Genomic DNA, 114,287 nt, shown 5'->3' with positions numbered 1-114,287 from the left:
CCACCGCGGCGGGCTGCCAGCTGGTGGCGAGCTGCGACCTGGCGGTGGCGGCACGCTCGGCACGCTTCGCCGTCTCCGGCATCAACGCCGGGCTGTTCTGCTCCACCCCGGCGGTGGCGCTGTCGCGCAATGTGGCCCGCAAGCACGCCATGGAGATGCTGCTTACCGGCGAGTTCATCGACGCCGACACCGCCCGCGACTGGGCGCTGATCAACCGCGTGGCCGATGACGAACGGCTCGACGAGGCAGTCGCCGAGCTTGCCTCCAGCATCTGCGCCAAGAGCGCGGTGGCGGTACGCACCGGCAAGGCGATGTTTCAGCGCCAGCTGCGCATGCCCCTGGACGAGGCCTACACCTTCGCCGGCGATGTGATGGCCGGCAACATGCTGGCGGAGGACGTCGCCGAAGGCATCGATGCCTTTATCGAGAAGCGTCGCCCCGTATGGCAGGACCGCTGATCCCGCCTCCCAGAAGGGCGTTAATGGAAGCGATTTCCGGAGACGCGACAGGCGCCTGTCGACAGGGTATGCTGTGCCGGCGAAGCCAAGCCATAAGGAGCAGCAGGGTGAGTGAAGTGAAGCGCAGAACGGCGGGGCGTCCCGCGGGGTCGGGCAAGGCCAGCGGTGGTCACAGCCAGTCGCTGGTGCGCGGTCTCAACCTTCTGGAGCGCCTGGCCGGGCATCCCGGAGGCCTGGCACTCTCGGAACTCGCCGAACAGGCCGAACTGGCCCCCTCCACCACCCACCGCCTGCTGCAGGCATTGCAGAGCCAGGGATTCATCACCCAGGATAGCGAGCTGGGCGTGTGGAAGATCGACGTCAAGACCTTTCGCATCGGCAACAGCTTCCTCGAGGCCCGAGACTTCGTCGGCACCAGCCGCCCCTTCCTGCGCCGGCTCACCGACCAGACCGGCGAGACGGCCAACCTCGGCATCCGCGACGGCGGCACCGCGGTGTTCCTCGCCCAGAGCGAGTCGCCGCAGATGATGCGCATGATCACCCGGCTCGGCTCCCGTGCCCCGTTGCACGCCTCCGGGGTGGGCAAGGCCCTGATGGCCTGGCTCCCCGAGGAGGAGCTCGAGCGCGTCCTCACCGAGCGCGGCCTGCCTCGAGTCACCGAGAACACCCTGCACACCCCCGAAAGCCTGCGCGAGGGGCTGGCGGAGATTCGCCAGCTGGGTTTCGCCTGCGACCGCGAGGAGCACGCCATCGGCCTGCACTGCGTGGCCGCCTGCATCCATGATGAGCACGGCATCCCGCTTGCCGCCCTCTCGGTCTCCGGCCCGGTAGCGCGTATCCCCGAGGCACGCCTGCTGGAGCTGGGTGCCCTGGTGCGCGATACCGCCGCGGAGATTACCGCCCGACTGGGTGGGCGTGTTCCGACGGCAAGCTAGTCACTCGCAGGTGCGCGAAGACACGGCCGAACGCCCACTGATAAACTAGCAGGCTAATGGAATGGGCACGACATCGGGGCGCCCCCGAGGTCCTGCCCGTTTTCTTTTCTGCAGGATAATAATCTCAAGGAGATTCCGGTGCTGAGGCTGACTTCTCCCGCCACCATCCTGATCCTGGCCGCACTGACTGCCCTGGGCCCGCTGGCCACCGATATGTACCTGCCTGCCATGCCCAGCATGGCCGAGGCTCTCGATACCGGTCCCGACCAGGTTCAGTTGACGCTGAGCTTCTACATGGCAGGCTTCGCCCTGGCCCAGCTGTTTGTCGGGCCAGTCTCCGACCATTTCGGCCGCAAGCCCGTGATGGTCGCCGGCCTCGCGCTGTTTCTCGCTGCCAGCCTGCTATGCGTCGTCGCGCCGACTATCGAATGGCTGCTCGTTGGACGCTTTCTACAGGCCTTCGGCGGCGCCGCAGGCCCCGTGCTAGCACGCGCCGCCGTGCGTGATATCTACGACCCCATCGCGGCCGGGCGCGCTCTCTCTCATATGGCCAGTACCATGGCGCTGGCGCCGGCACTGGCGCCAGCGGTAGGGGCAGGGCTTCTGCTGTTCTTCGGCTGGGAGTCGGTCTTTATGTTGCTGGCGATCTATGCCGCCATCATGCTGCTGATTCTCATCCTGATGATACCCGAACCGCTACCCGCCAATCGTCGACAATCGATGACGGCTGGGATGATCCTGGCCAACTACCGCATGCTGCTGACTCAACGCAGCTTCGTTGGCTATACCTTGATCAACGCCAGTGGTTTTGCCGGCCTGTTTGCCTTTCTCTCCGGGTCATCATTCGTGCTTATCGAGTACATGGGCCTGTCGCCTTTTCAGTACGGCAGCGGCTTTGTCCTGATCGTCGCCGGCTTCTTCTTCGGCACGCTATGCAGTGGCCGTTACAGCCAGCGCCTGGGACGCGACTACCTGCTGATGCTGGCCAGCCTGATGTGCGCCCTGGCCGGCACCACCATGGCCATCCTGGCCATCGCGGGGGTTCACGAACCATGGGCCGTGATCGCCCCCCACGTCATCTTCCTGTTCGGTTTTGGCATCGTGATGCCCCAGAGCATGGCCGGGGCTCTCGCCCCGAACCCTCAATGTGCTGGCTCGGCCTCGTCACTGTTCGGCTTCCTGCAGATGACGATCGCCGCGCTGGGCGGAGCGCTGGTGGGCCAGTTCCATGACGGCACCTCACGCACCATGGCGATTGCCATCGCGCTGGGCGGGCTGATTTCGTTCACGGCCTACGCTGGATTGATCAGACAGCGTGGCAAATCCTCGGTGTGAGTCGAGTTTGACAGGCACTTGACCCCGCTCACAGCGGAGGTACACGAAACCATCTGCTACAACCGGTGAACCCGACCGCCCTCGGCGCTACACTAGCGGCCGTTCATTCGCCCCAGCCGAGGCCATGCCGATGAGTCACCATCTGCTCTCCGTCGATTCCCTGTCCCGCGACGATGTCGATCACCTGATGCGGGTAGCCGCCCGCATGGAGCCCATCGCCCAGCGACGCCAGGTCACCCGCGTGCTGGAAGGGGCCGTGCTCGGCAATCTCTTCTTCGAGGCCAGCACCCGTACCCGGGTCAGCTTCAATGCCGCCTTCTGCCGCCTCGGTGGCAGCGTCTGCGACACCACCGGCTTCACCTTCTCCTCCATGGCCAAGGGCGAGTCGCTCTACGACACCAGCCGGGTAATGAGCGGCTACTGCGATGCCATCGTGATGCGCCATCCGGAGCTTGGATCGGTGGCCGAGTTCGCCGCCGCCACCCATGTACCGGTGATCAACGGTGGTGACGGGCCCGGCGAACACCCCAGCCAGGCCCTGCTCGACCTCTACACCATCGACAAGGAGTTCACCCGGCTAGGCAAGCAGCTTGCCGGTGCCCATGTGCTGATGACCGGTGATCTCAAGTACGGGCGCACCGTCCACTCGCTGATCAAGCTGCTGTCCCTCTACGCCCCCATGCGCATCACCCTGGTAGCGCCGCCGGGACTGGAAATGCCCAGCCAGCTGATCGACCTGGTGACCTCCCGAGGCCACCGCGTCGAGCAGCGCGACAGCCTGGCCCAGGATTATACCGATGTGGACGTGGTCTATACCACGCGCATCCAGAAGGAGCGCTTTACCGCCGAGATGAGCGAGGGCTTCTGCCTGTCACGCGACTTCACCGTGGACCGCGCCTTCCTGGACACTCGCTGTGGGCGCGACACCCTGGTGATGCACCCGCTGCCGCGGGACAGCCGCCCCGAGGCCAATGATCTCGACGTCGACCTCAACGGTGATCCGCGCCTGGCTGTCTTCCGCCAGACCGACAACGGCATTCCGGTACGCATGGCGATCTTCGCCACTTTGCTCGAGGTGGACCAGCTGATCGAGCAGGAGCTGCGGCCGGTGCGCTGGTTCGTGCCGCCTCGCCTGGGCGTTGACGACCCGACGCTGTAGGCAACGCGCGGAGTCATTGTCCTCGCCTATGCTGAGGGGTGATCCCTCCCCTTGGCGGCAAGAGGCACCACGACATGAATCTGCAACGCGCCTACCGGCTCCTGGCCCTCTTCTATACCGTGCTGCTGCTGGTCGGAGGCATTGCCCTGCTGGCCGGCGGTGGCAGTGCCCTATCTCTGGTTCAGCTCGTACTCGGGGCCCTGGCAGTCGTGGGGCTATGGGGGTATACCCTCAACCGTGGCTTCATGAACCCGGGCCTGTGGCGACCACTGGCGGCGGTGCTGGCGGTAGTGGCACTGATCCAGCTGTGGGCGATATTCAGTCTGTCGCTTTCCGGCGAAATGCTCACCTGGTTGCTGGCCAGCACGATCTTCTCGCTGCTGCTGGTGGTGATCCTCTATCGTTACGGCGACCGCGACCAGGCGCACTGGGCCACCCCCGAGGAGCTGGAGGCTGCCCGGCGGCTGGAGGCGATGCTGGAGGAGGGGGAGGGCCCGCTGCAGGCCGAGAGTCGTGACGGTGAGCGCGAGTCGCGAGTCACGGTGATCAAGAGCGGTGACGCTTACCACGCCAGCGTGACGCGCCGTCGCCACGCCGAGCGCGAGGCCTTCGAGGAGCGCTTCCGCCACCCCGCCACGCTGGTATTCTTCCTGGAAAAGTTTGCCGGTGTCTCGGTAGGAGACTTCAAGCGGCCCGGCGCCGCCTGAGGCGTCAGCGCTGAATCAGACCTTACCGGGGCAGCCCCTCACGGGCGACGAACCAGCGTTCGACGATCAGCACCGCGCTGATGCCATCGACACCTTCGTCACGCCAGCTGCCTCGGTGGCCACGCTCCCGAGCGATCGCCTTGGCCTCGCCGGTGGAGCCGCGCTCATCGACCATTTCACAGGGCACCCCGTAACGCCCAAACAGACGCTTGCCGAACTTGCGGGCACGGGTGCTCATCTCCTGCTCCTCACCCGCCGCCGTGAGCGGTAGACCCACCACGAAGAGGTCGGGCTGCCACTCCTCGACAAGCCGCCCCACCTGTCTCCAGTCGGGAATGCCCTCCCGGGCCGACAATGGGTCCAGTTCCCGGGCACTTCCCAGCAGCTCGTTGCCCACCGCCACGCCGATGCGGCGGGTGCCGAAGTCGAAGCCCAGGATCATGCGCTCGCCTGGCCTGGCCATCAACGACCTCCTGTCATCAGGGAGCTGCTCATGAGTGCCCCGCCTCACGGGTCATCAGATTGAGGTCGACACCGAGAATACCGGCGGCGGCATTCAGTCGCTGCTCCGGTGGCACCTCGAAGAGGATATCGCTGCGCCCCTCCACGGTCAGCCAGGCATTGTCGAGCAACTCGGCCTCGAGCTGGCCCGACTCCCACCCGGCGCAGCCCAGGCACACCAGGAAATGTTCGGGGCCGCGACCGGCGGCCAGCGCCTGAAGCATGTCCATGGAGGTGGTCAGGGCAACCTCGTCGGTGACCTGAATGCTGGAGTCCCACTCATCGCTGACGCCGCGATGCAGGATGAAGCCACGATCCTTGTGCACCGGGCCACCGAAGTAGACCGGTGCGTTGCGATGCGGACTCTCCTCGCCGCCGAGGTCGAGCTGCTCGAACAGCGCTTCCAGCGTCAGCTCGAGGGGGCGGTTGACGATCACCCCCATGGTGCCCTTCTCGTCATGATCACACAGATAGCCGAGCGTGCCGGCGAAATTGGGATCTTCCTGGTGTGGCATCGCCAGCAGAAAGTGATCTTTCAGGCCGAAGTTTTCCACGGATTGCATGAGACTCCCCGGCGGTTCTAACGCACGCCGTAATTGTTGCCTTGACCGAACCGCCAGACGCGGGTGATGGAGAGCGTGTCCAGGTTGCCCATGCCCGCATCGAAGGGGCGATAGGGTGCGGCACCATGAACGGTATCCAGCGCCGCCTGGTCGAGTTCGGGATGTCCCGACGATTGTACCACCTCCGCCTGGCGCAACTCGCCACCACGACCGACTACCACCCGAATGCGCAGCTGGCCCTGAAGATGACGCGGTGCCGGATGCACACGATTGCCATAGGCTTCGACACGTCGCGTCCAGTCATCGATATAGCGCGCCTCGGCGGCGCGCTGGGCGGCCTGGCGAGGGGCCGCACTGTCGAGACCCCGGGAGGTCGGGGCGAGGCCCTGCTCGCGAATGCTGCGGGTGGCGTCGGCGAGCAGGTCGCGGCCCGATGCGGTTGGCGCCGCCACTCGAGGCTCGGCCTCGGCAGCAGCCGCCAGAGGGGCCTCACGGGGTGTCGGCGGCATCGGGCTCTCGGCCCCGGATTCCGTCACCGGTGGCGCCTCCTCGACCGGCGGTGCATCGGGAGTGACCCGCTCGGCCGATTCGGGTGGTGCCGGCGTGGCGGGGTCGACATCCCTGGCCCCCTGCTGCGCCGTTGCCGGGGCCTCCACCGGGGCCGCACGCGACTCGGCAGGCGCCTCCTCCTGCTGGGTGCCGGCCGCCTGCTGGTCGGTTTCGGCGATGGCCTCGGCGTTTACCGGCGCCTCGGCGGGGCGAGTCACCAACACCACGTCGAGGCTCGAGCGCTCGGGGGGGGACGCGGCGAACTGCCAGCTCGCCACCACGCCGATCATCGCCAGGTGCAGCAGCAGCGCCAGCGACCAGGCCAGCCAGCGCCGATAGGGGCGGGTGACCGGGGCATACTGGATGGGGTCGCCGACGGCAAGCGTCATGGTGGCCTCGCGCCTCAGCCTTGCGCCGCCGCAAGGCGACGCTCGATGGCATCCATCAGCAGGCCGGCGATATCGGTACCACGCTGGTCGTCGATCTCGCGCACACAGGTGGGGCTGGTCACGTTGATCTCGGTGATGAAGTCACCGATCACATCGAGTCCCACGAACATCAGCCCCTTCTCGCGAATCATCGGTTGCACCTGGCCAACCAGCCAGTGATCACGCTCGGTGAGCTCGCGGCTGACCCCGCTGCCGCCGGCGGCCAGATTGCCGCGGGTCTCGCCCGCCATCGGTACCCGGGCCAGGCCATAGGGCACCGGCTCGCCATCCACCAGCAGGATACGGGTGTCACCATCCTTGATTTCGGGCAGGTAGCGCTGGGCCATGATCTGGCGCCGGCCGCGCTCGGTGAGGGTCTCGATCACCGCACCCAGGTTGCGCCCCTCGGGGCCGACATGAAAGATCCCGCTGCCGCCCATGCCGTCCAGCGGCTTGAGAATCACATCCTGATGCTCGGCATGGAAGGCACGCAGCTCGGTCTCGCTGCACGAGACCAGGGTCGGCGCACAGCATTGGGGAAACTGCTGGGCGAAGAGCTTCTCGTTGCACTCGAGCAGCGCCCGGGTGGGGTTGACCACCAGCACCCCCTCGCGCTCGGCGAAGCCGAGCAGATGCACCGCATTGAGGAAGTCGGTATCCACCGGCGGGTCCTGACGCATCAGGATCACATCCAGCTCGGCCAGGGGGCGCGGCGCGGGCTCGCCCAGGTCATACCAGTGACCGGGGTCTCGATGCACCTCGAGGTCGCGCATGCGCCCGAAGGCCCGCCCATCGCGCAGGAAGAGATCACCGGGTTCCAGGTAGTAGAGGGCGGCACCGCGATCCCGGGCGGCCCACAGCAGGGCCAGGGAGGTGTCCTTCTTGTAGGTGATGTCCGCGATGGGGTCCATCACCACGCCGATCTTCAGCGCACGTTCGCTCATGGGGTCGGGTTCCGATCGAGAGTATGAATAGGGCCAGTATGCCGGCTACTCGCCGCTCGGCGCCAGCCGGATACCGGTAGGCTCCAGGGTGATCAGCTGACGCTTGTAGAGCCGGCCGATGGCCTGCTTGAAGGCGTTCTTGCTTACTCCCAGGCGCGCCTTGATCTCGGCGGCATCGCTCTTGTCGCCCAGCGGTAGATAGCCACCGCTCTCGCGCAGCGCCTTGAGCACCGCCTCCCCCACCACGTCCAGGCGCGCCTCGCCCGGGGGCAACAGCGAGAGGTCCAGGCGGTTGTCCTCGCGCAGCCGCTTCACGTAGCCGGTCAGGCGCTGGCCACGACGCAGCGGTCGGGTCATGTCATCGCGATAGAGCACCCCCCAGAAGCGGTGGTTGACCACCGCCTTGAGGCCGAGGTCGGTCTGCTCGGCGACCACCAGAATCACCTCGTCGCCGGCGCGAAGCCCCTCGGCCTCATCGGCAACGAAGCGCTCGAGCTTCTGGGAGGCTACCGGCCGCCCCTGCTGGTCCTCGTAGATGCGGACCAGCACTCGCTTGCCGACACTGGGCCGGAAACGCTGCTCTCCATAGGGAAGCAACAGGTCACGGGGCTGCCCCCAGTCGAGAAAGGCGCCGATATCATTGACGGTGACCACCTCCAGATAGGCCACCTCGCCCACGTGACACTTCGGCGCCCGATAGCGTCGCCCGGGGCGCTGGGCAGCAGGGCCAGAAGGGGCGGAACGGGAGTCGCGGCGATCGGTCATGATACATATCCATAGAGAGGTAGGGGGAGCGGCACTCGATGGGGCCGAGCGAAAGTGTCAGCGATTCTCGTCAAGATCCCCGAAACGGTACTGCAGCAGGGAGAGTGCCACCACCGGAGCGGTCTCGGTACGCAGGATACGCGGCCCCAGGGAGAGCGGCCCGAAGCCAGCCTCGCGGGCGGCCGCGACCTCCGCCTCGGCCAGCCCCCCCTCGGGACCGATCAGCAGGGCCACGCCATTGGGAGATGACTCGCTATCCAGACCTCCGTCGGTCTCCGGATGCAGCACCAGGCGGAGTGCCTCGTCGCGCTCGACCAGCCAGTCGGCCAGGCCGAGGGGTGGGTGCACCGGCGGTACCACGGCACGCCCACACTGCTCGCAGGCGCTGGCCGCCACGGCCTGCCAGTGGGCAAGCTTCTTCGTCTCGCGATCACCCTTCAGGCGTACATCACCATGCTCGGTATAGAGCGGTGTGATGGCGGCCACGCCGAGCTCCACGGCCTTCTGGATGGCGTAGTCCATGCGATCCCCCTTGGAGATCGCCTGACCCAGGTGCACCGTCAACGGCGACTCGCAGGCTCCGGTGGTCACCGACTCGACACGCGCGACTACCCGCTTGCGCGAGGCCTCCACCAGCACCGCACTGGCTTCGAGGCCCGCGCCGTCGAACAGCCGCAGCGCGGCCCCTTCACCCAGGCGCAACACCCGCGCCACATGGCGGGCAGGCCCCTCGGGCAGAACGACGTCGCCGCCGACACGCAGGTCGGCGGCGACGTGGATACGCGGCGATCTCTTGGTCATCACCTTAGAGCCACTCGCGCTGCATCACTGGGTTGCCGGCGCGTCCTGGCCCTGTTCGGCCGCGCGCTGCTTCTTGCGGGCGTAGATCGCCTCGAAGTTGACCGGCGATAGCATCAGCGGCGGGAAACCACCACGATTGACCAGGTTATCGATGCACTCACGGGCATAGGGGAAGAGCACATTGGGGCAGAAGGCGCCCAGGGTGTGGTCGAGCTGCTCGCCCTCGATGCCGGTAATGCGGAACAGACCGGCCTGTTCGAGCTCCGCCAGGAAGGAGGTCGTGCCCTCCTCACTGTGGGTTACCTGAGCGGTGACCTTGATCGTCACTTCGTAGAGGCCATCACCCACCTGGGTGCTGGTGGTATCCAGGTTCAGGCCCACCTTGGGCTTGAAGGGCTGCTGAAAGACCGCCGGCGAGTTGGGTGCCTCGAAGGAGATGTCCTTGACGTAGATGCGCTGCACGGCGAACTGCAGCTGCGGCTTGTCCTGCTGGCCGGCGGCCTGGCCGTCGGCGCCCTGGTTATTCTCTTCCGCCATGGGAAAGGTCCTTTTATACGGTAAACAAATTTACGGCAAACAATGGCTACTTCTTGACCACGGGCAGGCCGTCGGCCTGCCACTGCGTCATGCCGCCCTTGAGCTTGAGCACTCGAGAGTAACCGGCCTTGGAGAGTTTGGCCACGGCCGCCCCGGCGGCCTGGCCGTGCTTGCAGACCACGATGATCGGCTTCTCCTTGACCTTCTCGAGTTCGTTCATGCGCTCATCGAGGCGACTCTGAGGAATATTGCGGGCACCGGCGATATGGCCAGACTTGAAGTCACCCGACTCCCGGGTGTCCAGCACCACCGCATCCTCGCGGTTGATCAGCTGGGTCGCCTCACCGGAGGTTACGCCACTGGCGGCACTGTTACGCGCCTCATAGAGGATCCAGGCGGTCAGTACCAGGAGGAAGGCGCCCACCAGCAGCGGGTGGTTCTGCACGAATTCAAACAGCTGATCGATCATGGGTACGAATAACTCTCGTCTCGGTGCTCGTGAATAACACGTAAATAAAACAGGGGCGCTGGGGCGCGCCCGGGCGCCTAGTATACACGAGGTCGGCGCCGACGAATCAGGCCGCCCCGGAGGTACCGCCGCAGCCTCTGGCCGCGGGGAGCCATGACGCACGATGCCGCCTGCGATATGATGCCGCAAGACACTTCCTACCGCGACCCCGAACGCCCCGCATCGCCCTCTGGACCTGGGTATCGGCATGCACGAGAGGCCCCAGCCGCCCGGGCCGGGTCGCGCCTTTCACGCTTCGAGGACATTCGCCATGACCGCCAACGCCCCGCGCCCCGTCGCCCTGATCATCCTCGACGGCTACGGCCACAATCCCGACCCGGCCAACAATGCCGTGGAAGCCGCCGACACCCCGGTCATGGACCGCCTTTGGGCCGAGCACCCCCACACCCTGATCCATACCGATGGCCGCCATGTCGGACTCCCCGATGGCCAGATGGGCAACTCCGAGGTGGGCCACATGAATCTCGGCGCGGGCCGGGTCGTCTACCAGGATTTCACGCGCATCACCAAGGCCATCGAGGAGGGCGATCTGGATACCATCGAGGTCCTCACCGCGCCCATCGACGCGGCCGTGGCCGCGGGGCGTGCGGTCCACCTGCTGGGCCTGCTCTCGCCGGGTGGCGTACATAGCCACGAGGAGCATATCCTCGCCGCCGCCGAGCTGGCGGCTCGTCGCGGCGCCACACGCATCTTCGTGCACGCCTTCCTGGATGGCCGCGACATGCCGCCTCAGAGCGCCTTGGCCTCCATCGAGCGCGCCAATGCGCGTCTCGCCGAGCTGGTCGGCGCCGACAATGGCTTCGTGGCCTCGATCATCGGCCGCTACTTCGCCATGGATCGTGACAACCGCTGGGAGCGCGTAGAAAAGGCCTACCGCCTGCTCACCGAGGGCGAAGGCGAGCATGTCGTCGCCAGCGCCGAGGCGGGCCTGCACGCCGCCTACGAGCGCGGCGAGACCGACGAGTTCGTGGCCGCCACCAGCGTACGCCCGGCCGGTGAAGCGGTCACCCTCGAGACGGGCGATGCCGCCCTGTTCATGAACTTCCGTGCCGACCGCGCCCGGGAGCTGACCCGGGCCTTCGTCGACGAGAGCTTCGAGGGCTTCGACCGCCGTGTACACCCGCGACTCGCCGCCGAGGGCCTGGTGACCCTGACCCGCTACGCCGCCGATATCCCCGCGCCAGCGGCCTTCCCGCCGGTGGATCTTCACAACACCCTGGGTGAGGTGATCGAGAGGCGTGGCCTGACCCAGCTGCGCATCGCCGAGACCGAGAAGTACCCCCACGTCACCTTCTTCTTCTCCGGCGGTCGCGAAGCCGAGTACCGTGGCGAGGAGCGTATCCTGGTGCCCTCTCCCCGGGACGTGAAGACCTATGACGAGAAGCCCGAGATGAGCGCCCACGAGGTCACCGATCGCCTGGTGGAAGCGATCGACTCCGGCCGCTTCGACCTGATCGTCTGCAACTACGCCAATGGCGACATGGTCGGCCACACCGGTGACTTCGATGCCGCGGTCAAGGCCATCGAGACCGTCGATGGCTGTGTAGGCCGTGTGGTGGAGGCAATCCAGCGCGCCGGCGGTGCCTGCCTGGTCACCGCCGACCACGGTAACGCCGAACAGATGATCAATCCCGAGACCGGCGCTCCCCAGACCGCCCATACCACCTTCCAGGTGCCGCTGATCTATGTCGGCGAACGCCAGGCTCGATTCCACGACGACGGCAGCCTGTGCGATATCGCCCCGACCCTGCTGGCGATGATGGAACAGCCGGCCCCCGAGGAGATGAGTGGACGCGCCCTGCTCGAGCTCGACTGAGCGGCAGGATGTTCAGGAACGCCACCTTCCCAGTCATTCTGCTGCTGACGCTGCTCCTGGCTGGGCCGCTGGCGGCCCAGCCCAGCGAGGAGGCGGTACAGGAGCGTCTCGATGCCATCGGCGAGGCCATCGAGGAGGCCGATCGGCGCCTGGCATCCACCCGCCAGGCGCGCGACGCGGCGGCTCGCCAGCTGGAGGAGATCGAGACCTCGTTGGCCTCCACCCATCGTCGCCTCGATGAGCTCCAGGCCGAGCGACGCGGGCTGGGCACCGAGATGGAAACCCTGCATTCGCGCCGCGATGAACTCGACGCCGAGCGGAGCGCCCAGCTCGAGGCCATCAATGCCCAACTCGATGCACTCTATCGCCTGGGCCATTCGCCCCAGCTGAAGCTGCTGCTCAACCAGGACGATCCGGCACGACTGGATCGGCTGCAGCACTACCTGAACCATCTGGCCCGCGCCCGGCGCGCCCGTCTCGACGAGCTCACACGCCTCGACGCGGCCCTGGCCGAGACCCGAGGCAAACTCGAAACCCGCGGTGACCGCCTCGACGCCCTCGCCGCCGAGCTGGCCGCCCAGAGCGCCGAGCTGGCCGAACAGATGCACGAACGCTCGAACCTGGTTGCGGAGCTGGAGAGCCGCCACAGCGGCGAAGCCGCCCGGCTCGCCTCCCTGGAGCAGGATCGCGAGCGCGCCGAGCAGGTACTGCGCGACGTTCAGGAGCAGCTGGCCCGCCTGCAGCGCCCGCCCCCCTCCACCGCCATCGACCGAACCCGCGGTGAGCTCCCCTGGCCGGTCCAGGGCAACATCGCCTCGCGCTTCGGTGTCGGCGACGCCGTCCATCGCAACGGCATTCTGATTCTGGCCGCCGAAGGCAGCCCGGTAGGCGCCGTGCATGCAGGCCGGGTGGTCTTCGCCGACTGGCTGCGCGGCTTCGGCAACCTGCTGATCGTCGACCACGGCGACGGTGTGATGACGCTACACGCCCACCTGCAGCACTTTACCGCCCAGGTCGGCCGCCCGGTCTCGCGAGGCGAGACGATCGGCGCCGTGGGCAGGAGCGGCGGCCAACGCCGCCCGGCTCTCTATTTCGAGGTGCGTCGCGCCGGCACCCCCATCGACCCCCAGACATGGATCGCCCGCCGCTGAACGCCGCTTTCCATGCAGGCCAGCGGCGGGCTATGCTGGTCGCTCACCGTTCCGGAACAGCGGAGTTCGCATGACCCCAGCGCTTTCCCTGCCGGGCAGGCTCTCTCGCTCCTGCTCGCCTCGACGCCTGCTGGCCGGGCTGCTGCCCCTGGCCCTGCTGACGCTACCGCTGACAGCGACCGCCCAGGTCGCCGATGATGAGCTGCCGATCGCCGAGATCCAGACCTTCGCCGAGGTGTTCGAGCGCATCAAGCGCGCCTATGTGGAGGAGGTCGATGACGCCAGCCTGCTGCGCAACGCCATGCGTGGCATGCTCAGCGAACTCGACCCACACTCCTCCTATCTCGATCGCGAGGCCTTCCAGAGCCTGCGCGAGTCGACCCAAGGGGAGTTCGGCGGTATCGGTATCGAGGTGGGCATGGAGGATGGCCAGCTGACGGTGATCACGCCCATCGACGACACCCCCGCCTCGCGGGCCGGCCTGCAGGCACGCGACCAGATCCTGCGCATCGACGACACGCCTACCGAGGGTCTGTCGCTACAGGAGGCGGTCGAGCTGATGCGCGGTGATCCGGGCAGCGAGATCGAGCTGACCATCCTGCGTCAGGGTGAAAGCTCGCCACGCCGCATCCCGTTGACACGCGAGAATATCCGCACCGAGAGTGTGAAGAGCGAGCTGCTGACCCCTGGCTTCGGCTATCTACGCATCAGCCAGTTCCAGACCCGTACCGGCGAGCAGGTGAGCGAACACATCCGCCAGCTGGCGCGCGACGGAGAACTGGACGGGCTGGTACTCGACCTGCGCAACAACCCCGGCGGGGTCCTGCAGGCCGCCGTCGCGGTGGCCGACGCCTTCTTGGAAGAGGGGCTGATCGTCTACACCGAGGGGCGTCTGCCGGATACCGAAATGCGCTTCTCGGCAAATGCCACAACGGCGGCTCCCGATATTCCGCTGGTGGTGCTGATCAACGGCGGCAGCGCCTCGGCGGCGGAGATCGTTGCCGGCGCCCTTCAGGACCAGAAGCGTGGCGTGGTGATGGGCACCGAGAGCTTCGGCAAGGGCTCGGTCCAGCAGATCATGCCGCTGGGCAACGGCGAGGGGCTCAAGCTCACCACCGCGCTCTACTTCACACCCGGTGGACGCTCCATCCAGGCCAAGGGCATCGAACCCGACGTCAGGGTGGTGCGCGGACGCGTGGAGGTCACCGAGAATGGCCGGGGTGTTCGCGAGGCCGATCTGGAAGGCCATCTCGGCGCACAGGGGGCCCCGCGAGAGAGGACCGAGCAGAGCGAGCGGCTACGCGAGGATTACCAGCTCAGTGAGGCCCTCAATCTGCTCAAGGCCCTCGATGTGGTCCGCCAGCGCAATCGCTGAGCCAGGCGGTTCAGCGGCAGCTGACAGGCAGGCGACCACGCTGGCCGGTGGCCTGCTGCAGCAACAACCGCTTGAGCGGAACGAGGCGGTCCACACCGCCCATCCCCAGATTGCGCCCCAGGGTCAGCGCCGGATGGCGTGCCCCGAACAGCAGTCGGAAGCCATCCATCAGCGCCAGCATGCCGGCGTTATCACCGCGCCGCCGACGGGCATAGCGCGCCAGTGTCCGCTCGTCCCCCAGCCGCATGCCTCGTCGACGAGCCGCCAGCAGCTCCTCGGCCAGCACCGCGGCATCCATCAGGCCGAGGTTGACCCCCTGGCCGGCCAGGGGGTGAATGCCATGGGCGGCATCACCTACAAGGGCAAAACCGGGCAGGGTATAGCGCTTGGCATGGCGCTGTACCAGCGGGAAACCGGTCGCCTCGTCGAGCACCGTTACCGCGCCCAGCCGATGATCAATAGCCGCCGCCAGCGCTTCCCCCAGGTCTTCACGCGGGAGCCCCGCCAGGCGTTCGGCCTCGGCGGGAGAGGTAGACCATACGATGGAGCAGTGATGCTCCCGCTCCTCTACCGCCAGGGGCAGGAAGGCCAGTGGCCCCGTCGGCAGGAAGGTCTGCCGCGCCACCTCGCCGTGGGGCCTCTCGACACGCACCGTGGTCACCAGGCCGACATGTCCGGTTTCACGCTCATTGAGCGCAATGCCCGCCATGTCACGTAGCGGCGAGCGGACACCATCCGCGGCCACCACCAGGGGAGCGCTCAGCCGGCGACCATCGGCCAGCACGATACACCGCCCCTCGCCACCGCCTTCCAGCCCCTCGACCCGTGCGCCCAGGCAGAGGCGTACCGAGGGCAGCGCCTCCAGCCGTCGCTCCAGCGCCGCCAGGGTGACATCGTTCTCGACGATATGCCCGAGCACCGGCATGCCGGCCTGATCCGCGGAGAAGTTGACCTCACCGCTCCCTTCGGCGTCCCAGACCTGCATATAGCGGTAGGGGCTGATGCGTCGTGACGCCATCCATGCCCAGGCGCCCACCCCCTCCAGCAGCCGCTGCGAGACCGGTGTCAGCGCGCTGACCCGGCGCGCCGGTTGCCCCCGCCCCACGGTGTCGGCATCCAGCAGCGCGGGCCTGGCATCCACCAGTGCCACCTCGACCCCAGCCTCGCCGAGCAGCACCGCCAGGGCGGCCCCCACCATGCCTCCGCCGACGATCACCACCTCATGGCGGTCATCGGCCGAGCGACTCACTACCCCATCTCCCGTGACACTCATGCTTTCGCCTCTTCTCGACTCTTCACATTCCTCGTCGGCGCGACTCATCGCTCCAGTCCCATGGCGCGGCGAGCCAGCGCACGCCTCAGGGGACCGGCGAGGTTGAGACCGACCAGACCGGCGGCACGGGCATGACCCAGCAACCGGCTGTCGATGCCGAACAACCGTATCAGACCGTCACTGAAGCGGGTCACGCTGTGGCGGTCGCCAGCGCGACGGGCCTCGAATGCCTCCAGCACCTCGGTATCACCGGCCGAGTGACCGTGCGCCAACCCCGCCTCCAGCGACGCCACCAGATCCATCACCCCACGCAGTGCCAGGTTAAAGCCCTGACCGGCCACAGGATGCAGGGAATGGGCCGCATTCCCCATCACTGCCAGTCCGGGCCGCGTGGTCTCGCGCGCGGTCACCAGGCTAAGTGGATAGGCATGACGGCTGCCCACACGTCTAAAGCGCCCCCCCCGGTCACCGAAGGCCGTCTGCAGTTCTGCCAGGAAGTCCCCCTCCGACAGGTTCAGGCGGCGCCGCTCGTCTCCCGCGGCGTGGGTCCACACCAGCTCCATGGTCTGGCCCTGGAGCGGCAGCAGGGCAATGGGCCCTTCGCGCGTAAAGCGCTCCCAGGCGACACCCTGATGAAACCGGCTCATCTCGACACTGGCGATCAACGCCACCTGTTCATAGGAGCGCACGTCGCTTGCGATCCCCAGGCGCTCCTTGAGGCCCGAGCGCCCGCCATCGGCCAGCACCGTGAGTCCCGCCTGCAGATTGGTGCCGGAGGCTAGCCCCAGGTGGTAGCCCTCGGCCGTCGGCTCGATCGTCTCGACGCGATCCGGGCAGTGCCAGGCCAACGGCAGTCCGGTGAGATGCTGATGCAGGACGCGACCCAGCCAGGCGTTGGGCACCACATGACCCAGCGCCTCGACCCCCAGCTCTCGTGCATCGAGGCGGGTGGCCCCGAAGTGGCCTCGTTCGCTGACATGGATGCGGCGAATGGCGGTGGCCTGCTCGGCTATCGTCTGCCATACCCCCATCTCGGTGAAGTGCAGAGCGGTGCCGAGGGAGATCGCACTGGCACGGGCATCGAAGCTGGGCTGCCAGGGTGCCGCGGCCAGGTCGAGGATGGGCGACGCCTCGATCATCGCAACCGAGAGACCGTGCTCCTCGATCAGCGGCATCAACGCACAGGCCAGGCTGGCACCCACCAGACCGCCACCCACGATGGCAATATCCACCACTTCTGTTGTCGGGAGTGTCACTTCGGAACTCATCGCGCCACCTCAGACCAATGACTCATAATGTAAATTACATAACCATCAAAAACGATAAACTTGGCGCGCTCACTTTTCAGCCATCAGTGCCTCTATATCCGCAACTGACTTGGGCACGGAAGCGGTCAACACCCGATGTCCTTCGTCGGTCACCGCGACATCATCCTCGATACGGATGCCAATGCCGCGGAAGGCTTCGGGAATGTCATCGTCATCGGGCACGTAGAGCCCCGGCTCCACGGTGAGTACCATGCCCGGCACCAGCGGCCGGGGCTGACCATCACGACGGTAGGCACCCACATCGTGGACATCGAGACCCAGCCAGTGCGAGGTGGAGTGGAGGTAGAAGCGCCGGTAGCTCTGATCGTCGATACGCGCCTGAACACTGCCCTCGAGTAGCCCCAGCCGGATCAGGCCGGCGGTAAGCCCGCGCACCACCTCGGCATGAATCGCCGCCAGGGTCGTGCCGGGGCGCACCGCGTCCACCGCGCGCTCCTGAGCCTCGAGCACTACCTCATAGAGGGCCCGCTGGGGGTCACTGAAGCGGCCATTGACCGGGAAGGTGCGGGTGATGTCACCGGCATAGAGGTCGAACTCGGCGCCGGCATCGATCAATACCAGGTCGCCCTCCTCGAGGGGGGCGCGATTCTCGATGTAGTGCAGCACACAGGCATTGGCGCCACCACCGACGATGGTGGCATAGGCCGGACCACTACCCCCCTGCCAGCGGAACTCGTGCTCCAGCTCCGCCTGCAGCTGATACTCTGCCATCCCAGGACGCACCGCACGCATGGCGCGCAGATGGCCACGCGCCGAGATCTCGGCGGCATGACCCAGCAGGGCAAGCTCCGCCTGACTCTTGATCAGACGCGCCTCGTGAAGCAACGGGGTCACATCGGCAATGGCCTGGGGAGGACACACCCCCTGGCGCTGGCGAGCCACCAGGTCCGCGCGAACCTCCTCGGCCAGCCCCCGCGCCTCAGCGCTGTCCAGCGCCAGATAGAGCGTACGCCGCCCATCGAGCAGTGCCGCCAGGCGCTCGGTGCGCTCGGCATTCTCGAAGGCCTGGTCGACACCATGCTCGCGAATGGCTCCCTCGGCCCCCAGACGGATACCGGTCCAGGCCTCCAGCGCCGAGTCGCGATCCTGGCAGAACAGCACGCTCTCCCCTTCGGCACGCCCCGGCAGCAACAGCAGCAGGGCGTCGGGCTCGGGGAAGCCGGTGAGATAATGGAAGTCGCTGTCCTGGCGAAAGGGGAACTCACTGTCACGCGAGCGAGTAACCAGAGAGGCACCAGGCAGCAGCACGGCGGCATCGCCAGGCAGTGCCGCCATCAGCGCCTGGCGGCGCTGACGATACTCGGCGTTGGCAATGGGTGCCGGGCGCAACAGGGTCTCGGGCAACGTCTCAGACAACATGGAAGCTCCTTGGCAGCGATCGCGTTATCAGTGACGCGTGGTGGATTCGGCATCCTCGACCTGAGGCTTGCCCGGGTGCTGCTCGGTGTAGAGCAGCATGGCGGCCATGCGGACATGCTCCACCAGGGCAAAGAGATCATTCTCGTTTTCGGCACTCTCCTCGAGGTCGGCCGGCATGGCGGCGATCCCCTCCAGGTCCTCCAGCGCCTCGCGTAGCGCCGTGGACCATCTCTCGCGCGGCTCCTCCCCGGCATCCTGGACGACCTCCAGAAAGCCCTGGGTCCACTCCTTGAGTCCACGGGCGCGCTCGGCCAGGGAGAAGAGCTCATCGGGCAGCAGTGGCTCATAACCGAGCTCGTTGCCCGAGAGAGCCTCCAGGGTCTGGCGTCGCCAGGCCAGGAAGCGCTCCGCGGTTGGCTCGTCACGCGGCTGCTCGACGCCAAGCACCTCACACACCTCCTCCAGCCAGACGGCGGGGTCGATATCGTGCATGGCAAGTCGGGCGCACAGTCGTCCGTCGCTGAAGGCCGGCGACTGCATGCTGCCGTGAAGCAGGAACAGGTCGGCGATAGTGGAGAAATCCTGACGTTCATCGATCAGTGACATGGGAGCTCCATGGTGGCGGGGTGGGCAGAAGAGGGTCCGTAATCGGCACCGTGCGTTGACCCTTCGAGAAGGGCTCTCTTATAGTGACGGGCCATGCGGTACTGACTGGATGTTAACGCATCGACCCCCAGGGGCGCGCGGCCAGCGTGACCTGCGGGGCCGAGCCGGAGCCCCCCGATGAGTGATGCGACACGGCCGACCGCCGAAATTACCCTCCTGGGACGTAGCTACGTCATTGCCTGCCCCCCCGAGGAAGAAGCCAAGCTGGAGCGTGCGGCCCGCTATTTGGATCGCGCGATGACCGGCATCCACTCCCAGAACAACCTGCTGGGCAACGAGCGCATCGCCGTCATGGCGGCACTCAACATCACCCATGAGCTGCTGGAGGCGCTGGAGAATCAGCGTGAAGGGGAGCGCAGCCTGGATGCCCTGAGCGAACGCCTGGAGCGCGCCCTGACCAACACTAAACCGCGTTAAACCCCGCATCGGGAATCCATTGGCCGCTCCCCACCGGCTCTGGTAGGATGAGGTTGTTCCCTGGGGTGTTTGCCAGTCGTTATCGTCCCTCGAGCCTATGCGCAGTACCCAGGGGGCCAAATGCTAGCCGGACCCGTGTGCATGTCCGTGCGTCGGAAAGCCTGACGGTTCGGCTGCGGCCACCCACCTTGAACCAATGGGTTCAAGGGCCAGAACGACAGCGGCACTCTGGGGAACCTCGTCAACATGACCCATCTCATGCCGACACCCGCCGCACCTCTTTCCTTGACCAGCTTCAACGGCTCGCGTCGTGAGCTGCGTCAACAGCTGCGTCGTCGCCGCCGCGCCCTGAGCGCCGAGCAGCGCCGACTGGCCAGCGAACGCCTATGTCGCCGGCTGCGACACCTGCCCGAAGTGCAGCGTGCCCGCCGCGTGGCGCTCTACCTGCCCAACGACGGCGAGATCGACCCCACTCCGCTGATCGGCTGGCTGCGGCAGCGTGGCGCTCGTGTCTACCTGCCGGTACTCAAGCCCCTCTCACACAACCGGCTTTGGTTCGTGCATTACCATGCGAACACACCCATGGTCCGCAATCGCTTTGGCATTGCCGAGCCCGCCACTCGTCATGGGGCACATCATGCGCGGCGAATGGCCGCCTGGGCCCTCGACCTGATCCTGTTGCCACTGGTGGGCTTCGATGTTGCCGGCCAGCGCATGGGCATGGGGGGTGGCTTCTATGATCGCACCCTGGCCTTTAGTCGCCGACCGGGGCCACGACCGCGGCTGATTGGCCTGGCCCATGACTGTCAGCGGGTCGACTCGCTGCCGGTGGCCTCGTGGGACGTGCCACTCGATGCCATCGCAAGCGATATCCGACTGGTACGGCCCTGATACATCCGCCTGGAAACGTCAACGGGCCGATGCCTCTCGGCATCGGCCCGTTGACACTCTGGCGGGGCTCGACAGCTCGTGATCAGTTGCCGACCAGCGCCTGGGCATAGCCGGTTGCCACGACGCCAATACCAAACAACAGCACCAGGGCCCTGACCACATCGGGCTTGCGCTTCATCTTCGACTCCGGGTAGCAAGATTTAAACGTCGGCGACTATAAGCTGACGCAACCATCAAGACAACCGCTCTGACTCAACGTTCACCTCATGAAACTTCCGCCTGGCGAGGTCCACTGAGCGAGTCAGCACTCACTTCCTCCCAGCACGCCTCCTCACGCCATGAAGAGCCGATAGGCGGCGTTGTCGGACTCCTTCCAGTAGCGGTAGCCAATGGCGTCGAAATACTCCTCGACATGGGAGCGATCGCCATTGGGCACCTGCATGCCTACCAGCACCCGGCCATAGGCGGCACCGTGATTCCGGTAATGAAACAGCGAGATATTCCAGTCATGGGGCAGGTGGGTGAGGAAGTTCATCAGCGCTCCCGGACGCTCCGGAAACTCGAATCGGTAGACCTCCTCATCGAACTGCTGCTTGGGTCGACCACCCCCCAGATGGCGAATATGGAGCTTGGCCAGCTCATTATCGGTGAGATCCTCCACCGCATAACCGGCATCGCGAAGCCTGTCGATCACCGCCTGCCGATCCTCTCCGCCGGGCTTCACCTGCACGCCGACGAAGATATGCGCATGCTCCGGATCCGCATAGCGGTAGTTGAACTCGGTGACCATGCGTTTGCCGATGGTCTTGCAGAACTTCTTGAAGCTGCCCGGCCGCTCGGAGATGGTCACGGCCAGGATCGCCTCGCGCTGCTCACCGAGCTCGGTGCGTTCGGCGATATGCTGGAGGCGGTCGAAGTTGGTATTGGCGCCGGAGTTGATGCACAGCAGCGTCTGCCCCTCGACGCCGGTCTGCTGGATATACTTCTTGAGCCCCGCCAGGGAGAGCGCGCCGGAGGTCTCGGAGACCGCTCGGGTCTCCTCGAAGATATCCTTGACCGCCGCGCACATCTCATCGGTATTGACGGTAATGACCTCGTCGACCAGCTCGCGGGCGATATCGAAGGGCACCTTGCCGACCTGGGCCACGGCCACCCCCTCGGCAAACACCCCCACCTGATCGAGGGTAACCCGCTTGCCCGCCTCGAGTGCCGCCTTGAAGCAGGCACTATCCTCGGCCTCGACACCGATCACCTTGATATCCGGACGCAGATACTTGACGTAGGCGGCCACGCCGGCAATCAGGCCGCCGCCGCCCACCGGCACGAAGATCGCATCCAACGCACCCGCTTGCTGGCGCAGGATCTCCACGGCGATGGTGCCCTGTCCCGCCACCACATCGATATCGTCGAAGGGCGGGATATAGGTATAACCATGCTCCTCGATCAACGACTGCGCATGTTCGGCGGCCTCGGCAAAGGCATCTCCCTTGAGCACCACCTTGGCCCCACGGGCACGCACCGCCTGTACCTTGATATCGGGCGTGATACGAGGCATCACGATGGTCGCCTTGACGCCCATCTGCTTCGCCGCCATCGCCAGACCCTGGGCATGATTGCCGGCCGAGGCCGCGATCACGCCCTTGGCCTTCTGCTCCTCGCTGAGCAGGGCCATCTTGTTGTAGGCGCCGCGAATCTTGAAGGAGTAAACCGGCTGCAGGTCCTCACGCTTGATCAGAATGGTGTTGTTGAAGCGACGGGAGAGAAAGGGGGCCGGCGAGATGGGGGTTTCCCGAGCGGCTTCATAGACCCGGGCCTGGAGAATCTTCTTGACGGTAGCTTCGAGCATCCTGGTATCCAGCGGCGTGACGCGTGAGGGCGCAGCATGAATGCTGCGGTGCGAGGAACCCTTATTGGTAGCATTTTCGCGGGCCCAGCGTCCAGCACTGACCATCGGCAGATAGCGCTAGCTGGCCTATAATGTCGGCCCCTTCTCGCCGACGCCTCCGCGGCGATTCACCACAACGATTCACCACTCCCTCAGGAGAACGCCCCATGAACCAGGATGAGCTCAAGGATGCCGTCGCGGCGGCCGCCATCGATGAGGTGCGCCCCCACCTGCATCGCGACACCGTGCTCGGTATCGGCACCGGCTCCACCGCCAACCGCTTCATCGATCGCCTGGCCGAGCTGCGTCACGACTTTGCCGGTGCCGTGGCCAGCTCCGAAGCCAGCGCCGAGCGACTGCGCACCCATGGCATCGAGGTATTCGAGCTCAACTCCGTGGGCACGGTGCCCTTCTATATCGACGGCGCCGACGAAGTCAACGCTCACTTACATATGATCAAGGGCGGTGGCGCGGCGCTGACTCGCGAGAAGGTCGTGGCCGCCTGTGCCGAGACGTTTGTGTGCATCGCCGACGCCTCCAAGCGGGTCGCGCGCCTGGGTGCCTTTCCGCTGCCGGTAGAGGTGATTCCCATGGCCCGCTCCTACGTGGCCCGGGAACTCGTCAAGCTGGGTGCCGACCCGGTCTATCGGGAGGGGGTGGTCACCGATAATGGCAACCAGATCATCGACTGCTACGATTTCATGATCGACGACCCACAGGCCATGGAGGCACGCATCAATGCCATCGTGGGGGTGGTCACCAATGGTCTTTTCGCGGCCCGCGGTGCCGATGTGCTGCTGCTGGGAACCGCCCAGGGTGTGGAGCGCCTCTCCCCTGCATGATAGGCCTCGGAGCGAAGTGAGCACTCACTTCACCGGTAGCAACCTGTCCAGCCCCTTCAGGGTCTTTGCCAGGGCCCCACGGTTGGCGGCCACTACATCGCGCCCCGCTTCACCGAGGCGGCGGCGCTCGGCCGGGTCGGCAAACAGCGCGATCAGCGCCTCGGCGAGCGCCTCTTCATCGGGTGTCTCCACCAGGGCATCGGCGGCACGCAGTGCCTCCGCCACATCCATGAAGTTGGCCAGCTCGGGCCCGGTAAGCACCGGTACGCCGAGGGCCGCAGGCTCGAGCAGATTGTGGCCACCCACCGGTACCAGGCTCCCACCGACAAAGGCCAGGTCCGCCGCGCCATAGAGCGCGGAGAGCTCACCCATGGTGTCGGCCAGATAGACCGAGGTCCCCTGCCCGGGCCATTCGCTTCGAGAGCGCCGAGCCGGCACCTCGCCGTGGGACTCGCATAGGCTCGCCACCTCATCGAAGCGCTGTGGATGACGCGGCACCAGCACCAGCAGGGCCTCGGGAGTGTGCTCCCGCAGCAGAGCGTGAGCGGCCAGCAGACGCGACTCCTCGCCCGCGTGGGTAGAGCCAGCCACCCAGACCCGGGGCCGCCCCAGCAGCTGACGCAAGCGCTCACTTACCTGACGAGCACCGTCCTCAAGGCCGATATCGAACTTCAGCGAGCCCACCACGGTGGTACGCCGCGGCGCCATGCCGAGCTCGGCGAAGCGTGCGGCGTCTTCACTGGACTTGGCGGCCAACCAGTCGACACAGCCCAGCGCCTCACGCATCAACGGACGCAGCCGCCGATAGCCTTCCAGGGCGCGTGCAGAGAGTCGGCCATTGACCACCGCTACCGGTATCTCGCGATGGCGGCAGGCGTGAAGCAGGTTGGGCCAGAGCTCGGTCTCGAAGAACAGCGCCAGCTCGGGCCGCAGGCGCTCGACGAAGCTCGACGCGGCGCGTGGGAAGTCCAGGGGTACGAAGTGATGACTCAGCCGACTATCCTGCTGACCCTCGGCTAGCGCACGGACGCGCTCGGCACCGGTGGCGGTCATGGTAGTCACGGTCAGTGTATGGCGGGGATAGCGTGCGAGAAGCTCCTCGATCAACGGCCTGGCCGCCTGCACCTCCCCCACGGAGGCGCAGTGCAGCCACAGCATGCGCGTGTCAGGAGGCGTCTCGGGAATGCGCCCCAGGCGCAACGGCCGGGGGTCAGTGAGTCCATGCTCACGGCGCAGGCGCCGCCATAGCAGGGGGGCCGCCAGATGCAGCGCCGCGGAGTAGGCCTGCCGGGGCCAGCCCATCAGCTCTCGCGGTCGAGGATGGTGGAGATCATCGCCGTGGTGGAGACGCCATCCTCGAAGCCCAGTACTCGCACCTCACCTCCGGCGTCACGCACGGCCTGGCCACCGGCGATCTGGTCGGGGCGGTAGTCGCCACCCTTGACCAGCACATCGGGCAGTACGGCCTCGATCAGCCGCTGTGGAGTCTCCTCGCCAAAGGAAACGACCCAGTCCACGGCACCCAGGCCGGCGAGCACCTGCATGCGACGCGCCAGTGGGTTGATGGGCCTCTTGGGACCCTTGAGACGCGCGATGGAGGCATCATCGTTGACCGCCACGACCAGTCGGTCACCGAGCCGGCGGGCCTGCTCCAGATAGGCCACATGGCCGGCATGAAGGATGTCGAAGCAGCCGTTGGTCATCACGACCCTTTCGCCACGCGCCTGGGCGGCACGCACCGCGTCGATCAGCGTTGGCTCCTCGATCACCCCGAACTCGGCCAGCTTATCGCCATGCAGGGCGGTGTAGAGCTCGGCGATGGACAGGGTCGCGGTTCCCGGCTTTGCCACCACCAGGCCGGCGGCCAGATTGGCCAGGGTCATCGCTTCGGGGAAACCATGCCCGGCGGCCAGAGCGAGACCCAGCACGCCGATCACGGTATCGCCGGCACCGGTGACGTCATAGACCTCTCGCGCTCGAGTGGGCAGGTGAAGCGGGTCGTGCCCCTCACGGATCAGGGTGATCCCCTTCTCGCTGCGAGTGATCAGCAGCGCCTCCAGTTCGAGCTCGGCACGCAGGGCCTCGCCCCGCTCGGCCAGTTCGGCATCGTCGCGGCAGTGACCCACCACCGCCTCGAACTCCGCCAGATTCGGAGTAATCACACTGGCACCACGATAGCGCGAGAAATCACGTCCCTTGGGGTCCACCAGTACCCGCTTGCCACTGGCGCGCACCAGGTGAATCAGCTCCTCGACGCGGCTGAGCGTTCCCTTGCCGTAGTCGGAGAGGATCACCAGATCATTGTCCGGCAGCGCCGCCTCCACCCGCTCCAGCAAACCGGAAGTGTCCGCCTCCCCCAGCCCCTCTTCGAAGTCGAGGCGGATCAACTGCTGGTTGCGGCTCATCACGCGAAGCTTGGTGATCGTTGGCACACCCGGGCTGCGCTGGAAGTAAGTGCTCACTCCGGCATCTTCCAGGCGACTCACCAGGCGGTCGGCGTTGTCGTCATCGCCCACCAGGCCGGAGAGCGCGGCATGGGCGCCCAGGGAGGAGATATTGAGTGCCACGTTGGCGGCGCCCCCGGGGCGGTCCTCGCTCTCCTCGACGCGCACCACCGGCACCGGCGCCTCGGGCGAAATTCGCGAGGTTCCGCCGTGCCAGTAGCGGTCGAGCATGACATCCCCCACCACCAGCAGACGGGAGTGCTCCAGGGCGGTCAGATCAAGTCTCATCGTCGGCAAGCGTCCTTTCCGTGGAGTGGTCGGCGGCATACTGCAGGGCCGCCTCGAGGCGCTCGATCACATCATCGGCGCGAATCAGCGACATGGCATCAGGATGCCGCACTCGCTGACCCCAAGGTAGATCCTCGACCTCCTTGTGCAGGTAGGTGCGCACCGCCTGAGGGTAGCGATTGACCACGAAGTCGCGCCAGCGGTAGGGCGCGGCACGATCGGGATTGGTGGTGGCATAGAGCCCCACCGTCGGCGTATTCAGCGCGTTGGCCATATGCACGGGGCCCGAGTCCGGAGCGATGACAGCCTCTGCGGCATCTATCAGCGCCAGCAGCCCCTTGAGTGAGGTGTTGCCGATGGCATCGATCACCGCCTCGGCCGGGCAGAGGGCCTGGATACGCTCCCCTACCTCCCGCTCCTGTGTGCTGCCTCCTCCAGTCAGCACGGTGCGCAGACCATGCTGTTCCCAGGCGTGCTGGACCACGGCGGCATAACCCTCGGCAGACCAGTTGCGGAAGTTGCGCAGCCGTGGGTTGGCGCACGGGCTCATCAACAGATAAGGGGTATCGCCGGTAAGGGAGCGCGCCTCGTCATGGGCCGCCGAGGGAATCGCCAGATTCCATTCGAGACTCGGCTCCTCGATCCCCAACAGCCGGGCGAAATCGAGAAACGACTCGAGCACATGGGCGTGTGGATGAGGCGCAAGCTGACGATGGGTGAACCAGTGTTGAGCATCCTTGGCGCGGGCCTTGTCGTAGCCCACTCGCACGTCGGCCTTGAGTCCAAGTGACAACACGCTGGCTCGTAGGGCCTGCTGCATATGCAGCAGCACATCGAAGCGGGTATCAGACAACTCGCGCCACAGGGCGCGCATGCCTGCCAGACCGCTGGTCTTGTCATAGACCACGAACTCGACCCCGGAGAGGCCCGCCAGTAGACTGTGCTCGGCCTTGCCGACGATCCAGGTAATGCGTGCCTCGGGCCACTGGCGCTGCAGGGCGCGAACCGTCGGCACCAGGTTACAGACATCACCCAGGGCGGAGAGTCGCAGCACGCCGATATGGCGGGGTTGGACGGGCAGAGGATGCTTCATGCGCTTGGCAACATTGAGAACGGGAAAGTCCTACATTCTATATGATAAGGACAGTCTATGTGACGCCGAACAGGCGCCACAAATTGGCCCGTCAACCTTCGACCCCGATTGGTGGCTGGCGCAAGGCCGGGTCACCGGCCAGGCTCCGGGGCGCGGTGCCAGCCTCTTTCTGGATGCCGATACCGGAGAAGAGTGGGTACTGCGCCCCTACCGCCGCGGCGGCATGGTGGCACGCTTCAGTGATGCCCGTTATCTATGGACCGGGCTGGAGCGCACCCGCGCCTTTCGCGAAATGCGCCTCACCGCCGACCTGCTTGCCCGTGACCTGCCGGTTCCGCGACCGGTCGCCGCCAGCGTAACCCGCCATGGTCTTACCTATGAGGCCGCGCTCCTCACTGTTCGTATTCCCGGCGCTCGCGCCCTGGCCAGCCTGCTGGAAAATGGCGAAGCCGATGACACCCTGCTCCAACGGGTCGGTGCCACCATCCGCCGTTTCCACGATGTAGGCCTCGACCATGTCGACCTCAATGCCCGCAACCTGCTGGTGGATAACAGCGGCAAGGTGTGGCTGATCGACCTGGATCGTTGCCGGCTGCGCCGGGATGGTGACTGGAAGGGCAGAAACCTCGAGCGGCTGGAGCGCTCACTAGACAAATTGACCAATTGTGTAACAGCAAGAAATGCTGTCAAACAGGTCTCCGAAGGGTATACCGAAGGTTACAGTGCCTGACACCCCTGAGTGGCTGCAAAGTGCGGCTTAACCGTTTTAGCCATGAATCTGGCCCACTTTCGCTGAATCTTGCGTCGACCAAGCCAAGGCACATACTCTGGCAAAGGGATGAGTTCCGAAGCGCCGAGACCGTCAATCAACATAACGTCAGTGGTATTTGACCGCTCGATCACTAGCAGGTTACTCATCACCAGATCACAGGGCACTACATTGTAGGCTAGCAAATAGCACTTAAGCGCATCGAGACCGGCCCAGAAGCGGCGGGCTTGCTCCGGTGTCAGCTGTTTGGTCAGATAGCCTGCCACGCTGGGTGGTACCTCGGCACTCTCATCCAGCACTAGCTGCTGCTCGATTCCAATTACTTCATCATCCCTCACTATCCCGAAGAACTCAGGAATGTATGTAAAGGGAACTTTCCTACGCTTCAAGAGCCGGAAATATCGAAGTTCTCGATGAGTCTGCTTGGCCTTTTCTACCCTGCTGAGTTTGATGCAGCGAGCTGGATTATTTGGGTGAAGATAGCAGATTCGCTCATCTCCCCGGCCGATGATTTTCCAATTCCTTACATCTGGCATTTAGCCGCCTTTTTTTGCTGGCATACGTCAAGAATGCACCGGTAGTTCTGGGCCATGATTTCTTCTACATCGAGGGATAATGCCAACTCTCGGCAGCGAGTTTTCAGATCAGCATCACCTTTCCTCCTGGCCCAGTGAGACATAGCGTCGGTGAGTGATTCAATATCATCTGGGTGATCGATAACCGTAGCCACCTCTGACGTTACCACTTCTTTAGCGCCACACTTTTTGGTAGTTATAACTGGCGTGCCACAGGAAAGTGCCTCAAGTACGGTAAAGCCAAATGGCTCATAATACGCAGGCAGCACGTAGCAGTCGGCGAGGGAAAAATATCGTTCGGGTGAAGGCTGCTCACCCAGGAAACGGCATTTATCTGCTATGCCGAGACGCTGGGAGAGCTCCTGATACTGAGCCTGCCGGGAGTCACGCCCAACCACCAGCAAGATGGCTTCCTGGTCGAGCCGAGAGAAGGCTTCCATCGTTGGCTCCAGCCCTTTACGACGATAACCGGTGCCCAAAAACAGAAAAACAGGAACTTGACCATCCAATCCTAATTCCCGGGAAAGAGCACTAACATCATCACTGAGCCGTGTGCGGTCAAAACGATGCGTGTCGACAAAGTTATGAATCACAGAACGTCGCTCAGCAGGTACATTGTACGCTTCGGCAATCTCATGATCGCTTTGCCGAGAATTTGATACCACATGATAATAGGCGCCAGGCGCCATGGCCCGGGCCTCAATTCGCGCAGCCACCCTATCCTTCCACCGCCACTGACGCTTCGGCTTCGAGGCAAGATGGTGATGGACAGTGCCACCTCCGATGCGCAGCAGGTCATGAGTCCAAGTCTTTCCCAGTCCGTAGACCAAGTCATAGTCGGCTGTCTTAACGTGTCGTTCTACCGCCTCAGCAAAACGCCACATACGCTGGGCTTTTCCGATACTGAACGGGCGTAGGCGAACAAATCGAATGGCCGGATGTGCAGGTGCCACATGGGAGCGACAGATGATTGTAACGTCCTCACCACGCTCTGCCAGGTAGCGTGACAGCTCATTGAGAAAGCGCTCTGTACCGCCGGAGGCAGCGTGGCGCATATGTACTAGGGCTATTTTCACTGGCACGGCCTCATAGGTCGGCGCGTTCATATATCTCGAACACGACGCTTCATATATTTCCAAAACACACCGTTTGCATTAGCCACGGCGATCACCAAACCACGCCAGCCATCGAGAAAACCTCGCTTCAAAAGATAGGTACGCAAGAAAGCAAACATGGACTTCAATAAAATTACCGCTACAGGATATACCCGCAACGCGTCCGATTTAGCACGAATATCCGAATAACGATTTATCTTATCCAAAAACTGGCCAAGTTCGGTGACAGCCAGATGCTCAAGGCAACCGCCTAAACGAACGACCGAAGTGGATTTAGCAACCTTCACTGACTCGTGCACCATGGCATCATTGAAATTATGCCGCCGGCGATGAAAGACACGTACCAGCCAGTCATTACCCCAGCCCGAATAGTGCACGGGCTTACCCAATAGCCAGTTTTCACGCCGCACCTCGACCACCTGGTCCGCATCAGCGGTGGGCAGCCAGCCGTCCAGCGCCTCAAGCCAGCGGCTGGTGGGCGCCTCGTCGGCGTCCAACGAGACAATCCACTCATTGCGAGCGAGCGACACGGCATGGCGCTTGGTCGGGCCAAAGCCAAGAAAGTCGCCTTGGTGAAGCGATACATTGGCGTAGCGACGAGCAATTTCGAGAGTCCCATCGATAGAGCCATTGTCGTAAACTACCACCTCCCCCAGAGCTTCGAGCGAGTCCAGGGTGCGGCCCAGGGTTGCCGATGCATTGCGCGTGATGATCACGGCGCTTAGCTCAGAGAGCATATGAAAACCACCCTGCCAGAATAGACATCGGATGCTACTATAGCCGTCATTATACCCACAAATTTTCAACGAGGCGGCTTTGCACATCATCCATGCCAATCTGGCCCGGGGGTTTCGCGGCGGCGAGCGGCAAACGGTGCTGCTGATCCAGGCGCTGGCCAACAAGGCAGAGATATCATCCCAGACGCTAGTGTGCCGGCCCGATTCGCCTCTGCGCGCAGAGCTGGCCACAACCCACGGTCTGCGATTTGTCAGTGCTCGCCACCAGTTGGCCGGACACTGGCAAGCCGAGCGCACCACATTGATCCATGCCCATGACGCCAAGGCTGTACATTGGGCCTGGCTACACCATCGACTGTTTGGCACTCCCTACCTGATTACCCGTCGTGTGGATACGCCAGTCAAAGACAAACTCAGCAACAGAGTTTTTTACCGTGAGGCGCATCGCTGCGTAGCGTTATCCCGGATTATTGCCGAGAATATCCAGCCGCTAAGCCCGCATCCGGTGGCACAAATTCCCAGCGCCTTTACTCCACTAGTCTCAGATCCCGACATAGCGCGCGCTTTCCGTGCACGCTATCCCGGTCGATTCCTGGTTGGCCACGCTGGCGCCCTGGTGGATCGACACAAAGGGCAGCGTGTCCTGATTGACGCCGCTCGACGACTACAGCACTCACAGCCGGATATGCTGTTCGTTTTTTTTGGCCAAGGTGAGGATGAGGCCGAACTAAAGCAAGAAAGCGCCAAACTGGACAATGTAATCTGGGCCGGCTTCAAGTCCGACATTGGCAACTACCTTCCGGCATTGGATATTTTTGCCTTTCCTTCTCGTAACGAAGGGCTAGGATCAGTATTGCTGGACGCCATGCGGGCAGAAGTGCCAGTAGTAGCTAGCCAGACGGGCGGCATCCCAGACATTGTTCACCACGAAGAAACAGGACTCTTGTTTCCCCCAGGTGACGGTAAAACACTAGCCGATCATCTAATCAAGCTACGAGACACGACGCTACGCCAGTCGCTTGTGAAAAAAGCCACTCAGGGCCTGAACATGTACACACCGGAGGCAATGGCCAACGCCTACATGGCACTTTATTCTCCACTTTCCTCATCCCATACTGCTTAGGGCCTATCTTTCATGGTGAGCGGAAAAAATGCCTACCGGGCGCACAAATTAATGTTTTATACCTGTGGCCTGCTGGCTGCCCTACCACCCAGAAGCTTATTTCGGCATCGGCGCGATGCGTTGATGGCCACGTTTGATGCTCTACCTATAACTAACCAAGAAGCGATTATAGCAAGGGTAAATTACTACAATAAGATTGACACTCCAGCGACACTTTCTAATAACGCAGTTAATAATCGAGACTTTTCTCTAAGTTTAAAAAAATCTACTTATCATATTGACTTTTATAATGTAGCAAAGCATTTCCCCGCGAACGCAATGTATCACTATCGCTTTGGTGACAAGACCTTCGTCCCTGATGTACCTACATTCGTAAAGAGCCGTCCCATTCGCGGTGAAAATTGTAACTCGGTACTCCTTAAACTTGACAGCGTACGCCACTTCTACAAAGTTAAGGATACCTATGACTACGGTGCTAAGAAGGACACTCTGGTATGGCGGGGTGCGGCACATCAGCCCCATCGGCAACATTTTCTGGAAAAGTGTCATAACTTGCCACGCTGCGATATTGGCGCTACAGATGATAAAAACGTAACGGCCGCATATCGAAAGCCGTTCATGACAATCGAACAGCAACTTAAACATAAATTTATTTTTAGCATCGAAGGAAACGACGTTGCCACTAACTTGAAGTGGATAATGGCATCCAATTCATTATGCTTTATGAGGCGCCCTATATATGAAACCTGGTTTATGGAAGGTACATTGATTCCTGGCTACCACTATGTGGAAGTAAGTGACGACTTCTCTGATCTAGAGGAAAAAATCGACTACTACCTATCCCATCCTAAAGAAGCCAAAGCCATCATTAGAAATGCCAACCGATATATTTCAGAGTTTTTTCACCCTCAGCAAGAAATGCTTGCTTCTCTACAAGTTTTTGAACGATATCTAATGCAAACTCAACAGTCCCTATAGTGCAAGGAATTCGAAAAGAGAGCACGATATTCAATGCAGTACAGAAAAGAAATTGAGGTCTTCGACGCCAGATGTGGAATACGCCCCCCATGAGCTAGGCCAGAATATGACCTCCACAACGACAGGAGGTGTGGCATGGACGGCCTGTTCCAAGCGGCCCATTTACGCGTACGCGCACGCGGCTACCGAAACGAGGCTAACTTCATCGCGATGATTTATCTAGTTGGTAGTCCTGTGGTTCTTCGTCGTTTCATGTGGATCTGGCCAATTCCACATGAACCCGAAAAGCGGCTTGCATCACGGCGGGAGCATTCATTCCATCGTCAACTCTAACGCCAATGGCGTATTCTGGAAGTACATGAAGGCCTACGCGCTCCACCAATCTTCCTGACAGAGCCCGTGGATGCAGCTGAAAGGCCGCCACCCGATCCCTATCGAAGAGACTCATGCAATTCGCAAACCCGAACAGGCTCAAACATCCCCGCTGGTGGTCCCTGCTCGTCATCGGGGCTTGCCTTGGCTATGCCATCGCTACCGTGGCCGTGCTGCCGCTGTGGAGCGTGATCCCCATCACAGGCCTCTGGCTGAGCCTTGGCTGGCTGCTGCGTTGGGGAAAGCCAGCCACGCGTCGTCCGCCCCGACGAGTCTGGCCCTGGTCGCTGGTGCCCCTCTGCCTGTGGGGCGTCTACGTCTATCTGGCCGAGAGCTTCGGCATCGTCGAGATCGGGGCGATCTTCTTCCATCTCCAGGCCGGGATCGCCGAGCACGGCGGCAGCAGCCGCATACTGGCGGCGGCGCTCTATACCCTGGCAGTGCTGGCCCTGCTCGCTGCCTATACCTGGCTGGTGCGCCGTGACCACCGCTGGCGCCTCATCGACCGCCTGCTGGCACTGGTACTGATCGCCAGCAATCCACTCTTCTACAGCATGGGGCAACGCAGTGCGGCCATCGTCACCGATGACGGCGCCTGGCTGGATCGTCGCTATGTGGCCCCGACGATCCAGCAGGCGCCGGAGAGTCCTCCCAACCTGCTGCTGCTTTATCTGGAAAGCATGGAGCGCACCTATGCCGACCGCCAGCGCTTCGGGGATGCCTATGCCTTCCTCGATGCCCTGGGTCGACGCGGTCATGTCTTCGAGGGAATACGCCAGCTGGAGAACACCGGCTGGACCATGGCCGGCATGATCGCCAGCCAGTGTGGCACCCCGCTGATGCCCGCGGGCCTGCTCCACGACAACCAGTTCGAGCCTCTGGGCCGCGTGGTTCCCGGCATTCGATGTCTGGGAGACCTGCTTGATGAACAGGGCTACCGTCTCAGCTTCCTGGGCGGCGCCAGTACCGAGTTCGCCGGCAAGGGAATCTTCTACGAGGATCATGGCTTCGACAGGGTGATGGGCCGGGCCAGCCTCGAGCCTCGTCTTGCGGAACCCGATTACATCAACGACTGGGGGCTCTTTGATGACACCCTGTATGACTTCACCGCCAGTGAGATTCGTCGACTGAAGGCGGAAGATGCCGGCCCCTGGGGGGTGGTCAATCTCAGCCTCACCGCCCATGCACCAAGAGGCTATCCGGCCCGGGCCTGTCGGAAGCGTCAGGGCGAGTTCGACGGCGAGGATATCCTCTACTCCGTGGAGTGTTCGGCCTGGCTTGCCTTCGACCTGATCGACCGACTCGAAAATGAGGGGCTGCTGGAAAACACCCTGGTGGTGATCGCCAGCGACCACCTGACGATGCGCGTGTCGGCCTGGGAGCAACTGGTCGCCGGCGAGCGTGACAACACCTTCATGCTGCTGGGCAAGGGTATCGAGGCTGGCCAAAGGACACGCCGCGAGGCCGCCACTATCGATCTTTTCCCCACCATCCTGGAGGCGATGGGCTATACCATCGAGCGCCACAGAGCTGGGTTGGGCGTCTCCCTGCTCTCCGAGCAGCCGACCCTGGTGGAGCAGCATGGCCTGACCGACCTGGCGGGCCGCATGCATGAGGAGACCGCATTGCAGCAGCGGCTCTGGGAAGGCCTGATACCCGAAGGCAGGCAGCAGAAGAGCGGGCAGACCGCTTCTCGGCAGGCTCTGGAGGCGCCCGAGAATAACTCTGATCAGGCGGCCTCCGGCAGGAAATAGCCGAGGCTCAGCTCCTTGCGATGGTGGCCCGCCACGCGTGAATCGCCCGGTGCACTCGCTCGGGGGCCATCTCCACCAGGCAGCGCGTATGACCCAGTGGGCAGGTACGCTCGAAGCAGGGCGAGCACTCAACGGCCAGATAGTGGATCTCGGCGTTATCGGTCAGCGGCGGCGTATAGGCCGGCGACGATGAGCCATAGAGCACCTGGACTCGAGTGCCCACCGCCGCCGCCACATGCATCAGCCCCGAGTCATTGGTGACCACCTGCTTGCAGTCGGCCAGCAGGTCCACGGCGTCGGCTAGGCGTGTCTTGCCGCACAGATTATGGGCACCCATCAGGCCATTGACGATCGTATCACCCGCCTCGACATCCTTGGGCCCTCCCAGCACCCGCACCTCGACACCCTCTGCTATCAGCGCCTCGGCCAGGCTGCGGAAGTGCTCCAGCGGCCACTGCTTGGCGGGGCCGTACTCGGCCCCCGGCATCATGCCGATGGCCGGTGACGCGGAAAGCCCTAGACGCTCGCGCAGGGCGGCCAGATTACCCGCATCCACCATCAGTCGAGGCTGAGGTATGGCGAAGCTGCCCCTGGCCGACTCCTCGGCGGACAGCCCGAGGGAGACGAAACGTTTGACGGTCTGGTCGAGCACGCTCTTGTCGAGACGACGACGCTCGGTGAGCAGACCAAAGCGCTGCTCACCATGGAAGCCGATGCGTCGTGGAATACCCGCCAGGAAAGGCACCAGCGCAGACTTCCAGGAGCGCGGCAGCACGATGGCTCGATCGAAACGACCCCGCAGCCCGCGAGCCACCTCACGGCGTACGGACCAGCCGAACTGGCCATGAGCCACGTCCAGGGCGATCGCCTCATCCACCTCGGGCATGCGCTCGAGGATCGGCAGCGACCAGCCCGGCGCGATCACCGCAAGAGTGCACCCGGGGTGACGGTCACGCAGCGTCATCAACAGGCTCTGGGCCATCACCATGTCGCCAACCCAGGAGGGGCCGACCACCAGGATACGCTCGCCGCTTGTCTCCCCCCGCGAAGCCGACTCAGCCATTCAGCCACTCCAGGTACTCGCGCACCCCCTCGGCCACGGTGCGGAACTCGCGATCGTATCCGGCCTCGCGCAACCGCGAGATATCGGCCCGGGTATAGCTCTGATAGCGTCCCTTCAGCTCATCGGGAAAGTCGATGTACTCGATGGTCCCATGACCATAGTAATCGATCACCGCTTCACCGATCGCCTTGAAGGGTTCGGCACGACCGGTGCCCAAGTTGAAGATGCCGGACGCTTCGGGGTTGTCGAGGAACCACAGGTTCACGTCCACCACATCGCCGACGTAGACGAAGTCGCGGCTCTGCATGCCGGCATCAAAGCCATCCCAAGCGCCGAACAACTTGACGTCCTGTCCGGCGCTGATCTGGGTATGGTGGTGATAGGCCACGCTGGCCATCTTGCCCTTGTGCTGCTCTCGGGGACCATAGACGTTGAAGTAGCGGAAACCCACCACCTGGCTACGGAACGAGTCCCGGTGGATACGCACATACTGGTCAAAAAGCAGCTTGGAGTAGCCATAGACGTTAAGCGGCTTCTCGTGCTCCGGCGCCTCCTGAAACACCTCGCTGCCGCCGTAGGTGGCCGCCGAGGAGGCATAGAGGAAGGGAATCCCCCGCTGCTGACAGAAATGCAGCAGCACCTTGGAGTACTCGAAGTTGTTATCGAGCATGAAGCGGCCATCCCACTCGGTGGTATCGGAGCAGGCCCCCTCATGAAAGATCGCCTCGATCTCCGGCAGCCTGGCAGGCTCTCCGCGCAACTCGGCCTCTACCCGCTGGCGAAAGTCATCCTTGTCCAGATAGTCACCCAGGCTGCAATCGGCCAGATTGACGAACTTGGTGCCGTCGCTCAGGTCGTCGACCACCATCACATCCTGATGGCCACGCTGATTGAGTGCCTTGACCAGATTCGAGCCGATGAAGCCGGCCCCGCCTGTCACTACGATCATGGAGAGATTCCTCTGTTCGGGGCGTGCGCCTATAACCGATCTTCCGGTGATTGTATACTTGAAGCCCTGTGAATTCATGGCCAACGGTGCTTTTCCAATGACACTCGCGACACCAACGTCGACCTCGCCCTCCGGGCCGGCGCCAGACGTCTCAACCTTTCAGGGTCTGATCCTGGCCCTGCAGCAGTACTGGGCCGATCAGGGCTGCGTGGTGCTGCAGCCGCTGGACATGGAGGTCGGTGCCGGCACCTTCCATCCGGCGACCTTCCTGCGCTCCATCGGACCCGAGACCTGGAACGCCGCCTATGTGCAGCCCTCCCGTCGTCCGACCGACGGCCGCTATGGCGAGAACCCCAACCGCCTGCAACACTACTACCAGTTTCAGGTGGTGATGAAGCCCTCCCCCGCCGAGTTCCAGGAACTCTATCTCGGCTCTCTCAAGCACCTGGGCCTCGACCCCCTGGTTCACGACATCCGTTTCGTCGAGGACAACTGGGAGTCCCCCACCCTGGGTGCCTGGGGCCTGGGCTGGGAAGTGTGGCTCAATGGCATGGAGGTGACTCAGTTCACCTACTTCCAGCAGGCCGGCGGCATCGAATGCTTTCCCGTGACCGGCGAGCTGACCTACGGCCTCGAGCGTATCGCCATGTATCTGCAGGACGTGGACAGCGTCTACGACCTGGTGTGGACCATTGCCCCGGATGGCTCCAGGGTCAGCTACGGCGATGTCTACCTGCAGAACGAGCGTGAGCAGTCCGCCTATAACTTCGAACACGCCGATGTCGATTATCTGTTCGGTGCCTTCGACCAGCACGAGCGGGACTGCACAAGGCTGCTCGAGGCCAATCTGCCACTGCCCGCCTATGAACAGGTGCTCAAGGCCTCGCACACCTTCAACCTGCTCGATGCCCGCCACGCCATCTCGGTGACCGAACGCCAGCGCTACATCCTGCGCGTACGCACCATGGCCCGTGACGTGGCCCACGCCTATTTCGATTCGCGCAAGGCCGCCGGCTTCCCGCTGGCTCCCGAGGCACTGCGCCGCGAACTGCTTGAACAGGGAGACGCTTGAGCATGGCTGCCAACACCCTACTGGTTGAACTGGGCGTCGAAGAACTTCCTCCGAACGCCATCGACGCCCTCTCCGACGCCCTGGCCGAAGGGCTGCGCCGCGGCCTGAGTGATGCCGATGTCGAGCATGGCGAAGTACGTGCGTACGCCACGCCGCGTCGCCTGGCGGTCCAGATCGAGTCCTTGGCCGGCAAACAGCCCGACCGTGTGGTGGAGAAGCGCGGTCCGGCACTGGCCGCTGCCTTCAAGGATGGCCAGCCCTCCAAGGCCGCCGAAGGCTTCGCTCGCTCCTGCGGCGTCAGCGTGGATGAACTGATTCACCTGGAAACCGACAAGGGCACCTGGCTGGGGTATCGCGAACAACAGCAGGGGGAGAGTATCGCTGCCCTGCTGCCGGCCATCATCAAGAAAGCCGTCGCCGCCCTGCCGGTACCCAAGAACATGCGCTGGGGTGCCTCACGGGTGGAGTTTTCCCGACCGGCACACTGGCTGGTCGTGCTCTATGGCAACGAGATCATCGAAGCCGAGGCACTGGGCCTCGAGGCCGGCCGCACAACGCGTGGCCATCGCTTCCATGCTCCCGACCCCATCGAGCTGGCCCACGCCGATGACTATCTCGCCACCCTGGAACAGGCGTGGGTTCTGGCCGACCGCGGCCTACGGCGCGAGCGTATCCGTGAGCAGGTGCTTTCGGAAGCGGAGGTGCAGGAGGCCACCGCAGTCATCGATGAGGCGCTGTTGGTCGAAGTCAGCGGTCTGGTGGAGTGGCCCGTGGCACTCACCGGCAGCTTCGACGAGCGCTTCCTGGAGGTACCGGCCGAGTGTCTGATCTCCTCGATGAAGGCGAACCAGAAGTACTTCCACCTGCTCGACAGCGAAGGTCAGCTGAAGCCGCTGTTTATCACCGTTTCCAACATCGACAGCAATGAGCCCGACCGTGTCATCGAGGGCAACGAGAAGGTCATTCGCCCCCGCCTGGCCGATGCTGCCTTCTTCTACGATACCGACCGCAGGCGCACCCTGGCCTCTCGAATCGACGAGCTCTCTGGCGTTGTATTCCAGAAGCAGCTCGGCACTCTCGCCGACAAGGCTCACCGTACCGCCGCCGTGGCCGCCTTTATCGCCGGCCAGCTGGGCGGTGATGTCAGCCATGCCCGCCGCGCCGCCGAACTTGCCAAGTGCGACCTGGTGACCGAGATGGTGCTCGAGTTTCCCGAGCTCCAGGGCACCATGGGACGCTACTACGCCGCTCAGGATGGTGAGCCCGCCGAAGTGGCCCAGGCCATGGAGGAGCAGTACCTCCCCCGCTTCGCGAGCGATGCCACTCCTAAGAGTCGGACCGGCCAGGCCCTGGCCCTGGCCGACCGCCTCGACACCCTGACCGGCATCTTCGGCATCGGCGCCCGCCCCACCGGTACCAAGGACCCCTTTGCGCTGCGTCGCGCCGCCATCGGTGTGCTCAACATCATGGTCAAGGGGGAACTGCAACTCGACCTCCGTGAGCTGCTCGAGCTAGCCGCGGCCCAGCACCAGGAGCTGCCGTACGCCGAGAACCTTGTGGATGAGGTGCTTGCCTACATGCTCGACCGCTTCCGGGCATGGGGTCAGGGTGAAGACATCTCGACCGAGGCTTACCTGGCAGTGCGTGCACGCCCCGTGACTCGCCCGCTGGATTTCGCCCGCCGCCTGCGCGCGGTAGAGGCGTTCACCGGGCGCGACGAGGCCGCCGCCCTCGCCGCTGCCAACAAGCGTGTTTCCAATATCCTTGCCAAACAGGCCAATGAGGTGAGCAGCACCGTGGACGCCACGCTGCTGAAGGAAACTGCCGAGAAGAGGCTCCACGACGCGGTAGTCAGTCATCGAGACAAGGTCACGCCAATGCTCAACGAGGCGCGCTATCAGGAGGCATTGGATGTCCTGGCCGGCCTGCGTGAACCGGTTGATACCTTCTTCGATGAAGTGATGGTCATGGCCGATGATGAGGGGGTACGCAGCAACCGGCTCGCCCTGCTGGCCGGCCTGCGGGCACTGTTCCTCGAGGTTGCCGATATCGCGCAGCTACAGCAGTAACCGCCCCCTGGCACCATCGAGGCCGGCAGCAGCAACTGCCGGCCTTTTTTGTATCTGGCCACTGTACTGTTTCACATGGAACGTGGGCTGCCATTCATGATGATGTTTCACGTGGAACATTGCCGTTCCAGCCACACAGCGCCACACAGTAGCCAACCACCCCCACGCCCTTGCCCCTTCCTTGCCCCTTCCTTGCCCCTTCCTTGCCCCTTCCTTGCTCCTTGCTCCTTGCTCCTTGCTCCTTGCTCCTTGCTCCTTGCTCCTTGCTCCTTGGCACTCAGTGTTTCACGTGAAACACTGAGTGCCAACCACCAACCAACCCTGCGAAAAGGAAACGGTGCCGTGCATACCAGCGATCGCCTGGTGATCCTCGACCGAGATGGCGTGATCAACCAGGACTCTGATGACTATGTGAAATCCTTGGCAGAGTGGATTCCCTACCCCAGCGCCATCGAAGCTATCGCGCGCCTGAGCCAGGCCGGCTGGACGATAGCCGTGGCGACCAACCAGTCGGGCATTGCTCGTGGTTACTACACCGAGGAAACCCTGGCAGAGATGCATAAGGAACTTTGCCGGCGGGTAACCGAGGCCGGTGGCGAGATTGCCCATATCGCGTGGTGCCCTCATGGTCCCGATGACCACTGCTGCTGCCGCAAGCCGCTGTCCGGGCTCCTGGAGCAGATCCGCGATGCCCTGCAGCTGCGTGGCCTGGCAGGCGGCTGGATGGTGGGAGACAGTCTGCGCGACCTGCAGGCCGGAGTCCCCATGGGCTGTCGCCCCGTTCTGGTTCGCACCGGCAAGGGTCAGCGCACCCTGGAGCAACACCCCGAGCTGGCCGCTTCGGATAACGATACGCTGATCTTCGACAGCCTGGCCGACTTCGTCGGCTGGCTTCTAGGAGATGGGGGTGACAGTGGGCGTGGGAGTGAGAGTGAGAGTGAGCGCGAGGATGGAAATAAAGCGTGATGCACAAGGCCCGGCTCAGCCTTCCCACTCCTTGAGGTACAGTTATGAAAAGGCCCGTCATCGCTATCGATGACGGGCCTTTTCCAGAGGCCTGGTGACGGGCATCAGGGCGATGGGTAGTGTTTCACGTGAAACATGCAATCAGACATCGAGATTGGCCACCAGGGCGAAGCGCTCGATAAAGTCCCTACGCGGCTCCACCTCATCACCCATCAGGGTATTGAACATCATGTCGGCGCCCACGGCATCCTCGATGGAGACGCGCAGCATACGCCGTGTCTCGGGATTCATGGTGGTCTCCCAGAGCTGCTCGGGGTTCATCTCCCCCAGCCCCTTGTAGCGCTGGATGGAGAGGCCACGCTGGGCTTCATTCATCAGCCACTCAAGGGCGGCGTAGAAGCTCGACACGGAGCGCTTGCGCTCCCCGCGCGCCACATAGGCGCCCTCCTCCAGAAGCCCGTTCAGGGTCTCGCCGAGGCTCGTCATGGCGCGATAGTCGGCGCTGGTAAAGAAGTCGATACCCCACACATAGTCGGTCGCCACGCCATGGGCGGCGATCGTCACCGCCGGAAGGTAGAGGCCTCGCTCACTGTCATCCTCGAGCCGGAAGCTGTAGCGCGGGCCGCCTTCATAGGCAAGTTGCGCGTCCATCTCGGTCTGCAGACTCTCGATCCAGTTCTGCATGGTGACCCGGTCACGCAGGCTCACCTCGCCGTCGAGTTCCGCGGCATGCACAATCTTGCGCAGCACCTCTTCGGGGTAGACTCTCGAGAGACGCTCGATGCGACGCATGACATCACGATACTGATCGACCAGTGCCTCGAGCTGGGCCCCACTGATACCTGGCGCATCGGCATTGACATAGAGGCGAGCGCCATCCAGAGCCGTGGTGGTCAGGTAGTCGGTCATCGCCTGCTCATCCTTCAGGTAGAGCTCCTGCTTGCCACGCTTCACCTTGTAGAGCGGTGGCTGGGCAATAAACACATGCCCCCGCTCGATCAGCTGCGACATCTGCCGGAAGAAGAAGGTCAGCAGCAGGGTGCGGATATGCGAGCCATCCACGTCGGCATCGGTCATGATGATGATCGAGTGATAGCGCAGCTTGTCCGGGTTGAACTCCTCGCGCCCGATACCACAGCCCAGCGCGGTAATCAGGGTGCCGACCTCTGCCGACGAGAGCATCTTGTCGAAGCGCGCCTTCTCGACGTTGAGGATCTTGCCCTTGAGCGGGAGGATGGCCTGGGTACGTCGGTCACGTCCCTGCTTCGCACTGCCACCGGCGGAGTCACCCTCTACCAGAAACAGTTCAGAGAGACTCGGGTCCTTCTCCTGACAGTCGGCCAGCTTGCCTGGCAGGCCGGCGATATCCAGGGCCCCCTTGCGCCGCGTCATGTCTCGCGCCTTGCGTGCCGCTTCACGGGCACGCGCGGCATCCAGCATCTTGTTGACGATCGCCTTGGCTTCGTTGGGCTTCTCGATCAGGTACTCGCCAAGCAGGCGCGCCATCTCCTGCTCTACCGCCGTCTTGACCTCCGAGGAGACCAGCTTGTCCTTGGTCTGGGAGGAGAACTTGGGGTCCGGCACCTTCACCGAGATGATCGCCGTCAGCCCTTCCCTCGCATCGTCACCGGCGGTACTGATCTTCGACTTCTTGAGCAGCCCCTCCGACTCGATATACCCATTGAGGGTACGCGTCAATGCCGCACGGAAGCCTGCCAGATGGGCACCACCATCCCGTTGCGGAATGTTGTTGGTATAGCAGAAGATGTTCTCGTTGAAGGAGTCGCTCCACTGCATCGCCACCTCTACCCCAATACCGTCCTCGCGCTCGATATTGAAGTGGAAGACAGGATTGAGGACTGTCTTGTTGGTGTTGAGGTGATCGACAAAGGCCTTGAGGCCGCCTTCATAGTGGAACAACTCCTCCTTCCCGGAGCGCTCATCGATCAGGCGAATGGCCACCCCGGAGTTGAGGAAGGAGAGCTCACGCAAACGCTTGGCCAGGATATCGAAGTGAAACTCGATATTGCCGAAGGTTTCCGACGAGGGACGGAAGTGCACGCGTGTACCGGAGTTTTCCGTTTTCCCCACCACCGACAGTGGTGCCTGGGGCACACCGTGGCGATAGAGCTGCTCATGGACGTTGCCGGCACGCCACACCGTCAGGCGAAGTTCCTCGGACAACGCATTGACTACCGAGATGCCGACGCCATGCAGACCACCGGAGACCTTGTAGGAGTTGTCATCGAACTTGCCGCCGGCATGCAGTACCGTCATGATCACTTCGGCGGCGGAAACTCCCTCCTCTTCGTGAATATCCGTTGGAATGCCGCGGCCATTATCGCTCACCGTCACCGACTCATCGGGATGAATAACGACACGAATCTCGCTGCAGTATCCGGCCAGCGCCTCGTCGATGGAGTTGTCCACCAGCTCGAACACCATATGGTGGAGCCCGGTGCCATCATCGGTATCGCCGATATACATGCCGGGACGCTTGCGTACGGCATCGAGCCCCTTGAGAACCTTGATACTCGATGAGTCGTAGGCCTGTTCGCTCATTGACTGCTCCGTCATGAAATCTGTCACTCCAGTGGCAGCAACGTACCGCTCCCGGACGCCGAGCGTTTCACGTGAAACATCTCGACCGGGGTCTCGGCCTGCCACAGATCCGCCAGGGCATCGTGATCGATGGTGGTGATGAACACCTGGCAGCGCATGTTTTCCAGCCAGCGGCAGAACAGTCGCCGATGCGTGTCGTCCAGTTCCGCTGGAAGGTCGTCAATCAGGTAGACGCAGCGGCGTCCCGTACTGGCTTCCAGCAATCGCCCCTGAGCCAGCTTCAGGGCACTGACCACCAGCTTCTGCTGGCCCCTGGACAGGACCTCCACCGCGGGCCGCTTTCCCAGGCGGATCGCCAGGTCGGCCCGCTGAGGCCCCTGCTGGGTAAATCCCATCTGCCGATCGACATCGCGGCCCTGTCTCAACAGTTCACCCAGCGATTTGCGTCGATCCCAGCCGCGAGAGTAGCGCAACTGAAGATCCTTGATCGGCAACAGCCCGTTCAGGGTTTCCTCGAAGACCGGGAGGAAGGCCGTGATCCAGGCGGTGCGCATCTCATCGATCCGCTCGCTCCAGTGCACCAGCTCCAGCTCCCAGGCCGCCAGAGAATCGGGGTCCATTCTACCATGCCTGAGCAGGGCGTTCCGATGTTTCAGCGCCCGCCGCGCGCGCTGCCAGGCCTCCAGGAAGTCATGTTTCACGTGAAACACTCCCCAATCGAGAAACTCTCGCCGACCAGCCGGAGAGCCCTCCAGCAGCCGGAAGGCATCGGGGTTGATCAGCTGAAGGGGAAGGGTCTCCACCAGCCGCGAGAGCCGATTGACACGCTCTCCTGCAAGACGGACTTCAAGTTCGTCCTCATTGCGGCGGCGCCTGACGCCGAACGGCACAGGGGGGGAGCCGGCTATGCGGCCATGGACCATCAGTTCATCACCGCCATGGGCAATGACATGACGCATGTTTCGAGTACGGAACGAGCGCCCCATACCCAGAACATGGATCCCTTCCAGCAGGCTTGTCTTGCCACTCCCGTTCTCGCCAGAAATCAAATTGACCTGACAGTTCGGTTTAAAATCAACGGATTGAAGGTTTCTCAGGCCATGGAAGACGAGATGATCAAGGGGCATAGACATAAGGGGAAAACGCGGCGGCCCGGTCGGGCCGCCCTGGGTGGGTCACAGGCGCATCGGCATGACGACGTAGAGAGCGTCCCCACCACCCGGCTCCTCCATCAGCGCACTGCTATTGGAGTCTGCCAACGTCATCTGAATGCGCTCGTCGTCGATGGCATTGAGCACATCGACCAGATAGCCGACATTGAAGCCAATCTCGAGAGAGTCGCCGCTATATTCGATCGCGATGTTCTCCTCGGCCTCTTCCTGCTCGGGGTTGTTGGCCATCACCTTGAGATTGCCCTCCTCGAGGTGAAGTCGTACCCCTCGATACTTCTCGTTGGAGAGAATCGCGGTTCGTGACAGCACCTGCCGCATCTCGGCACGCTCGGCGATGAACACCTTGTCACCACCGCGGGGAACCACACGCTCATAGTCGGGAAACTTGCCGTCGACCAGCTTGGAGGTGAAGGTGAAGTCTCCCGTGTGTGCCCGAATATGGCTGGCTCCCAGGGTCAGGCTGACCGGATCCTCGCCATCATCGAGCAGGCGTACCAGCTCCAGGATCCCCTTGCGCGGCACGATCAGCTTCTGAGGCGACTCCACATGAAGCTCCGCCGGACGCGAACAGACCGCCAGTCGGTGGCCGTCGGTAGCCACCGCGCGGATCAGGTTGTCACGCATCTCAAGGAGCATGCCATTGAGGTAGTAGCGCACATCCTGCTGTGCCATGGCGAATGAGGTAGCGTCGATCAGGTGCTTGAGCATTCCCCGCGGCAGGCTCAACTCGGTGCTGCCCTGACTGTCCTCGATGCTCGGAAATTCGGCGACCGGCAAGGTAGAGAGGGTGAAGCGCGATCGACCACTACGCAATACGGCGCGCCCATCCTCCAGGGAGAGCTGGATCTCGGCCTGGTCGGGGAGCGACTTGCAGATATCCATCAGCTTTCGGGCTGGCACGGTAACACCGCCAGGCTCATCCACCCGGGTTGCCACGGTGCGACCGATCAACTCTACCTCCAGGTCGGTGCCGGTCAGAGCGACCTCCTCCTGCCCTACCTGAATCAATACATTGGAAAGTACCGGCAGGGTTTGGCGGCGTTCGACCACGCCTGCCACCAGCGTCAACGGTCGCAGCAGCGCTTCGCGGGAGATGGAAAATTTCATGTCGGCTCCACGTCTTGTCCTGAAAGGGTTGCAGCCGGCAGGGGCCCGGCCAGATGGCATGACGACCATTAAACCACAAGCCGGCAGTATCTCGGAGGGCGGAGCGATCAGCTGGTCAGCAGTCGCATGAGGTTCTTGTAGTCCTCGCGGATATCGGAACTCTCCTCCTGAAGCTGCTTTACCTTGCGACAGGCGTGCAGCACCGTGGTGTGATCACGCCCTCCGAATGCATCACCGATTTCAGGCAGGCTATGATTGGTCAACTCCTTGGCCAGGGCCATGGCCACCTGTCGAGGGCGTGCCACCGAGCGAGAACGGCGCTTGGAAAGCAGATCGGCGAGCTTGATCTTGTAGTACTCAGCCACGGTTCGTTGGATATTGTCGACCCCCACCTGCTTGTCCTGGAGGGCCAACAGGTCCTTCAGCGATTCGCGGATAAAGTCCTGGGTGATCGGCTTGCCCATGAAGTGGGAGTCGGCGATTACCTTCTTGAGGGCCCCCTCCAGCTCGCGCACGTTGGAACGGATCTTCTGGGCGATAAAGAAGGCGGCGTCGTGAGGCAGGTCGACCCTGGCCTGATCGGCCTTCTTCATCAGGATGGCGACACGCGTCTCGAGCTCCGGGGGCTCGATCGCGACCGTCAGCCCCCAACCGAAGCGGGACTTGAGGCGCTCCTCCACACCACTGATCTCCTTGGGATAACGATCGGAGGTCAGGATCATCTGCTGCCCGCCCTCGAGCAGGGCGTTGAAGGTATGGAAGAACTCCTCCTGGGAGCGCTCCTTGCCGGCGAAGAACTGGATGTCATCGATCAGCAGGGCGTCGACGCTACGGTAGAAACGCTTGAAATCGTTGATGGCGTTGAGCTGCAGCGCCTTGACCATATCGGCAACGAAGCGCTCGGAATGGAGATAGACGACCCGCGCATTCTCGCGCCGGCCCGCCAGGGCATTGCCTACGGCATGCATCAGGTGAGTCTTGCCCAGGCCCACGCCCCCATAGAGAAACAGCGGGTTATAGGCCCCACCGGGATTCTCCGATACCTGGCGCGAGGCGGCCCGAGCCAGCTGGTTCGACTTGCCCTCGACAAAGGTCTCGAAGGTGAAGTTGGGATTGAGGCCACTGGTGTGCTTAAGACTCCCCTCTACCTGGACCTGACGCTCACCTCCTGGTCGTCGGGCCGACGGCGCTTCGTCTCGGGATGTCTGAATCTCGGCCTCGTCGGCCACCTCACCCCGGGGTCGCGTATGGACCGCAGGAGCTGCCGGCTGCCGTGGCGTCGCCGACACGGGAGTGCCGAGCTCCCGTGGCTGTGGCCGAGGTACGGCACGCCGGCTTCCCACGCTCAGGACCACCTTCGGCGGCCGCGCCGGGGAGAGCTCGCGCAGCAGTTCGGTGATCCGCTTGGCAAACTTGTCGCTGACCCAATCGCGCACGAAGCGATTGGGGGCCAGCAGGCACAGCTCTCCCCCTTCGCCCTCCTCTGCCTGAAGCGGGCGAATCCAGGTGTTGAACTGCTGCGAGCTCAATTCATCCTGCAGGGTATCCAGACACTGTTGCCAGAGAGCCAGCGACACGCGACGTCACCACCTTGTCGTAAAACGGCCGGGCATTGTATCGCCACAACACTCGGTTATCCACACCCCGAGGCGCCTTGACACACCCTGTGGAAAACAGGCGTATGGTGTGATGACGCCATCTGTATTGAGCTGTGGACAATCCAGCGTTGTGGAGAAGGCCCATTTTCATCCACAGGATTCCCGCGTGAAGGGCACCGCTTCTCCCATCACTATCCACATATTTTATAGCATCCCAACTAGTTGTCGTAATTGATATAAAAACAGTTATCCACAACCACCTTCCCCATTATTAATAACAGGGTATTACAAGATATAAACATTATTGTTATTGATGCGGCGCAAGCCTGCTAGGTACTTGAATCTCCCCCTGGCTGCATAGATCCCACACCACCCAGTCCCATCGCCCACCACGCCTGCCTTGACGAAGAGTGCAATTAGCACACGGAAAAATTGCACCGCCCGGGGGAAAACACTACAATTTCCGGTCTTGAGCCGAATACGTCCGGGTTCCCAGCGGGAATCCAGACGCCTCGAAAACGACGAATCGTCCTGAAAACCACGTGGGAATAACGAGTTATGAAACGCACCTTTCAGCCCAGTGTCCTGAAGCGCAAGCGCATGCATGGTTTCCGTGCCCGGATGGCCACCAAGAACGGTCGTGCCGTACTGGCGCGTCGTCGCGCCAAGGGTCGCAAGCGCCTGAGCGCCTGATCACGGACCCTGCGTGCCCTGCCAAACGTTTCCCCGCCGTCTGCGCCTGCTGACGGCAGGGGACTACCGTCAGGTCTTCGATAACGCTGCCTTTAAGGTACATGGTAAAGGGCTGATGGCACTCGCCTCGCCCAACGATCTGGGACACCCCCGTATCGGCCTTGTGATCAGCAAGAAGAGCATGCGCCGTGCCGTGGACCGCAATCGTGTCAAGCGACTGGTACGCGAATCGATCCGGTTCCAGCAACATCGGCTACCTGCCGTCGACATCGTGATACTGTCACGTCGCGGAGTCGGAGAACTGGACAATGAGACCCTGCACCGGCAGCTGTTCGGGATGTGGCGAAGGCTGACCCGCGACGCCAAGAAATCGTTCGCAACACAGCCACCACCGAGCATCGAGCCACCTTCATCGGATCGGAGCCCGCAGGATCATGAGCGCACCCCTTCTCGAGGCAGGACTTGACGCTGCCGGGGCTACCCTAGAAAGTCCGTGTTCGGAATACAGCCTGCCCTTGGCAGGCTTTTGTCTATCTCGGGCGGCTGAATCGCCTTCCGCCCCTGGCAAGTTCACTACCCACTGGGCAGAACCCTCATGGACGTAAAACGACTCCTATTGCTGATTCCACTGGCGGTGCTCGCCTATCTGATCGTCGTTCAGTGGAATCAGGACTACGGCCAGATGGCCACTGAGCCGCAGGCTCCCTCCTTCGCCAACAGCCAGCCCAAAAGCACCGGCTCCCAGGCCGAAAGTGCCGAGGAAGGCCTGGCAGCCCCCACGGCGAACAGTGGCGATCGCACGGAGGCGATGCCTGGCGAGAACACGACAGCGTCCAGCCGAGACCTGGTTGCCGTGATGACCGATGTGCTGGACCTGCGTATCGATCCCCAGGGCGGTGACATCGTCTATGCTGCGCTGCCTCAGCATAAGTTGACCCTCGACTCCGACCGCTCCTATGTGATGCTCTCCGATGGCGAGACGCGCAGCTACGTGGCACGTTCCGGGCTTCAGCTGGATGGTCAGTCCGGGCGCATCGCCTACGCTCCCGAGCAGACCGAGTATCGCCTGGCCGAGGGTGACAGCCGCCTAGAAGTAGACCTCAATGGTGAGGTCAACGGCATCGAGGTCATCAAGCGATTCACCTTCGAACGCAACAGCTACGCGGTGGATGTCGAATACTTCCTGGCCAACCACACCGAGTCTCCTGTCTCCGCTCGCTTCATCGGCCAGCTGGCCCGCGACAACAGCAGCGACCCCTCCAGTGGTCCCAAGATGGGCATGCGCTCCTATCTGGGCGCGGCCTACTCCACGCCTGAGGATCGTTACCTTAAGGTCGACTTCGAGGAGATCCAGGAGGGCAAGTTCGAGAACCGCGAAGCCGAGGGCGGCTGGGTAGCGATTATCCAGCACTACTTTGTCAGCGCCTGGGCTCCGCCGCAGAACCAACAGAACCTCTTCTACGCCACCACCGACTCCCGCGGTCGCAATGTGGCCGCCTTCGCCGGCCCGGTGACGGAACTGGCAGCCAATGGCGAAACACGCCTCGGCGCCACTCTCTATGTGGGCCCCAAGGTGCAGGACTACATGGAAGCGGTGGCGCCCAACCTCAAGCTGACCGTCGATTTCGGCTGGCTGTGGTTTATCGCCAACCCGCTGTTCTGGCTGCTCGACAAGATTCATGACGTCATCGGCAACTGGGGCTGGTCCATCGTGCTGTTGACCATCCTGGTCAAGACCGCCTTGTGGCCGCTCTCCGCCAAGGCTTACAAGTCCATGGCCCGCATGCGCAAGCTGGGCCCGGAGATGCAGCGCCTCAAGGAACAGTATGGCGACGACCGCCAGAAGATGTCCCAGGAGATGATGAAGTTCTACCAGAAGGAGAAGATCAATCCTCTGGGTGGCTGTCTGCCAATTCTGGTGCAGATGCCGGTATTCATCGCACTCTACTGGATGCTGCTGGAGTCCGTGGAACTGCGTCACGCGCCCTTCATGTTCTGGATTCAGGATCTCTCGGTGAAGGATCCGCTGTTTATCCTGCCGATCCTGATGGGTGCCTCCATGTTCGTGCAGCAGATGCTCAACCCGACGCCGCCGGACCCCATGCAGGCGAAGATCATGCGCATGCTGCCCATCGTCTTCACCTTCTTCTTCCTGTGGTTCCCGGCCGGTCTGGTGATCTACTGGGTGGTGAACAACATCATCTCCATCGCCCAGCAGTACGTGATCACTCGCAAGATCGAGAACGACCCCAGCGTCGGCAAGGGCATGAAGACCAAGTAACCGCTCATTCCCGAGCCACTCCCCGGACCCCCGCCTCATGCGGGGGTCTGGCGTTTCTGGGGAGGCGCAACGACAATGCCTGCATCACGCATAGGAGACCCCCATGGCCCCGCTTCACGACCAGGACACCATCGCCGCACTGGCCACGCCGCCGGGACGCGGCGGCGTCGGCATCATCCGGGTCTCAGGCCCGCTCTGTGCAACGATCGCCGAGGCGGTGGTGGACCACTGCCCCGCACCTCGCCACGCACACTATGGACCCTTTCGAGGCGGCGGCGGCGTGATCGATGAAGGCATCGCGCTCTTCTTCCCCGGGCCACACTCCTTCACCGGGGAGGATGTCCTCGAGCTGCAGGGGCATGGTGGTCCGGTGATCATGGATCTGCTGCTCGGCCGCTGCCTCGAGCTGGGGGCCCGCCCCGCCCGTCCGGGGGAGTTCTCCGAACGCGCCTTCCTCAACGACAAGCTCGACCTCGCCCAGGCCGAGGCGATCGCCGACCTGATCGATGCCAGCTCCCAGGCCGCGGCGGAAAATGCCTTGCGCTCCCTGCAGGGGGACTTCTCGAGACGAGTCGAGGGCCTGGTGGAGCGTCTGATCGAGCTGCGCATCTATGTGGAGGCGGCCATCGATTTCCCCGAAGAGGAGATCGACTTCCTGGGTGACGGCCGGGTGGCGGCGATGCTAGCCGAGGTAAAGGCAGAGCTGGCCATGGTTCGTGCCGCCGCCGGTCAGGGCGCGCTGATGCGTGAGGGCATGAACGTGGTGATCGCCGGTCGGCCCAATGCGGGCAAGTCGAGCCTGCTCAATGCCCTGACCGAGCAGGAGACGGCCATCGTCACCGATATTGCCGGCACCACTCGGGACGTGTTGCGCGAGCATATCCATATCGATGGCATGCCGCTGCATGTGATCGACACCGCCGGCCTGCGCGACACGCCGGACGCCGTGGAGCAGATCGGTGTGGCTCGCGCCTGGGCAGAGATCGAGAAGGCCGACCGGGTGCTGTTGCTGGTCGATGCCGCTGCCACCGACGCCACCGACCCGATGGCCATCTGGCCGGAGTTCGTGGCCCGGCTACCCGACCCTTCTCGGCTGACCCTGGTACGCAACAAGATCGACGCCAGCGAAGAGCGCCCGGGACTCGACTTATCCACACCCACTCCCATCGTGAAGCTCTCGGCGAAGACCACGGAGGGTGTGGATAACCTGAAGGCGCATCTCAAGGAGGTAATGGGCTTCACCGCCACGGCAGAGGGGCGCTTCTCGGCCCGCCGGCGCCACCTCGATGCCCTTGACCGTGCCGAGGAGGCACTGGAGAACGGAGAAGCCCAGCTCACCGGCCACGGTGCCGGCGAGCTGCTCGCCGAGGATCTGCGTGATGCCCAACAGGCGCTGGGCCAGATCACCGGTGAGTTCAGCGCCGATGATCTACTCGGCGAGATCTTCGGCAGCTTCTGTATTGGCAAGTAGACCAATACACCGAGCCACGGCGCTGTCAGCGCCACTCATACAACCCCGCTCGGCGAGATCTTCGGTAGCTTCTGTATCGACAAGTAGATCAGCATGCGAGAGCTTCGGCAGCTTCTGTATCGACCAGTAGTGTTCACTTGCGAAAGAAGTGCGTCTTGTCGAACAGCTCGTCCAGTCGCTCGTAGCGATCACGGACCTCCGGCCATCGTTGCTCCTGGACCGCGGCGATCATCGCCTCGAGCAGCATCAGGGTGGAGACGCTGGAGTCCCACCCGGAAGGAATCTCCACCCAACAGTTGAAGGTCACATCGGCCACACTCGAGATCGGTGACCCCCACTGGTCGGTACACAGCACGATGGCCACGCCACGCTGGCCGACCAGCTCGGCCAGGCGCAGCAGGTTGGTCTCGTAACGGCGGATATCGAAGATCAGCAGGGTATCCCCTGGCTGCATGTCGAGCACGTAATGGGGCCAGGTGCCCGATGAGTCGCTCAGATGGGTGACTCGAGGGCGAACCGCCTGCAGATGGGTAAAGGCGTAGTCGGCCAGTGCATGGGTGATGCGTCCACCGACGATATAGAGCTGATGCTCGGCATCGGCCATTCGGTGCACCGCCTGATCGAATCGCTCCAGCTCTATCTGGGCGAAGGTCTGCTCGAGGTTGTGGCGAACCGCATGGGTGAAGCGGCTCAACAGGTGCGTCTCGGGCGCCTCGGTGAGCCAGCTGTTGCGTCGCTGCGTCGGGCCCACCCCACGGGCCTCCAGCTCCTCGAGCAGCGCCTGATGAAACTGAGGATAGCCCTTGAAACCAAGCTTCTTGACCATTCGCGCTACGGTCGGCGAGGAGACCCCTGCGTTGCCAGCGACACTGGTAATCGAGGCGAGCCCCGCCGCCGGATAGTTCTCCAGCAGGGTATTGGCCAGCTTGCGCTCGGACTGGGTCAGTACCGAGTAGTGCTGGCGGATAAGCTCACGCACGGTAGCCTTGAGGGTCGTCAAGCATCACCTGTCTGTGGCACGCCATGGCGGGGTGAACGGCGCTTCTGAAGAAATCTTGACATGCTGATTAACTCCCGTCTATATCTTTACAAGACCGTGGAGGAAGCACGATGTCTACAACAACAACGTCAACAACAGTGGCATCCCCGAGCGTAGAACTGCACAACCCTGCCGGCATGGGGCCGGTGATATTATTGTGCGAACACGCATCGCATCATATCCCCTCGCCCTATCACGAACTGGGTCTCGCCCCCCGTCACCGCTACAGTCATGCGGCCTGGGACCCAGGAGCTCGCGAGCTGGCCCTGCGGCTTTCACAGGCACTGGATGCGCCCTTGGTGGCCAGCCGTGTGTCGCGACTGGTGTATGACTGCAATCGCCCGCCCGAGGCGGCCAGCGCCATGCCCGAGCGCTCCGAGATCATCGAGGTGCCGGGCAACCGTCGGCTGACATCTGCCCAGCGCCAAGCTCGTATCGAGTCCGTCTACCTTCCCTTCTGCGCCAGCGTGAGCCGGGTCATCGAGACTCGCACCGAGCAACACCATCCCACCGCGCTGGTCACCGTCCACAGCTTCACCCCTGACTACCACGGCCGCCGAAGGGCGGTGGAGATCGGCGTGCTCCACGACGCTGACAGCCGCCTGGCCGATGCCATGCTGGCCCAGGCACCACGTCTGGCGCACCGCAAGATAGAGCGCAACTCGCCCTACGGGCCCGAAGACGGCGTGACCCACTCGTTGAAATTGCATGGCATCGGCCATGGGCTACCCAACGTGATGCTCGAGATCCGCAACGACCTGCTGGCCACCCCCGAGGACATCCACACCCTGGCCGACGAGCTGCTGCAACTGCTTGAACCGGCTCTGGTGGCACTGGGGTTGACCCGCCCCGGCCCGAAAGGATCCCCCCATGCCTAGCCTGATCCGTGGCTATATCCGTGCCATCGACGCTCTCAACCGCGTCATCGGACGGGCCGCCATGTACCTGATCTTTGTGCTGATCGGCGTGCTGCTGTGGTCGTCGACCTCCAAGGTGTTCCTGACTCCCTCGATGTGGACGCTCGAGACCGCCCAGTTCGTCATGGTGGCCTACTTCGTGCTGGGAGGCCCCTACTCGATCCAGCTCGGTTCGAACGTTCGCATGGATCTGTTCTACGGTGACTGGAGCCTGAAGACCAAGGCCTGGGTCGATGCCTTCACGGTGTTCTTTCTGCTCTTCTATCTGGGGGTGCTGCTGTATGGCGGGCTGGTCTCGACCGCCTACTCGCTGGGCTACTTCGGCAGCGAACCCTTTGCCTTCCTGTTCAACCTGGGATGGACCTTCCTGACCCAGGGTTCCTCGGCAGCGGGGGACATGATCGGCTTCCTGGAGCGCAGCCCCACCGCCTGGCGGCCGTGGCTCTGGCCGATCAAGACCCTGCTGTGCATCGGTATTTTTCTGATGATTCTTCAATCCCTTGCCGAATTTTTCCGGGATATCGGCCGGCTTCGCGGAGTGGACATCTGATGTCGTACGAGATGATCGCCATTGTCATGTTCAGCTCGATGATGCTGATGCTGATGACCGGACAGCGGGTATTCGGGGCCATCGGCTTCGTCGGCGCCCTGGCCGGCGTGCTCCTCTGGGGCACGGGAGGGGTGGATATTCCCTTCTCCTCGGCCATGAAGCTGATGAAGTGGTACCCGCTACTGACCCTGCCGATGTTCGTCTTCATGGGCTATGTGCTGTCGGAAAGCCGCATCGCCGACGATCTGTATCGGATGTTTCATGTCTGGATGGGCCCGGTTAGGGGAGGCCTGGCCATCGGGACCATCGGCCTGATGGTGCTGATCTCGGCCATGAACGGGCTCTCGGTGGCGGGCATGGCCATCGGCGCCACCATCGCCCTGCCCGAACTGCTGCGGCGTGGCTACGACAAGATCATGGTCACGGGTGTCATACAGGCAGGCTCGAGCCTGGGGATTCTCGTGCCCCCGTCCGTGGTGCTGGTGCTCTACGCGATGATCGCCCGTCAGCCGGTGGGCCAGCTATGGCTGGCCGGGGTGCTGCCGGGTCTGATGATGGCGACGCTGTTTATCTTCTACATCTATTTTCGCTGTCGCCTGCAGCCCGAGTTGGGACCGGTGTTGCCCGCCGAGGAGCGCGATGTGCCCATGGCGGAAAAGCTGCGCCTGCTGCGCGCGGGCGTGCTGCCGCTGGTGATCTTCGCGGTGATGATGGTGCCCTTCGTCAAGGGCTGGACCTCGCTGGTCGAAAGCTCGGCGGTGGGGGCCACGGCGGCCCTGCTGGCGGCCATACTCAAGGGACGCATGACGCGCCGGGTATTCGAGGTATCGGTGCGCCAGACCCTGGCGATCTCCTGCATGTTCATGTGGATCATCCTCGCCGCCCTGGCCTTCGGCGCCATCTTCGACGGGCTGGGCGCGGTCAAGGCGATCGAGAGCCTCTTCAGGGAGAAACTGGGATTATCGCCATGGCTAATCCTGATCCTGATGCAGCTCAGCTTTATCGTGATGGGAACCTTCCTCGACGACACCGCCATGCTGGTGATCGTGGCGCCGCTTTATGTGCCGCTGGTCGATGCGCTGGGCTTCGATCTGATCTGGTACGGCGTGCTCTACACCATCACCACCCAGATCGCCTACATGACCCCGCCATTCGGCTACAACCTGTTCCTGATGCGCGCCATGGCCCCTCCCGAAATCGGCCTGCGCGACATCTATCGTTCGATTATCCCCTTCGTGTTCGTGATGACCGTAGCCCTGAGCCTGGTGATGCTGTTCCCACAGATCGCTCTGTGGCTGCCCGGCTATGTCTATGGTCACTAGACATATCGACGACATCGACTTGGCGTTGGCTTCGGATTTCATCGCCATGAAAGGGGCTCTCAGGGAGGAGCGCCAAGAGCGTAAAACCAGGAAAAAACGAGCATTATCAACAGTATTATGAGATAGCAGGAGAGCGACACAATGACAACAAGACGCAAGTTTCTGATCACTGCCGCTGCCGGAGCCGCCATGGCGCCGCTGGCCAGCCGCGTCATGGCGCAGTCCCAGGACGAACCCACCATCAAGTGGCGCATGCAGACCTACGCCGGCGCCGCACTGGCCGAGCACGTCGCCAAGCCGGCCATCGACCTGTTCAACCGCATCGCCGGAGACCGCATGCAGATCGAGCTGTTCTACGCCGATCAGCTGGTGCCCACCGGCGAGCTGTTCCGTGCCCTGCAGCGCGGCACCATCGACGCGGTGCAGTCGGACGACGACTCCATGGCCTCGCCCACGGAGGTAACCGTGTTCGGCGGCTACTTCCCCTTCGGATCGCGCTATAGCCTGGATGTACCGGTGCTGTTCAACCAGTACGGACTCAAGGAGATCTGGGAGGAGGAGTACGCCAAGGTTGGCGTCAAGCACGTCAGCGCCGGCGCCTGGGACCCCTGCCATTTCGTCACCAAGGAGCCGATTCGCAGCCTGAAGGATCTCGAGGGCAAGCGTATCTTCACCTTCCCCACCGCCGGGCGCTTCCTGTCACAGTTTGGCGTGGTACCGGTGACACTGCCCTGGGAGGACATCGAGGTGGCCGTGCAGACCGGCGAGCTGGACGGTATCGCCTGGTCCGGTATCACCGAGGACTACACGGTGGGCTGGGCCGATGTCACCAACTACTTCCTGACCAACAACATCTCGGGGGCCTGGATCGGGCACTTCTTCGTCAACATGGAGCGCTGGAATGCGCTGCCCGAGGACCTTCGGCTGCTGTTCGAGGTGTGCTGCGAGCAGTCTCACTATTATCGCCAGCACTGGTACTGGGGCGGCGAGGCCAAGCTGCGGGTGCATGGCGACAAGCTCGAACTCACCTCCATCCCCGATGCCGAGTGGGATCAAGTGGAGAATGCCGCCCAGGAGTTCTGGGACGAGGTTGCCGCCGAGTCGGAGACCAAGGCCAAGGTGGTCGAGATCTTCAAGCAGTACAACGCCGACATGCGCAAGGCCGGCCGGCCCTACCGCTATACCGACGCCTGAGACGCAGGTTCCCGGTTACGCCGGGCCACTAGCCATACCGCGTCTCGACACCGTCGGGGCGCGGCACGGCGACCCCATAAGGAGCTATGGAAATGAACAGTGCAGTGACGCTGGATGCCCTGGAAGACCTATCGGATCGGGTCAGGAACGGTGAGGTGGACACGGTGCTGGCGTGTTTCGTTGATATGCAGGGCCGTCTGATGGGTAAACGGCTGCATGCGCACCACTTCATCGACGGAGGCTGGAGGGAGACTCACTGCTGCAACTATCTGCTGGCCACCGATCTGGAGATGGAGACACCGGATGGCTATGCCAGCACCTCCTGGCAGGCCGGATACGGCGACTACATCATGCGCCCCGATCTGACCACGCTACGCCCCCTGCCCTGGCTCGAGGGCACGGTGCTGGTGCTGTGTGACGTGCTGGATCACCACACCCACGAGCCCGTGCCCCATTCACCACGAGCGATGCTGAAGCGCCAGCTGACGCGCCTGGAGGAGCTGGGACTGAGCGCGATGATGGCCACCGAGCTGGAATTCTTCCTGTTCGAGAAGAGCTTCGATGAGATCCGTCAGGGAGACTTCCGCGACCTGCAGCCGATCAGTGGCTACAACGAGGACTACCATATTTTCCAGACCACCAAGGAGGAGCATGTGATGCGTCCGGTGCGCAATCATCTCCACGCCGCCGGGATACCCATCGAAGGGACCAAGGGGGAAGCCGGCAGGGGTCAGGAAGAGCTGAATATTCGCTACGCTTCGGCACTCGATACCGCCGACTATCACACCATCGCCAAGCACGCGATCAAGGAGATCGCCTGGCAGCAAGGTCGCGCGGTGACCTTTCTGCCCAAGTGGCACCACGCTCATTCGGGCAGCTCCACCCATATTCATCAGTCATTGTTTCGAGATGGATCGTCTGCCTTCTTCGATGAGGATGACGACCTGGGCATGTCGCCACTGATGAAGCACTACCTGGCCGGGCTGCTGCACTACGCCGCCGATACCACCTACTTCCTGGCACCCTACGTCAACAGCTACAAGCGCTTCCAGAAGGGCTCCTTCGCCCCGACGCGCACGGTGTGGTCGGTGGATAACCGCACCGCCGGCTTCCGCCTCTGTGCAGCGGGTACCGAAGCGGTACGGGTGGAAAACCGCATCGGCGGCTCCGACCTGAACCCCTACCTGGCCATGGCAGCCCAGCTGGCCGCCGGCATTCGCGGGATCACCGAGGAGCTGGTGCTATCGCCACCAGCCAAGGGCGACACCTACAGCGGCGACAGTGGCTTGATTCCGCAGAATCTGCGCGATGCCAGGGATGCCCTCGCAGGCTCCACGATGCTGCGCGAGTCATTGGGCGACGATGTGGTCGATCACTATGTGCGCGCCGCCGAGGTCGAGCTGGAAGCGTTCGACCAGGTGGTGACCCAGTTCGAGGTGGCACGCGGCTTCGAGCGTGCCTGAGAGTCACTGTTACAACGATGTCAGCTTATCGGAGAGGATAATGGGCCAGACACTGCAATGCATCTCACCGATCGACGGCACGCTCTTTGCCGAACGCCTGACGCTGTCACCCGACGCCGCGCGTCAGGCGGCACGACAGGCGCGTCAGGCCCAGCTCGAATGGGCCGCCCGCCCGCTACAGGAGCGTATCGACCGCGTCCTGGCCGGCATCGCCGCGGTGGGTGAGATGAACGAGGTCATCGTTCCCGAGTTGGCCCAAATGATGGGGCGGCCGGTACGCTATGGGGGCGAGTTCGGTGGCTTCGAGGAGCGCGGGCGACACATGGCCTCAATCGCCCAGCAGGCCCTGGCCGATATCATGGTCGGCGACGACCCCGGCCTCAAGCGCTATATCAAGCGTGTCCCTCACGGCGTGGTGCTGGTGGTCGCGCCCTGGAACTACCCCTACATGACCGCCATCAACAGCGTCGCCCCGGCACTGATCGCCGGTAACAGCGTGCTCCTCAAGCACGCCACCCAGACCCTGCTGGTAGGCGAGCGCATGGCTCAGGCGTTCCACGCAGCAGGGGTGCCCGAGGCGGTGTTCCAGAGCGTCTTCCTCGATCACGCTACCACCGCGACGCTGATCGCCGAAGGGACCTTCGACTTCATCAACTTCACCGGCTCGGTGAACGCCGGCCGCACCCTGGAGCAAGCGGCGGCAGGCACCTTTACCGGCATGGCTCTGGAACTGGGCGGCAAGGACCCAGGCTATGTGATGGAGGACGCCGACCTCGACGCCGCCGTCGCCACCCTGATCGACGCCGCGATGTTCAACTCCGGCCAGTGCTGCTGTGGCATCGAGCGCATCTACGTACACGAAAGCCTCTTCGACGCCTTTGTCGAGAAGGCCGTGGCACTCGTCGAGGGCTACCGGCTGGGCAACCCGCTGGAAGAGACCACCGATATCGGACCCATGGCCCATGTGCGCTTCGCCGCCGAGGTACGTGCCCAGATCGATGAGGCGGTCGCTGCCGGCGCCACGGCGCATATCGCCACAAAACCCCAGGACGATGGCGGTGCCTACCTCACGCCGCAGATCCTGACCGACGTAACCCACGACATGCGGGTGATGCGCGACGAGAGCTTCGGTCCGGTGGTGGGCATCATGCCCGTCGCCAACGACGCTGAGGCGATTCGGCTCATGAATGACAGCCCCTTCGGGCTGACCGCGAGCCTTTGGACCCCCGACGTCGCACGCGCCCAGCATATCGGCGACCAGCTCCAGACCGGCACCGTGTTCTTGAACCGCGCCGACTACCTCGACCCTGCGCTGTGCTGGACCGGCTGCAAGGATACCGGCCGCGGCGGCTCACTCTCGGTGATCGGCTACCACAATCTGACCCGCCCCAAGTCCTACTACCTCCAGGCGCCATCGGGCTAACCGATACCAGGCACCGAACACGTCCTGAACGGGGCAACGCTTACTATCCGAGGAAGGTAACAACATGACGCTGACGGGAAACTGGTCCTACCCCACCGCCATCCGCTTCGGCGCAGGGCGGATTGGCGAACTACCCGAGGCCTGTGCCCAGGCCGGCATCCGCCGCCCCCTGCTGGTAACCGACAGGGGACTGGCCACCCTGCCCATCACTCAAGCCACGCTGGATATCCTCGAGGCGGCCGGCCTCGGAGGTGCGCTGTTCGCCGAGGTCGACCCCAATCCCAATGACACCAACCTGGCGGCCGGAGTGGAGGCGTACCGGGACGGCAACCATGACGGTGTCATTGCCTTTGGAGGGGGGTCCGGGCTCGATCTGGGCAAGATGGTAGCCTTCATGGCCGGCCAGACGCGCCCGGTGTGGGACTTCGAGGATATCGATGACTGGTGGACCCGTGCCGACGCCGAGGCGATCGCCCCCATCATTGCGGTGCCCACCACCGCCGGAACCGGCTCAGAGGTAGGGCGGGCCAGCGTGATCACCAACTCCCTTACTCACGAGAAGAAGATCATCTTCCATCCCAGGGTGCTACCCTCGGTGGTGATCTGTGACCCCGAGCTCACCGTCGGCATGCCGAAGCCGATCACAGCCGGTACCGGTCTGGATGCCTTTGCACACTGCGTCGAGGCATTCTCCAGCCCCCACTATCACCCCATGAGCCAGGGCATTGCCCTCGAGGGCATGCGTCTGGTCAAGGAGTATCTGCCGCGCGCCTATGCCGATGGCGGCGACATCGAGGCCCGCGGCCAGATGATGAGCGCGGCGATGATGGGCTCCACCGCCTTTCAGAAAGGCCTGGGGGCCATCCATGCGATGAGTCATCCCATCGGGGCCCTGTTCAACAGCCACCATGGCACCACCAATGCCATCTGCATGCCGGCGGTACTCGATCTTAACGCCGAGGCGATCCGCGAGCGCTTCGACATGGCCGCTGCCTACCTGGGCATCGAAGGCGGTTTCGATGGTTTCCGTACCTTTGTTCAGACGCTCAACGACCGGCTGGGCATTCCCCGCACCCTCTCCGAGATAGGAGTTACCGAGGATCGCATCGACGAGCTGACCCGCATGGCCCTTCAGGACCCCAGCTGCGGAGGTAACCCTATCGTGCTGACCCAGGAAAACCTCGAGGCACTGTTCAGGCGCTGCCTGTAATCCCTTCGACTCTCTGCCCGCTACTCGCCCACCCACCAGTCGGCCTGGTAGCGGGCCTCTCGCGACAGCAGCGGTGCTACCCGCGCCATGGCCTCAGCCAGGCGCTTATCGAGCGCCCAGGGCGGATTGATCACCAGCATGCCGCTGCCATACATGCCGCGCTCGCCCTCCTTGGGGGTATACTGCAGGAACTCGCTGCGCCATACCTTGCGCAGACCATGCGCCTTCACGGCCTCGAGCAGCTCATTGTGGCGCCCCGCTGGCAGCAGCGGGTACCACACCAGCACCACGGCATGACGCGCCTTGTGCAGAGTCGCCGACAGCGTATCGGCCACCTCGACATACTCCTGCTTGCGCTCGTAGCTGGGGTCGATCAGCACACAGAGACGGGGCGTCCTCACCGGCAAGCGCTCCACGAGCCCCCTCAAGCCATCGCCGTGGATCGTGCGAACGGCGTCCCCCAGCACCTGGTCCGTCAGGTGATCATGCTCCCCGGGATGCAGCTCGAAGAGTAGGTGACGATCCTGGGAGCGCCGGCGCTGGCTCATCCACCAGGGCGACCCTGGGTAATGGCTCAACCATGACGGATCCGACTGTACCTCGGCCAGTGCCGCCAGCCAGTCATGCAGGAGTCCATCCGATGAAAGCGATTCACGGGACTCCCACAGAGGCAGAACCCCCTGGCGGTACTCATGTAGCCGAGCTGTCTCCTCTGCGGCCAGAGGATAGAGGCCTCGACCGGCGTGAGTATCTATGAACGTAACAGGAGATTCTTTACGTAATAAATATTCAACAACCCCGTACAGAGTCAAATGTTTATGAACGTCGGCGAAGTTGCCGGCATGATAGGCGTGTTGATAGGAGAGCATGGGGGGTCCGCGAATCGGCCAGAAAGAGAAAGGGCTCGCCACACCAGTGACGAGCCCGAAGGGTTACCGCTCGCTGTCGCGGTAGCGCTTACTCGAAGCGACTCTGGATGGGAGAGAGGGTAATCTCGACCCGACGGTTCTGGGCACGCCCCTGCTCAGTATTGTTGTTGGCCACCGGCTGGTTCTCGCCGTGGCCGGTCATGTTGAGGCGGCCACTCGCCACACCGGCCTGGGAGAGGTAGTTGCCGACGGCCTGGGCACGACGTTCGGAGAGGCGCTGGTTATAACCGGCATCACCTGTGCTGTCGGTATGCCCACCGATATTGACGCGGGTGTCGTCATACTGGGTCAGCACCCTGGCCACATCATTGAGGGCATTACGCGCATTGGACGTCAGTTCGCTGGAGTCGAAGCCGAAGGTTACCTCACTGGGCATGTTCAGCACGATATCGTCACCGCGACGGTCGACACCGATGCCAGTGCCCTGGGTGCTCTGGCGAAGCTGCTGCTCCTGACGATCCATGTAGGCACCGACACCGGCACCCGCGGCGGCACCTACGGCGGCACCCACCAGGGCACGATCGCGGCGGCTGGTGCTGCCGTCACCGCTCAGGGCACCGGCGGCGGCCCCCACCACGGCGCCGATGGCGGCACCGGTCCCCGTCTGGTTGCGGTTGGTCTGACCGCTGTAGGGATCCGTGGTGGCACAACCCGCCAGTAGAACGGCGGCAGCCAGCGGGGCAACAAGGCGGAATGGCTTGGTCATCGTGATTATCTCCTTGGTTCGGTGGCCCGGTTAATCATCCATGGGGCCTTTAAGGGCAAAGGTTGCGATGAGCCTTTACACGGGCGGCATCGTCACTGCTCGTCGATCGATGCCAGCAATTCATTCAAGAATAGTAGACCTCGCGGAGTAGCTTGAAGCCTGTGGCCAGCTTCCATCAACATTCCTTTTTCACGGGCGGTCGTGAGACGTTCGGCCAGCACGGCTTCCGGTAGGCCGGTGGACTCACGCCAGAGTGCCATCGGCACCCCCTCGGGGAGTCGCAGGACATTCATGGCGAACTCCAGCGGCAGATCGGCTTCGCTGACGCGATGCGCATCGGCAACGAAGCCGCGCGGGTCATGCCGCCGGCGTAGATAGGAGTCGGGCTGACGACTCTTCCAGCGGCGTTCGATACGCAAGCCGCCCTCCTCGTCGGGTACGCTCAACTTGCCATGGGCGCCGGCACCGATGCCCAGGTAGTCACCGAACCGCCAGTAGTTGAGATTATGCCGCGATCGATGTCCCTCTCTCGCATAGGCCGAGATCTCGTAACGGTGATAACCCGAAGCCTCGAGACGCTCATGGCCCCGATCCTGAATTTCCCAAAGCGCTTCCTCCTCGGGCAGAGCCGGCGGATAGCGGTAGAACTCCGTATTGGGCTCCAGGGTAAGCTGATACCAGGAGAGATGCTCGGGTCCCAGCGCCTGAGCACGCTCAAGATCCTGCAGCGCCTGTTCGGGGGTCTGGCCTGGTAACCCATGCATCAGGTCGACATTGAGGTTGTCGAAACCGGCCTCGCGGGCTTCGGCAAAGGCGGCCTCGGCGTCATCCCCACTGTGGATGCGGCCCAACGCCTCGAGTTGCGCCGCCTGGAAGCTCTGGATTCCCAGCGAGAGGCGGTTGATGCCCGCCTCTCGGTAGCCGGCGAAGCGACCGCGCTCCAGAGTGCCGGGATTGGCCTCGAGGGTGATCTCGATATCGCGGGCCAGGGGCAGCCGCTGGGCCACCCCCGTCAGCAGGCGACGATAGAAGCCTGAAGAGAGCAGACTCGGCGTGCCACCACCGATAAAGAGGCTGACCAGCTCGCGCTCCCCCGCCAACGGCAGGTCGGCGTCCAGATCGGCAAGCAAGGCCTCGAGATAGGCCTCCTCGGGCAGCCCGGCATCGCGGCCGACGCCATGCGAGTTGAAATCACAGTAGGGACACTTGCGCACACACCAGGGAACGTGCACATAGAGTGCCAAGGGTGGAAGCACCGGAGGCGGTAATGCCATCAGCGGCTCCCGCCGACGCGCCGGAACGGCTCGACCAGTGCCTGCAACGCCCGCCCCCGGTGACTCAAGCGGTTCTTCTCTGCCGCCGACAGTTCGGCGGCACTCATGCCCTGATCGGGCAGCCAGAACAGCGGATCATAACCGAAGCCACCCTCGCCACGTGGATGGGCGAGGATCTGCCCCTCCCAGCTACGCTGCACGATCAGCGGCACCGGGTCCTCGGGATGGCGAAGGTACACGAGTACGCACCAGTAGCGTGCATCGCGGGCCCCTTCGGGAACCTCGGCTAGCGCCTCGAGCAGCTTCGCATTGTTACGCGCATCGCTCTTCGGTTCGCCGGCATAGCGGGCCGAATAGATACCGGGTGCCCCCTCGAGGGCGTCGACCTCAAGGCCCGAATCATCGGCCAGTGCCGGCAGGCCACTGACACGACTGGCCTCACGCGCCTTCAATAGAGCGTTTTCGACGAAGGTCAGGCCGCTCTCCTCCACCTCGGCGACGGCAAAGTCCGACTGTGGGAATACCTGGCAGCCCAGCGGCCCCAGCAGCTGGGCGAATTCACGCAGCTTGCCGGCATTACAGCTGGCAAGTACCAGGCGAGCGGGAGTGATCATGACGTTTCTCTCAGGCAAGCTTCACGTGCTCCTCAATCAACCCCAGCAGGGTATCGGCGGCATTGTCCGCGGTGGTATCGAGGTGGACCAGGTGTAGACGCTCCTCGTCGCCGAACGGCTCGAATCGCTGCTGCTGTCGTGCCAGTACGGCCAGGCTCTCCTCGAGGGCGACCCCCTGGCGCGTGGCCCGTTTCTCGATGCGCCGCCGCAGGGTGGCATCATCGGCCTCGAAGCTGACCAGCAGACAGGGAAGGCCACGCGCCTCGGCCTGCTGGCGCAGCTGATCGCGTTGGGCACGCGTCAGGCAGGTGGCATCCACGCAGGCGGGAATGCCGGCATCGAGCAGATAGCCGGCACAGGCGGCAAGCCTCCGATAGGTCGCCGCCGTGGCCGCCTCGCTGAAGATATCCACAGCCGTCTGGCCGGGGTCACCCTGTGGATGGCCTGAGCTCTCCTCGGCCTGTGTGAGCCGCTGGCGCTCAGCCTCCGAGCTGACACGAATCGCACCGAGGCCGGTCACCAGTCCACGAGTAAAACGGCTTTTGCCGCTGCCCGAGACGCCCACGGCTATCACCAGTGGAGGAAAACGGAACTCCGCGATCCACTCGGCAAGAGCCAGGTAACGACGGCATTCGGCCATGCTTTCGGCCAGCAGGGCGGAGTTTTCCGAATCGACACCATCCGCGAGTCGACGTCGCAAGGCGCGTCTTGCCGCGGTCAGGGCATGACAGGTTCCGAACAGCGAAAGCAGACGGGCGAGCTCATAGTCCCCCGACTGACGCAGATAGCGGTCCAGCGCCAGCCGCGTCAACTCCGGCGTCTCGCGGCCCTCCAGGCCCACCAGCAACGCCGCCAGGTCGCTGGCCGGGTCATCGGCGAGATCGGCCCCCGGCACCTCTAGGTCACGTCCGATGGCATTGACCAGCAGCGGTCGGCCGGCGTGGCACAGGCGGCTTTCGGGATGGCGCAGCGCCCAGCTCGGCACCCGACGATGGGCACGCGCCTCGAGGATGGGCGTCAGACGCACCAGATCCTGCTCCAGCCACTCGCCCAGCTGATCGAGTCGCTTACGCTCCCCTTCATCCCACAGGGCCTCACGAATCTCCGCCAGCTCGGCCTTCATGGCGAGCGTCATTGGCCGACCGGCATCCTGCGCCGCGGCGTCGTCGGATATCGCATCGCGATGATAGGCCACCAGCGCATCGATAAGCGATTCCAGTTCAAGACTTTCGCCACTGCCGGCCTTGTCGGCGTCCAGGGTATGACGCATAAAGATTCTCCCGGTGGTGGATTTGCTGGTGCGTCAGTCCTGACGCTGCATGGCCACGAAGGCCTTCTCGGCGGCATCCAGGGTGAACTGGATATCCTCCGGTGTATGGGCGCTGGACATGAAGCCCGCCTCGTAGGCCGACGGCGCGAGATAGACACCCTCGTCGAGCATCGCCGAGAAGAAACGGCGGAAGGCGTCGGCATCACAGGCGGTGGCCTGAGCGAAGTTGTCGACTCGGCTCTGGCCGGTGAAGAAGAGACCAAACATGCCCCCGGCACTCTGGGTGATCATCTCCACCCCTGCCGCATCGGCACGCTCCTTCAGGCCGTGGCAGAGGGTATCGACGCGCTGTGCCAGGGCATCATGGAAGCCGGGCTCACGCAGCTTGCCGAGGAGTGCGATGCCCGCCGCCATGGCCAGCGGATTGCCGGATAGCGTGCCCGCCTGATAGATGGAGCCCAGCGGCGAAATATTGGACATGAGGGCCTCGTTCCCGCCGAAGGCGCCCACCGGCATGCCACCGCCAACGATCTTGCCCAGGCAGGTCAGGTCGGGGCGCACGCCATAGTGCGCCTGTGCACCCCCCATGGCCACACGGAACCCGGTCATCACCTCGTCGAAGATCAGCACGCTGTCGTGGGCGTTGCAGACTCGACGCAGGCACTCCAGGAAGCCAGGCTGCGGGGGGATACAGTTCATATTACCGGCCACCGGCTCGACGATGATGCAGGCTACCTGATCGCCGATCTCCTCGAAGCACTGCTCCACGGCCTCGACATCATTATAGGCCAGGGTGATGGTGTGCTCGGCCAGGGAAGCGGGAACCCCGGGAGAACTGGGTTCGCCGTGGGTCAGTGCCCCCGAGCCTGCCTTGACCAGCAGGGAGTCGGAGTGACCGTGGTAGTTGCCCTCGAACTTGACGATCTTGTCGCGTCCGGTGACGCCACGTGCCAGACGGATCGCCGACATGGTGGCCTCGGTACCGGAGTTGACCATGCGTACCATCTCGATGGAGGGGATCATCTCGCAGATCAGATCCGCCATGGTGGTCTCGATGGCGGTGGGGGTCCCGAAGGAGAGGCCGTTGTCGAGGCGGCTGCGCACCGCGCCCAGCACATCGGGGTCGGCATGACCAGTGATCATCGGCCCCCATGAGCCCACGTAATCCACATAACGCTGGCCCTCCACATCGAACAGATAGGCTCCCTGGGCGCGCTCCATGAACACCGGCGGGCGATGCAGTCCCTTGAAGGCGCGCACCGGCGAGTTGACGCCACCGGGAATATGCCGACAGGCCTGAGCGAAAAGCTGAGCGGAGGTTGTCATATCGTATCTGTCCTCGAAGCTGTGGATAATTCTCTGGATAAGCTATTCACAGGGGGTGAAAAGGTGGCAAACGTCTTCAATTCCCCCATTCTCGATGCTCCGGTCGCCAAAGACCATCCCCCCATCAGGAAGAAGCGGGCGATCCGTGGTGCGTCGCCATCGGCAAGTGCCAGAGGCGACGCGGCAGCGCCTGGCCCGAGCCGGGTCGCCAACCGTGCGACAGGGCTTCCCAGGTGAAGGCCTGGGCCTGTTCACACGCCGCCACCAAGGACTCCCCAAGGGCCAGGCGTGTGGCCAGGAAGGCCGCCATGGTGCAGCCGGAGCCATGAAACTGCCCCGCCAGCCGCGGCCAGCTCCACTGACGACTCTGGTCAATGGCATGCAGTGTGTGTGTCACCCGATCCGCCGGTGAGCCGGGTACGGGGTCGTCTGTCCCGGTCACCAGTACCGCCTGACAACCAAGATGCATCAGCGCCACGGCTCGCTCTGTGTCCTCGGACAGTTGCGGCGACAGCCTCGTCAGCTCACCCCGGTTGGGGGTCAGGATATCCACCCGTGGCAGCAGCCGTTCCCGGTAGGCGTCGATCAGCTCGATTGTGGATAACTCTCTTCCCCCGCCGGCGCGTAGCACTGGATCGGCCACTACCGGCACCCCGGGAAAGCGTTCGAGGATATCGCTGACCGCATCCAGGGTGACCAGATCGGCCACCAGGCCGAGCTTGATCGCCGCCACCTCGAACTCATCGAGGGCAGCGACACTGGCCCGCATGACATCGGGGTCGGCAGGCAACACCCTGGAGACATCCGTACAGGATTGAACGGTCAGAGCCGTGGGGACGGTAAGCGCCCAGCCCCCGCCAGCCGCCACCGCCTCGGCGTCGGCTACCAGACCAGCGCCGCCGGTAGGGTCATGACCCGCCAGTACCAGCACCACCGGAAGATGGGGTTCGTGTGTCACGTTGCCTACCATCAGAACGGCTTGAGCACGGCCAGGAAGATGATGATCAGCAGGGCGATCACCGGCAGCTCGTTGAACCAGCGAAAGAAGACATGACCACGTCGGCAGCGTGCCTCGGCAAACTGCTTCAAATAGATCAAACAGACATGGTGATAGCCGACCAGCAGTGCCACCAGCAGCAGCTTGGCATGGATCCACCCCTGAGTCAGCCAGCCGGGGTTGAGCACCAGCATGATGCCGCCGAACAGCAGCACGGCAATCATGGAGGGGGTCATGATGCCGCGATAGAGCTTGCGCTCCATGACCAGGAAGTGATCGATTGCCTGCTGCTCCCCCCGGTCACGCGCCATGGCGTGATACACATAGAGCCGGGGCAGATAGAACATGGCGGCAAACCAGGTCACCATGGCGATGAGATGCAGGGCCTTGAACCACAGATACATGGGAGTTCCTTGCGAGACCGATGAGGTGATGGGTGGCGTCAGCTACCGACGCGATAGAAGCGTTCGATGGCGCCACGGGTGATGATACCGGAAATGCGCTTCTGCTTCGGCCGATGACCATGCTCGACATAGAGCGCATCGAGCATCGAGTCGTTGAGCTTGTTGAACGCCTCGGAGAGCGTGGCCTGCAACCCGATCGGGGCAAGCTCCAGGCGCTCGCCGGGTATCTCCAGCAGGTCCACCAGGGGTGGTTCACTCTTGGCCCTGCTTCTTTCTTTCGGTGTTTCCTTACTGCGACCCTGTCGCTCTTTGACCTCCTCGACCTCGAGGAGTGATTCTTCATTCTCCTTCTCTTCCAGGGCGGTCTCTTCCTGGGCAGTGAGCCAGCGAGCCAGATCCGCTGCCTTGAGCGCCAGTATCGGCTTTTCGTCGCTGGAACGCTCGATCAGGATCCACACCGGTTCAGACGTCAGCAGCGCTCGCGCCTTCTCCTGGGTCACCATGCGCTGGGTACGCTCCAGCCGACGATCCATCACCGCCGGTACCGAGACCCGCGAGAGCGCCTGCATCAGGGGTTGCTGCAGGGGATGCAGACCCTGACGCTTAACGCTGAGAAAGAAGCCACCACAGCGGCATAGCTGTCGCGAGGTCAGGCAGGAGATCACCACCGCCAGCATGCCGGGAAGGATGATATTGGGGTTATGAGTCAGCTCGAGCAGCGCCATCAGTGCCGCCAGTGGCGCCTGCAGTACCGCCCCCATCATCGCCGCCATGCCCAGCATGGCGAATAGCGCCGGGTCGGATGCCTCGATGGGCAGAAGCCAGTGACCCGCCATGCCACACAGCGCACCGGCTGCCCCACCGATCACCAGTACCGGCCCGATGATGCTGACCGGGATTCCGCAGGCCACGGTGCCGGCGGTAAGCAACAGCTTGCCGATCGCCACGGCGATCAACACATCCACCGCCACCGAACCGCTGAGAGTAGCCTGCAGGGTGTCGTAGCCCATGCCCTGTACCTGGGGATACCACCAGGCCACGACGGCCACGGCACCGCCTGCCATCAGGAAGCGCAGCGCCATGGGCAGAGGCTCCAGGCGATCACCCAGCCGCGAGACTCTCACGAACAGGCCGGCGAGCAGGCCAATGACAAGGGCACTGACGATGATCCACGGCAGGTCGAGCAGCGAGTTGAGATGCAGGTCGGGCACGAAGATCGCAGGGTCGGGGCCATAGACCATCTGAGCCACCACAGCACCCATGGTGGAGGCCAGGATAACCGGCATGAAGCCGATGATGGTGTACTCCATCATCACCACTTCCATGGCGAAGATGACACCGGCAATCGGAGTATTGAAGGAGGCGGCGATACCGGCCGCCGTACCACAGGCGACCAGCACACGCAGACTGTTATGGGGCAGTCGCAGGCGCTGGCCCAGGCCGCTGGAAGCGGCAGCCCCGAGGTGAATGGCCGGTCCCTCGCGACCGGCGGAGAGCCCCCCCAGCACCGAGATCAGGCCTACCACCCATTGGGTCAGCCAGTTACGCAGCGGAAAGCGTCCCTGATGGTAGGTCAGACGGTCGATCACGTGAACGACCCCCACCTGACGGCCAGCCGGGGGAATCGACCACATCCACAGCCCGATCAGCAGCGCCGCCCCCAGCGGCATCAGGCTGCGCAGCACCGGTGGAATGGGCTCGAAAGCCTCGGGACTGTCGGCGGGGAAGAGCCACAGTCCACCCAGCTCCAGCAGACTGCGAAACCCCACCATCAGGACGCCAGTCAGCACTCCCGCCACAACACCCAGGACGCAGAGTTGCGGCAGGGCATCCACATTGGCAAGCTGGTGGCGAAAGCGCTCCAGTCCTTGGCCGACATTGAAGCGTGGCAAACGCGGCACGTCGTGGTTTCCTTTACGACTGAGTGACAACCTTCCGGTCTTTCACCTGTGTATCATACCCCAGCGGGGCGTTGACAGCCCGGCACTCATCAATCCAAGGAGGCTTACGTGATCAAGGTCGGAATCGTCGGCGGCACCGGGTATACCGGCGTCGAACTGCTCAGGCTGCTGGCCCAGCATCCCCAGGTGGAGATCGAGGCCATTACCTCACGCTCCGAGGCGGGCCAGTGCGTCACCGATCTCTATCCCAATCTGCGTGGTCACTATGACGACCTGACCTTCAGCGAACCCGATGCGAAGCGTCTCGGCGCCTGCGATGCCGTGTTCTTCGCCACACCCCACGGCGTGGCCCACGCCTTGGCCGGTGAGCTGCTCGAGCAGGGCACTCGCGTCATCGATCTTTCCGCCGACTTCCGCCTGCGTGATGCCACGGAGTGGGCCGAGTGGTATGGCCAGCCCCATGGAGCACCGGCACTGCTCGACGAGGCGGTGTATGGCCTACCCGAAGTCAATCGTGACAGGATTCGTGAGGCACGCCTGATCGCCGTACCCGGCTGCTATCCCACCGCCGTCCAGCTCGGCCTGCTGCCGTTGCTCGAGGCCGGCCTGATCGATGTCGAACGTATCATTGCCGACTGCAAGTCCGGTGTCACCGGTGCTGGCCGCGGCGCCAAGGTGCCCTCGCTGCTGGCCGAGGCCAGCGAATCCATGAAGGCCTATGGCGCCAGCGGCCATCGCCACCTGCCGGAAATCCGCCAGGGCCTGGGCGATGCCGCGGGCCGGGCGGTAGGATTGACCTTCGTGCCCCATCTGACGCCAATGATTCGCGGTATCCATGCCACCCTCTACGGCCGCCTCACCGGCAGTCACGACGACCTACAGGGGCTGTTCGAACAACGCTTTGCAAACGAGCCCTTCGTCGATGTGATGCCGCCGGGTAGCCACCCGGAAACCCGCAGCGTCAAGGGTGCCAACCTTTGTCGACTCGCCGTGCACCGCCCCGGCGACGGCGATACCGTGGTCGTGCTCTCGGTGATCGATAACCTCGTCAAGGGCGCCTCAGGCCAGGCGATCCACAACCTCAACCTGATGTTTGGCTTCGACGAGAACGCCGGGCTCGCCGCCCCCGCGCTGATGCCCTGATCCCTTCCCGCCTTCCCGGCAGAGGTTGACCAGAGCTATCGCAGATAACTTGACAGCTCGGTAGCTCGGGGCTGATTTGGCGACAAGCCCCGGAGCCCCGGAGCGCCGGACCGACGAGGAGGCGCTGTGAACCCCTCCCTGGGCGCTACCGACGCCTTCCCTGGCGTAGGACCTCCTCTTCGGCTTGTCCCCAGCGCCCTTGACTCCGGTAACTGCGATAGTCCTGAGAAGTTGACCCTTTTGCTGGGGTTTGCGGATAATGACCGGTCACACTTCCATCCCCTGGAGTCCACCATGAGCGAAGCCGAATCCTTCGTCCCCACGCCTCTGATGCTATCCGACAGCGCACGGGCCCGGCTGCGCGCGCTGATCGCGGAACAGGGCAACAGCGAGCTGAAGCTGCGCGTCTATGTTACCGGTGGCGGCTGCTCGGGCTTCCAGTATGGCTTCGACTTCGCCGACGACATCACCGAGGACGATACCGTCATTGCGTTCGGTGACGTGGCGCTGGTGGTCGACCCTCTCTCCTACCAGTATCTGGTGGGCTCCACCGTCGACTACGAGGAGGGGCTGGCCGGCGCTCGCTTCCTGGTTCAGAACCCCAACGCCAGCACCACCTGTGGCTGTGGAGCCTCCTTCATGGTGTAACACCGCTCCGCTGGTGTGGAGCGTGAGATTCCCCAACTTGACGCTCTGTAGGAATCTCGCCAAGGTTGACACGGCGAGTCCCACAGAAAAGTCCCAAGAACAGGGGAACCCCATGAAGAAAAGCACTAAGGCTTCACCCTTCCTGAAACAGACCCTTATGGCAAGCGCCCTGGCGCTGGGCAGTGGTCTGGCCGGCTCCGCCCTGGCCCAGGACACCACTGTCAACGTGGTCACCGACCCCAGTTTCGTCCCCTTCGAGATGCTGGATACCGAGACCGGCGAGATGGTCGGCTTCGATATGGACATCATCCATGAAGTGGCCGACCGTGCCGGCTTCGAGGTCAACCTGACCACCATGGAGTTCAATGGCATCATCCCGGCGATCCAGACCGGCAGCCAGGAGATCGCCATCGCCGGTGTGACCATCACCGAAGAGCGCGCGGAGATCGTCGACTTCTCCGATCCTTACTACGACTCCGGCCTGCGCATCATGGTGCGTGCGGATAACGACGAGGTGGAGAGCCTAGAGGATCTCGAAGGCCTGACCGTGGCCACCAAGATCGGCTCCACCAGCTACGATTTCCTCCAGGAAAAGCTGGGCGACAGCGCCGAGATCACACCCTATCCAGGCACTTCCGACATGTACATGGCACTGCTCGGCCGCAATGTCGATGCCACCTTCTACGATGCGCCCAACGTTGGCTACTTCGCCCAGACCCGCGGTGAGGGACGTACCAAGGTGGTCGGCCCCCTCTACGAGGGGCAGCAGTATGGCATCGTCTTCCACAAGGGCAGCGAGTGGGTAGAGCCGGTCAACGAGGCACTGGCCGCGATGCAGGAAGATGGCACCTACGAAGAGATCTACACCAAGTGGTTCGGCGAGGCGCCCAGCGACGACTGAGGCAGCTCCCCCTCCCGATATCGTCGCCCCCAGGGCGACGCGAGTATTCGCGGGGCCGGGCGGCATGACCACCCGGCCCCGTGTCGTTTAACACTCCCGGAGAACTTCTCGTGGACGTGACCTTTCAATTCGACTGGGCGGCCGCCTTCAGCTCGATACCACACCTGTTGCCGGGCGTTCCCTGGACGCTGTTGATCTCATTCGGCGGTCTCGCCATCGGCTTCGTGATCGGCATCGTCTTCGGCCTTATGCGCATCAGCCCGGTCTTCTGGCTGCGCCTGCCCGCCATCTTCTATATCGAAGTGTTTCGGGGCACCCCGATCCTGGTGCAGGTACTGTTCATCTTCTACGGCCTGCCGCAGATTCTCGGTGAACCGATCAATGCCCTGACCGCCGGCATTGCCGCCATCGCCGTCAACTCCGGTGCCTACATCTCCGAGGTCGTTCGGGGTGGCGTGCAGTCCATCGAACGTGGCCAGCGCGAAGCCTCACTCTCTCTTGGGCTGTCGCGTACCCAGGCATTCCGTTACGTGATCTGGCCTCAGGCCCTGCGTCGCATGATCCCGCCACTAGGCAACCAGGCGATCATCAGCATCAAGGATACCTCGCTGTTCTCCGTGATCGGGGTCGGCGAGCTGGTGCGACAGGGCCAGATCTATATCGCCACCACCTTCACCGCCATGGAGGTCTACCTGATGGTGGCAATGCTCTATCTGGCCATCACCTGGACCCTGTCGATCCTGCTGCGCCAGCTCGAGCGTCGCGGCCTGGTCGGCCAGTGACGGGTTTAACAAAGAGCAAGTGAGGCCCAACACATGACCCAGAAAGAGAAGACGACCTCCGCCATCGTACGCATGGAGAAGGTCAACAAGCACTTCGGCAATCTGCACGTTCTGAAGGACATCGACCTGGAGGTCATGCCCGGTGAGGTGGTGGTGATCATCGGCGCCAGTGGCTCTGGAAAGTCGACCCTGATTCGCTGCATCAATGGCCTGGAGGAGTTTCAGGACGGCCATATCGATGTGGACGGCAACGAGCTCACTCCCCACGGCAAGAGCGGCCGCGCGCTGCAGAGGATCCGCACGGAGGTGGGCATGGTGTTCCAGCAATTCAACCTCTTTCCCCATCTGAGCGTGCGCGACAACGTCACCCTGGCCCCCATGAAGGTGCGTGGCTGGAGCGAGGAGGATGCGGTGGAAACCGCCGAACGTCTGCTTCAGCGCGTCGGGATCGCCGATCAGTCCGAGAAGTATCCGACCCAGCTCTCCGGTGGCCAGCAACAGCGTGTTGCCCTGGCCAGGGCACTGGCCATGGAACCACGGCTGATGCTGTTCGACGAGCCGACTTCCGCACTCGACCCCGAGATGATCGGCGAGGTGCTCGACGCCATGCGTGAGTTGGCCCGGGAAGGCATGACCATGATCATCGTCACCCATGAGATGGGGTTCGCTCGGGAGGTCGCCGATCGGGTCATCTATGTCCATAAGGGTGAGATCGCCGAGGTGGCGCCCCCCGAGAAGATCTTCGATAACCCGAACGATGAGCGTACCCGCAGCTTCCTCTCGCGGGTGCTCAAGCACTGAGACTGTCCTGTCTATAAGACCTGTTCATGAGCCCTGCTCGTGAGGAAAAAATGGCCCAGCCGCATCGCGGCTGGGCCATTTTTTTGACTGTGGACAGAATTTCTTCTGATGCCCTGAATTTCGGCTACAGGGCCCGCGCCTGAGGGGCTCGTGGATAACTGCGACGGTTGTTCACAGGCGCGGGCACAAGCCAGGTAGCTGACGGTGGAAAAGCGGTGAAGGGTTACCGTTGTGGACAAGCCGGCACTTCACCCACAGGCTTTCGGCCGCTCATCCGCAGGTTGTGAGCCTCTTCTCCTCGCCGTGGTCAACAATGCAAGTCACTAAGCAGCAAGGAGAGGAAACGGTTATCCACAGAAATTGTCCACACCAGTAGTTACAACCATTACAGAACTTCTTTATTTATATACTGATATTAATTAATAGGGGTGTGAGGGGAAGACCACGCTGGCGGCCAGGGTGTGGAAAACCCTGACGATTACCCACAGGAGGTTTATACTGGCGGGCTGATTTCATCCCTAGTTCGCAAGACAGGCGCCGTGGCGCCAATGAGGTGCACCTTGGATTACCCCGACCGCTTCGACGTCATCGTCATCGGCGGCGGCCATGCGGGAACCGAAGCCGCCCTGGCCGCTGCTCGCATGGGCTCTCGAACCCTGCTGCTGACCCACAACATCGAGACCCTCGGGCAGATGTCCTGCAATCCGGCCATCGGGGGTATCGGCAAGAGCCATCTGGTCAAGGAGATCGATGCCCTGGGCGGAGCCATGGCACTGGCCACCGACCTGGGAGGCATCCAGTTCCGCGTGCTGAATGCCCGCAAGGGGCCTGCCGTGCGGGCCACCCGTGCCCAGGCCGACCGGGTGCGCTACAAGGCGGCCATTCGTAGCTTGCTGGAAAATCAGCCGAACCTGACGCTGTTCCAGCAGGCCGCCGGTGACCTGATCGTGGATAATGACCAGGTACGCGGGGTGGTCACCGAGACCGGTATTCGTTTTCACGGCGAAACCGTGGTGCTGTGCACCGGTACCTTCCTCGGTGGCGTCATCCATATCGGACTCGACAGCACCCTCGGAGGCCGTGCCGGTGATCCGCCCTCTAACCGCCTGGCCGATCGTCTGCGTGCCCTGCCATTCCGGGTTGATCGCCTCAAGACCGGCACCCCCCCGCGCCTCGATGCGCGCAGCCTGGACTTCTCCCAGCTGGAGGAGCAGCCGGGTGATTCGCCCACCCCGGTAATGTCGTTCATGGGCAGCCGTGAGCAGCACCCCCGGCAGGTAAGCTGTCACATCGCCCATACCAACGAGCGTAGCCACGAGATCATCCATGCCAACCTCGATCGTTCGCCGATGTACTCCGGCACGATCGAGGGGGTCGGTCCACGCTACTGCCCCTCCATCGAGGACAAGGTCCACCGTTTCGCCGATAAGGCAAGCCATCAGGTCTTCATCGAGCCCGAGGGGCTCGATACCCATGAGCTCTACCCCAATGGCATCTCGACTTCACTGCCCTTCGATGTGCAGCTGCAGGTCGTCCGCTCCATGAAGGGCCTCGAGAATGCTCATATCACCCGGCCCGGCTACGCCATCGAGTACGACTTCTTCGACCCGCGCGACCTCAGGCATTCACTGGAGACCCGGTTCATCTCCAACCTGTTCTTCGCCGGGCAGATCAATGGCACCACCGGCTACGAGGAGGCCGGTGCCCAGGGACTGCTGGCGGGCCTCAATGCCGCCCGCCGTGCACAGGGGCTCGATACCTGGTGCCCCGGACGCGATGAGGCCTATCTCGGCGTGCTGGTGGATGACCTGATTACGCTCGGCACCCGGGAGCCTTACCGGATGTTCACCTCCCGCGCCGAGTACCGCCTGCTGCTTCGCGAAGACAACGCCGACCTTCGTCTCACCGAGATGGGCCGCAAGCTCGGGCTGGTGGATGACGTACGCTGGGCGGCCTTCAGCGAGAAGCGCGAGGCCATCGAGCGTGAGAGCGCTCGGCTCAAGGCTAGCTGGGTCCAGCCCGACAGTATCGCGGCGGGTATCATCACCGAGAAGACCGGCAAGGCGCTGACTCGGGAGTACAGCCTGATGGACCTGCTCAAACGTCCCGAACTCGGCTATGGCGATGTGGCGGGGCTTCCGGGCATCGACGGTCAGTCGGTAAGCGACGAGGCAGTGGCCGAGCAGGTGCAGATCCAGGCCAAGTACCAGGGGTATATCGACCGCCAGCGCGATGAGATCGCCAAGCTGAAGCGCCATGAGGCGACACCGTTGCCTGCTGATCTCGACTACACCCGGGTCGATGGGCTGTCGCATGAGATTCGTCAGAAGCTGGAGGAGGCGCGTCCCGAGACGCTTGCCCAGGCCTCGCGAATCTCCGGTATCACACCGGCAGCGATATCGATCCTGCTGATTCACCTCAAGAAGCGTAGACTCCTCGAGGATAACAAGGCGGCCAATGCATGACGGAGTCACAGGGCATGGTGGAGACGAGACTCGACGAGGGGCTCAAGCAGCTGGAGATCAGCGTCGACCCCGAGCAGCGTCGCCAGCTGCTCGCGCTGGTGGGGTTGTTGCACAAGTGGAACCGCGCCTATAACCTCACCGCGATACGCTCGGCCGAGGAGATGGTCTCGCGCCACCTGCTGGACAGCGCCGCAGTGCTGCCCTACGTGAACGGGCGAACACTGCTGGACGTGGGCGCCGGGCCGGGCTTTCCCGGGCTGGTGCTGGCGATCCTCAGGACTGATCTCCAGGTGACTCTGCTCGACAGCAACGGCAAGAAGGTTCGCTTCCAGCGTCAGGCGGCGATGGAGCTGGGGCTCACTAATGTAACGCCGGAACAGGCGCGGATAGAGGCCTTCGAGGAGCGCTATGATCAGGTGATCTCCCGAGCGTTCGCCAGTCTTGGCGATTTCGTCGCGCTGACCCGTGAGCGAGTGGTGGCCGGTGGCCAATGGCTGGCCATGAAGGGCCCCGCCGTGGACGAGGAGCTGGCCGAGCTGCCGGCGGAGATCATCCCGGTGGCCCGTCACCGCCTCGAGGTGCCCTACGAGGTCGGCACTCGCCTGCTGGTGGTACTAGAGCGCCGGACCCAAGCCCCGGCACCCTGACAACCCGCGTTTCCCCGCAACGGAGCTGCCCGTGACCAAGATCATCGCCCTGACCAACCAGAAAGGTGGCGTCGGCAAGACCACCACCGCGGTCAATCTCGCCGCCAGCCTGGCGGCCCTGGATCGCCGCGTGCTGCTGGTCGATCTCGACCCTCAGGGCCATGCGACCATGGGCAGTGGCATCGACAAGCATGACCTGGATGGCAGCGTGCTGGAGGTGTTGCTCGGCGAGCGTGATGCCACCGGGGTGATCCTCGACTGTCCCGAGGCGGGCTATGCCCTGCTGCCGGGCAACGGTGACCTGACCGCTGCCGAGGTCGCCTTGCTGGACAGAGAGGCGGGACGCGAACGCTGCCTGGAGAACGCCCTGTCGGCAGTGGCAGACGAGTATGACGTGGTGCTGATCGACTGCCCCCCGTCGCTCAACATGCTGACCGTCAATGGCCTGACCGCGGCCCATGGGGTGCTGATTCCGCTGCAGTGCGAGTTCTACGCCCTGGAGGGGCTCTCCGCGCTGCTCGACACCGTGGAGCAGATCAAGGACAGCGTGAACCCCGGACTCGAGATATTCGGCATCCTGCGTACCATGTTCGATGCCCGTAACAGCCTGACCCGCGACATCACCAAGCAGCTGCGCGACTACTTCGGCGAGACCCTGCTCAAGGCCACCATTCCCCGTAACGTGCGGGTCGCCGAGGCGCCCAGCCATGGGCTGCCGGTAACCAAGTATGCGCGCTTCTCGCGGGGGAGCCAGGCCCACCGGGTGCTGGCCAAGGAACTGATTCGGCGCCTGTCGCTGTAACTCCTGTTGTGCAACATCAGTGATGAGGGAAAGTCGATGACGCGTAAACGCGCCCTGGGACGCGGCCTGGATGCCCTGATCGGTGGTAATGCCCGCCGCCGCGAGAGCCTCGATCTGCCCGAGGTGGAACTTGTTGACGATGAAGTGACGAGCAATCCAGCCACCGAGCCGGAGCCGGCCGAGCGTCTCGAGCGTCTGCCGCTGGGCCAGCTTTCCCGCGGGAAGTATCAACCACGCCGCGATATTCAGCCCGAGGCGCTGGAAGAGCTGGCCGACTCGATTCGAGCCCAGGGGGTCATGCAGCCCATCGTGGTGCGTCCGGTGGCCAAGGACCGCTACGAGATCATCGCCGGGGAGCGCCGCTGGCGTGCCGCCCAACTGGCCGAACTCGATGTCATTCCCGCGGTGGTCCGCGAGGTAAGCGATGAGGTCGCGCTGGCCCTGGCGCTGATCGAGAACATACAACGCGAGAACCTCAATCCGGTCGAGGAGGCGCTGGCGCTCAAGCGGCTGCTGGAGGAGTTCGAGCTTACCCAGCAGCAGGTGGCCGACGCGGTGGGCAAGTCCCGCACCCAGGTCACCAACCTGCTGCGGCTGCTGGCCCTCGACCCCGAGGTGCAGACCCTGCTGGAGCGTGGCGACCTCGACATGGGGCATGCACGTGCCCTGCTGGTCCTGCCGGCTGCCAAGCAGCGCAAGGCCGCCCATGAGGTAGTCAATCAGGATCTGACCGTGCGTGCTACCGAGGCACTGGCGAAGCGGCTTGCCGAGGGGCAGCCCGGCAAGGCCGAGCCGACACCGCCCAGCCCGGATGTCACCCGGCTGGAAACTCGACTGGGCGAACTTCTCGGCGCCCCGGTGAAGATCCAGCATGGCCGTGGCGGCAAGGGGCGAGTGACCATCCGCTACTCGAGCCTCGATGAACTGGACGGCATTCTGGAACATATTCGGTAGTCGAGCCGGCATGACGTGCATCATGTTGTCGACAATTTCTGCGCCTTTGGTCGGAATGTGGCCGGAAAACACGCGAAAAGCCTGCCGATCCAGTTGAAGCCCCGAAGGGGGTTCCCTATAATCCGCGGTGATTTTGGCCTTGTGCCAGGCTCGACCCAAGGATCCGGCGAGAAAACGATGAGACATCCCGTGACTCGCCGGCACAATCTGGGCTGGCGTCTACTGCGACTTGAAGCCCTGGTGATGTTCGCCCTGGTCGCCGCAGCGACCCTGCTGGGAGGTGTCGAGGTGGGGCTTTCGGCCCTCTCGGGGGCTCTGGTCGGCCTGCTGCCCCAGGCGTTCTTCGTCTGGCGGAGCAGTCTGGCGCGAGGCGGGAGACAGGCACATCGGTTCGTGATGAACCTTTATCGTGCGGAAGCGGGCAAGTTCGGTTTGACGGTGGCACTGCTGGCTATGGTCTTCGTGGCAGTGCCCCCCTCAAACCCGATTTCTTTCTTCAGCGCATACGTGGCGACCCATCTCATGCCCTGGCTGGCAGCATGGCTAAGGCGCGAGCGGTCGACCCCTTAACCGAGGTGATCTTCGCATGGCAGCAGGCAGTGATAACACGGCGGCTAACTATATACAGCACCACCTCCAGAACCTGACCTTCGGCCACCACCCCGAGAACGGCTGGTCCCTGGCACACAGTGCCCAGGAGGCCAGCGAGATGGGGTTCTGGGCCATCCACCTGGATACCATGGGCTGGTCCATCGCCATGGGGGTGCTGTTCATCTGGCTGTTCCGCAAGGCCGGCAAGGCGGCGACGACCGGTGTTCCCGGGCCGCTGCAGAACCTGGTGGAAGTGGTCTTCGAGTTTATCGAACTCACCGTGCGTGGCGCTTTCCATGGCCGCAACCCGGTGATCGCACCCCTGGCACTGACGCTGTTCGTCTGGATCTTCCTGATGAACGCCCTTAAGCTGGTCCCGATCGACTTTGCGCCCGGGGTGTTCGCCCGCCTCGGCATCGATTACATGAAGCTCGTGCCGACCACCGACCCCAATGCCACTCTGGGCATGGCCATCGGTGTCTTCGCCCTGATTATCTTCTACAGCATCAAGGTCAAGGGTGCTGGCGGTTTCGCCAAGGAGCTGTCGCTGACCCCCTTCAACCACTGGTCGCTGATTCCCTTCAACCTGGTGATGGAAATCATCGGTCTGCTGGTCAAGCCGCTGAGCCTTGGCCTGCGTCTGTTCGGCAACATGTTTGCCGGTGAGGTGATCTTCATCCTGATCGCGCTGCTGCCATTCTGGGTGTCCTGGACCCTGAGTGTGCCCTGGGCCATCTTCCATATCCTGATCATCACCCTGCAGGCCTTTATCTTTACCGTGCTGACTGTCGTCTACCTGAGCCAGGCACACGAGCACCACTGAAGTCGAACCCCTTGCAACACCCTTAACCTTCAACCCTAAACCCTTAACCCTAAACTACTCTCAATCAGGAGCATTACCATGGAACTCGTCTATATCGCTGCCTCCCTCATGATCGGCCTGGGCGCTCTGGGTACCGGCATCGGCTTCGCCATCCTGGGCGGCAAGCTGCTCGAGTCTACCGCTCGTCAGCCGGAGCTGGGCGACCAGCTGCAGACCAAGACCTTCCTGATGGCGGGCCTGCTCGACGCCGTGCCGATGATCGGCGTGGGTATCGCGATGTACCTGATCTTCGTCGTTGCCGGTTAATGCATGACAGCACCGAGCGCACGGCGCTCGGTTTGCTTGTTTCCGGACAACACGAACCTGTCAGAGGTACCGCCCCGTGAATATCAACATGACGCTGATCGGGCAGACGATCGCCTTCGCGATCTTTGTCTGGTTCTGCATAAAGTACGTGTGGCCACCGATCAGCAATGCGCTTCATGAGCGCCAGAAGAAGATTGCTGACGGCCTGGATGCGGCCAGCCGTGCATCGCGCGACCTGGAACTCGCCCAGGAGCGCGCCGAGCAGACGCTGCGTGAAAGCAAGGAACAGGCTTCACAGATTCTTGATCAGGCCAACAAGCGTTCCTCCCAGATGGTCGAGGAGGCCCGTGAGCAGGCCCGCGTCGAAGGCGAGCGTATCGTCGCCTCCGCTCGTGCCGAGATCGAGCAGGAAGTCAATCGCGCCAAGGACGAGCTGCGTGCCCAGGTGTCCAGCCTGGCGGTCACCGGTGCCGAGCGTGTCCTGGAAGTCTCCATCGACGAAAAGGCCCATCGCAAGCTGCTCGACAAGCTTGCTGCCGAACTGTGAGGAGGTGATCCATGGCGGAACTGTCTACCGTCGCCAGGCCCTATGCCAAGGCGGCGTTCGAGTACGCACGCGATCACCAGACGCTGGATACCTGGTCCGACTGGCTGAGCAAGCTGGCCATGGTGGTAACGAGCCGTGAGGCACTCAAACTTCTCGCCAGCCCCAAGCTCGACGTAGAGCGCAAGGTGGCCCTGGTGGTCGAGCTGGCGGAGGTCGACCTCGATGAGGCGGCTAGCCGCTTCCTCAACACCCTGGGTGAGAAGGGGCGCCTGCCGGCCCTGGCCGCTATCCGCGAACAGTTCGAGACGCTGCTCGCCGATCACGAGAAGCGCGTCGACGTTACCGTGGTGTCGGCCTACAAGCTCACCAAGGCCCAGCAGGACAAGCTCTCCGGCGCGCTCAAGAAGCGCCTGAATCGCGAAATCTCCATTACCACTCAGGTGGATCCCGAGCTTCTCGGTGGTGTCATCCTGCGTGCCGGCGATACCGTCATCGACGGGTCGGTGCGTGGTCGATTGAGCCGCCTTTCCGAAGCCCTTACCGCCTGAGTCTGAGGGACATGGCATGCAGCAACTGAATCCTTCCGAGATCAGCGACATCATCAAGCAGCGTATCGAAAAGCTGGATGTCGCATCCGAAGCCCGTAATCAGGGCACCATCGTCAGCGTTTCCGACGGCATCGTGAAAGTACACGGCCTCGAAGACGCGATGTTCGGTGAAATGATCGAGTTCCCCGGCAGCATCTACGGCATGGTGCTCAACCTCGAGCGTGACTCCGTGGGCGCCGTGGTGCTTGGCGACTACCTGCAGCTCGAAGAGGGCATGACCGCCCAGTGTACCGGACGCATCCTCGAGGTGCCGGTGGGCCCCGAGCTGCGCGGGCGCGTGGTCGATGCGCTGGGCAACCCCATCGATGGCAAGGGCGAGATCAACGCCAAGCTGACCGACGCGGTGGAAAAGGTCGCCCCCGGCGTCATCACCCGTCAGTCCGTTGACGAGCCGATCCAGACCGGCTTCAAGTCCATCGACGCCATGGTGCCGATCGGCCGCGGCCAGCGTGAGCTGATCATCGGTGACCGTCAGATCGGCAAGACCGCGATCGCCATCGACGCCATCATCAACCAGAAAGGCACCGGGGTCACCTGTGTCTACGTGGCCATCGGTCAGAAGCAGTCGACCATCGCCAACGTGGTGCGCAAGCTCGAAGAGCATGGCGCGATGGAGCACACCATCGTGGTCGCCGCCGGCGCCGCCGATCCGGCCCCGATGCAGTTCCTCGCGGCCTACTCCGGTTGTACCATGGGCGAGTACTTCCGCGATCGCGGTGAAGACGCCCTGATCGTCTACGACGACCTCTCCAAGCAGGCCGTGGCCTATCGTCAGGTCTCCCTGCTGCTGCGTCGTCCGCCGGGCCGTGAAGCCTATCCCGGTGATGTCTTCTACCTCCACTCCCGCCTGCTGGAGCGCGCGGCACGCGTGAACGCCGACTACGTCGAGAAGTTCACCAACGGTGAGGTGAAGGGCAAGACCGGCTCGCTGACGGCGCTGCCGATCATTGAGACCCAGGGTGGCGACGTCTCGGCCTTCGTTCCGACCAACGTGATCTCCATCACCGACGGTCAGATCTTCCTCGAGACCGACCTGTTCAACTCGGGCATCCGTCCGGCCATCAACGCTGGTCTCTCGGTCTCCCGTGTCGGTGGTTCCGCCCAGACCAAGATCATCAAGAAGCTCGGCGGCAGCGTGCGTCTGGCCCTGGCCCAGTACCGTGAGCTGGCGGCCTTCGCCCAGTTCGCTTCCGATCTGGATGAGGCGACCCGCAAGCAGCTGGAGCACGGTCAGCGTGTCACCGAGCTGATGAAGCAGAGCCAGTACGCGCCGATGTCCGTGGCCGAGATGGCACTCTCCCTGTATGCCGCCAACGAAGGCCATCTGGAGGAGGTCGAGGTCAACAAGATTCTGGACTTCGAGCGTGCCCTGCGCGACTTCATGAAGGCCGAATACGCCGAGCTGCTCGACAAGATCAACCAGACCGGCGACTACAACAGCGAGATCCAGGACGGACTGAAAGAGGGTCTCGAGAAGTTCAAGGCCACTCAGAGCTGGTAATCCCGTTGGCTCATCCCGCTTGCGGGATGGGCCCTGGAGCTTACTGAGTGCCACGAACGGAGTAGATCGCTATGGCAGCTGCAAAAGAGATACGCACCCAGATCGGGAGCATCAAGAACACGCAGAAGATCACCAGCGCCATGGAAATGGTCGCGGCGTCGAAGATGCGCAAGGCCCAGGACCTGATGAAGTCCAGCCAGCCCTATGCGCGTCAGATTCGCAACGTGGTCGCGCATGTCGCCGATGCCAACCCCGAGTACCGCCACCCCTGGATGGTCGAGCGTGAGGTCAAGCGCGTCGGCTATATCGTGGTGTCCACCGACCGCGGCCTGTGTGGCGGCTTGAACATCAATCTGTTCAAGGCCGTGACCAAGGACGCCAAGGCGTGGCATGACCAGGGGGCCGAGCTCGATTTCTGTGCCCTGGGCAGCAAGGCCGGCAGTTTCTTCAGAAGCTACGGGGGCAACCTCGTCGCGGCGAAGAGCGGCCTGGGCGAAGCGCCCGAGGTCGAGGATCTGATCGGCAGTGTGAAGGTGATGCTGGATGCCTATGACGAGGGTCGGCTGGACCGCCTGTGCGTGGTGTACAACGAGTTCGTCAACACCATGACCCAGAAGCCGGTGGTCCGTCAGCTGTTGCCCCTGTCACCCGATATGGGCTCGGATTCGAACGACGAAGAAGACAAGCGTCCCGGTAGCTGGGACTACCTGTATGAGCCGGATGCCAAGGCGCTGCTGGATAGCCTGCTGGTGCGATTCGTCGAATCGCAGGTCTACCAGGCGGTGGTCGAGAACGGAGCCTGTGAGCAGGCCGCCCGAATGATCGCCATGAAGAGTGCCACCGATAACGCAGGCAATCTCATCGACGACCTGGAGCTGGTGTACAACAAGGCCCGTCAGGCGGCCATTACCCAGGAAATCTCCGAGATCGTCGGTGGTGCCGCGGCCGTATAAGCGCCAGGGAGGCCATGGCCCTCCCGGCATGCAGGTTTCATTTTCAGGTATTTGAGAGGAACCAAGATGAGCGGACGTATCGTACAAATCATCGGCGCGGTGATTGACGTAGAGTTTCCGCGGGACAATGTTCCCAAGGTCTACGACGCGCTGAAGGTCTCGAATGTCGAGACCGTGCTCGAGACCCAGCAGCAGCTGGGTGATGGCGTGGTGCGCACCATCGCCATGGGCTCCACCGAGGGGCTCAAGCGGGGCATGGACGTCACCAACACCGGTGCGGCCATCTCCGTGCCGGTGGGCAAGGAGACGCTGGGGCGCATCATGAACGTGCTCGGCGAGCCCATCGACGAGGCGGGCGAGATCGGTGAGCAGGAGCGCATGCCGATTCACCGCAGTGCGCCGGGCTATGCCGACCAGGCGGCTTCCAGCGAGCTGCTCGAGACCGGCATCAAGGTCATCGACCTGGTCTGCCCGTTCGCCAAGGGCGGCAAGGTCGGCCTGTTCGGCGGCGCCGGTGTGGGCAAGACCGTCAACATGATGGAGCTGATCCGCAACATCGCCACCGAGCACAGCGGTTACTCGGTCTTTGCCGGTGTCGGTGAGCGTACCCGTGAGGGTAACGACTTCTATCACGAGATGACCGAATCCAACGTTATCGACAAGGTATCGCTGGTCTACGGTCAGATGAACGAGCCGCCCGGGAACCGCCTGCGCGTGGCCCTGACCGGCCTGACCATCGCCGAGAAGTTCCGCGATGAAGGCCGTGACGTGCTGCTGTTCGTCGACAACATCTACCGCTATACCCTGGCCGGTACCGAGGTTTCCGCCCTGCTGGGCCGGATGCCCTCCGCGGTGGGTTACCAGCCGACCCTGGCCGAGGAGATGGGTGTGCTCCAGGAGCGCATCACCTCCACCAAGACCGGCTCGATCACCTCCGTACAGGCCGTCTACGTGCCCGCGGATGACCTGACCGACCCGTCGCCGGCGACCACCTTCTCGCACCTGGACGCCACCGTGGTACTGGCGCGTTCAATCGCCGAGCTGGGTATCTACCCGGCCATCGACCCGCTGGACTCCACCTCCCGTCAGCTCGACCCGCTGGTGGTGGGCGAGGAGCACTACGGCGTCGCTCGCGGCGTGCAGAACGTGCTGCAGCGCTACAAGGAGCTCAAGGACATCATCGCGATCCTGGGCATGGACGAGCTTTCCGACGAGGACAAGCTGGCCGTGTCTCGCGCGCGTAAGATTCAGCGCTTCCTGTCGCAGCCGTTCTTCGTCGCCGAGGTGTTCACCGGTTCGCCCGGCAAGTACGTGTCCCTCAAGGACACCATCCGCGGCTTCCAGGGCATCCTCGACGGTGAGTACGACGAGTTGCCGGAGCAGGCCTTCTATATGGTCGGCACCATCGACGAGGCCGTCGAGAAAGCCAACCAGATGAAGTAATCCCGTCTACCTGGGAGACGTCGTCATGACGAAAAGCTTCAAGTGCGAGATCGTCAGCGCCGAGGAAGGAGTCTTCTCCGGCCAGATCGAGCGGATCATCGCCAACGGGCGCATGGGCGAGCTGGGCATCCTGCCTGGCCACGCCCCGCTGCTGACCGAGCTCAAGCCGGGACCGGTGCGCGTGCTTCATGATGGCGGCCAGGAGGAGAGCTACTACGTTTCGGGAGGCTTCCTGGAAGTCCAGCCGGACGTGGTGACCATCCTGGCCGACTCGGCCACCCGTGCCCATGACCTCGACGAGGCGGCGGCGGAAGAGGCTCGCCAGCAGGCGCTGAAGAACCTCAACGACAAGTCCGCCGAGCTGGACTACACCCGGGCATCGGCCGAACTGGCCGAGGCCGTGGCCCAGCTGCGTACGATCCAGCAGCTACGCAAGAAGGCCGGCAAGGGCTGATCTTTGCCCCAGCGTGAAGTCTCGCGCCCCCGGCTCGACGGTAATGTCGAGCCGGGGGCGTTCTTGTCTCTATCATCCCGGTGACCTGACCCTGGGGCGCCGAGGAGCATGCCATGTCCCTCACCGATATTCTCAACACCCATCGGGCCACACTCTGCCAGGCGCTTGCCGAAGAGGAGAGTGAGCGCGCCACTGCGCTGCTGTCCGAGCTGCGCTCGGCGGATATCGCCGAGATCCTCGGGGCCGTCCTGTCCGAGGACGAGGAGCCGTCCCGCACCCTTGCCCTGATGGAGTACCTGCCCCTGGAGCGGCGTGCCAGTGTGCTCGGGCATCTGCCCGGTGATACCCAGCGGGTGCTCGCCGAGGCGATGAGCGATGAGCGCCTGCTGTTGACCCTCGAGGAGATGGGCTCCGACGAGCGTGCCGACCTCTTCAACCTGCTCGACGAGGATCGCCGCCAGAGACTGCTGCGGCGCATGGCCCGACGCGAGCGGCAGGAGCTCAAGCGTCTGGCCAGCTACGAGGAGGGGACCGCCGGGGCGATCATGACCACGGACTACGTGGCCATCCCCAGCGGCATGACGGTCTCCCAGGCGATGATGCGGGTTCGCCAGACGGCGCCCGATGCCGAAACGGTCTATCAGCTCTATATCATCGATGGCCATGGACGATTGGCCGGCACCCTGTCGCTGCGTCAACTGATGGTGGCGCCACCCGGAGAGCAGATCGACGAGCTGATGATCCGCGATGTTATCCACACTTCGGTCGATGAGCTTCAGGAGGAAGTGGCACGCATCGTCGCTCGTTACGACCTGCTGGCGCTGCCGGTGGTGGATGGCGATGAGCGGCTGGTGGGGATCGTCACCCACGACGATGCCATGGATGTGGTCGAGTCCGAGGCCACCGAGGATTTTCACAAGGGGATGTCGATCGGCACCCTGGAGGGTGGCGTCAGCCGCGTACCGCTGTGGAGCCTGTATCGCAAGCGAGTTACCTGGCTGGTGCTGCTGGTATTCGCCAACCTCTTCTCGGGGGCGGGGATCGCCTACTTCGAGGAGACCATCGCCGCCCAGGTGGCACTGGTGTTCTTCCTGCCCCTGCTGATCGGCAGTGGCGGCAACGCCGGCGCACAGGCCGCCACCCTGATGGTGCGTGGCATGGCGACCGGCGATGTGGGCATCAAGGACTGGGGAAAGCTGATGGGACGTGAGATGCTGGTGGCGGGCTCGCTGGGGCTGACCATGGCCCTGGCGGTGGCGCCCATCGGGGTCATGCGCGGCGGTGAGGCGCTGGCCCTGGTGGTGGCGATGAGCATGGTCACCATCGTGCTGTTCGGCAGCCTGCTGGGCATGTGCCTGCCCTTCCTGCTCGACCATCTGGGCTGGGATCCGGCCACTGCCTCGGCACCGTTGGTGACCACCCTGATCGATGCCTCCGGCGTGCTGATCTACTTCGGTATCGCCACGACGATCCTTGGCACATGAGCCTTGACCCGATGGCAAGCGGGGCGGACAGCTCGGTCGCGCGGGTGTATCCTCTGCACGGCGTGGCGCCTACGGGTGCGGGCTTCATCTGACAGGAAACTACCATGGATTGGCTTCAGGTCGTCATACTCGCGATCGTACAGGGACTCACCGAATTTCTGCCGGTCTCCAGCTCCGCTCACTTGATCCTGGTCCCGGTCCTCACCGACTGGAGCGATCAGGGGCTGGCCTTCGATGTGGCGCTGCATATCGGCAGCCTGGCGGCGGTGGTGTTCTACTTTCGTCAGGAGCTCGTGAAGATGACGTTGAGTTGGTCGGGTTCGCTGGTGGGGCGCGGCGTGGATGCCGATGCCCGCCTGGCCTGGTGGGTGGTGCTGGCGACGATACCCGTGGGGCTGGCGGGGTTGATCTTTCATGATGATATCGCGGAGGGGATGCGTTCGCCGCTGATCATCGCCTTCGGCCTGATCGCCTTCGGCCTGCTGCTGGCCTATGCGGACCTGCGCCATCGTGGCAGTCGCGACGAGTATCAGCTGACCCTGCGCGATGCCCTGCTGATCGGTCTGGCCCAGGCGCTGGCGTTGATTCCCGGAACCTCGCGCTCGGGCATCACCATCACCGCGGCGCTGTTGATGGGCATGAACCGTGAGGCCGCGGCGCGCTTCTCATTCCTGATGTCGATCCCGGTGATCGTGATGGCCGGCGGGATGGAGGTCGTGGCACTTGTTCGTGATGCCGCGGAGGTGGAGTGGGTTACCCTGGTGGTGGGGGGGCTGCTCTCGGCTATCAGCGCCTACCTCTGCATTCACTACTTCCTGGCCTTTATCAAGCGGGTCGGCATGCAGCCCTTCGTGATCTACCGGCTGCTGCTTGGCGCCTGGCTGCTGTGGCTATTCTGGTAACACCCTCTGTGAGGAGTCCGGCGTGATTCGACCCCTGCTGTTGCTGCCCACGTTACTGCTGTTGCTTGCGCTATCGGCCTGCTCCGAGCGCGACCGGCCGCTCGACGCGCCGGTACGCCTCGAGGGCGCCATCTTCGGCAGCTTCTACCAGGTGACCATTGTCGATCCCCTGACCCGCGGTGAGGCCAGCGCCCTGGAAGAGGGGATTCTTGGCGAGCTCGAGGCGGTGGATGCCAGCATGTCGCTCTACCGCGATGACTCCGAACTGATGGCCTTCAACCAGGCACCGACCGGGGAGTGGCAGCCACTATCCGATGCGCTATACGAGGTCCTGGCCATCGGCCGGACCGTGGCCGTGGAGAGCGGCGGAGCCTTCGACATGACCATCGGCGGGCTGGTCAACCTGTGGAGTTTCGGTGCCGAGGCTCGTCCCCGGGAGGTTCCCGCCGACGCCGAGCTGGCCAGGCGCCTGGCACAGGTCGGCACTGACGCGCTGGAGCTCGACGCCCAGCAGCGTGAGGCAAGGCGTACGCGCGAGGTGACCGTCGACCTGGGTGGGGTCGCCAAGGGCCACGCCACCGATCGGGTAGCCGCCTTTCTCGACGCCGAGGGGGTCGAGCACTATCTGGTGAACCTCGGTGGTGACCTGCTTGCCAGCGGCTACCGAGACGGCGAGAAGGAGCCCTGGCGCATCGGTATCGAGGCGCCCCTGGAGGATCGGCAGGAGGCGCAGTATATGCTGTCGCTGCACGATATCTCGGTGGCGACTTCCGGCGACTACCGCAACTATTTCGAGGAGGAGGGGCGGCGCTACTCCCACACCCTGGACCCACGCAACGGACGGCCAATCACCCATCGCCTGGCGTCGGTCAGCGTCTTCCATACCTCCAATGCCTGGGCGGATGCCTGGGCCACGGCACTGACGGTACTCGGCGAGGAGGCGGGCATGGTGCTGGCCCGTGAGCACCAGCTGAGTGCGCTGATGATATTACGCGAGGAGGATGGCTGGACGAGCCGGGTCACTCCCGCCTTCGTCGAGCAGTTCGGCAAGGCGCGGGTCGAGGAGCTTGGTCTCGAGGTCGCGGACAGCAACGCCTCCCGGCAAAATGAACAACAGGATCAGGAGTGAAGGATGACGCTTGATGTCGTGATACTGGCCGCCGGGCAGGGTACCCGGATGCGCTCGACCCTGCCCAAGGTGCTGCACCGTCTGGCCGGCAAGCCCATGGTACGCCACGTGATCGATACCGCCGCGGGACTCAGCGCCGAGCGCACCCACGTCGTGGTGGGCCATGGCGCCGAGAAGGTGCGTGAGGCCCTGGCCGACTGTCGTGTGCACTTCGCCCTGCAGGCCGAACAGAAGGGCACCGGCCATGCCGTGGCCCAGGCGCTCGACGGGCTCGGCAATGGCAAGGTACTGGTGCTCTACGGTGATGTTCCCCTCATTCACCGCACGACCCTCGAACGACTGCTGGAGGGTGTCGACGACGATCACCTGGGCCTGCTCACCGTGACCCTCGATGATCCCAGCGGCTATGGGCGCATCCTGCGCAATGCCGAGGGGCAGGCGGTGGCCATCGTCGAACACAAGGACGCCAGCGAAAGCGAGCGTGCGGTGCGAGAGTGCAATACCGGCATCATGGCGATGACCGCCAGCCAGCTGCGCCGCTGGCTGCCGCGACTCTCCGCCGACAATGCCCAGGGCGAGTACTACCTCACCGACATCATCGCCATGGCCGCCGCCGAGGGCGTCAGGGTGGTCACCGCTCAACCGGGCGACCCGGTCGAGGTGGAGGGGGTCAACAATCGCCTGCAGATGTCGCGTCTCGAGCGGGCCCACCAGCGGGCCATCGCCGAAAAACTGATGACCGAGGGCGTGGCGCTCGCCGACCCGTCGCGTCTCGATGTGCGTGGTACCCTGCGCTGTGGTCATGACGTGGAGATCGACGTCGGCTGTGTCTTCGAGGGCGAGGTGGAGCTGGGCGAGGGCGTTCGCATCGGGCCCCACTGCGTGATTCGCGACAGCCATATCGGCGCCGAAAGCGTGATCGAGCCCCATAGCGTCATCGAAGGGGCGGTGATTGCCGGACATGCCACCATCGGCCCCTTCGCGCGCCTGCGGCCCGGCTCGCGCCTGGCGGTAGGGACCAAGGTCGGAAACTTCGTCGAGACCAAGAACGTCGAGGTGGGTGAGGGCAGCAAGATCAACCATCTGAGCTATGTGGGCGATGCCCGCCTGGGGCGCGGTGTCAACGTCGGTGCGGGCACCATCACCTGCAACTATGATGGTGCCAACAAGCACCATACCGAGATCGATGACGAGGCCTTCATCGGCTCCAACAGTGCTCTGGTAGCGCCGGTAAGTATCGGGCGGGGAGCCACCGTGGGGGCCGGCTCCACCGTGGCCAAGGATGTGCCCGACAACTCCCTGGCGGTGACCCGTGCCCGCCAGATGACCAAGGCGGACTGGCCCCGGCCCCGCAAGCAGGACGACTAAGGAGAGAGAGCGATGTGTGGAATCGTCGGAGCCGTTGCCGAGCGTAACGTGGAAGGGATTCTTCTGGAGGGCCTCAAGCGCCTGGAATATCGTGGCTATGACTCTGCGGGCATGGCGGTGCTTGATCCCGACGGCAGACTGCAGCGGTGCCGGGCGATGGGCAAGGTGGCGGCCCTGGAGGAGCGTCTGCACGCTGAGCCGTTGGCCGGTCGCAGCGGGATCGCCCATACCCGCTGGGCGACCCATGGTCGACCCAGCGAGGTGAATGCCCACCCCCACCAGTCCGGCGAGCGCCTGGCGGTGGTGCACAATGGCATCATCGAGAACCACGAAGCCTTGCGTCGTGAGCTCGAGGCCGAGGGCTACCATTTCACCTCCGAGACCGACACCGAGGTGGTGGCGCATCTGCTGGAGCGCGAGAGCCGCCAGGCGGGTGATCTACTCACCGCGGTACGCGGCATTCTCGCTCGACTGGATGGGGCCTATGCGTTGGGAGTGATCCACGCCGATGAGCCCGGCGTGATCATCGGGGCCCGCAAGGGCAGCCCGCTGGTGGTCGGGGTGGGCATCGGCGAGGCCTTTCTTGGCTCCGATCCGCTGGCCCTGCTGCAGGTCACCGACCGTTTCATCTACCTGGAGGAGGGAGATGCGGTTCGCCTCTCCGCCGGTGGCCGCATCGAGATCTTCGATGCCGACGGCGCGGCGGTGGAGCGTGAGGTAACAACCTTCGAGCATGGCGATGGCGCGGCCAGCAAGGGCGAGTACCGTCACTTCATGCTCAAGGAGATCCACGAGCAGACGGCGGTGATCGGCGCGACCCTGGAGGGGCGTCTCGGGGAACGTTCGGCGCTGGTGGAGAGTTTCGGTCCCGAGGCCGAGGCGCTCTTCGGGCAGGTCAGGCAGATCCATATCGTTGCCTGTGGCACCAGCTATCATGCGGGCATGGTGGCGCGCTACTGGCTGGAGCGCTATGCCGGCGTTCCGGTGCAGGTGGAGGTCGCCTCGGAGTATCGCTATCGCCGGGTCGTGGTTCCCGAAGGGACCCTGTTCGTGACCCTGTCCCAGTCCGGCGAGACCGCCGATACCCTGGCGGCGCTGCGCTTCGCCAAGGCGGGCGATTATCTGGCCAGCCTGGCGATCTGCAACGTGCCGGGCAGCTCCCTGGTGCGCGAGTCGGATCTTTCCCTGATGACCCATGCCGGGCCCGAGATTGGCGTGGCTTCCACCAAGGCCTTCACAACGCAGCTTACCGCCCTGCTGTTGTTGACTCTGGCGTTGGGGCGCGTCAAGGGCCTCGACGAGACCGTGCAGGCCGAGATGGTCACGGCGCTGCGCGGCTTGCCGCGGCTGGTGGAGCGTGTGCTGGCGCTGGATCCGGCCATCGAGGAACTCTCCATGGCCTTCGCCGAGAAGCAGCACGCCCTCTTCCTGGGGCGTGGGGCTCACTTCCCGATCGCCCTGGAGGGCGCGCTCAAGCTCAAGGAGATCTCCTATATCCACGCCGAGGCCTACCCGGCGGGCGAGCTCAAGCATGGCCCGCTGGCACTGGTCGACAGCGAGATGCCTGTGATCTCGGTGGCGCCCAATGATGAGCTGCTCGACAAGCTCAAGTCCAACCTGCAGGAGGTGCGCGCGCGCGGCGGTGAACTGTTCGTGTTCGCCGACGAAGGGGTGGGTCTCGAGGCCTCCGAGGGCATTCGGGTGCTGCGCCTGCCCCGGGTGCATGAGGCGCTGGCACCGATCGTCTATACCTTGCCGCTGCAGTTGCTCAGCTACCATGTGGCGGTCCTCAAGGGCACCGATGTGGATCAGCCGCGCAACCTGGCCAAGAGCGTGACGGTGGAGTGACGGCCCCGCGTGCCGAACCGCCGCTCCATCTGGGGCTGCCCATGTGGGCCAATCCCGACTGGCGCGGCGGACTCTATCCTCCTCATGGCGGTGGACTCGAGGAGTATGCCCGGGTCTTCACCTGTGTGGAGGGCAACACCACCTTCTACAGCGGCGCGCCACGCGCCGACATCGTGGCGTCCTGGGCCCGTCAGGCACCCCCGGGCTTTCGTTTCTGCTTCAAGTTGCCCGCTGCCCTGACCCATGAGCGTCGTCTGGTGGGTATCGAAGCCGAACTCGATGCCTTCCTCACGGCACTCGAACCGCTGCACGGCCGCCTGGGCCCGTTGATGGTCCAGCTTCCTCGAGATTTCGGTGGCGATGAACTGCCTCGTCTCGAGGCGCTGCTAGCACGCTGGCCGGCCGGCACTCCCTGTGCGGTAGAGGTGCGTCACACTGATTTTTTCCACAAGGGGAGCGTCGAGCGCCATTTCAACAGGATGTTGATAACTCGCGGCGTGGATCGGGTGATGCTCGATGTGCGACCCCTCTTCGCCACCCCGGCCGGTGAGCATCCCGGCCTGCAACAGGCGCAGCGCGAGAAGCCGAAACGCCCATTACACGTGCTTTCCACGGGAGCCCGACCCCTGGTGCGCTATATCGGTCATCACGACTCGACCATCAATGAACATTACTTCGCCGCCTGGATCGATCGCCTTGCCCTGTGGATAAAACAGGGGAAAACCCCTTATCTGATGGTGCATACACCGGACAACCGGCAGGCACCCCAGCTGGCGCGGCGCCTCCACGACCGCCTGGCAGAGCGACTGGCCCTGCCTCCCTTGCCGGCCTTCCCCGGCGAGGCCCAGACCAGCCTGTTCGGGAGTTGATGCCTGCTTCCACCTGCTCCTAAAGAGCAAGTGCCAAACCACAGAAGACGCTGGCCATCGAGTGTTTGATCGGATAGTTTTATGGTCCGGAGCGCTCATACCCCCGGATTCTGACTGGATTTGGCGCCGAACCTGCGTCGATCTTGCGATGGTCCTGCGCTCCTGCGCTCTTCGGTCAATGGCCACCCGCCGACGATCGTGAAGCGCAACGGCAGTGATCCTGCCCGGATCCTGTCATGCTCTGGACGGTGTCATGTAATCCATGACGCTCTGGACGTGGCAATGACAAGCACAAGCCGCCAACGCACCGGATCGGTCGCTGGCGACACGTACATACAGGGTGAAACATGTCCAAACTCTCCCATGCACAGTGGTCATCGAAGATGGCCTTTATCCTGGCAGCCACCGGTTCGGCGGTGGGGCTGGGCAATATCTGGCGCTTCTCCTATATGGTAGGGGACAGCGGGGGCGCGGCCTTCGTGCTCATCTATCTGGCCTGTGTGGCCCTGGTCGGCTTGCCGATCCTGGTCGCCGAATGGCTGATCGGCCGCCGTGGCCAGAAGAACCCGATCAACTCGATGCTCGACCTGGCTCGTCAGAGCGGTCGTCTGCCGGCCTGGGCACTGGTCGGGGTCAGTGGCGTTCTGGGTGCCTTCCTGATTCTTTCCTTCTACAGCGTGATCGGTGGCTGGTCGCTCTTCTATACCCTGGGCTCGGTCACCGGCAAGTTCACGGGCATGGACTCCGATGGTGTCGGCGCCATCTTCAGTGGCCTGCTGGGTAATGCCACCGCCTTGACCCTGTGGCATACCGCCTTCATGGCGCTGGTGATCTTTATCGTGGCTCGCGGCGTGACCAAGGGCCTGGAGGGTGCCGTCAAGACCCTGATGCCGGCACTGGTCATCCTGATGGTGGTGCTGGTGATCTATGGCATGACCACCGGTCACTTCGGTGAGGCCATGGCCTTCATGTTCAGCCCCGACTGGAGCGCCATCAACGGTGAGGTAGTGCTGGCCGCCATGGGGCAGGCCTTCTTCACCCTGTCGCTGGGCATGGGCATCATGCTGGCCTACGGCTCCTATCTGGGTGAGGACGTCAGCCTGATCAGCACGGCACGCACGGTGATCATTCTGGATACCGCCATCGCGCTGCTGGCCGGCATGGCGATCTTCCCCATCGTCTTCGCCAATGGCCTGAGCCCGGGCGAGGGGCCGGGGCTGATCTTCGTTACCCTGCCGCTGGCCTTCGGCAACATGGCATGGGGTACCATCCTCGGCCTGGCGTTCTTCCTGCTGCTGACCTTCGCCGCCCTGACCTCGGCGATCTCGCTGCTGGAGCCGACGGTGGAGCTGCTCGAGGAGCGTACGCCGCTATCTCGCGTCGCGGCTACCCTGGTGGCCGGTGTGGCGGTCTGGGTACTGGGTATTGCGGCGCTGATGTCGTTCAACGTCTGGGACGAGTTCCTGATCCTGGGGCTGAACGTCTTCGACTTCCTGGATACCCTTACCAGCAAGTTCATGTTGCCGCTGACCGGCCTGGGCGCGATCCTGTTCGTGGCCTGGCGTCTCGACCGCGACAGCGTGATCAACGAGCTGGGGCTCTCGGCCGGTCAGGCCCAGGTGTGGCAGGTGGTGTCTCGTGTGGTGGCACCGATCGGGGTGGTCGTGGTGTTCGTCTACGGCCTGGTCTAGGCTCGCCGACCATCACGGCACTGGCTTCAAGCCCTGACGAGCCCCGCCTTGGCGGGGCTCGTTGCATATCGTGGTGTGACGTCAGTGCATGGCGTCTTCGGTGAGCTCGGCTTCTGGCAACTCGGCGATCTCCCGAGCCAGCTGCTTGAACTCGCTGTGGAGCTCGATGCCACGCCGGGCGCGCAGGTGACGCTGGGCGGCGGTGCGGGTGCGCTCTTCGTGCTCATGGACTTCCATGCTCATGAAGATGTCGAGAAGTTCACTCTTCAGGGAGGTTAACCGTTCGGTCTTGTGCATGATTGACTCTCTCCTTGGACGCTACGCGACACTGCATTTGTTACTATACATCACTTGACAGAATGATGACGGCGTGAGTCTTTTTCTCATGACGCTGCCTCAACGCTCTCCGGGCGGAGGCGCACTGCCCATATGGCCCCGCCTTCGGGCATACTGTAGTTGGATACCATGAGTCAGATACCATGATCGTTCGTCATCGCATTGCGGTGGCCAGCCAAGGAGTTCCGTGTGAGTCGTGCCCTGTTCGATGAGATGAGACACCGCATGGAGCACTTCCGCCGCTCCGAGCAGAAGGTGGCGCGCTTTGTGTTGCGCAACCCCGAGGAAGTGATCCATATGCGAATCGTCGACCTGGCGACCGAAGCCAAGGTCAGCGAACCGACGGTGGTGCGCTTCTGCCGGGCGTTGGGCTGCAACGGCTTCCAGGACTTCAAGCTCAAGTTGGCGCAGATGCTGGCGACCGGCAGCCAGTTCGCCCAGTTCTCGATGAACGACAGTGATTCGGTGGCGGAGTTTTCCCACAGCATCTTCGACTCCACCGTGGGCACCCTGCTGTCGGTGCGTGACCGTCTCGACAACGAGGCGCTGAGCAAGGCGATCAATGCCCTGGCCATGGCCAATCGGGTCGAGTTCTACGGCTTCGGGGCCTCCGGCGCGGTGGCCTTCGATGCCCAGCACAAGTTCTTCCGCCTGCAGATCTCCACCGCCGCCTATGCCGACCCGCATATGCAGAACATGTCGGCGGTGACCCTCAAGGAGGGGGACGTGGTGGTGGCAATCTCCCAGACCGGCCGCACCCGGGCGCTGGTGGCCAGCGTGCGCCTGGCACGGGAGGCTGGTGCCACGGTGATCGGGCTGTGCCCCGACGGTTCTCCACTGGCCGAGGAGGTGACCCTGCCGCTCTATATCGACGTTCATGAGGACACCGAGATCTACACGCCCATGAGCTCGCGCATCGCCCATCTGGTGCTGGTCGATGTGCTGGCCGTGGGCGTGGCCAAGACCCGCGGTCCCAAGCTTGCCGAGCAGCTACGTGAAGTGAAGAAGAGTCTGACACCGCTGCGTTTTCCGGAGCAGGACGGCAAGCCCTGAGCCGGCTGCGCCGGCACAGGAGCTTTAAGCTGTAAGCCTCCCTTGCCGCTAGGCTTGGCGTTGATATCCTGGCTTACGGCTTACGGCTTACGGCTTACGGCTTACGGCTTACGGCTTACGGCTTACGGCTTACGGCTTACGGCTTACGGCTTTCGGCTTGCCCTTGCCCTTGCCCTTGCCCTTGCCCCTTGCCCCTTGCCCCTTGTCCCTTGCCCCTTGCGGCTATGCTAAGCTGTTCGCCCATTTTCCGAGCAGCGATGCCTTCCCATGGACGACGTCACGGCGATCCTCGACCACCTGAATGCCGCCCAGCGCGAGGCAGTCAGCGCCCCCCAGGGCAATATGCTGGTGCTGGCCGGGGCCGGCTCCGGCAAGACCCGGGTGCTGGTGCAACGCATCGCCTGGCTGATGCAGGCCGAGGGGCTCTCTCCCTATGCGGTGCTGGCCGTGACCTTTACCAACAAGGCGGCCCGCGAGATGCGCACGCGCCTGGAGGCGTTGGTAGGCACGTCACTGCGCCATGTCTGGGTCGGCACCTTCCACTCCATCGCCCATCGCCTGCTGCGCACCCACTGGCAGGACGCTCGCCTGCCCCAGCATTTCCAGATCATCGACAGCGATGACCAGCTGCGTCTGATCAAGCGACTGATCAAGGAAAACGACATCGATGACGAGCGCTTCCCGCCTCGTCAGGTGCAGTCGTTCATCTCCGGCTGCAAGGAGGAGGGGCTTCGCCCCCATCAGGTCAATGTGCATGGCGATGCCTACCTGGGCCAGATGGTCGAGCTCTTTGATCGCTATCAGCTGACCTGCGAGCGTGGCGGCCTGGTCGACTTCGGCGAGCTGCTGCTGCGTAGCCTTGAGCTGCTGCGTGACAACCCGGCGCTGCTGGCCCACTACCAGCAGCGCTTCGCCCATGTGCTGGTGGACGAGTTCCAGGACACCAATACCCTGCAGTACGCCTGGCTCAAGCTGCTGACCGGCATGACCACCCCGATGACCGTGGTGGGTGACGATGATCAGTCGATCTATGGCTGGCGTGGCGCTCGTGTGGAGAACATCCGCCGCTTCGAGCGCGAGTTCCCGCAGACGAAGACGGTGCGCCTGGAGCAGAACTACCGTTCCACCAGTGCCATCCTTGAGGCCGCCAACGCACTGATCAGCCACAATGCCGAGCGCATGGGCAAGACGCTATGGACCGCCGGCGAGCGCGGCGAACCGATCTCGGTCTACAGCGGCTTCAATGACCTCGATGAGGCGCGCTTTATCGTCGATACGTTGCGCGAACGGGTCGAGGAGGGTGTCAATCGCCGCGAGATCGCCATTCTCTATCGCTCCAATGCCCAGTCGCGGGTGATTGAGGAGACCCTGATCCGCCAGGGCGTGCCCTATCGTATCTATGGCGGTCATCGTTTCTACGAGCGCCTGGAGATCAAGAACGCCCTGGCCTACCTGCGACTGCTGCTCAATCGCGATGATGATGCCTCCCTGGAGCGGGTGATCAATGTGCCGGCCCGGGGCATCGGCACGCGAACCGTGGAACTGCTGCGCCAGCGTGCCCGCGAGGGGAGCGTCTCGCTATGGCAGGCGCTCCATGATGGTCTGGCCGACGGCGCCCTCAAGGGGCGTGCCGGCACTGCCCTGCAGGCCTTCGCCGATCTGATCGATACTCTGGACAACGATGGCGCCGGCCTCGCGCTCCACGAGATCATCGACCATGTGATTGCGCGTACCGGGCTACTCGAGCACCATCGCAATGAAAGGGGAGAGAAGGGGCAGGCGCGGGTCGAGAACCTCGAGGAGCTGGTCACCGCGGCCAGGGCCTTCACCCAGGGTGACGCCTTCGATACACCGGAGGCTGGCGAGGGTGCCACGGCGCTGGAGGCCTTCCTCTCCGAGGCGGCGCTCAACGCCGGCGAGCATGAGGCCGACGAGTTCGAGGATAGCGTTCAGCTCATGACCCTGCACTCTGCCAAGGGTCTCGAGTTCCCGGTGGTGTTTATCGCCGGGGTGGAGGAGGGGCTCTTTCCCCACCGCATGTCGGCGGAGGACCCGGGCCGCCTGGAGGAGGAGCGTCGCCTCTGTTATGTGGGCCTGACCCGCGCCATGCGCAAGCTCTATCTGACCCATGCCGAGATTCGCCGGCTGCACGGGAAGGAGACCTTCCAGCGCGCCTCGCGCTTTCTGCGTGAGATTCCCGAGGAGTATCTCGAGGAGGTGCGGCTGCGCGGCCAGGTATCGCGACCCGTCACCACGTCGCGCCCCACCGGGCTGCGCCAGAGCGAGGTCAACGGTGGTGATGACCTGCCCTCGCTCTCCCTCGGGCAGCGGGTCAGTCATCCGGTATTCGGTGAGGGGGTGATCCTCAATGCCGAGGGCGAGGGTCCCCGGGCGCGGGTGCAGGTCAGCTTCGCGGGGGAGGGGGACAAGTGGCTGGTGCTGGGCTTCGCCAAGCTGACACCACTGTGACATTCAGGGTGCCTGAGTTTCCGTTGACGTTCACGGCAGCTGGTGGCTTGTGGGTCTGTTCACGTCTGGAGCATACTGCCAGGCGGACACAGCCGCGCGACAGGCGCGGCACTCGCATAATAATCCGTACGGAGTGATGCCTGAATGCAACGTCGCAAGTTCTTGACCACCCTGGGTGCCGGCGCCGCCGGTGTGGTCGCTGCCCCCTTCGTCTCCACCGCCAAGGCCCAGGAGACCATCACCTGGAACATGGTCACCTCCTGGCCCAAGAACTTCCCGGCCCTGGGTACCGGTGCCAGCGAGTTCGCCAAGCGCATCGAGACACTCTCCGGCGGTCGCATGCGTATTCGCGTGCATGGTGCCGGTGAGCTGGTACCGGCACTTGAAGTGTTCGATGCCGTGGCCGCCGGTACTGCTGAGATGGGCCACTCCGCCTCCTACTACTGGCGTGGCAAGGTAGCGGCGTCACAGTTCTTTACCGCCGTGCCTTTCGGCATGACGACTCAGGAAACCAACGCCTGGCTCTATTATGGCGGCGGTCAGGAGCTGTGGGACGAGATCTATGCCAAGCACAATCTCAAGCCCTTCCCGGTGGGCAATACCACCACCCAGCCCGGAGGCTGGTTCAAGAAGGAGATCAACTCCCTGGAGGACCTGCAGGGGCTCAAGCTGCGTCTGCCCGGCCTGGCCGGTGAGGCGATGAACCGTATCGGTGTCACCACCGTCACCATGCCGGGCTCGGAGATCTTCACCTCCATGCAGACCGGGGTGCTGGATGCCGCCGACTGGGTCAGCCCCTACAACGACCTGGCCTTCGGTCTTCACCAGGTGGCCGACTACTACTACACCTCGGCCTGGAACGAGCCCAGTGCGATCCTCGAGGGAACCGTCAACCTGGAGGCCTGGAATGCCCTGCCCGATGACCTCAAGGCGGTGGTGACCGAGGCGGCTCGGGCGGCCAACCTGGCGATGGTCAGCGAGTTTACCTTCCGCAACGCCCAGGCCCTGGATACTCTGGTCAACGAGCATGGTGTCAAGCTGCGCATCTTCCCCGAGGATGTGATGAAGGCGCTCTACGACTCCTCCCAGGAGGTGATCGCCGAGCAGGTCGAGAGCGATCCGGACTCGAAGAAGGTCCATGACTCCTACGTCGCCTTCCAGAAGCTGGTGCGGGCGTCCAACGATGCCGGCGAATTTGCCTACCTCAAGGCGCGTGAGGCGGTGCAGTCCTGAGGGCATGATGCCTCGCGAGGCAGATAGGCCACGGCTCCCGCCGTATGCCACTGAACCGGCATGAAACGGCGGCTATCGGCCGGGGGTGTTTGAAAAGCAGAGCGGGGGCGCCGAGTAGCGCCCCCGCTCTGCTTTGGTAGAAGCGATCAGCGATCAGGTCTCGCGACGTACTGCGCGGATGCGCCCATTGTCATCCATGGCCACCATCACGAAGCGAGCCTCGGTCACCTTGTGGAGCTCATCGGGATTGCGTTCATGGGGTTGGCGGATCCACACCTCGACGTCGATGCGGATGGAGCTATGGCCGATCTCCACCAGGCGGGTGAAGATATTGACCGTGGAGCCGACCCGCACCGGACACAGGAAGTCCATTGCCTCGATAGCCACGGTGGCGGTGCGACCGTTGGCCTCCCGGTCGGCCGCCAGCTCGGCGGCCTGATCCATATGAGCAACCAGCCAGCCCCCGGCGATATCGCCGTGGAGATTGGTATCCTGGCGACTGGCCAGCAGCTTGAGAGTCAGCTCTCCCCGTGGGCGCGGGCTGTCATCGAGTTCTGTCATGAAGGTGTCATCATCCTGGCTTGTTATTGGGGGCGAGACCGGACCCATGGTAAACCCGGGCTTGCTCACCCTCCAGCCCCGTGTGAAGTGTGGCAGGGTAGAGGATAGCGAGAAGCTGTTGCCCAAACTATCAGTCGACAGGCCGCGGGCGCGGCTCCGCAGTCGGCCGTGGGGTAGCATGGGTAGAGGACGGCAGGGCGAGGGGAGGCCACATGGCCAGAGTCGATGAGCGCAGATGGTTACGCTGGATGTCACCGCTGCTTGGCGTGCTGCTGCTTCTGCTGACGGTACGGGTGCCGGCGGATGATGTCATCGGACCGCTGAGTGCAGTGGGATCGGACACCCTTGCGGGCCCCATGCTGCGCTGGGGGGAGCGGCTGGCCGAGCGCCACCCGGGGGTGCGCCTGCAGCTTCAGGCCAGTGGCTCGGCCAGCGCCCCGGCCGCGCTGACCGCTGGCACCGCGCGCCTGGGCGCGATGTCGCGGCCCATGAATGATCACGAACGCGAGGCCTTCATCGCCCGCCATGGCTACTCCCCCGTCGAACTGAAGGTCGCCCGCGATGCCCTGGTGGTTATCGTGCATCGCCACAATCCGCTGGAGAGCCTCGGCCGTCGGGAGCTGGATGCCATCTTTTCGGAGTCGCGTCGCTGCGGTGCCGACCAGGGGATCGAACGCTGGTCTCAGCTGGGGGGCATGCTGCCGGCGGACCGTATCGTGCTGCATGGACGCAACGTCGCCTCGGGAACCCATGATCTGTTTCGCAGGCGGGCCCTGTGTGGTGGTGGTTTCCGGGTACGTCTCAACGAGCACCCCGGCTCGGCGGCAGTGGCAGCGGCGGTGGCCGCCGAGCCATCGTCCATCGGCTTCGTGGGCCTCAATCACCTGACCGCCGGCGTCAGGGCGCTTCAGCTCCATGACGCCCAGGGCCGGGTCGTCTCACCCACGCCTCGGGCCGTACGCCGCGGCGACTACCCCCTGTGGCGTTACCTCTATCTCTACGTGAACCTGCCCCCCGGCAGTGCGCTGACGGGGCCGGAGCATGCCTTCCTCGAGCTGGTGCTCTCCCCGCAGGGCCAGGCGGTGGTCGAGGAGCTGGGCTTCGTCACCCTGACCGAGGAGCGGCTGATGCAGCAGCGCGACTGGCTGGCTTCACTGCCGATGGCCGAGTAGCGCTGTCACGCGACTGTCATCGTTCTGTCGTAAAGTAGTGTTCCTGCTTCTATCATCCGCGCCTGATGAGTGGCCATGATCGACTCTCGCCCACCTCCCTCGCTGCACCTGCGTCGTCGCCGCCTTCGCGACCGCCTGGCGACCCTGCTGATCACCGCGGGGGGCATCGGCGTGCTGGTATCGGTACTGGCCATCGGGGTGTTTCTGGCGCTGGAGGTGATACCGCTCTTTCTGGGGGCGGATGCTATTGATACCGATGCGCTGTGGCGCCCTCAGCCGGTGGAGGGGGCCGCCGAGCCCCGGCATCGCTGGCGGCCCGAGTCCCTTGGGGAGGCCAGTCCGGCGCATTACGGCATGCTGCCGCTTGCCTGGGGCACGCTCAAGGCCGCGCTGTGGGCACTGCTGTTTGCGGTGCCCCTGGCGCTGGGCGCCGCGGTGCATTCGGCGCTCTACATGCCGCGTCGCCTGCGGGCCCGGCTGAAGCCTACCCTGGAGCTGATGGAGGCCATGCCCGGGGTGGTGGTCGGTTTCATTGCCGGCCTGCTGCTGGCGCCCTGGGTAGAGCTGCATTTAACCGCTACCTTGCTGCTGGTGGTCACCTTGCCCCTCGGGGTCGTGCTGGCTGTAGGAGTCAGGGGGCTGTTGCCGTCGCCACTGGGGAGGCGGCTGCCCCTTGGCTGGGCGGGAGTGTGGCTGATGCCCTGGCTGCTGATGGTGGGGGCCATCACCCTGTGGCTGGCGCCCTGGCTCGAGGCCGCGCTGGTGGGGGGAGATCTGCGTGGCTGGCTCGCCGCCACCCTGGGCCTCGACTATGCGGCGCGCAATGCCATGATCGTCGGTGTGGCCATGGGCTTTGCCGTGATCCCCGGCATCTATGCGCTGGCCGAGGATGCCCTGAATGGGGTGCCCGACAGCCTCGCCGAGGGTGCCCAGGCACTGGGTGCCACCCGCTGGCAGACGCTCTGGCGGGTGGTGCTGCCCGCGGCCTCACCGGGCATCCTGAGCGCGGTGATGATCGGCGCCGGCCGGGCGGTGGGCGAAACCATGATCGTGCTGATGGCCAGCGGCAACACCGCCCTGATGACCCTGAGTCCCCTGGAGGGGCTGCGCTCGCTGTCGGCGACCATTGCCATCGAGCTGCCTGAGGCCGCCGTCGGCGGTACCCACTATCGGTTGCTGTTCCTGGCGGCGCTGGTGTTGTTTCTCTTCACCTTCCTGGTCAATACCCTGGCCGAGGTGATGCGTACTCGCCTGCGGCGCCGCTATCAGCGCCGGGAGGGGGGAGCATGAGAGGCTCGTGGCGACGCTACGGTGAAGGCCCCTGGCCCTGGCTGGCCGCCGGCAGTGTGGCGCTGTCGCTGCTGATGTTGCTGGCTCTGCTGTTGCTGCTGGCCACGCGTGGGCTGGGCCATTTCTGGCCCGCCGAGGTGGCCGTGGTGACGCCTCACGCCGGCTCGCCTTTCGCCGGCATCGCGGTGCGTGAGGAGGCGAGCCCCGGCGACACGAGGCGTGAGCGCCTCTACTTCACCGCCAACCGGGATCTGGAGGGTGGCCGCTGGCGCTGGATCGAGCTTGGGGAGATCGCCAGGATCGACTACCCAGCCGAGCTGGTGATGATGGAGCGCAGTCGCTGGGGCGATCTTGTCGGCCGGTTGGTGGCGCTCGAAGGGGAGGGAGAGAGCCATGTCGGCGAGGCTGCCTGGCCCGCCCTGCAGGCGCGACTGAAGGCGCTGGAGAGGCTGCGCGACGAGCGAAACCGCCTGCGCGACGAGGTGGTGATGCCCCTGGTTCGTCGCCTCGAGGCCGTCGACAGCGACGAGGCTCGCGCGGCGCTGGTCGCGGCCAATGGGCGAATCCGTGAGCTTCAGGCGGCCATGGGCGGCGCTACCCTGATAGTGGAGAGCGCCGACGGGCGGCGTGTCGAGCAGCCTCTGGAGGAGGTACTACGTGCCTGGCGGCCCAACGCCATGACGCTGTCCGACAGAGTGGTTGCCTGGGGAGAGGGCGTGTGGCGCTTTCTCTCCGAGGGGCCACGCGCCGCCAACAGCGCCGGAGGGGTGTGGCCGGCGATCTTCGGCACCATGTTGATGGTGCTGCTGATGTCGCTGGTGGTGACCCCCTTCGGTGTGCTGGCCGCCATTTATCTCAATGAGGTGGCCCATCAGGGAGTGCTGACTCGCATCGTGCGCATCGGTGTGCGTAACCTGGCGGGGGTTCCCTCCATCGTCTTCGGGGTGTTCGGGCTGGGACTGTTCGTCCATGGCATCGGCGGGAGCCTGGACGAGTGGTTCTTCAGCGAACGACTGCCATCCCCTACCTTCGGCACCGGCGGCCTGCTGTGGTCCTCCCTGACCCTGGCCCTGCTGACCCTGCCGGTGGTGATCGTGGCCACCGAGGAGGGGCTGACGCGGGTGCCGGACCATCAGCGGGAGGGAGCCCTGGCGCTGGGCGCCACCCGCATGGAGATGCTGACCCGGGTGGTGCTGCCGATGACGCTGCCCGCCATGCTGACCGGCATGATCCTGGCCGTGGCCAGGGCCGCCGGTGAGGTGGCGCCCCTGATGCTGGTGGGGGTCGCCAAGCTGGCCTCCCGGGTGCCGGTGGACGGCGACTTCCCCTACCTACATCTTGAACGCAAGTTCATGCATCTTGGCTACCATGTCTACGATACGGCCTTCCATGGCGATGACGTCCAGGCCGCCATGCCGCTGGCCTTCGCCACGGCACTGCTGCTGGTGCTGGTGATCCTGATGCTTAACCTGACTGCAATATTTCTGCGTCATCATCTGAGGCTGCGTCATGAGGTGCCGTCGCGCGTCTAGCGGTGGCCCAGAGGAGAATCTGTCTGGTGTCCGTTTTCACGTCGTCATCCGCCGCGAGAGGGCCGATCATCGACTTCGCCGCCTCCGAAAGCTGCCTGGAGATCACCGGGTTGAGCCTTGCGTATGGCGACAAGCCGGCGCTGCGCGATCTGACCCTGCGCGTGCCCCGCCACCGGGTGACGGCCTTTATCGGCCCCTCCGGGTGCGGCAAGTCGACCCTGCTGCGTGCCCTCAACCGACTCCACGATCTCAACGAGGAGGTGGTGCGGTGCGGCGAGATTCGCCTCGAAGGGCAGGATATTCATGCCCCCGAGGTGGAGGTGGCGGAGTTGCGGCGCCGGGTTGGCATGGTCTTCCAGGCGCCCAATCCCTTCCCCATGTCGATCTATGACAACGTGGCCTTCGGTCTGCGCCTGCAGGGGGGGCTGCGCAGGCGCCAGATGGACGATAGCGTCGAATGGGCGCTGCGCTCCGCGGCACTCTGGGAGGAGGTGAAGGATCGCTTGCGGACCTCGGCCTGGGCGCTTTCGGGGGGCCAGCAGCAGCGCCTGGTGATCGCCCGTACCCTGGCGGTTCAGCCCGAGGTGCTGCTGCTCGACGAACCGGCCTCTGCCCTGGATCCCATCTCGACGCTGAAGATCGAGGAGCTGATCGGCAACCTGAAGTCGCGCCTCAGCCTGGTGCTGGTCACCCACAACATGCAGCAGGCGGCACGGGTTTCCGATTTTACCGCCTTCCTCGAGCAAGGCGAGCTGGTGGAGTACGGCCCCACCCAGACGCTGTTCACCCATCCGCGCCTCGCGCGCACCGAGAACTACATCACCGGGCGCATGACCTGAAGCGTCCGGCCCCAAGGAGAGTCCCATGGACATCAGCAGCGATATCCACAGCCAGCACATTTCCCGTCAGTTCAATCAGGAGCTCGAGGAGCTAAAGACCCAGCTGATGGCGATGGGGGGGCTGGTCGAGAAACAGGTCCAGGATGCCGTGGCGGCCCTGCTCGAGGGGGATTCCGCACTGGGCCGTCAGGTAGTCGAAAATGATCGCATGGTCAACGATATGCAGATCAGGATCGATGCGGAGTGCACTCAGGTCCTGGCGCGACGACAGCCTACCGCGTCCGACCTGCGTCTGGTGCTGGCGGTGATCCGCGCCGCCTCCGATCTGGAGCGCATCGGTGACGAGGCAAGCAAGATCGCCCGCAACTCCTGTGAGTTGATCGAGGGCGATAATGGCAGCCGCGGCTTCGTGGAGGTACGCATGATCAGCGACCATGTGCGGCGCATGGTGCGCGATGCATTGACCTCCTTCGCCAGGCTCGATACCGAGCTGGCGCTCAAGCTGGTCCACGAGGATGAACAGGTCGACAGCGAGTATCAGAGCGCCATGCGCTCGCTGATGACCTTCATGATGGAGGATGCACGCTCGATCTCGCCGGTGCTCAGCCTGATGTGGATCCTGCGTGCCCTGGAGCGCATCGGTGACCATGCCAACAACCTTGCCGAATATGTGGTCTATCTGGTCAACGGCATGGATATCCGCCATACCGCGCCAGATGACCTGAATGCCGAGGCCATTGCTCGCAGGGGTTGACCATCGCCGGTGTTTCGTCGTCAATAACGCAGCCCCTTGATCTCGACCGCTGCAAGAGACGCTGAAATGCTTGATGCCTTCACGGCCCTGGCCCGTGGTACCCGCCTGGTCTACGGCGCCGGCCTGCGCCGCTATGTGTTTGCCCCCATCGCCGTGAACCTGCTGGTCTACGTCGCCATGCTGTGGTTCGTGCTGGCCAATTTCGGCAGCTGGCTGGACCACTGGATGAGCATGGTACCGGGCTGGCTCGCCTGGCTGGAGTGGCTGATCTGGCCAATGTTCGTGGTCAGCCTGGTGCTGGTGGTGTTCTTCACCTTTACCCTGGTGACGCACCTTGTCGCCGCGCCCTTCTACGGTTTTCTTGCCGAAAGGGTGGAGATCGAGGCCACCGGGCGGCAGCCGCTGGATGACCGAGGCCTGACGAGAACCGCACTGGATGCCCTGGGCCGCGAGCTGGTCAAGCTGGTCTATATTCTGCCGCGCATGGCGGCGCTGTTCGTGCTCAGCTGGATTCCCGTGGTCAATCTGGTGGCCCCGCTGCTCTGGGCGTTGTTCTCGGCGTGGATGATGGCGATCACCTATCTCGACTACCCCATGGACAACAACAAGGTCAGCTTCGCCGAGATGCGACGCCGTCTCAGGACGCGCTGGTGGCCCACCATGACCTATGGGGGCGGGGTGACCCTGATCACCTGGATCCCGCTGGCCAACCTCTTCCTGCTGCCCGGGGCAGTGGCCGCCGCGGTGCTGATGTGGGACGGCCACTATCGTGACCTGCCCGCCGACCTGCCAACTCGTCGTTGAGACGGCGTCAGGTCGCGAGGGTCTCCCCTTCCAGTCGGGTAGCGGGGAAGAGACAGCGAAAGGTGGTGCCCTGGCGCGGCCGGGAGTCGATCTCCAGGCGGGCGTCGTGGCGCAGCAGCACGTGCTTGACGATGGCCAGGCCGAGGCCGGTTCCGCCGGTCGCCGTGCTGCGCCCCTTGTCGACCCGATAGAAGCGCTCGGTAAGGCGCGGTACATGCACCGGGTCGATGCCTTCGCCGTCGTCGACCACCTCCAGGTAGGCGCCATGGTTGGGCCCGGGGCGCCAGCTCAGGGTGATATGACTGCCTTCGGCGGTGTAGCGCACGGCGTTGAAGGCCAGGTTGGAGAGGGCGCTGCGAACCTCCTGTTCACTGCCCACCAGGGCGCGAGGCTCCTTGAGCTCTACCCGGATGGTGTGGCGACCGCCGGATAGCGCCTCGGCATCCCGCTTTACGCCCTCCAGCAATCTGACCATGTCCAGCGGGGCATGGTCGCCTCCGCTGCGGTCGATCTCCAGCCGCGAGAGCAGCAGCAGGTCCTGGACCAGGTTCTGCATGCGGGTGGTCTGCTCCTGCATCTGGCCGAGTCCCCTGGCGAACCGTGGGGGCAGCTGGTCGGTGAAGCTGGCGTAGGTCTCCAGGTAGCCGGCCAGCACGGTGAGAGGGGTGCGCAGCTCATGGGAGACATTGGCCACGAAGTCGCGGCGCATCTCCTCGAGGCGATGCAGGCGGGTGATGTCGCGGGCCATCAGCAGCCGCTCGTCGTCGCCATAGAGGGTGATCTGAAACTCCAGGATGGTCCGCTCGTCGATGGGGGAGGGCAGGGTCAGGGAGTCGCGGTAGTCGCGTGCATGGAAGTACTCGATGAAGCGCGGGTCGCGCAGCAGGTTGGTGATATGGTGGCCGCGATCATGGGGCGCTTCCAGCCCCAGCAGCCGGGCCGCCGCGCTGTTCCACCACTCCATGTCGCCGTGTCGATCGAGCATGACCACGCTGTCGCGCATGGCCTCGGAGGACTCCTGAATCCGCCCCAGGGTGCTGCGCAGCCGCTCCTGGGCGATACGCTGGACCTTCTGGTAGCGGTAGAGGCGGTCCATCAGCTCACCCCATAGCCCGGCGGCCGAGGGCGGCTCGGCCTGGCTGTCATGGGTCAGCCAGTGGTGAAGGCGGTGCAGTTGATAGAGATGGTAGACAAGGTTCAGCGCAAGCCCCAGGGCCAGTCCGGCCCCCGGCGCGCCCAGCGGCCAGCCGACCGCCAGGCCGAGGCCAGCGAGCAGAAGCAGGCGCCATAGCTCATGCCTCCAGTGCCTCACGTCAGCCCTTGGTGGAAAACCGGTAGCCGGTGCCACGCACCGTCTGTACCAGGTGCTGATGGCGCTCACCCAGCGCCTTGCGCAGGCGGCGGATATGCACGTCGACGGTGCGCTCCTCCACGTAGACATTGCCGCCCCACACCTGATCGAGCAGCTGGCTGCGGGTGTAGGCGCGTTCCTGATGGGTCATGAAGAACTGCAGCAGGCGATACTCGGTAGGGCCCACACCCAGCTCCCGACCGTCGGCGCTGACCCGGTGGCTGACCGGATCGAGCCGCAGGCCATCCACCTCCACCGCCTCCTCGACACCATGGGGCGTTGCCCGGCGCAGCACGGCCTTGAGACGCGCCACCAGCTCCCGGGGGGAGAAGGGCTTGGTGATATAGTCATCGGCGCCGGCCTCGAGCCCCTGGATCTTGTTGTCCTCTTCGCCCTTGGCGGTGAGCATGATGATCGGCAGTTCGGCGGTAGTTTCGTCGCGCTTGAGGCGCCGCGCCAGCTCGATGCCGCTGGTGCCGGGCATCATCCAGTCGAGCAGCAGGAGGTCAGGCTGGTGGTCGACCACCATGGCATGGGCGGTCTGGGCGTTGTCCGCCTCGAGCACGCGATAGTCGGCCATCTCCAGCGCCATGGCGATCATCTCGCGGATGGGCGCTTCATCATCGACGATCAGTACGGTCTTGGCGGTCATCCTGAAGCCTCGGGTCAATGACGGGTCGATGTCGAGTAGATCACGACATTATGACACTGACGTGACAGGCCGGCCCGCACCGGAGGCCCGGCTACTGGATGCCTGGCCACAGGCTCAGGGCGATGCCCGCGAACACCAGCAGACCCGACCAGTAGTTGTTGAGAAAGGCCCGGAAGCAGGGCTCTCGCTTGCGCTCGCGGATCAGCCAGTGCTGCCAGACGAAGGTGGCCGCCATGGCCACCAGCCCCAGCCAGAAGAAACCGCCCAGGGCGAGTCGTGTGCCGGCCCAGGCCAGCAGCAGCAGCGTCACGATCTGCAGCAGGCCGATCATGAAGCGGTCGGCGCTGCCGAACAGCACCGCGGTGGACTTGATGCCGACCTTCAGATCGTCGTCGCGATCGACCATGGCGTACTGGGTGTCGTAGGCGATGGTCCACATCACATTGGCCGCGAACAGCAGCCACGCCTCGAAGGGCACATGGCCCAGCACCGCACCGTATGCCATGGGGATCGCCCAGGAGAATGCCGCTCCCAGAAACAGCTGTGGCAGATGGGTGTAGCGCTTCATGAAGGGGTAGATGAAGGCCAGTATTACCCCGCCGATGGAGAGCAGCACCGTGAACAGGTTGGTGAACAGCACCAGCACGAAGGCGCCCGCCACCAGCATCATAAACAGCGCCTGGGCCTCGCCCTCGCTGATGCGCCCGGTGGCCAGGGGGCGGTCGAGAGTGCGCTTGACGTAGCCGTCCACGTGGCGGTCGGCGTAGTCATTGATCACGCAGCCGGCGGCACGCATCAGATAGACGCCGGCGATGAAGATCAGCAGCAGGCGACGGCTGGGCAGCCCCTCGGCGGCGGTCCACAGCGCCCAGAGGGTGGGCCACATCAGCAGCCAGGTACCGATGGGACGGTCGAGGCGTGTCAGGCGCAGGAAGTCGGGGAGTCGGGCCAGGCCCGTGGGGCGCATCAAAGAGCGGTCCATCTCTACCTCGTGGCGGGTGGGAACACCAAAGCCTAGCGCGAAGGCAGGCCGAGGTCATCCGCCATGGCGTCGAGGAACCACTCCTGCACCAGCACGCGGAAGCCCCCATGGTGAAATACCGAACGGCGCCCCCAGGGCCCCCGTGCCTCATGGAAGCCTGCCGGGTCACGGGTGACCTCGATCTCACCGCGCTCGAGGTCGGGCTGACGGAACAGCCAGCTGCCCAGGGAGCGCTCGCCGAGATGCGTCAGCTCGTGGGCGGGCAGTCCCTCGAGCGGAGCCACAGAGCGTGCCACCACCCAGGGCGTCTCGCCCAGGCATAGCGCGACCTCGCGCTGCCAGGCCTGGCGGCCCGGAGGGAGGTTCAGCGCCTGGGCCTCGTCGCGCCGCAGCGCACCGGTGCGCTGGTCGATCAGGTGGACCCGGAAGGGGCGCGGGCGCCCCGCATCGGTGAGGCGCAGGGTCAAGGAGTCCCGCGAGCCTACCCATTGGCGCCAGGCCGGGCTCATGGTGGGGCGGACGGCGGCCAGGGGTAACCAGCGCGCGGGGCCATGCTGGGCGTGGGATCGGGAATCGGACACCGCGGACTCTCTGTCCATCCATGGGGGCGGGTAGTGTACCATGCGCAACCACCACCCATCCTCGACGAGGAGACCCATGAGTGCCCCCCTGACCATTCTCGGTAGCGGCATGGCGGGCCTTGGCCTGCTGCGCCAGCTGCGTGCCTTGGACAAGGAGCGGTCGGTGACCCTGATCACCTCCGACAGCGGTGACGACTACTCCAAGCCGCTGCTCTCCACCGGCTTCACCAAGGGACTGCCGCCCGAGCGGCTGGCGGCCCGTGATGCCCTGGCGGTGGCAGAGTCGCTGAATGCAGTGGTGCGTACCCACACTCGCGTCGACGCCATCGATACCGACTCCCGTACCCTGCATATCGGAGAGGAGCGGCTGACCTACGGGGAGCTGGTGCTGGCGACCGGAGCGGCGCCCACCATGCCCTTCGATATTCCAGCGTCCCTGGCCGGTCGAGTGATGGCGATCAACGATCTGGATGACTATCGGGTCTTTCACGCCGCGATAGGCGCCCTGGGCCGCCCCGCCCGAGTGGCGATCATCGGTGCCGGCCTGGTGGGCTGCGAGTTCGCCAACGACCTGCTGGCGGGCGGCCATCGGGTGACCCTGATCGCACCGGAAACGGCACCGCTGCCACGGTTGCTCCCCGAGCCGCTGGGCTGGGCGCTGGGGGAGGCGTTCCATGCGGCGGGCATGGCCCTGTGCATGGGGAGCGGTGTCGCCGGGCTGGCTGCCGAGGGCAGCGAGGCCGTTGTCGATCTCGATGGTGGTGGATCGGTGGTGGCCGATCTGGTGCTGCTGGCGACGGGGCTGCGGCCCCGCACGGCACTGGCCGAGGCGGCGGGGCTCGAGGTCAGTGCCGCGGGGATCCATACCGATCGCCTGATGGCCACCTCGGCGCCGGGGGTGCATGCCCTGGGCGATGTGGCTTGCGTCGATGGCGTCAATGCCATGTATGTGCAGCCGCTGCAGGCCGGCGCCAGGTCCCTGGCGCACACCCTTGCCGGCACGCCGACGCCGGTGCGTTATGGCCCCTGGCCGGTGCTGGTCAAGACGCCGTTGCTGCCGGTAGTATCGCTGCCGCCCACCCATCCCCCGGCGCGTTGGCGCATCGAGGGCGAGGCGGGGGACCTGACCGCCCTGGCCGAGGCCGAGGACGGACGTTTGATCGGATTTGCGTTGACAGGAAGCTGTGTGCGTCGGAAAGTCGAACTGGCGCGCGCTGCGCCGGCGTTGCTAGGCTAGGTCGGCGATGGTGGCCCAAGGGTCGCCCTATGTTGTAGTAGATCGTTAGTATCTCTTTCGACGTCGCTCGCCCGTCGCCCGGTGAGACAACCGAGTGAACGGCGAGCGTCGTCTGCCAAGACAACTATCATGACAGCTATCTCCCGACGAAGGTGTCGGGACCCAGTGTCAATACCAGGAGGGTTGTATGCGTAAGCCAGAACTCGCGGCGGCGATTGCCGAACGTGCCGATCTGTCCAAGGACAAGGCGAGCCAGGTGCTCAATGTCATTCTCGACGAGATCACCGGGAGTGTCTCCCAGGGGCAGGATGTCACCCTGATCGGCTTCGGTACCTTTGCCGTGCGCGAGCGTGCCGCGCGCACCGGCAAGAACCCCCAGACCGGTCAGCCGATGAACATTCCGGCCAGCAAGACCGTGGCCTTCAAGCCGGGCAAGGGCCTCAAGGACGCCGTGGCCAAGTAACTCCGGGGAAAGTGATTCCGGGGAACGTCACTCCGGGAAGTGCCCCCCGAACGCCTGGCCCCTTTCCGGTGCCAGGCGTCTTTCTCCCCTATTCTCCAGGGATCCGGTGGTGATGACATGAAGCTGAAACTGATGCTCTGGGTGCTGGGTTGGCTACTCAAGCGCGCCTTGCGTCGCAAGGCACGCTTCCGCGAGCTCCTCAATGAGATGGGCCATCTCGACTGGGGGGTGGCCACCGAAGATCTCTCCATCGCCCGGCACTACCGCATGTCGCCTCGTGGCATCGAGCATGGCCGCGGCCTGCCGGTGGATCTCGACCTGGAGCTGCGCTTCGAGGATGCGGCGACCGCGCTCGAGGTGCTGCGCAAGCCAAGCCAGCAGGTCTTCCTCGACGGCATGATGGAGGGCTGTGTGCGCCTGGTGGGCGATGCCAACGACCTGCAGCGCCTGCAGAAGTTGCTGCGCCACCTCTGACACCTCTCACCATGTCTCCGTCACTGGTCCTGCGGCGCTTCTGGACCCTAGAGCCTGCCGCCTACAGCCTGCGGGTGTTTATTGCCCTGGGTGGCATCACCCTGCTGTGCTGGTGGCGGGGTGATATGGCCAGCCTGATTCCGCTGTTCCTGGGGGCCATCGCCTGTGCCCTGGCCGAGACCGATGACGACTGGCCCGGGCGGCTGGCCGCCCTGCTGGTCACCCTGGTCTGCTTCGCGCTGGCCTCGCTGGCGATGGAGCTGCTCTTCGTCCATCCCTGGCTCCTCGTCGTGAGCCTGGGTGTGGCCGCCTTCGGCATGACCATGTTCGGCGCCGTCGGTCAGCGCTACGCCACCATCGCCAACGCCACCCTGATCCTGGCCATCTACACCCTGATCAGCCTCGAGCAACGCGACAGCCCGGTGCTGGATGAACTGTGGCGGGAACCGTCATTACTGGTGGCCGGTGCCGCCTGGTATGGAGTGATCTCGGTCGTTTGGTGTGCGTTCTTCTCGCGTCAGCCGCTGCAGCTTGCCCTGGCACGGGTCTACCGTGAGCTGGCCCGTTACCTCGGCCTCAAGGCGGCGCTGTTCGAGCCCTTGCGCGAACTGGATGTGGAGAGCAGGCGCCTGGCCCTGGCGCATCAGAATGGCGTTGTGGTGGAGGCCCTCAACGACGCCAAGGAGCGTCTCTTCCGTCGCCTGGAGGGGCAGCGCGAATCGCCGCGCCTGGCCCGTTATCTGGGGCTCTACATGATCGCCCAGGACATCCATGAGCGGGCCAGCTCTTCCCACTCCCCCTATGCCGAGCTGGCCGAGGCATTCTTTCATCACGATGTGC

Annotated in this window: 108 protein-coding genes and 1 other RNA gene (2 of these 109 only partly in view); 68 read left to right on the top strand and 41 right to left on the bottom strand. The window is 63.8% G+C overall.

Annotated features, from left to right (window positions below):
- The 5 genes from Q0894_RS09575 to Q0894_RS09555 all read left to right on the top strand — a co-directional run.
- Positions 1–458 carry the 3' portion of an enoyl-CoA hydratase gene (locus Q0894_RS09575; RefSeq protein ID WP_299234356.1) on the top strand. 331 nt of this gene lie to the left of the window's left edge, so the window shows 458 of its 789 coding nt (coding positions 332–789); its start codon lies beyond the left edge, outside the window; the stop codon is at positions 456–458.
- Positions 459–565: 107 nt separating this feature from the next.
- The gene (locus Q0894_RS09570) at positions 566–1,393 is read left to right on the top strand and encodes an IclR family transcriptional regulator C-terminal domain-containing protein (RefSeq protein ID WP_299234353.1); all 828 of its coding nucleotides are present in this window, start codon (positions 566–568) and stop codon (positions 1,391–1,393) included.
- Positions 1,394–1,531: 138 nt separating this feature from the next.
- Positions 1,532–2,728 (top strand): multidrug effflux MFS transporter, encoded by a 1,197-nt coding sequence (locus Q0894_RS09565; protein ID WP_132043497.1) that lies wholly within the window; start codon positions 1,532–1,534, stop codon positions 2,726–2,728.
- A 130-nt stretch (positions 2,729–2,858) separates the two neighbouring features.
- Positions 2,859–3,887: an aspartate carbamoyltransferase gene (locus Q0894_RS09560; protein WP_299234349.1), complete on the top strand. Its 1,029-nt coding sequence runs from the start codon at positions 2,859–2,861 to the stop codon at positions 3,885–3,887.
- A gap of 74 nt (positions 3,888–3,961) precedes the next feature.
- On the top strand, positions 3,962–4,594 hold the full coding sequence (locus Q0894_RS09555) for a hypothetical protein (protein WP_299234346.1): 633 nt from the start codon (positions 3,962–3,964) through the stop codon (positions 4,592–4,594).
- Between the two features lie 22 nt (positions 4,595–4,616).
- Here the strand turns inward: Q0894_RS09555 and ruvX are convergent, their stop codons facing one another.
- The 8 genes from ruvX to Q0894_RS09515 are packed head-to-tail and all read right to left on the bottom strand — an operon-like array spanning position 4,617 to position 10,151.
- Positions 4,617–5,057, bottom strand: a complete 441-nt coding sequence (gene ruvX, locus Q0894_RS09550) for a Holliday junction resolvase RuvX (RefSeq protein ID WP_299234343.1) — start codon at positions 5,055–5,057, stop codon at positions 4,617–4,619.
- Positions 5,058–5,085: 28 nt separating this feature from the next.
- Positions 5,086–5,658 (bottom strand): YqgE/AlgH family protein, encoded by a 573-nt coding sequence (locus Q0894_RS09545; RefSeq protein WP_132043489.1) that lies wholly within the window; start codon positions 5,656–5,658, stop codon positions 5,086–5,088.
- A gap of 17 nt (positions 5,659–5,675) precedes the next feature.
- Positions 5,676–6,596, bottom strand: a complete 921-nt coding sequence (locus tag Q0894_RS09540; RefSeq protein WP_161423714.1) for a TonB family protein — start codon at positions 6,594–6,596, stop codon at positions 5,676–5,678.
- A gap of 14 nt (positions 6,597–6,610) precedes the next feature.
- Positions 6,611–7,579, bottom strand: coding sequence for a glutathione synthase (gene gshB, locus Q0894_RS09535; protein ID WP_161423713.1), 969 nt, complete (start codon positions 7,577–7,579; stop codon positions 6,611–6,613).
- Positions 7,580–7,624: 45 nt separating this feature from the next.
- Positions 7,625–8,344: a S1-like domain-containing RNA-binding protein gene (locus tag Q0894_RS09530; RefSeq protein WP_161423712.1), complete on the bottom strand. Its 720-nt coding sequence runs from the start codon at positions 8,342–8,344 to the stop codon at positions 7,625–7,627.
- Positions 8,345–8,401: 57 nt separating this feature from the next.
- The gene (locus tag Q0894_RS09525) at positions 8,402–9,145 is read right to left on the bottom strand and encodes a 16S rRNA (uracil(1498)-N(3))-methyltransferase (protein ID WP_299234616.1); all 744 of its coding nucleotides are present in this window, start codon (positions 9,143–9,145) and stop codon (positions 8,402–8,404) included.
- Between the two features lie 24 nt (positions 9,146–9,169).
- Entirely contained in the window at positions 9,170–9,682 is a 513-nt protein-coding gene (gene secB / locus Q0894_RS09520) for a protein-export chaperone SecB (protein WP_132043480.1), read from the bottom strand.
- A 46-nt stretch (positions 9,683–9,728) separates the two neighbouring features.
- A complete protein-coding gene (locus Q0894_RS09515) occupies positions 9,729–10,151 on the bottom strand; it encodes a rhodanese-like domain-containing protein (RefSeq protein ID WP_132043478.1) in 423 nt (140 codons plus the stop codon).
- Positions 10,152–10,461: 310 nt separating this feature from the next.
- On the opposite strand from Q0894_RS09515, the gene gpmI reads away from it, so the two are divergent.
- From gpmI to Q0894_RS09500, 3 genes are all read left to right on the top strand, one after another.
- Positions 10,462–12,027 carry a 2,3-bisphosphoglycerate-independent phosphoglycerate mutase gene (gene gpmI, locus Q0894_RS09510; protein WP_299234326.1) on the top strand — a complete coding sequence of 522 codons (1,566 nt, stop codon included), beginning with the start codon at positions 10,462–10,464 and terminating at the stop codon, positions 12,025–12,027.
- 8 nt (positions 12,028–12,035) lie between these two features.
- Positions 12,036–13,178 (top strand): peptidoglycan DD-metalloendopeptidase family protein, encoded by a 1,143-nt coding sequence (locus tag Q0894_RS09505; RefSeq protein WP_299234323.1) that lies wholly within the window; start codon positions 12,036–12,038, stop codon positions 13,176–13,178.
- A 70-nt stretch (positions 13,179–13,248) separates the two neighbouring features.
- Entirely contained in the window at positions 13,249–14,553 is a 1,305-nt protein-coding gene (locus Q0894_RS09500) for a S41 family peptidase (RefSeq protein ID WP_299234320.1), read from the top strand.
- 10 nt (positions 14,554–14,563) lie between these two features.
- On the opposite strand, the gene Q0894_RS09495 is transcribed toward Q0894_RS09500, so the two are convergent.
- The 4 genes from Q0894_RS09495 to Q0894_RS09480 all read right to left on the bottom strand — a co-directional run bounded on the left by Q0894_RS09495 (position 14,564) and on the right by Q0894_RS09480 (position 19,119).
- A complete protein-coding gene (locus tag Q0894_RS09495) occupies positions 14,564–15,826 on the bottom strand; it encodes a UbiH/UbiF/VisC/COQ6 family ubiquinone biosynthesis hydroxylase (protein WP_299234317.1) in 1,263 nt (420 codons plus the stop codon).
- Between the two features lie 44 nt (positions 15,827–15,870).
- On the bottom strand, positions 15,871–17,094 hold the full coding sequence (gene ubiH / locus Q0894_RS09490; RefSeq protein ID WP_299234314.1) for a 2-octaprenyl-6-methoxyphenyl hydroxylase: 1,224 nt from the start codon (positions 17,092–17,094) through the stop codon (positions 15,871–15,873).
- Positions 17,095–17,163: 69 nt separating this feature from the next.
- The gene (gene pepP / locus Q0894_RS09485; RefSeq protein WP_299234311.1) at positions 17,164–18,513 is read right to left on the bottom strand and encodes a Xaa-Pro aminopeptidase; all 1,350 of its coding nucleotides are present in this window, start codon (positions 18,511–18,513) and stop codon (positions 17,164–17,166) included.
- Between the two features lie 27 nt (positions 18,514–18,540).
- Positions 18,541–19,119, bottom strand: coding sequence for a UPF0149 family protein (locus Q0894_RS09480; protein ID WP_299234308.1), 579 nt, complete (start codon positions 19,117–19,119; stop codon positions 18,541–18,543).
- Positions 19,120–19,296: 177 nt separating this feature from the next.
- Here Q0894_RS09480 and Q0894_RS09475 point away from each other — a divergent pair, with 177 nt between their 5' ends.
- The 3 genes from Q0894_RS09475 to Q0894_RS09465 all read left to right on the top strand — a co-directional run bounded on the left by Q0894_RS09475 (position 19,297) and on the right by Q0894_RS09465 (position 20,487).
- Positions 19,297–19,596, top strand: a complete 300-nt coding sequence (locus Q0894_RS09475; RefSeq protein WP_299234305.1) for a cell division protein ZapA — start codon at positions 19,297–19,299, stop codon at positions 19,594–19,596.
- 54 nt (positions 19,597–19,650) lie between these two features.
- A non-coding RNA gene (gene ssrS / locus Q0894_RS09470) (6S RNA) lies at positions 19,651–19,835 on the top strand.
- Positions 19,836–19,842: 7 nt separating this feature from the next.
- On the top strand, positions 19,843–20,487 hold the full coding sequence (locus Q0894_RS09465; RefSeq protein WP_299234302.1) for a 5-formyltetrahydrofolate cyclo-ligase: 645 nt from the start codon (positions 19,843–19,845) through the stop codon (positions 20,485–20,487).
- Positions 20,488–20,818: 331 nt separating this feature from the next.
- Here the strand turns inward: Q0894_RS09465 and ilvA are convergent, their stop codons facing one another.
- The gene (gene ilvA, locus Q0894_RS09460) at positions 20,819–22,438 is read right to left on the bottom strand and encodes a threonine ammonia-lyase, biosynthetic (RefSeq protein ID WP_299234299.1); all 1,620 of its coding nucleotides are present in this window, start codon (positions 22,436–22,438) and stop codon (positions 20,819–20,821) included.
- 101 nt (positions 22,439–22,539) lie between these two features.
- Here ilvA and rpiA point away from each other — a divergent pair, with 101 nt between their 5' ends.
- The gene (rpiA, locus tag Q0894_RS09455) at positions 22,540–23,214 is read left to right on the top strand and encodes a ribose-5-phosphate isomerase RpiA (protein ID WP_299234296.1); all 675 of its coding nucleotides are present in this window, start codon (positions 22,540–22,542) and stop codon (positions 23,212–23,214) included.
- A 24-nt stretch (positions 23,215–23,238) separates the two neighbouring features.
- Here rpiA and waaA read toward each other — a convergent pair whose 3' ends face one another.
- Genes waaA through Q0894_RS09440 form a run of 3 tightly spaced genes read right to left on the bottom strand, consistent with a single transcriptional unit; the run spans position 23,239 to position 27,039 of the window.
- A complete protein-coding gene (waaA, locus tag Q0894_RS09450) occupies positions 23,239–24,516 on the bottom strand; it encodes a lipid IV(A) 3-deoxy-D-manno-octulosonic acid transferase (protein WP_299234293.1) in 1,278 nt (425 codons plus the stop codon).
- On the bottom strand, positions 24,516–25,946 hold the full coding sequence (gene hldE / locus Q0894_RS09445; protein WP_299234290.1) for a bifunctional D-glycero-beta-D-manno-heptose-7-phosphate kinase/D-glycero-beta-D-manno-heptose 1-phosphate adenylyltransferase HldE: 1,431 nt from the start codon (positions 25,944–25,946) through the stop codon (positions 24,516–24,518). The genes waaA and hldE overlap by 1 nt, the downstream gene beginning before the upstream one ends.
- Complete coding sequence (locus Q0894_RS09440; protein ID WP_299234287.1) at positions 25,936–27,039, bottom strand: glycosyltransferase family 9 protein; 1,104 nt, start codon at positions 27,037–27,039, stop codon at positions 25,936–25,938. The genes hldE and Q0894_RS09440 overlap by 11 nt, the downstream gene beginning before the upstream one ends.
- Here Q0894_RS09440 and Q0894_RS09435 point away from each other — a divergent pair.
- On the top strand, positions 27,038–27,769 hold the full coding sequence (locus Q0894_RS09435; protein WP_299234285.1) for a 3-deoxy-D-manno-octulosonic acid kinase: 732 nt from the start codon (positions 27,038–27,040) through the stop codon (positions 27,767–27,769). The two genes, Q0894_RS09440 and Q0894_RS09435, sit on opposite strands and share 2 nt — an antisense overlap.
- Here the strand turns inward: Q0894_RS09435 and Q0894_RS09430 are convergent.
- From Q0894_RS09430 to Q0894_RS09420, 3 genes are read right to left on the bottom strand one after another with little or no spacing between them, the layout of a single operon-like run.
- On the bottom strand, positions 27,757–28,344 hold the full coding sequence (locus Q0894_RS09430; protein WP_299234282.1) for a YrbL family protein: 588 nt from the start codon (positions 28,342–28,344) through the stop codon (positions 27,757–27,759). The two genes, Q0894_RS09435 and Q0894_RS09430, sit on opposite strands and share 13 nt — an antisense overlap.
- Entirely contained in the window at positions 28,332–29,489 is a 1,158-nt protein-coding gene (locus Q0894_RS09425; protein ID WP_299234279.1) for a glycosyltransferase family 4 protein, read from the bottom strand. Before Q0894_RS09425 ends, Q0894_RS09430 begins: the two co-directional genes overlap by 13 nt.
- Complete coding sequence (locus Q0894_RS09420) at positions 29,486–30,214, bottom strand: glycosyltransferase family 2 protein (RefSeq protein WP_299234275.1); 729 nt, start codon at positions 30,212–30,214, stop codon at positions 29,486–29,488. Before Q0894_RS09420 ends, Q0894_RS09425 begins: the two co-directional genes overlap by 4 nt.
- Positions 30,215–30,314: 100 nt before the next feature.
- Between Q0894_RS09420 and Q0894_RS09415 the strand changes: the two genes are divergently transcribed.
- The 3 genes from Q0894_RS09415 (at position 30,315) to Q0894_RS09405 (ending at position 34,462) form a co-directional block, all read left to right on the top strand.
- The gene (locus tag Q0894_RS09415; RefSeq protein ID WP_299234272.1) at positions 30,315–31,358 is read left to right on the top strand and encodes a glycosyltransferase family 4 protein; all 1,044 of its coding nucleotides are present in this window, start codon (positions 30,315–30,317) and stop codon (positions 31,356–31,358) included.
- Between the two features lie 123 nt (positions 31,359–31,481).
- Entirely contained in the window at positions 31,482–32,336 is an 855-nt protein-coding gene (locus Q0894_RS09410) for a glycosyl transferase family 90 (protein ID WP_299234269.1), read from the top strand.
- Positions 32,337–32,782: 446 nt separating this feature from the next.
- Positions 32,783–34,462 (top strand): sulfatase-like hydrolase/transferase, encoded by a 1,680-nt coding sequence (locus Q0894_RS09405; protein ID WP_299234266.1) that lies wholly within the window; start codon positions 32,783–32,785, stop codon positions 34,460–34,462.
- Positions 34,463–34,469: 7 nt separating this feature from the next.
- On the opposite strand, the gene waaF is transcribed toward Q0894_RS09405, so the two are convergent.
- Both waaF and rfaD read right to left on the bottom strand, forming a co-directional pair.
- Entirely contained in the window at positions 34,470–35,525 is a 1,056-nt protein-coding gene (waaF, locus tag Q0894_RS09400) for a lipopolysaccharide heptosyltransferase II (RefSeq protein WP_299234263.1), read from the bottom strand.
- Positions 35,518–36,474 (bottom strand): ADP-glyceromanno-heptose 6-epimerase, encoded by a 957-nt coding sequence (gene rfaD / locus Q0894_RS09395; protein ID WP_299234261.1) that lies wholly within the window; start codon positions 36,472–36,474, stop codon positions 35,518–35,520. Before rfaD ends, waaF begins: the two co-directional genes overlap by 8 nt.
- Positions 36,475–36,571: 97 nt before the next feature.
- On the opposite strand from rfaD, the gene glyQ reads away from it, so the two are divergent.
- The 3 genes from glyQ (at position 36,572) to gmhB (ending at position 40,581) form a co-directional block, all read left to right on the top strand.
- Entirely contained in the window at positions 36,572–37,546 is a 975-nt protein-coding gene (glyQ, locus tag Q0894_RS09390; RefSeq protein ID WP_299234258.1) for a glycine--tRNA ligase subunit alpha, read from the top strand.
- Positions 37,547–37,548: 2 nt separating this feature from the next.
- Positions 37,549–39,615 carry a glycine--tRNA ligase subunit beta gene (glyS, locus tag Q0894_RS09385; RefSeq protein WP_299234256.1) on the top strand — a complete coding sequence of 689 codons (2,067 nt, stop codon included), beginning with the start codon at positions 37,549–37,551 and terminating at the stop codon, positions 39,613–39,615.
- A gap of 342 nt (positions 39,616–39,957) precedes the next feature.
- A complete protein-coding gene (gene gmhB / locus Q0894_RS09380; RefSeq protein WP_299234254.1) occupies positions 39,958–40,581 on the top strand; it encodes a D-glycero-beta-D-manno-heptose 1,7-bisphosphate 7-phosphatase in 624 nt (207 codons plus the stop codon).
- Positions 40,582–40,722: 141 nt separating this feature from the next.
- Here gmhB and gyrB read toward each other — a convergent pair whose 3' ends face one another.
- From gyrB to dnaA, 4 genes are all read right to left on the bottom strand, one after another.
- Entirely contained in the window at positions 40,723–43,143 is a 2,421-nt protein-coding gene (gyrB, locus tag Q0894_RS09375; protein ID WP_299234614.1) for a DNA topoisomerase (ATP-hydrolyzing) subunit B, read from the bottom strand.
- 23 nt (positions 43,144–43,166) lie between these two features.
- The gene (gene recF / locus Q0894_RS09370; protein ID WP_299234612.1) at positions 43,167–44,270 is read right to left on the bottom strand and encodes a DNA replication/repair protein RecF; all 1,104 of its coding nucleotides are present in this window, start codon (positions 44,268–44,270) and stop codon (positions 43,167–43,169) included.
- A gap of 48 nt (positions 44,271–44,318) precedes the next feature.
- Complete coding sequence (dnaN, locus tag Q0894_RS09365; protein WP_195688695.1) at positions 44,319–45,422, bottom strand: DNA polymerase III subunit beta; 1,104 nt, start codon at positions 45,420–45,422, stop codon at positions 44,319–44,321.
- Positions 45,423–45,529: 107 nt separating this feature from the next.
- Entirely contained in the window at positions 45,530–46,999 is a 1,470-nt protein-coding gene (dnaA, locus tag Q0894_RS09360; RefSeq protein WP_299234249.1) for a chromosomal replication initiator protein DnaA, read from the bottom strand.
- Between the two features lie 579 nt (positions 47,000–47,578).
- Here dnaA and rpmH point away from each other — a divergent pair.
- The 4 genes from rpmH to mnmE all read left to right on the top strand — a co-directional run bounded on the left by rpmH (position 47,579) and on the right by mnmE (position 51,465).
- Complete coding sequence (gene rpmH, locus Q0894_RS09355) at positions 47,579–47,713, top strand: 50S ribosomal protein L34 (protein ID WP_027960517.1); 135 nt, start codon at positions 47,579–47,581, stop codon at positions 47,711–47,713.
- Positions 47,714–47,726: 13 nt separating this feature from the next.
- Positions 47,727–48,179, top strand: coding sequence for a ribonuclease P protein component (gene rnpA, locus Q0894_RS09350; RefSeq protein WP_299234244.1), 453 nt, complete (start codon positions 47,727–47,729; stop codon positions 48,177–48,179).
- A 129-nt stretch (positions 48,180–48,308) separates the two neighbouring features.
- Positions 48,309–49,994 carry a membrane protein insertase YidC gene (gene yidC / locus Q0894_RS09345; protein WP_299234240.1) on the top strand — a complete coding sequence of 562 codons (1,686 nt, stop codon included), beginning with the start codon at positions 48,309–48,311 and terminating at the stop codon, positions 49,992–49,994.
- A 103-nt stretch (positions 49,995–50,097) separates the two neighbouring features.
- On the top strand, positions 50,098–51,465 hold the full coding sequence (gene mnmE, locus Q0894_RS09340) for a tRNA uridine-5-carboxymethylaminomethyl(34) synthesis GTPase MnmE (protein WP_299234237.1): 1,368 nt from the start codon (positions 50,098–50,100) through the stop codon (positions 51,463–51,465).
- Positions 51,466–51,598: 133 nt separating this feature from the next.
- Here the strand turns inward: mnmE and Q0894_RS09335 are convergent, their stop codons facing one another.
- Positions 51,599–52,465, bottom strand: coding sequence for a MurR/RpiR family transcriptional regulator (locus Q0894_RS09335; RefSeq protein WP_299234234.1), 867 nt, complete (start codon positions 52,463–52,465; stop codon positions 51,599–51,601).
- A gap of 194 nt (positions 52,466–52,659) precedes the next feature.
- Between Q0894_RS09335 and Q0894_RS09330 the strand changes: the two genes are divergently transcribed.
- The 7 genes from Q0894_RS09330 (at position 52,660) to Q0894_RS09300 (ending at position 60,583) form a co-directional block, all read left to right on the top strand.
- A complete protein-coding gene (locus Q0894_RS09330; protein WP_299234231.1) occupies positions 52,660–53,382 on the top strand; it encodes an N-formylglutamate amidohydrolase in 723 nt (240 codons plus the stop codon).
- On the top strand, positions 53,375–53,971 hold the full coding sequence (locus tag Q0894_RS09325; protein WP_299234228.1) for a TRAP transporter small permease subunit: 597 nt from the start codon (positions 53,375–53,377) through the stop codon (positions 53,969–53,971). The genes Q0894_RS09330 and Q0894_RS09325 overlap by 8 nt, the downstream gene beginning before the upstream one ends.
- Positions 53,971–55,293, top strand: coding sequence for a TRAP transporter large permease subunit (locus tag Q0894_RS09320; protein WP_299234225.1), 1,323 nt, complete (start codon positions 53,971–53,973; stop codon positions 55,291–55,293). Before Q0894_RS09325 ends, Q0894_RS09320 begins: the two co-directional genes overlap by 1 nt.
- 141 nt (positions 55,294–55,434) lie before the next feature.
- Complete coding sequence (locus Q0894_RS09315) at positions 55,435–56,487, top strand: TRAP transporter substrate-binding protein (protein WP_299234222.1); 1,053 nt, start codon at positions 55,435–55,437, stop codon at positions 56,485–56,487.
- Between the two features lie 92 nt (positions 56,488–56,579).
- Positions 56,580–57,950: a glutamine synthetase family protein gene (locus Q0894_RS09310; protein ID WP_299234219.1), complete on the top strand. Its 1,371-nt coding sequence runs from the start codon at positions 56,580–56,582 to the stop codon at positions 57,948–57,950.
- Between the two features lie 40 nt (positions 57,951–57,990).
- Positions 57,991–59,373 (top strand): aldehyde dehydrogenase family protein, encoded by a 1,383-nt coding sequence (locus Q0894_RS09305; RefSeq protein ID WP_299234216.1) that lies wholly within the window; start codon positions 57,991–57,993, stop codon positions 59,371–59,373.
- 64 nt (positions 59,374–59,437) lie between these two features.
- The gene (locus Q0894_RS09300) at positions 59,438–60,583 is read left to right on the top strand and encodes an iron-containing alcohol dehydrogenase (RefSeq protein WP_299234213.1); all 1,146 of its coding nucleotides are present in this window, start codon (positions 59,438–59,440) and stop codon (positions 60,581–60,583) included.
- A gap of 20 nt (positions 60,584–60,603) precedes the next feature.
- Here the strand turns inward: Q0894_RS09300 and rlmJ are convergent, their stop codons facing one another.
- The 9 genes from rlmJ to Q0894_RS09255 all read right to left on the bottom strand — a co-directional run bounded on the left by rlmJ (position 60,604) and on the right by Q0894_RS09255 (position 70,004).
- Complete coding sequence (gene rlmJ, locus Q0894_RS09295) at positions 60,604–61,452, bottom strand: 23S rRNA (adenine(2030)-N(6))-methyltransferase RlmJ (protein ID WP_299234210.1); 849 nt, start codon at positions 61,450–61,452, stop codon at positions 60,604–60,606.
- An 88-nt stretch (positions 61,453–61,540) separates the two neighbouring features.
- Positions 61,541–62,218: an OmpA family protein gene (locus Q0894_RS09290; RefSeq protein ID WP_299234207.1), complete on the bottom strand. Its 678-nt coding sequence runs from the start codon at positions 62,216–62,218 to the stop codon at positions 61,541–61,543.
- A 92-nt stretch (positions 62,219–62,310) separates the two neighbouring features.
- Positions 62,311–63,492 carry a radical SAM family heme chaperone HemW gene (gene hemW / locus Q0894_RS09285; RefSeq protein ID WP_299234204.1) on the bottom strand — a complete coding sequence of 394 codons (1,182 nt, stop codon included), beginning with the start codon at positions 63,490–63,492 and terminating at the stop codon, positions 62,311–62,313.
- The gene (gene rdgB / locus Q0894_RS09280) at positions 63,492–64,106 is read right to left on the bottom strand and encodes an RdgB/HAM1 family non-canonical purine NTP pyrophosphatase (RefSeq protein WP_299234200.1); all 615 of its coding nucleotides are present in this window, start codon (positions 64,104–64,106) and stop codon (positions 63,492–63,494) included. The genes hemW and rdgB overlap by 1 nt, the downstream gene beginning before the upstream one ends.
- Before the next feature lie 10 nt (positions 64,107–64,116).
- Complete coding sequence (locus Q0894_RS09275) at positions 64,117–65,376, bottom strand: bifunctional aminoglycoside phosphotransferase/ATP-binding protein (protein WP_299234198.1); 1,260 nt, start codon at positions 65,374–65,376, stop codon at positions 64,117–64,119.
- Positions 65,377–65,409: 33 nt separating this feature from the next.
- Entirely contained in the window at positions 65,410–66,702 is a 1,293-nt protein-coding gene (hemL, locus tag Q0894_RS09270) for a glutamate-1-semialdehyde 2,1-aminomutase (RefSeq protein ID WP_299234196.1), read from the bottom strand.
- Between the two features lie 124 nt (positions 66,703–66,826).
- A complete protein-coding gene (locus Q0894_RS09265) occupies positions 66,827–67,660 on the bottom strand; it encodes a hydroxymethylpyrimidine/phosphomethylpyrimidine kinase (RefSeq protein ID WP_299234193.1) in 834 nt (277 codons plus the stop codon).
- An 11-nt stretch (positions 67,661–67,671) separates the two neighbouring features.
- Positions 67,672–68,103, bottom strand: coding sequence for a protoporphyrinogen oxidase HemJ (hemJ, locus tag Q0894_RS09260; protein WP_299234191.1), 432 nt, complete (start codon positions 68,101–68,103; stop codon positions 67,672–67,674).
- A 38-nt stretch (positions 68,104–68,141) separates the two neighbouring features.
- A complete protein-coding gene (locus tag Q0894_RS09255; RefSeq protein ID WP_299234189.1) occupies positions 68,142–70,004 on the bottom strand; it encodes a chloride channel protein in 1,863 nt (620 codons plus the stop codon).
- A 108-nt stretch (positions 70,005–70,112) separates the two neighbouring features.
- Between Q0894_RS09255 and argC the strand changes: the two genes are divergently transcribed.
- From argC to Q0894_RS09130, 25 genes are all read left to right on the top strand, one after another.
- Positions 70,113–71,147: an N-acetyl-gamma-glutamyl-phosphate reductase gene (gene argC, locus Q0894_RS09250; protein ID WP_299234186.1), complete on the top strand. Its 1,035-nt coding sequence runs from the start codon at positions 70,113–70,115 to the stop codon at positions 71,145–71,147.
- 294 nt (positions 71,148–71,441) lie between these two features.
- Complete coding sequence (gene erpA, locus Q0894_RS09245; protein WP_299234183.1) at positions 71,442–71,795, top strand: iron-sulfur cluster insertion protein ErpA; 354 nt, start codon at positions 71,442–71,444, stop codon at positions 71,793–71,795.
- A 112-nt stretch (positions 71,796–71,907) separates the two neighbouring features.
- Positions 71,908–72,696: a transporter substrate-binding domain-containing protein gene (locus Q0894_RS09240; RefSeq protein WP_299234180.1), complete on the top strand. Its 789-nt coding sequence runs from the start codon at positions 71,908–71,910 to the stop codon at positions 72,694–72,696.
- Positions 72,697–72,806: 110 nt separating this feature from the next.
- Positions 72,807–73,478, top strand: a complete 672-nt coding sequence (locus tag Q0894_RS09235; RefSeq protein ID WP_299234177.1) for an amino acid ABC transporter permease — start codon at positions 72,807–72,809, stop codon at positions 73,476–73,478.
- A 33-nt stretch (positions 73,479–73,511) separates the two neighbouring features.
- Positions 73,512–74,279 carry an amino acid ABC transporter ATP-binding protein gene (locus Q0894_RS09230; RefSeq protein ID WP_299234173.1) on the top strand — a complete coding sequence of 256 codons (768 nt, stop codon included), beginning with the start codon at positions 73,512–73,514 and terminating at the stop codon, positions 74,277–74,279.
- A gap of 560 nt (positions 74,280–74,839) precedes the next feature.
- A complete protein-coding gene (mnmG, locus tag Q0894_RS09225; RefSeq protein WP_299234170.1) occupies positions 74,840–76,744 on the top strand; it encodes a tRNA uridine-5-carboxymethylaminomethyl(34) synthesis enzyme MnmG in 1,905 nt (634 codons plus the stop codon).
- Positions 76,741–77,391, top strand: coding sequence for a 16S rRNA (guanine(527)-N(7))-methyltransferase RsmG (gene rsmG / locus Q0894_RS09220; protein WP_299234167.1), 651 nt, complete (start codon positions 76,741–76,743; stop codon positions 77,389–77,391). Before mnmG ends, rsmG begins: the two co-directional genes overlap by 4 nt.
- A 31-nt stretch (positions 77,392–77,422) precedes the next feature.
- Positions 77,423–78,193, top strand: coding sequence for a ParA family protein (locus tag Q0894_RS09215; RefSeq protein ID WP_195688666.1), 771 nt, complete (start codon positions 77,423–77,425; stop codon positions 78,191–78,193).
- Positions 78,194–78,229: 36 nt separating this feature from the next.
- Positions 78,230–79,147, top strand: coding sequence for a ParB/RepB/Spo0J family partition protein (locus Q0894_RS09210; protein ID WP_299234161.1), 918 nt, complete (start codon positions 78,230–78,232; stop codon positions 79,145–79,147).
- Positions 79,148–79,324: 177 nt separating this feature from the next.
- Positions 79,325–79,717 (top strand): ATP synthase subunit I, encoded by a 393-nt coding sequence (locus Q0894_RS09205; protein WP_299234158.1) that lies wholly within the window; start codon positions 79,325–79,327, stop codon positions 79,715–79,717.
- A 16-nt stretch (positions 79,718–79,733) separates the two neighbouring features.
- Entirely contained in the window at positions 79,734–80,561 is an 828-nt protein-coding gene (atpB, locus tag Q0894_RS09200; RefSeq protein ID WP_299234155.1) for a F0F1 ATP synthase subunit A, read from the top strand.
- 78 nt (positions 80,562–80,639) lie between these two features.
- Positions 80,640–80,867: a F0F1 ATP synthase subunit C gene (gene atpE / locus Q0894_RS09195; RefSeq protein WP_023006402.1), complete on the top strand. Its 228-nt coding sequence runs from the start codon at positions 80,640–80,642 to the stop codon at positions 80,865–80,867.
- A 76-nt stretch (positions 80,868–80,943) separates the two neighbouring features.
- Positions 80,944–81,414, top strand: coding sequence for a F0F1 ATP synthase subunit B (locus Q0894_RS09190; protein ID WP_299234153.1), 471 nt, complete (start codon positions 80,944–80,946; stop codon positions 81,412–81,414).
- 11 nt (positions 81,415–81,425) lie between these two features.
- Complete coding sequence (locus Q0894_RS09185; protein ID WP_299234150.1) at positions 81,426–81,962, top strand: F0F1 ATP synthase subunit delta; 537 nt, start codon at positions 81,426–81,428, stop codon at positions 81,960–81,962.
- A 16-nt stretch (positions 81,963–81,978) separates the two neighbouring features.
- Positions 81,979–83,523: a F0F1 ATP synthase subunit alpha gene (gene atpA / locus Q0894_RS09180; RefSeq protein ID WP_299234147.1), complete on the top strand. Its 1,545-nt coding sequence runs from the start codon at positions 81,979–81,981 to the stop codon at positions 83,521–83,523.
- Positions 83,524–83,594: 71 nt separating this feature from the next.
- Positions 83,595–84,476: a F0F1 ATP synthase subunit gamma gene (gene atpG, locus Q0894_RS09175; RefSeq protein ID WP_299234144.1), complete on the top strand. Its 882-nt coding sequence runs from the start codon at positions 83,595–83,597 to the stop codon at positions 84,474–84,476.
- Positions 84,477–84,542: 66 nt separating this feature from the next.
- Positions 84,543–85,919 carry a F0F1 ATP synthase subunit beta gene (gene atpD / locus Q0894_RS09170; RefSeq protein WP_161423678.1) on the top strand — a complete coding sequence of 459 codons (1,377 nt, stop codon included), beginning with the start codon at positions 84,543–84,545 and terminating at the stop codon, positions 85,917–85,919.
- A 25-nt stretch (positions 85,920–85,944) separates the two neighbouring features.
- A complete protein-coding gene (locus tag Q0894_RS09165) occupies positions 85,945–86,373 on the top strand; it encodes a F0F1 ATP synthase subunit epsilon (protein WP_299234135.1) in 429 nt (142 codons plus the stop codon).
- A 113-nt stretch (positions 86,374–86,486) separates the two neighbouring features.
- On the top strand, positions 86,487–87,857 hold the full coding sequence (gene mgtE / locus Q0894_RS09160; RefSeq protein ID WP_299234132.1) for a magnesium transporter: 1,371 nt from the start codon (positions 86,487–86,489) through the stop codon (positions 87,855–87,857).
- A 104-nt stretch (positions 87,858–87,961) separates the two neighbouring features.
- Positions 87,962–88,759, top strand: a complete 798-nt coding sequence (locus Q0894_RS09155) for an undecaprenyl-diphosphate phosphatase (RefSeq protein ID WP_299234130.1) — start codon at positions 87,962–87,964, stop codon at positions 88,757–88,759.
- A gap of 22 nt (positions 88,760–88,781) precedes the next feature.
- Entirely contained in the window at positions 88,782–89,888 is a 1,107-nt protein-coding gene (locus Q0894_RS09150) for an FAD:protein FMN transferase (protein WP_299234127.1), read from the top strand.
- Positions 89,889–89,891: 3 nt separating this feature from the next.
- Positions 89,892–91,256 carry a bifunctional UDP-N-acetylglucosamine diphosphorylase/glucosamine-1-phosphate N-acetyltransferase GlmU gene (gene glmU / locus Q0894_RS09145; RefSeq protein WP_299234124.1) on the top strand — a complete coding sequence of 455 codons (1,365 nt, stop codon included), beginning with the start codon at positions 89,892–89,894 and terminating at the stop codon, positions 91,254–91,256.
- 12 nt (positions 91,257–91,268) lie between these two features.
- Positions 91,269–93,104 (top strand): glutamine--fructose-6-phosphate transaminase (isomerizing), encoded by a 1,836-nt coding sequence (gene glmS, locus Q0894_RS09140; RefSeq protein WP_299234121.1) that lies wholly within the window; start codon positions 91,269–91,271, stop codon positions 93,102–93,104.
- Between the two features lie 41 nt (positions 93,105–93,145).
- On the top strand, positions 93,146–93,973 hold the full coding sequence (locus Q0894_RS09135) for a DUF72 domain-containing protein (protein WP_299234609.1): 828 nt from the start codon (positions 93,146–93,148) through the stop codon (positions 93,971–93,973).
- A gap of 347 nt (positions 93,974–94,320) precedes the next feature.
- Complete coding sequence (locus Q0894_RS09130) at positions 94,321–95,664, top strand: sodium-dependent transporter (protein ID WP_299234118.1); 1,344 nt, start codon at positions 94,321–94,323, stop codon at positions 95,662–95,664.
- Between the two features lie 81 nt (positions 95,665–95,745).
- Here the strand turns inward: Q0894_RS09130 and Q0894_RS09125 are convergent, their stop codons facing one another.
- Positions 95,746–95,961, bottom strand: coding sequence for a PA3496 family putative envelope integrity protein (locus Q0894_RS09125; RefSeq protein ID WP_132044663.1), 216 nt, complete (start codon positions 95,959–95,961; stop codon positions 95,746–95,748).
- 228 nt (positions 95,962–96,189) lie between these two features.
- Between Q0894_RS09125 and hexR the strand changes: the two genes are divergently transcribed.
- The 3 genes from hexR (at position 96,190) to Q0894_RS09110 (ending at position 100,755) form a co-directional block, all read left to right on the top strand.
- Entirely contained in the window at positions 96,190–97,053 is an 864-nt protein-coding gene (gene hexR, locus Q0894_RS09120) for a transcriptional regulator HexR (RefSeq protein ID WP_299234112.1), read from the top strand.
- A gap of 267 nt (positions 97,054–97,320) precedes the next feature.
- Positions 97,321–99,522 (top strand): DNA helicase II, encoded by a 2,202-nt coding sequence (gene uvrD, locus Q0894_RS09115; protein WP_299234110.1) that lies wholly within the window; start codon positions 97,321–97,323, stop codon positions 99,520–99,522.
- A 144-nt stretch (positions 99,523–99,666) separates the two neighbouring features.
- Positions 99,667–100,755 (top strand): TRAP transporter substrate-binding protein, encoded by a 1,089-nt coding sequence (locus Q0894_RS09110; RefSeq protein ID WP_299234107.1) that lies wholly within the window; start codon positions 99,667–99,669, stop codon positions 100,753–100,755.
- Between the two features lie 153 nt (positions 100,756–100,908).
- Here the strand turns inward: Q0894_RS09110 and Q0894_RS09105 are convergent, their stop codons facing one another.
- Entirely contained in the window at positions 100,909–101,316 is a 408-nt protein-coding gene (locus Q0894_RS09105) for an acyl-CoA thioesterase (protein ID WP_132044671.1), read from the bottom strand.
- Between the two features lie 212 nt (positions 101,317–101,528).
- Between Q0894_RS09105 and Q0894_RS09100 the strand changes: the two genes are divergently transcribed.
- The 6 genes from Q0894_RS09100 to cysZ all read left to right on the top strand — a co-directional run bounded on the left by Q0894_RS09100 (position 101,529) and on the right by cysZ (position 107,707).
- Entirely contained in the window at positions 101,529–102,488 is a 960-nt protein-coding gene (locus Q0894_RS09100) for a phosphate ABC transporter substrate-binding protein (protein WP_299234102.1), read from the top strand.
- A gap of 75 nt (positions 102,489–102,563) precedes the next feature.
- Positions 102,564–103,778, top strand: coding sequence for an ABC transporter permease subunit (locus tag Q0894_RS09095; RefSeq protein ID WP_299234099.1), 1,215 nt, complete (start codon positions 102,564–102,566; stop codon positions 103,776–103,778).
- Positions 103,775–105,310, top strand: a complete 1,536-nt coding sequence (pstA, locus tag Q0894_RS09090) for a phosphate ABC transporter permease PstA (protein ID WP_299234096.1) — start codon at positions 103,775–103,777, stop codon at positions 105,308–105,310. Before Q0894_RS09095 ends, pstA begins: the two co-directional genes overlap by 4 nt.
- A gap of 23 nt (positions 105,311–105,333) precedes the next feature.
- A complete protein-coding gene (pstB, locus tag Q0894_RS09085) occupies positions 105,334–106,149 on the top strand; it encodes a phosphate ABC transporter ATP-binding protein PstB (RefSeq protein WP_299234607.1) in 816 nt (271 codons plus the stop codon).
- Positions 106,150–106,174: 25 nt separating this feature from the next.
- The gene (phoU, locus tag Q0894_RS09080) at positions 106,175–106,903 is read left to right on the top strand and encodes a phosphate signaling complex protein PhoU (RefSeq protein ID WP_299234093.1); all 729 of its coding nucleotides are present in this window, start codon (positions 106,175–106,177) and stop codon (positions 106,901–106,903) included.
- 66 nt (positions 106,904–106,969) lie between these two features.
- Positions 106,970–107,707, top strand: a complete 738-nt coding sequence (gene cysZ / locus Q0894_RS09075) for a sulfate transporter CysZ (protein WP_299234089.1) — start codon at positions 106,970–106,972, stop codon at positions 107,705–107,707.
- 7 nt (positions 107,708–107,714) lie between these two features.
- On the opposite strand, the gene phoR is transcribed toward cysZ, so the two are convergent.
- The 4 genes from phoR to Q0894_RS09055 all read right to left on the bottom strand — a co-directional run bounded on the left by phoR (position 107,715) and on the right by Q0894_RS09055 (position 111,273).
- Positions 107,715–109,019 carry a phosphate regulon sensor histidine kinase PhoR gene (phoR, locus tag Q0894_RS09070; RefSeq protein WP_299234086.1) on the bottom strand — a complete coding sequence of 435 codons (1,305 nt, stop codon included), beginning with the start codon at positions 109,017–109,019 and terminating at the stop codon, positions 107,715–107,717.
- 1 nt (position 109,020) lies between these two features.
- Complete coding sequence (phoB, locus tag Q0894_RS09065) at positions 109,021–109,710, bottom strand: phosphate regulon transcriptional regulator PhoB (protein ID WP_299234083.1); 690 nt, start codon at positions 109,708–109,710, stop codon at positions 109,021–109,023.
- A 91-nt stretch (positions 109,711–109,801) separates the two neighbouring features.
- A complete protein-coding gene (ubiA, locus tag Q0894_RS09060; RefSeq protein ID WP_299234080.1) occupies positions 109,802–110,692 on the bottom strand; it encodes a 4-hydroxybenzoate octaprenyltransferase in 891 nt (296 codons plus the stop codon).
- A gap of 32 nt (positions 110,693–110,724) precedes the next feature.
- Complete coding sequence (locus Q0894_RS09055; RefSeq protein WP_299234077.1) at positions 110,725–111,273, bottom strand: chorismate lyase; 549 nt, start codon at positions 111,271–111,273, stop codon at positions 110,725–110,727.
- Positions 111,274–111,349: 76 nt separating this feature from the next.
- On the opposite strand from Q0894_RS09055, the gene Q0894_RS09050 reads away from it, so the two are divergent.
- From Q0894_RS09050 to yccS, 4 genes are all read left to right on the top strand, one after another.
- Positions 111,350–112,510 carry an FAD-dependent oxidoreductase gene (locus Q0894_RS09050; protein ID WP_299234074.1) on the top strand — a complete coding sequence of 387 codons (1,161 nt, stop codon included), beginning with the start codon at positions 111,350–111,352 and terminating at the stop codon, positions 112,508–112,510.
- A gap of 187 nt (positions 112,511–112,697) precedes the next feature.
- Entirely contained in the window at positions 112,698–112,973 is a 276-nt protein-coding gene (locus Q0894_RS09045) for an HU family DNA-binding protein (protein WP_195688639.1), read from the top strand.
- A gap of 117 nt (positions 112,974–113,090) precedes the next feature.
- Complete coding sequence (locus tag Q0894_RS09040; RefSeq protein ID WP_299234070.1) at positions 113,091–113,447, top strand: hypothetical protein; 357 nt, start codon at positions 113,091–113,093, stop codon at positions 113,445–113,447.
- Positions 113,448–113,458: 11 nt separating this feature from the next.
- Positions 113,459–114,287: the beginning of a YccS family putative transporter gene (gene yccS / locus Q0894_RS09035; RefSeq protein WP_299234067.1), read on the top strand. It continues 1,292 nt past the right edge of the window; the window shows 829 of its 2,121 coding nt (coding positions 1–829); its start codon is at positions 113,459–113,461; its stop codon lies off the right edge, out of view.

It is taken from the genome of uncultured Halomonas sp., from assembly GCF_947501415.1.
Classification (GTDB): Bacteria; Pseudomonadota; Gammaproteobacteria; order Pseudomonadales; family Halomonadaceae; genus Halomonas.
This window is presented reverse-complemented; position numbering and strand designations above follow the sequence as displayed.

What these genes read in the sequence shown, in the direction of transcription:
- glyQ (WP_299234258.1), top strand. Translation starts at nt 36,572, where the DNA reads ATGACACTCGCGACACCAACGTCGACCTCGCCCTCCGGGCCGGCGCCA.
- Q0894_RS09130 (WP_299234118.1), top strand. Translation starts at nt 94,321, where the DNA reads ATGTCCAAACTCTCCCATGCACAGTGGTCATCGAAGATGGCCTTTATC.
- Q0894_RS09545 (WP_132043489.1), bottom strand. Translation starts at nt 5,658, where the DNA reads ATGCAATCCGTGGAAAACTTCGGCCTGAAAGATCACTTTCTGCTGGCG.
- Q0894_RS09530 (WP_161423712.1), bottom strand. Translation starts at nt 8,344, where the DNA reads ATGACCGATCGCCGCGACTCCCGTTCCGCCCCTTCTGGCCCTGCTGCC.
- Q0894_RS09480 (WP_299234308.1), bottom strand. Translation starts at nt 19,119, where the DNA reads ATGTCACTGATCGATGAACGTCAGGATTTCTCCACTATCGCCGACCTG.
- Q0894_RS09505 (WP_299234323.1), top strand. Translation starts at nt 12,036, where the DNA reads ATGTTCAGGAACGCCACCTTCCCAGTCATTCTGCTGCTGACGCTGCTC.
- Q0894_RS09305 (WP_299234216.1), top strand. Translation starts at nt 57,991, where the DNA reads ATGGGCCAGACACTGCAATGCATCTCACCGATCGACGGCACGCTCTTT.
- rpmH (WP_027960517.1), top strand. Translation starts at nt 47,579, where the DNA reads ATGAAACGCACCTTTCAGCCCAGTGTCCTGAAGCGCAAGCGCATGCAT.
- waaA (WP_299234293.1), bottom strand. Translation starts at nt 24,516, where the DNA reads ATGGGCTGGCCCCGGCAGGCCTACTCCGCGGCGCTGCATCTGGCGGCC.
- Q0894_RS09440 (WP_299234287.1), bottom strand. Translation starts at nt 27,039, where the DNA reads ATGAAGCATCCTCTGCCCGTCCAACCCCGCCATATCGGCGTGCTGCGA.
- Q0894_RS09315 (WP_299234222.1), top strand. Translation starts at nt 55,435, where the DNA reads ATGACAACAAGACGCAAGTTTCTGATCACTGCCGCTGCCGGAGCCGCC.
- glmS (WP_299234121.1), top strand. Translation starts at nt 91,269, where the DNA reads ATGTGTGGAATCGTCGGAGCCGTTGCCGAGCGTAACGTGGAAGGGATT.
- Q0894_RS09230 (WP_299234173.1), top strand. Translation starts at nt 73,512, where the DNA reads ATGACCCAGAAAGAGAAGACGACCTCCGCCATCGTACGCATGGAGAAG.
- hemJ (WP_299234191.1), bottom strand. Translation starts at nt 68,103, where the DNA reads ATGTATCTGTGGTTCAAGGCCCTGCATCTCATCGCCATGGTGACCTGG.
- mnmE (WP_299234237.1), top strand. Translation starts at nt 50,098, where the DNA reads ATGGCCCCGCTTCACGACCAGGACACCATCGCCGCACTGGCCACGCCG.
- atpD (WP_161423678.1), top strand. Translation starts at nt 84,543, where the DNA reads ATGAGCGGACGTATCGTACAAATCATCGGCGCGGTGATTGACGTAGAG.
- atpG (WP_299234144.1), top strand. Translation starts at nt 83,595, where the DNA reads ATGGCAGCTGCAAAAGAGATACGCACCCAGATCGGGAGCATCAAGAAC.
- Q0894_RS09050 (WP_299234074.1), top strand. Translation starts at nt 111,350, where the DNA reads ATGAGTGCCCCCCTGACCATTCTCGGTAGCGGCATGGCGGGCCTTGGC.
- Q0894_RS09040 (WP_299234070.1), top strand. Translation starts at nt 113,091, where the DNA reads ATGAAGCTGAAACTGATGCTCTGGGTGCTGGGTTGGCTACTCAAGCGC.
- Q0894_RS09135 (WP_299234609.1), top strand. Translation starts at nt 93,146, where the DNA reads ATGTGGGCCAATCCCGACTGGCGCGGCGGACTCTATCCTCCTCATGGC.
- Q0894_RS09100 (WP_299234102.1), top strand. Translation starts at nt 101,529, where the DNA reads ATGGCCAGAGTCGATGAGCGCAGATGGTTACGCTGGATGTCACCGCTG.
- secB (WP_132043480.1), bottom strand. Translation starts at nt 9,682, where the DNA reads ATGGCGGAAGAGAATAACCAGGGCGCCGACGGCCAGGCCGCCGGCCAG.
- Q0894_RS09045 (WP_195688639.1), top strand. Translation starts at nt 112,698, where the DNA reads ATGCGTAAGCCAGAACTCGCGGCGGCGATTGCCGAACGTGCCGATCTG.
- Q0894_RS09095 (WP_299234099.1), top strand. Translation starts at nt 102,564, where the DNA reads ATGATCGACTCTCGCCCACCTCCCTCGCTGCACCTGCGTCGTCGCCGC.
- hemL (WP_299234196.1), bottom strand. Translation starts at nt 66,702, where the DNA reads ATGACAACCTCCGCTCAGCTTTTCGCTCAGGCCTGTCGGCATATTCCC.
- phoU (WP_299234093.1), top strand. Translation starts at nt 106,175, where the DNA reads ATGGACATCAGCAGCGATATCCACAGCCAGCACATTTCCCGTCAGTTC.
- Q0894_RS09435 (WP_299234285.1), top strand. Translation starts at nt 27,038, where the DNA reads ATGCGCTTGGCAACATTGAGAACGGGAAAGTCCTACATTCTATATGAT.
- cysZ (WP_299234089.1), top strand. Translation starts at nt 106,970, where the DNA reads ATGCTTGATGCCTTCACGGCCCTGGCCCGTGGTACCCGCCTGGTCTAC.
- Q0894_RS09325 (WP_299234228.1), top strand. Translation starts at nt 53,375, where the DNA reads ATGCCTAGCCTGATCCGTGGCTATATCCGTGCCATCGACGCTCTCAAC.
- erpA (WP_299234183.1), top strand. Translation starts at nt 71,442, where the DNA reads ATGAGCGAAGCCGAATCCTTCGTCCCCACGCCTCTGATGCTATCCGAC.
- yidC (WP_299234240.1), top strand. Translation starts at nt 48,309, where the DNA reads ATGGACGTAAAACGACTCCTATTGCTGATTCCACTGGCGGTGCTCGCC.
- recF (WP_299234612.1), bottom strand. Translation starts at nt 44,270, where the DNA reads ATGCCCCTTGATCATCTCGTCTTCCATGGCCTGAGAAACCTTCAATCC.
- Q0894_RS09410 (WP_299234269.1), top strand. Translation starts at nt 31,482, where the DNA reads ATGGCCACGTTTGATGCTCTACCTATAACTAACCAAGAAGCGATTATA.
- hldE (WP_299234290.1), bottom strand. Translation starts at nt 25,946, where the DNA reads ATGAGACTTGATCTGACCGCCCTGGAGCACTCCCGTCTGCTGGTGGTG.
- Q0894_RS09525 (WP_299234616.1), bottom strand. Translation starts at nt 9,145, where the DNA reads ATGACCAAGAGATCGCCGCGTATCCACGTCGCCGCCGACCTGCGTGTC.
- Q0894_RS09425 (WP_299234279.1), bottom strand. Translation starts at nt 29,489, where the DNA reads ATGAACGCGCCGACCTATGAGGCCGTGCCAGTGAAAATAGCCCTAGTA.
- Q0894_RS09110 (WP_299234107.1), top strand. Translation starts at nt 99,667, where the DNA reads ATGCAACGTCGCAAGTTCTTGACCACCCTGGGTGCCGGCGCCGCCGGT.
- mgtE (WP_299234132.1), top strand. Translation starts at nt 86,487, where the DNA reads ATGTCCCTCACCGATATTCTCAACACCCATCGGGCCACACTCTGCCAG.
- waaF (WP_299234263.1), bottom strand. Translation starts at nt 35,525, where the DNA reads ATGGCTGAGTCGGCTTCGCGGGGGGAGACAAGCGGCGAGCGTATCCTG.
- Q0894_RS09290 (WP_299234207.1), bottom strand. Translation starts at nt 62,218, where the DNA reads ATGACCAAGCCATTCCGCCTTGTTGCCCCGCTGGCTGCCGCCGTTCTA.
- glyS (WP_299234256.1), top strand. Translation starts at nt 37,549, where the DNA reads ATGGCTGCCAACACCCTACTGGTTGAACTGGGCGTCGAAGAACTTCCT.
- Q0894_RS09500 (WP_299234320.1), top strand. Translation starts at nt 13,249, where the DNA reads ATGACCCCAGCGCTTTCCCTGCCGGGCAGGCTCTCTCGCTCCTGCTCG.
- Q0894_RS09310 (WP_299234219.1), top strand. Translation starts at nt 56,580, where the DNA reads ATGAACAGTGCAGTGACGCTGGATGCCCTGGAAGACCTATCGGATCGG.
- Q0894_RS09105 (WP_132044671.1), bottom strand. Translation starts at nt 101,316, where the DNA reads ATGACAGAACTCGATGACAGCCCGCGCCCACGGGGAGAGCTGACTCTC.
- gshB (WP_161423713.1), bottom strand. Translation starts at nt 7,579, where the DNA reads ATGAGCGAACGTGCGCTGAAGATCGGCGTGGTGATGGACCCCATCGCG.
- dnaN (WP_195688695.1), bottom strand. Translation starts at nt 45,422, where the DNA reads ATGAAATTTTCCATCTCCCGCGAAGCGCTGCTGCGACCGTTGACGCTG.
- glmU (WP_299234124.1), top strand. Translation starts at nt 89,892, where the DNA reads ATGACGCTTGATGTCGTGATACTGGCCGCCGGGCAGGGTACCCGGATG.
- Q0894_RS09185 (WP_299234150.1), top strand. Translation starts at nt 81,426, where the DNA reads ATGGCGGAACTGTCTACCGTCGCCAGGCCCTATGCCAAGGCGGCGTTC.
- Q0894_RS09560 (WP_299234349.1), top strand. Translation starts at nt 2,859, where the DNA reads ATGAGTCACCATCTGCTCTCCGTCGATTCCCTGTCCCGCGACGATGTC.
- Q0894_RS09275 (WP_299234198.1), bottom strand. Translation starts at nt 65,376, where the DNA reads ATGCGTCATACCCTGGACGCCGACAAGGCCGGCAGTGGCGAAAGTCTT.
- uvrD (WP_299234110.1), top strand. Translation starts at nt 97,321, where the DNA reads ATGGACGACGTCACGGCGATCCTCGACCACCTGAATGCCGCCCAGCGC.
- atpB (WP_299234155.1), top strand. Translation starts at nt 79,734, where the DNA reads ATGGCAGCAGGCAGTGATAACACGGCGGCTAACTATATACAGCACCAC.
- gpmI (WP_299234326.1), top strand. Translation starts at nt 10,462, where the DNA reads ATGACCGCCAACGCCCCGCGCCCCGTCGCCCTGATCATCCTCGACGGC.
- atpA (WP_299234147.1), top strand. Translation starts at nt 81,979, where the DNA reads ATGCAGCAACTGAATCCTTCCGAGATCAGCGACATCATCAAGCAGCGT.
- ubiA (WP_299234080.1), bottom strand. Translation starts at nt 110,692, where the DNA reads ATGGACCGCTCTTTGATGCGCCCCACGGGCCTGGCCCGACTCCCCGAC.
- atpE (WP_023006402.1), top strand. Translation starts at nt 80,640, where the DNA reads ATGGAACTCGTCTATATCGCTGCCTCCCTCATGATCGGCCTGGGCGCT.
- Q0894_RS09165 (WP_299234135.1), top strand. Translation starts at nt 85,945, where the DNA reads ATGACGAAAAGCTTCAAGTGCGAGATCGTCAGCGCCGAGGAAGGAGTC.
- Q0894_RS09515 (WP_132043478.1), bottom strand. Translation starts at nt 10,151, where the DNA reads ATGATCGATCAGCTGTTTGAATTCGTGCAGAACCACCCGCTGCTGGTG.
- pstA (WP_299234096.1), top strand. Translation starts at nt 103,775, where the DNA reads ATGAGAGGCTCGTGGCGACGCTACGGTGAAGGCCCCTGGCCCTGGCTG.
- Q0894_RS09205 (WP_299234158.1), top strand. Translation starts at nt 79,325, where the DNA reads ATGAGACATCCCGTGACTCGCCGGCACAATCTGGGCTGGCGTCTACTG.
- pepP (WP_299234311.1), bottom strand. Translation starts at nt 18,513, where the DNA reads ATGTTGTCTGAGACGTTGCCCGAGACCCTGTTGCGCCCGGCACCCATT.
- Q0894_RS09125 (WP_132044663.1), bottom strand. Translation starts at nt 95,961, where the DNA reads ATGCACAAGACCGAACGGTTAACCTCCCTGAAGAGTGAACTTCTCGAC.
- Q0894_RS09210 (WP_299234161.1), top strand. Translation starts at nt 78,230, where the DNA reads ATGACGCGTAAACGCGCCCTGGGACGCGGCCTGGATGCCCTGATCGGT.
- Q0894_RS09475 (WP_299234305.1), top strand. Translation starts at nt 19,297, where the DNA reads ATGAGTGATGCGACACGGCCGACCGCCGAAATTACCCTCCTGGGACGT.
- Q0894_RS09320 (WP_299234225.1), top strand. Translation starts at nt 53,971, where the DNA reads ATGTCGTACGAGATGATCGCCATTGTCATGTTCAGCTCGATGATGCTG.
- Q0894_RS09465 (WP_299234302.1), top strand. Translation starts at nt 19,843, where the DNA reads ATGACCCATCTCATGCCGACACCCGCCGCACCTCTTTCCTTGACCAGC.
- Q0894_RS09300 (WP_299234213.1), top strand. Translation starts at nt 59,438, where the DNA reads ATGACGCTGACGGGAAACTGGTCCTACCCCACCGCCATCCGCTTCGGC.
- rlmJ (WP_299234210.1), bottom strand. Translation starts at nt 61,452, where the DNA reads ATGCTCTCCTATCAACACGCCTATCATGCCGGCAACTTCGCCGACGTT.
- Q0894_RS09430 (WP_299234282.1), bottom strand. Translation starts at nt 28,344, where the DNA reads ATGCCAGATGTAAGGAATTGGAAAATCATCGGCCGGGGAGATGAGCGA.
- rsmG (WP_299234167.1), top strand. Translation starts at nt 76,741, where the DNA reads ATGACGGAGTCACAGGGCATGGTGGAGACGAGACTCGACGAGGGGCTC.
- rpiA (WP_299234296.1), top strand. Translation starts at nt 22,540, where the DNA reads ATGAACCAGGATGAGCTCAAGGATGCCGTCGCGGCGGCCGCCATCGAT.
- ruvX (WP_299234343.1), bottom strand. Translation starts at nt 5,057, where the DNA reads ATGGCCAGGCCAGGCGAGCGCATGATCCTGGGCTTCGACTTCGGCACC.
- rfaD (WP_299234261.1), bottom strand. Translation starts at nt 36,474, where the DNA reads ATGATCGTAGTGACAGGCGGGGCCGGCTTCATCGGCTCGAATCTGGTC.
- Q0894_RS09155 (WP_299234130.1), top strand. Translation starts at nt 87,962, where the DNA reads ATGGATTGGCTTCAGGTCGTCATACTCGCGATCGTACAGGGACTCACC.
- Q0894_RS09540 (WP_161423714.1), bottom strand. Translation starts at nt 6,596, where the DNA reads ATGACGCTTGCCGTCGGCGACCCCATCCAGTATGCCCCGGTCACCCGC.
- Q0894_RS09405 (WP_299234266.1), top strand. Translation starts at nt 32,783, where the DNA reads ATGCAATTCGCAAACCCGAACAGGCTCAAACATCCCCGCTGGTGGTCC.
- ubiH (WP_299234314.1), bottom strand. Translation starts at nt 17,094, where the DNA reads ATGAGTTCCGAAGTGACACTCCCGACAACAGAAGTGGTGGATATTGCC.
- rdgB (WP_299234200.1), bottom strand. Translation starts at nt 64,106, where the DNA reads ATGATCACTCCCGCTCGCCTGGTACTTGCCAGCTGTAATGCCGGCAAG.
- hemW (WP_299234204.1), bottom strand. Translation starts at nt 63,492, where the DNA reads ATGGCATTACCGCCTCCGGTGCTTCCACCCTTGGCACTCTATGTGCAC.
- Q0894_RS09240 (WP_299234180.1), top strand. Translation starts at nt 71,908, where the DNA reads ATGAAGAAAAGCACTAAGGCTTCACCCTTCCTGAAACAGACCCTTATG.
- Q0894_RS09495 (WP_299234317.1), bottom strand. Translation starts at nt 15,826, where the DNA reads ATGAGTGTCACGGGAGATGGGGTAGTGAGTCGCTCGGCCGATGACCGC.
- Q0894_RS09555 (WP_299234346.1), top strand. Translation starts at nt 3,962, where the DNA reads ATGAATCTGCAACGCGCCTACCGGCTCCTGGCCCTCTTCTATACCGTG.
- ilvA (WP_299234299.1), bottom strand. Translation starts at nt 22,438, where the DNA reads ATGGTCAGTGCTGGACGCTGGGCCCGCGAAAATGCTACCAATAAGGGT.
- phoB (WP_299234083.1), bottom strand. Translation starts at nt 109,710, where the DNA reads ATGACCGCCAAGACCGTACTGATCGTCGATGATGAAGCGCCCATCCGC.
- gyrB (WP_299234614.1), bottom strand. Translation starts at nt 43,143, where the DNA reads ATGAGCGAACAGGCCTACGACTCATCGAGTATCAAGGTTCTCAAGGGG.